Origin of the sequence: Comamonas sp. (assembly GCF_036643215.1) — a bacterium.
Lineage (GTDB): Bacteria > Pseudomonadota > Gammaproteobacteria > Burkholderiales > Burkholderiaceae_C > Comamonas.
The window spans coordinates 1-96,285 of record NZ_JAVXSJ010000018.1 but is presented as its reverse complement, the minus strand read 5'-3'; the positions used below and the strand labels follow the sequence as shown (position 1 = coordinate 96,285).

The following is a 96,285-nucleotide window of genomic DNA, read 5'->3' as shown; positions in this document are numbered from 1 at the left end:
GCGCAGCATCGCTCACGGGCGACTACGCCACGCTGGCCTCGCTCATCGACCTGCACGCCGGTGAAGAGCAAAACGACTTCAAAATCCTGCACAGCGACTACCTGAAGGCAGGCGGCACCGAAACCGATATCAGCAAACTGCGCCGCAACCCCGGTGGCGAGGCGCTCAACGCCTATCTGCACGGCCTTGCCGCCACGCCCAACCCCATCGGGCTGCTGGGCGCCATCTACATCATTGAAGGTACGGGCCAGCGCATCGTGCCCAGCCTGCTGCCGCTGCTGCGCGCTGCCCTGCCCTTGCCACCCGATGCCTTCCGCTTTCTGGAGTATCACGGTGCCAATGACGAGAACCATTTGGAGCGCTGGCTGATCGCCGTGCAGATGGCACTGGACCTGGACACCGAAGGCACGGCCCAGCAAGCCATACTGCAGACCGCCCGCCACACGGCGGCCATGTATCTGATGCAGTTCCAGCATGTGCTGGCCGAATAAAAACAAGACGAGCAGGACAGCCTGATGAAGAACGAATTCAACGACCATGTCTGGGACGAGCGCGACCCCAGCCCCTGGCTGGCCCTGTACCTAGACCAGAGCACGCCACTGCCCGATGACGTCAAAGCCGCATGGCTGCGCGACTGCAGCAGCAGCTCGCGCCAGTTTTTTCTGCCCGCCATGCGGCCCATGGCGCGCCTGTCGATGATCCTCATTCAGGCGCTGAAAATCTTTCTGCCAAAGCGCTGGTCGCACTCCATCTTGCTGCACCGCATGCTGGCTTTTGGCATGAAGAAATTTCTCTCGCCAGAGGCCAACTGGCTCATCATGCGGCACTTTCACCTGGGCTCTCAGGTGCTGCAGTTTGTGGCAGCTAACTCGCCTACCAAGGTCAGCACCACGCCTTTAATGCCCATGGAGATTGACGATGTGAAGGAGGAGCTATTCCTCAAGCACGACCTCAACCTCTTCAACTTTGTGATTCGCCTGAACAAGGCGCTGCGTGAAAACAAGCAAGAGCTGGTCCCTGTCGCAGAGCCCGATTTTTCGATGATTCACGAGCCCCAGCTCAAGCTCGAAGACATGCCACGCGGGCGCTTCAACGTCATTGATCTGCAAAGCGCCATTGAGCTGTACACGCCCATCTACCAGCTGCTGCTGACCGACAACGACTTCTGGCGCGCCAGCAACTCGCTGCAGCTGGATGAAACCCTGGGCATTTACTGCGCCAAAATTCTGGCCTCGCCCGAGCATCTGGTGCTGCTCAATAACAAGCACCCCATGGTTCCGGATTCAACGCTTTATGCGGCTTACCGTCTGGTGCTGCACGGGCTGTCTACCGAAATGCTGCATTCTCTGCTTGCGCGCATGGCCAGCGGTGAACTGCCGATTCCAGCACGCGAACTGGCCAAGATGCATAAGGCGGCTGAAGCTACCCAATGAACGTCACCCGTCATCAATTCTTCAGCCCACTGCTAACCACGCGTCTAACTGATCGGCAGGCATGGCGCGGGAATGCAGCCAGCCTTGAAAAAATTCGCAGCCGATGTCACGCAGCAGCTGCAGCTGTTCGACCTCTTCCACGCCCTCTGCCACGACCTCCAGATCCAGCGCCTGGGCCATGTGCACAATGCCGCCCAGCAGTCGATCCCGGCAGGGGGATGGAGACAAAAATTCCCGCCCCAGTTTGACGCGCTGCAGCGGCAAATATTGCAGATAGGCCAGCGATGAATGGCCGGTGCCAAAGTCATCAAGGGCAATCGTCACCCCCAGCTGCGCCAGCCCTTGCAGCACTTCACGCCCCTGTTCGGGGTTCAGCATGGCCTGCGACTCCGTAATCTCCAGCTCCAGCCATTGCGGCGGTACTTCATATCGCGTCAAACAGCTGCTGACCTGCTCGACCAGATTCACCTGTCGCAACTGATGAGCCGAGAGGTTGACCGCTACGCGCAACGGCGTACCAGCCTTGAGCCACAAGGAAATCTGCTTGCAAGCGGCATCAAGCACATAGTTACCCAGGGCCACGATCTGTCCAGAGGCCTCCGCCACCGGAATAAAACGCACAGGACTGACATTCCCCAGTACCGGATCATTCCAGCGCAGCAAGGCCTCCACGCCCACCACTTTTGCACTCTCTACCTTGACCTGCGGCTGGTAGTGAAGCTGCAGCCCTCCGTAGCTCAGCGCCATGCGCAGGCGCTCGGCCAGCTGCACACGCTCGGCCATCTCCTTGCCCATGCAAGGCTCGAAAAACACGGCATTGCCACGACCCCGCGCCTTGGCGCTGTACATGGCCATATCGGCAAACCGCATCAGATCATCGCCAGTCTGTGCATCATCGGGATACAGCGCGATGCCAATGCTGGCCCCGAAATCCAGCGCCAGCCCATCATGTTTGAAAGGTATGGACAGCGCGGCCAGAATCTGATCGCTCCAGAACTTCGCACGGGCGGCGTTTTCCCCCACCAGCAGTACAATGAATTCATCACCACCCAGCCGGGCCAGAACGCCTTCGCTGCGCAGCTGAGCTTTCAGCCGTCTGGCTACCTCTCTGAGCAGCTGGTCGCCCGCAACATGCCCATAACCGTCGTTGATCGCCTTGAAGTTATCCAGATCCAGCTGCAACAAAGCTATTGACTCATCGCCAGCCTGAGCGATCTTGAGCTGCTCCTGCAGCTCCTGGCCAAACTGCCAGCGGTTGTTAAGGCCGGTCAAAGTGTCCTTGGTGGCCTGAAACTTCAGACGTTGCTGCATCTGGTGCAACTCCGTCACATCCCGGACAAAGGCTACAGCCAAGCCATTTCCATCTTCACCAAAAAAACCAAGAGCAATGTCGACAGGCATTGCACTGCCTTGCTTTCGCTGCAGCCACAACACGCCACCCAGCCCCATGGGGCGGCGCGAGGGCTGAGAAAAATAACTGCGCAGGTAGCGACCATGCGTCGCCTGAACTTCGGATGGAAGCAGGATATCGAGCTGCTGACCTTCCAGTTCGCTGCATTCATAGCCCGATATGGCTTGCATGGCTGCGTTGGCCGCCACGATGCGCCCATCCCGCCCCACCAGCAAGATTCCATCAGGAGCAGAATCCAGCGCATAGCGCTCTCGCTGGGTCAGCAGCATGGAAGGCAGACTCACCTCATCCTTCCACGCAGAAAACGCTAGGCCCAGTCGACGCTGACAGTCCGCAATAGCTGTCTCGGTCACAGGCTCAAGCATTGATGAAAAAGGGCATTCAGCCATACACGCGCTCCAGACATTCACTCTGGCATTCCTGCGTGCAGAACCGCCTCATGCAACATCAGAGGCTATGTATCTGCTGGCTCGCGGCGAGAAGCCTTGCCAAGTGTTTGAAAGCGACAACTATGCGCGGCAGCAAGCGCAATCTGCTTGCGCTACATCAAACACAAATGTGTAACAAGAAATTTCAAGGGATTGCACTCATCTACGCAAGCGCCCCAAGGAGCCGCGCTATCAGCCCAGCAGTGCTCTCACATCCTGCACCAGCACCTGCGGGCCTGCGCCATAGCGCTCATAGATGCGCAAGCGGCCCTGGGTGTCGTACAGATAAGTGCCGGCGGAGTGATCGACGGTGTAAGTCCCCTCGGCCTTGCCTGGCACTTTTTTGAAGTAAATCTTGAAGTCCTTGACCACCGCAGCGAGCTCGTCAGGCGTACCGCTCAGGCCTACAAAGCTCTGGTCGAAGTTGGCCAGATAGGCCTTGAGCACTTCGGGTGTATCGCGCTCAGGGTCCAGCGAGACGAACACGGCCTGCAGCTTGTCGCCATCAGCTCCCAGCGCCTGTTTGACTTCCAGCAGCTCTTGCAGCGTGGTCGGGCAGACATCGGGGCATTGGGTATAGCCAAAGAACACGGCGACCACCTTGCCGGAGAAATCCTTGAGGCTGCGCTTTTGGCCATTCACGTCAGTCAGCGGAATGTCTTTGGCGTAATCAGCGCCTGTCACATCCACGCCTTGAAACGAGGGCTTCTTATCGTCCTTGCAGGCGGTCAGAGTGAAGGCGGCTGTGCAGGCCAGTGTTGCAGCGCCGAATGCGCGCAATGCACCTCGTTTATCCATGATGGGTCAGGTCAGGTAGTGATCCACCAGCAGGGCTGCGAACAGCAAACTCAGGTGAATCAGGGAAAAGCGGAAGGTTTTGCGTGCCAGCGCATCCGAATAGTTGCGCAGCAGTGCCCAACCATAACCGCAAAAGCCCAACCCCAGGACCACTGCGGCAAAGAGGTACAGATAGCCGCTCATGCCCACCACAAACGGCAGCAGGCAGCCCGCAAACAGCACCACGGTGTAGAGAAACACCTGCAGCCGCGTGAAGGCATTGCCATGCGTCACGGGCAGCATAGGCAGGCCCGCGCGGCGGTAGTCTTCAACCCGGTACAGCGCCAGCGCCCAAAAGTGCGGCGGTGTCCACAAAAAGATGATGAGAAACAGCAGCAATGCCTCGTGCCCGACCTGCCCCGTCATCGCGGCCCACCCCAGCACGGGCGGCATGGCGCCCGATGCACCGCCAATCACAATGTTCTGTGGTGTGAGTGGCTTGAGCACCAGCGTGTAGATGACCGCATAGCCGATGAAGGTGGCCAGCGTCAGCCACAGCGTCAGCGCGTTGACGGCCAGCAGCAAGATGGCGGCACCCGCTGCGCACAGCAGGGCAGAAAACACCAGCGCCTGCCGGTGCGACAACTCGCCGCGCGCCGTGGGGCGCCAGGCGGTGCGCTTCATGCGGGCATCAATCGTGCGCTCTACCAGGCAGTTAAAAGCCGCTGCCGCTGCTGCCACCAGCCAGATACCTGCGCAGGCCGCCAGCATGCGGCCCCAGTCCTGCCAGGTGGGAGTGCCGGGCACGGCAAGCACCATGCCGATGAAGGCACAAAAAACAATGAGCTGCACCACGCGCGGCTTGGTCAGCGCGTAATACTGCGCCCAGCGCGATGACGGCTGCGCTGCCTCCGCAGCGGGTTGAGGGATGCTCTCCACATTCATGACTTCTGCCTGCATGTCGCCCTCCTCAATAACTATGATTTAGATAGCTAATGGCGCCTTATCTGCATGCGCCACAAGCCATTTCAATGCTTATTTCTCTGCAGCGTCCGCAGCCATCCGCCCGGCCTCATCCCATGAGGAAGAAGCACGAAGCAGCCGCTCCAGATCGCGCTTGGCCTTGCCTGCCGTGGCTTTGTCCATATTGGCCGGGAAGCGCATCATCCAGTGCCCTTGCGGATCCACCACATACAGATGCTCATCCAGCGCATAGCCGGCCTCAGGCTTCAACCAGTCTTGAATAGCGGCAGCTGGCATGCGCAGCGCTGTAGCCTGCTCGGCGGCGGGCAGAATTTTTTCGCTCACGGGTTGCTGGTCGTTGATGAGCCAGACCCAGTCCAGCCGGTCTTTCTCACGGCCCAGCGTTTCACGCAACTGGCGCTGCAGATACAAGTGATCCTGACAGCGCGCTTCGCAGCTGGCATTGCTGGTGCTGACCAGCAGCCACTGCCCCTGAAGACTGCGCAAATCCATGCTGGTGCCATCGAGCTTTTGCACCTTCACATCAGGCAAGCTGGGCTGGCTGCCGATCAGTTCGCCATAGCTGCGCTGCTGCGTGGGGCGCAGCACGTAATAGGTGAAGTAAGAAGCCACCACAGGCGCAGCGCAGACCAGCAGCACGGCCAGCATCTTCCAGCGGCCGCTGCGCGCCTGCTGCATCTGGGTTTGCGAAGGGTCTGGCAGGCTGTGAATTGAAAAGCTCAGCGGCTCATCACCTTCACGACCCTCACTATCGCGGCGCTGCGATGCGGACTGCGCGACGGGGGAGGTAAAAGCGTCGGACGAGTTGAAACCAGACATAAAGCAACACCACCAAAACACTGAGTCCGAACCACTGAAAGGCATAGCCGTAGTGCTTTTGCACACCGGCATTGATTTGCGGCCAGTCGCGCAGCAAGCCTTGGCTGGCGGCGTCATCGCTGGTTTCCACCAGGCTCAGCGCCAGCAACGGCAAGCTGCTTTGTTGCGCCCACTGGGCAATGTCTGCATTCTGTCGGATGCGCGACTTTTGCCCATCAGGGTCTGCCCCGCCATCCGCACCTTCCAGCTCCATCAGCTTGGAGGGCGGAGCCTCAAGTCTGCCCTCAATCGTGACCATGCCAGCAGGCGTATGCACCGGGGGCAACACCATGCGATCCATGAAGTTGCGCGGTGCCCAGCCGCGTTGCACGATGATGACGGTGCCTTCCTGCGGGGTAGCAAGGCGAAACGGTGTGAGCACGTAAAACCCCACCTTGCCCTGCATTTGCCGGTTTTCCAGAAACACCGTCTGCTCGGCCAGCCACTGGCCTTGCAGTTTTGCGGGCCTGTGTAGCAGCTCTTTGCGCTTCGCATCGTTCAGGATTTGACTGATGGCCGGAACTTGGCTCGCAAGCTCTGCGTTGCCCCAAGGTGCCAGCGCCTGCTGGCGCGCCATGGCATCAAAAATTTCCTGCTTTTGCGCGGCGCGGCCCAGTTGCCAGAAGCCCAGAGATGCCGTTATGCCTGTGCAGACAAGGGCTGCGAAAGAGATCAGTAGAAACCGCCAGAGGTCTGGAATTCGGGAAGTTCGCACCAGATAATCCATTCATGAAATTCGTGATCATTCTCGCTTTTCTCGCCATTTTGGCGAGCCTTGGCAGTGCGCTGTTCTTCATGATGCGCAAGGGCGATGGCAGCGCCAGCACGGCCGCCGAAGACGCAGAGCGCAGCCGCAAGATGTTTCGCGCCCTTGCCTTACGCGTGGCACTGTCTATAGGACTTTTTCTGTGCATTTTGATGGCGGCCAAGATGGGCTGGATTCAGCCTACGGGCTGGGTGCCAGGCAGCTAATCGTTCGCAAGCAGCCATTCGCAATTCACCGCGCTATACAAAGGCAAGCGCCTTGCGCCTGTCTGTCTTTGGCTTCAGCATCAAACAATGCTGAAACCTTCAGATGACAAGCGCAAGGCGCTCTGAAAAAAGTAGTGACTACAGCTCTCTCACATCCAGTAAACGAGGATGTAGAGGAAGACCCAGACCACGTCCACAAAGTGCCAGTACCAGGCTGCGCCTTCAAAGCCGAAGTGGTGCTTGTCGGTGAAGTCGCCCTTCATCAGGCGAATAGTGATGAAGAACAGCATCAGCATGCCCACCAGAACGTGGAAGCCGTGAAAGCCAGTCAGCATGTAGAAGGTGGAGCCGAACACGCCCGAGTTGAGCTTGAGGTTGTAGTCGTTGTAGAGGTGGTGGTATTCGTAGCCCTGCACGAACAGGAAGATGCAACCCAGAATCACCGTCATCCACATGAAGCTGATGCAGCGCGCGCGGTTGTTGACCTGCAGCGCATGGTGGGCGATGGTCAGTGTCACACCGGATGTCAGCAGCAGTGCGGTGTTGATGGTGGGCAGCCAGAACGGGCCCACGGTCTTGAAGGGCTCAACAATATTGCCGGGCGATGCGGTAGCACCCGCTGCAACACTGGGCCACACGGCCTGAAAGTTGGGCCACAGCAGCTCGTTCGCCAGGCTGCCCAGTGCAGGCACAGAATGCGCGCGCGCCCACCACAGGGCTGTGAAGAAAGCGCCGAAGAACATCACCTCCGAGAAGATGAACCAGCTCATGCTCCAGCGGTAAGACAGATCAATCTTGCGACTGTAGAGCCCGGCTTCGCTTTCACGCGCTGCATCGCGGAACCAGACAAACAGTATCGACAGCCACCAGATCAGGCCAAAGTACAGGGAATACATTCCCCATTCGTGGCCGTTGATCCAGGTGCCCGCACCGAGAATCATGAAAAACAGACCGATGGCCGCCATCACGGGATGGCTGGATTCGGCTGGCACATAGTAGTAAGGGGTCGCGCCCTTATGGGTTGCACTCATCACTCGGCTCCTGACGCTGTTGATCGTTGTTTTTACCGACGCTCCACTATCACTTGCACTTCGCCGCACCCGTCTCAGCCTAGGCTAAACGACCAGGTTGACGATCCATATCAACGCTAATACCAAGATCACAATCGCCACCAGTCCCACGCCAATGACGTGCAGCGGCGTGATGCTGGCGAAGTCTTTCTCGTATTCCTTGCCCTTGCGCACACCCAGCATGGCCCACGCCACGGCGACGATGCTTCGCCAGAAGTTGGACTTTTTGCCGTCCTGCGTCATAAATGACTCCCCGGCGCAGCCACGGCAGCCGTGCTGTCAGCAGGAGTGACAGGCGCTGGCGGGGTCTTGCCGCCCACTTCAAAAAACGTGTACGACAGGGTGATGGTCTTCACATCTTTAGAAATGCGCGGATCAATCACAAAAGCCACCGGCCATTCGCGTTTTTCGCCGGGCTCCAGCGTGTATTGCGAGAAGCAGAAACACTCCATCTTGTTGAAGTAGGCTGTGGCCTGACGCGGTGCATAACTGGGAATGGCCTGCGCGGCCATGCGGCGGTTTTGCACGTTCTGAAATTCATACATCACCGTCGCCAGCTCGCCGGGGTGAACCTGTACCGAGCGCTTGGCGGGCTTGAAATCCCAGGGGCCGCGCGCATTGGCATCAAACTCTACGGTGATGGTGCGGGTGGTGTCGATCTGGCTATTGCTGGGCAGCTTCACATCGCGCCCGGCCACGCCGGCACCGGGCACCTGCTTTTCGGACAGCGACAAGATGTTGATGCCCGTCAGCTCGCAGATGTGCTTGTAGATGGGGATGAGCACGTAGCCAAACGCAAACATGCCCAGCGCAACAATCGCCAGCTTGCCCACCATCTTCGCGTTTTCCTTGGCTACGCTCACATCACCCTCCTTGCATTCACTGCATCAACCGGCTGCCTCAGTGCAACCAGGCCATCTTCACGACAAAGCCGATAAAGAACACGGCGGCTGTAGAGGCCAGAATCAGCCCCAGTTTCAGATTCGCTTTGCGTTGCTCTTGCATTCTGGTTTGTGTTGTCATCTCAACGCTCCTGTTCAGCCGATCACCTTGGTGGCGGTTTCATCGAGCTTGGGTGGGTTCTCAAAGGTGTGGAACGGTGCGGGCGAAGGCACTTCCCACTCCAGACCTTCTGCGGCTTCCCAAGGCTTTTGCGGTGCTTTTTCACCACGGCCGCGCATGGCAGGCCACACCACGAAGACAAAGAAGTAAACCTGCATCAGACCAAAACCGAAGCCGCCAATGGAGGCAATCATGTTGAAGTCGGCAAACTGCATGGGGTAGTCGGCATAGCGACGAGGCATGCCGGCCAGACCCAGGAAGTGCATGGGGAAGAAAGTGATGTTGAAGAAAATCAGCGAGCCCCAGAAGTGGATGCGGCCACGCGTTTCGGAGTACATCACGCCCGTCCATTTAGGCGACCAGTAGTAGTAGCCAGCAAACATGGAGAACAGCGAACCGGCCACCAGCACGTAGTGGAAGTGCGCCACCACGTAGTAGGTGTCCTGCAGCTGAATATCGATGGGAGCCATGGACAGAATCAGTCCGGTAAAGCCGCCCATGGTGAATACGAAGATGAAGCCCACAGCGAACAGCATGGGAGTCTCAAACGTCATGGAGCCGCGCCACATGGTGGCTGTCCAGTTGAACACCTTCACCGCCGTAGGCACGGAGATCAGCATGGTCGCGTACATGAAGAACAGCTGACCCGTAACCGGCATGCCGGTGGTGAACATGTGGTGCGCCCACACGATGAAAGACAGAATGGCAATGGCCGCCACGGCATAGACCATGGAGGTGTAGCCAAACAGCTTTTTGCGGCTGAAGGCGGGCACGATCTGGCTGACGATGCCGAAGGCCGGCAAGATCATGATGTAGACCTCGGGGTGACCGAAGAACCAGAAGATGTGCTGGTACATCACCGGGTCGCCGCCGCCTGCGGGATTGAAGAAGCTGGTGCCGAAATGGCGGTCAGTCAGCGTCATGGTGATGGCGCCTGCCAGCACGGGCATCACGGCAATCAGCAGATAGGCCGTGATCAGCCAGGTCCAGGAAAACAGCGGCATCTTCATCAGCGTCATGCCGGGTGCGCGCATGTTCAGAATGGTCACGATGATGTTGATCGCGCCCATGATGGAGCTGGCACCCATGACGTGCATCGCAAAGATGCTGGTGTCCATCGAGGGGCCCATTTGCAGCGTCAGCGGCGCGTACAGCGTCCAGCCTGCCGCAGGGGCACCGCCGGGCATGAAGAACGATCCCACCAGCATGATGCCCGCAGGAATCAGCAGCCAGAAGCTGAAGTTGTTCATCCGAGCAAAAGCCATGTCGGATGCGCCAATCTGCAGCGGCAGCATCCAGTTAGCGAAGCCCACAAAGGCCGGCATGATGGCACCGAACACCATGATCAGGCCATGCATGGTGGTGAGCTGATTGAACAGCTCTGGGTTGACGATCTGCAGGCCGGGCTCAAACAGCTCGGCGCGAATCAGCATGGCCAGCACGCCCCCCACCATCAGCATGGTGAAGGAGAACAGCAGGTACATCGTGCCGATGTCTTTGTGATTGGTCGCAAACAGCCAGCGACGCCAACCCGTGGGCGTAGCGTGATGGTGGTCGTCATGCCCATGGTCATCGTGACCATGGCCCTCATGGGTGTGGACGGGAGGAACTACGGCGCTCATATTCTTTTCTCCAATCTGTCTCTATACCCGGGGCTTACTGGGCGGCCGTGATGTCAACACGGCGTGCCTGCTGGTCAGTTCCCGCTGCGGCCGTGATGGTCTCAGGCTTGCGCATCTCGATGCGGTCGGTGGCAATGCCGCTCTCGGTCAGCAGTTTGGAGACGGCCTTGGCTCGCTCCTTGGCCAGCTCGGCATTCTTTTCAGCGTTACCGGTGGAGTCCACAAAGCCGGACAGTGCAATCTTGCCGTCCTTGTGTGCCGACCAGTACTCGGCGGCTTTCTTCACAGCAGCCTGAGCCTTGTCGTCCAGCGTGCTCTTACCGGATTCAAAAAAGACCTGGTAAGGACCGGACTCGCTGGCCGCTGCGGGGGCACTTTCTGCCGGAGCAGGTGCAGGTGCAGGTGCAGCAGGTTCGGCCGCTGGTGCTGCAGGGGCGGCAGCGCCACCTTCAGGGAACTTGCCGCCACGTGCCGCCACAAACTGCGCGGGCTGCACCAGCTGGCCGGTCTTGTTACTCCAGTGGTTCTTGGCAAAGGTCACCACGGCAGCCAAATCGGTGTCGCTCAGCTGCTTCCAGGCTGGCATGGCACCGTTCGCACGGCCTTCTAGCACAGCATGCATCATGTCGCCCGTGGGGCCCAACACCACCGGGCTGCCATCCAGCGCCTTGATGGGTCCTGCACCCTTGCCGTTGGGCTGGTGGCAGGCTGCGCAGTTAGCGGCATAGACCTTCTCGCCTCGCGTCACCAGATCAGCCAGAGCCCAGACCTTGTTCGGGTCATCGGCCTTGGCGGCCAGCTTTTTCATCTCACCAGCCACCCATGCGGTGTAGTTCTCGGCAGAGAGCACCTTCACATGAATGGGCATGTACGCATGCTCTTTGCCGCACAGCTCGGCGCATTGACCGTAGTAGTCCCCGATCTTCTCGGCCTTGAACCAGGTGTCACGCACAAAGCCGGGAATCGCATCCTGCTTGATACCGAAGGCCGGCACCATGAAGGAGTGAATCACGTCATTGGCGGTTGTGATGATGCGCACCTTCTTGTTAACGGGCACCACCAGCGGGTTGTCAACCTTGAGCAGGTAGTCGCTGGGCGCATTGCTCACATCGCCGCTATTGGACATCTGGCGGTGAGCCGTATCCAGCGTGGAGATAAAGGCCAGGCCCTCGCCTTCGCCGTTGAGGTAGTCATAACCCCATTTCCACTGGTAGCCCGTAGCCTTGATCGTGAGGTCGGCGTTGGTCGTATCTTTTTGTGCCACCAGCACCTTGGTCGCAGGCAGTGCAATCAAGATGACGATGATGAAGGGGGCCACCGTCCAGGCGATTTCTACCTTGACGGATTCATGAAAATTCGCAGCCTTGGCACCCTGGGATTTGCGATGCTTCCAGATGGAATAGAACATCACCCCGAATACGCCGAGGAAGATCACCGTGCAGATGATGAGCATCATCCAGTGCAGCCAGTGCTGCTCCACGGCAATGCGCGTCACAGGCGGATGCAGGTTGAGCTGGTTGACGGCAGGGCCTCCCGGCAAATCCTGCGCGGCGTAAGCCATGGAACTACCCCACGCTGCCAAGGCCAAACTCCAGGGAACCAGCTTGGTGGAAATGTTTTTCATCGTTTTCACTTACCTCTAAGCCTTAGTTTGTCCACTCGCTCAGACTGCTTGCGCGCCGCTTGCGCCAGAAGGCTGTGCACTCACACTACCCTTGCGAACTACACCGCAGCATGCCCCAAAATTTGATAGCACTGTCTGCGCGCATTCACTAATGCATGTACCGGGAACCCATGCCAATCAGCCATGCCTTGGCAGCACTGATCGACCTCGAAACCAACAACGACAAGCGCATGCGCGGCAAACACCGGGCATGGCTAAAACAGGCATCGCAGCCGCAACAGAGGTAGAGAGATGAGGACGCGCATGTACTGCGGCGACAGCCGTGCACATGAATGCGTCAGCGCAGCGCGAGGCTGGCTTTTGGTGATGATGAACTGCGTGAGCTGGCCGCTCAGAAACCCGCTGGCCAGTCCCCTTGGCAAAGCGAAACACCCGAATCTCCCCCGGCGACTCAAGCCGCACTGTCTTGTCTCTTTCAGGCAGGAGAGATGCCCGAAAGATGGCTGCTATCTATGAAATAACTTGGGGAAATTGTAGGGAGCTTTGCGCCAAATCAATGACCGGAAAACGACACTTGAACTATCGCAAACCCGTGTTGCGCGGCTGCTTGAGCATGGCCTTCATGTCTTCCAACGAGACAGCACTATTGGCTTCAAGGCGCACCTTGGGCTGAGGCTTGTAGGCGTGGCCATAGACGATTTCAAAGGTCAGTGACAGTTGGCCATCGGCCTGCTTGTCGGGCCAGAGCTCGGCCATTTTCTGCAGCAGATCGGCCTTCCAGCGCTTGCCGCGCAGACCCGCAAAACGGGCTGGGTGAAAATTGCGCCCCAGCTCGCGCAGCTCTTGCAGCAAACGCTCTGGCGTGGCAAAGGTCAGCGTGATGCGCTCCATGTCCATCACCGGCTCGGCAAAGCCAGAATGCACCAGCATGTCGCCCCAGTCATGCATGTCGGTAAAAGTGTGACCTGCAGGGCCCAGACCCAGCTGGGCATACAGGCGGTGCAGCTGCTGCACGGTGTCTGGGCCCAGACCCGAGAACATCACATAGCCATCCACCTTGAGCGCTTTGTGCCAGCGCTCAATCAGCGTCTGTGGGTCAGCCGCGTTATGCAGCAGCATATTGGCCCAGAGCATGTCCAGGCTGCCGTCCGCAGGCTCGCCCACCTGCGCGGCAGCGCCCTTCCAGCGAGCCAACTGCCACCAGCGGCTGGTCAGTTTCTCCTGCGCAATGGCCTGGCGCTGGGTCACGGGCTCGTAAATCGTGCATTCAGCCTGCGGATAGCGCTCGCGCAGCAGATTGTGCGATGCCATGCCCCCGCGCACCGGCTCCCAGTGACACCATTGCTCGGGCGGCTTCACAATCCAGTCCAGCCGCTGCTGCATGCGGCTGGCCACCTCCTCATGCAACCAAGGCGATTCAGCCGGAGCGGCCGTATGCCAATGGTTAGCAGCTACAGAATCAATAGTGGGAGGAAGAGCGTGAGACATGGGCAAACAAGGCGGGCAAGAGGCTGAGGGAGCGAGCCGCTCACCCCCTGCCTGAAAGAGAATCAATGCGGCGCGAGTATATTGATTCCATGCCCGACCTTCATGCGACATGGCTTTCGCAGCTTCACCAGCGTCTGCGCCTGCACTTTCGCCGTCAGCTGCAAAACTGGCTGAACGCCTTGCCCAGCCAGTGCGCCGTCTGCGGCCGCTGGCCGGGGCCACGCATCTGCCATGACTGCCGTGCGCGCTGGGTTAGCCGCTTTCATCGCTGCCAGACCTGCGCCATACCGCTGCCGGCACTGGTCTGCACCTGCGGTGCCTGCCTCCTGCAGCCACCCAAGCTCCAGCGCTGCACTGCCGCACTGAGCTACGCCTACCCTTGGCAAGACCTCATCACCCGCTACAAGTTTCAGGCCGATCTGGGGCTGGCCCGCAGTCTGGGCCGCCTGCTGGCCAGCCACCCTGAAGTCAAGGAGCAACTGCTGGCCTGTGATGTGCTGCTACCCGTCCCCACAACCAGCCAGCGCATACGCGAGCGCGGCTTTGACCACAGCTTGCTGCTGGCACGCGCGCTGGCAAGGCAATCGGGCATCAAGCGCCCCGTACTCACGCAGGTGGTGCAGCGCAAACACCTGGAGCTTGCCCAGCATTCATCGACACGCGAGCAGCGCCTGCGCCAGCTGCGCGGTGTTTTCAGCCTTGCACCGGCGCAGACGAAGCAGGTTGCGGGCCGCCACATTCTGCTGATTGACGATGTGATGACCACGGGCGCCACGCTGGACGCTCTGGCCAGTTGCCTGCTGACGGCGGGGGCCGCCTCCGTCTGCGCCGTGGTACTGGCCCGCACGGCTTGATCCATATTCGCCAGATCCAAAAACTGCCTGGGCTGGCAGCACGGGTAAAGGCCCGCCTGCACAATAGCGCCCCATGTTTCATATCGTTCTTGTGGCGCCCGAGATCCCACCCAATACAGGCAACGTCATCCGCCTGGCTGCCAATACGGGCTGCAGCCTGCATTTGATTGAGCCGCTGGGCTTTTCCATGGAAGACCGCCACATGCGCCGTGCCGGTCTGGACTACCACGAGTACGCCAACGTGGCCCGCCACGCCAACTGGGAGGCTTTCATCGAAACCTGCCAGCCCCAGCGCGACCGCATGTTTGCCATGACCACGCACAGCAGTAGCCCAGCTCATGCTATTCATTTCAAAGCAGGCGACTGGCTGGTCTTTGGCTCTGAAAGCAAAGGCCTGCCTGCCGACGTGCGCGCCCAGTTCCCCAATGAGCAGCGCCTGCGCCTGCCCATGCTGGCATCACAGCGCAGCCTGAACCTGTCCAACGCCGTAGCGGTGACAGTATTTGAGGCCTGGCGCCAGCAAGGCTTTGACGGTGCGGCGATGGCCGAGCCTGTGCCCGCCCCCTGATTAACGACCACACCCAAAACAAAAGCCCCAGGCGCAATGCCGTGGGGCTTTTTTGTTGATAAGAGCAATCAGGCCGCTGCGCCAAAACTGCGCGCCAGCGATTCGGCGACACACACGGGCTTGTCGCCGCCTTCGCGCTCTACTGTTACCTGCCAGGTCATCTGTATGCCGCCGGGCTCGATTCGCTCTGCGGCCTGCAGCGTCATGCGGGCACGCAAGCGGCTGTTGACCGGCACGGGGGCCATGAAGCGCACACGGTTCAAACCGTAGTTCACACCCATCTTGGAGCCTTCAATCTCAAACGTGCCGTCAAAAAACTGTGGCAGCAGAGACAGGGTCAGAAAGCCATGGGCAATCGGTACGCCAAACGGACCCTTGGCAGCGCGCTCCGGGTCGGTGTGAATCCATTGTTGATCGCCCGTGGCATCGGCAAACATTTGAATCTGTGCCTGGCTAATGGTGATCCAGTCGCTGACGGCGACTTCCTGCCCAATACAGGCCAGCACTTCGGAGTAGGAGCGAAAGGTTTTCATGCCCTCAATGTAGAAGCCCCCTGCCCTGCGTCATGTCTGACGCGGGACAAGGGGCTTACCCTGAATTCAAAGAAAAATACGCCTCAAGCCTAATTTAATAAAGCGCAGGCAGCTATGGTTTTAAAAGCAGATCAAGCTTCGGTACCGCGCTGTACAAAGAAAAGACCAGCACCCACCGCCATCAGCAAGCCGCCAAAGATACGGTTCTGATTGCGCATGGCCCGCGCACTGCGCATCAGCCCGCGCAAGGCGCTGGCACCAGCTGCGTAGCTGTGCATGACCGTGGTGTCCACCGCCAGCATGGTCACAGCCAGAATGGCCAACTGCGGCGCCAGCGGGCGGCTGGTAGTCATGAACTGGGGCAGCACGGCCACCATGAAGATAATGCCCTTGGGGTTGGTGGCATTGGTCAAGAAACCGGTCAGTACCCGCTTTTTGAGACTGACTTCAGGCATGGCCTCTTGCGTGGCCAGCGGCGATCCGCCCGAGCGCCACTGGCTGATGCCCAGATAAATCAGATAGCAAGCCCCCACAATCTTCACAGCGTTGAACGCCCATTCAGACGCCATGAGCAGTGAACCCACGCCTGCCCCAGCTATCAACAAAATGAGCAACAAACCCAGCTGCAGCCCCATGATGGTGGCGCTGGTCTTGCGCACGCCATAGGACAGGCCATGGCTCATAGACAGCACCGCCCCCGACCCCGGCGACACCGCAATGATCCAGGAAGCCACAAAAAACGCGAACCATGTGTGCAAGTCCATACCAGTCCCAAATACCCAGTCACAAAACCGCTATCTTAAAAGTTGCGCCATCAACTTGCAGACGCGCAGTTGACCTGACGATATAAGCAGCAGGTAGCGATTCATTCCACTTTTCGTCCGGCCAAAAGCAGACACCTGATCCCGGGTGCCAAAATGGAATCCATCTAGGGTAAACACCAAATAACACTCCCCCATGGAACACGGCTCCCCCATCTGGCTGACTTACGGCTTCATCTACCTTACGGCGGCAGTGCTCGCCGTCCCTATAGCCAGAGCACTGGGGCTAGGCTCCATCATTGGCTACCTTGGCGCGGGCATTGCCATGGGCCCCTGGGGCTTTGGGCTGGTGAGCAATGTCGACGACATCCTGCACTTTGCCGAGTTTGGCGTGGTGCTCATGCTGTTTGTGATCGGCCTTGAGCTGCAGCCCAAGCGACTGTGGGAGCTACGGCGGCCCATTTTTGGCTGGGGCATGGCGCAGATGGTGGTCTGCACCGGCATTCTGTTTCTGGCAGCCTGGGGCTTTGGCTTTACGTGGCGTGTCAGCCTGATTGCAGGCATGGGCCTGGCCCTGTCATCCACCGCCGTCTGCCTGCAGGTAATGGCCGAGCGCAACCTCATGCGCACCCCCAGCGGGCAAGCGGCCTTCTCCATCCTGCTGTTTCAGGATGTGGCTGCCATCCCCATTCTGGCGCTGATTCCCATTCTGGGCGCCTACAAGGCGGCCAACGCCACGCACACTGACAGCCATCTCTGGCTGACCATCTTCAAGACCGTGGGCACGATTGCCGCCGTCATCATTGGCGGCCGCCTGCTGCTGCAACCCCTGCTGCGATGGATTGCGCGCAGCAAGACGCCCGAGATTTTTACCGCCACCTCGCTACTTCTGGTCGTAGGCATTGCCATGCTGATGACGCAAGTGGGCCTGTCCATGGCGCTGGGCGCATTTCTCGCCGGTGTACTGCTGGCCGACAGCGAATATCGCAGCGAGCTGGAAACCAATATCGAACCCTTCAAGGGTCTGCTGCTGGGCCTGTTCTTCATGGCCGTGGGCATGAGCATTGACTTTGGCGTCATCCTTCAGTCGCCCTGGGCCATGGCCGCCATGGTGACGGGCTTCATCACCCTCAAAGCGCTGATGATTTTTGGTCTGGCGCGCTTCATGCAAATCCCCTGGCGCGAGCGCCCTGTCTTTACGCTGATGCTGGCACAAGGGGGAGAGTTTGCCTTTGTGGTGTTCCAGACTGCTGCCCAGTACAAGGTGTTTCACCACAACGTCTCATCCATGCTGGTTGCGGCCGTGGCCCTGTCCATGCTGCTGGGCCCGCTGCTACTGGTCGCGCTGGACAAGTTGCTGCTGCGCCGCTTCTCCACCATCAAGGACGACAACGCTGAATCCAGCAAAGCAAAGGAAATCTCAGAGCAGCAAGAAGCGCCCATCATCATTGCTGGCTTTGGCCGCTACGGTCAGATCGTCGCCCGCGTGCTGCTGGCGCAAGGCATACGCCCCACCATCCTCGACCACAACGTGGAAATACTGGAGGCCGCAAAAATCTACGGCCATGGCGTCTTTTATGGCGATGCCACGCGCATGGACCTGCTGCGCATTGCTGGCGCCGCCAAGGCCCGCGTGCTGGTGATTGCGGTTGATTCAACCGAGCAATCCATCAAAATTGCCAGCCAAGTGCGCAAGCATTTCCCCAACCTGCAAATTGTGGCCCGCAGCCGCGATCTGAACCACTGGTTCCGCCTGCGCGACTTGGGCGTGGAGCACGCCCAGCGTGAAGTGTTTGAATCCAGCCTTGTGTCTGCCCAGTCGGTGCTGGAGCTGATCGGCCAGAGCCCGGCAAATGCCCGGCACATGACCGATCGCTTCAGAGAACACAATCTGGCCCTGGCCGAGCGCATGTACCCGCACTACAAGGACAAGAACAAGCTGATCGCCGTCTCCAAACAAGGCCGCCAGCAACTGGTGGAGCAAATGGCCAAAGAGCGTGCCGACCTGCTGGAGAACGGCACAGAAATGCCTGATGGGTCCGATGCACCTGATACACCCGCCGCCAGCGAGCAAAACCACAGCCCAGCTGACTCAAAGCAGCCGTGATACGCTGCGCGCCATCATGTTCAACCCCAGTCAAGCCGACGTACGGCGATTTTTTTGCGGTGTGCGCGCCAAGATGATCAGCGGCGGGCCCATGGAGGCCATCGAGACGCTGGCCAGCCTGTGGATCGCCGAACACCCCGAGTATTTTGACGAGCTCTCGGACGTAGATGCAGCCCTTGCGCGCAACTATGACGCCGAGACCGAACGCACCAACCCGTTCCTGCACCTGTCCATGCACCTGTCCATCAGCGAGCAGTGCAGCGTGGACTCTCCGCGTGGCATTCGCCAGGCCGTAGAGCTGCTGACCCGCAAGCGTGATCTGCATGACGCGCACCATGCCGCCATGGAGTGTCTGGGCCAGATGCTCTGGGAAAGCCAGCGCTCGGGTCGCGCGCCGGATGGCGAAGCCTATGTCGCTGGCGTACAGCGCCTGGCAACCACTGACGGCAGCTTCAAAAGCGCCAGTTAAGCAGTCACCGCTTTCACCAAAAACAAAAGCCCGTTTTCACGGGCTTTTTCTTTGCAAAGGCGCAAATTACTTCTGACCCATACGAAAGTGCGGCTGTGCCACCACTTGCATCTCGCTGTCCAGACTGCCGATGTATTTGGCCAGTTGCTGCAGCTCGTCGTTCTTGAACTGCTTGGCAATGCCTGCCATCACGCCATTGCTGCGACCGATGAGCGGGTTGTTCTCGGTCTTGTATGACTGCAGGGCGCGGAAGACATAGTCCGAATACTGGCCCGCCACCTTCGGGTAGCTGGGGTCAATCGGTTTAGCAAAGCCATCGCCATGGCAGGAGAAGCAGGCACCCTTTTGCAGCAGCGCGGTGACTGCGGCATTGGCTTCCTTAGCCTTGCCTTCCTTGGCCTTGCCGTGACCGGCATAGAAAGCGGCAACATCGGCAATATCCTGATCGCTCAGAGGATCCGCAATGCCGCGCATGGTGGGGTGCTTGCGTTCGCCTTTTTTGTAGGCGTTCAGGGCCGAGACGATATAGGCCTCGTTCTGCCCGCCAATCATGGGCACCTTGTACACCTCAGGGAAACTGGCCTGATAGCCGGTGATACCGTGACAGCCGATGCACATGGCGATCTTGCCTTCGCCTGCTTTCGCGTTGCCCTTGACGGCCTGGGCATGTGCCACGCCGGTCACTGAGGCGACAACTACGGCCATTACCGTGGTCCAAGTTTTTATCATTTTTCGCGCACAATCCTTCAAGAGTTCAGACGGGTGCTCAAAAGCCTTGCTGCAGTGCAAACGATTATGGCAGTGAGAATTTGGCACGCTTATCAATACTTACGCTGATACCGCCCATGAAGTTTCAAGGTTCCGACAAATACGTTGCCACGCAAGATTTGATGCTGGCCGTCAACGCTGCTGCCACCCTGCAGCGCCCGCTCCTCATCAAGGGCGAGCCTGGCACTGGCAAGACCATGCTGGCCGAAGAAGTGGCCGAGGCACTGAAGATGCCGCTGCTGCAGTGGCACATCAAGTCCACCACCAAGGCCCAGCAAGGCCTGTATGAATACGACGCGGTAAGCCGTCTGCGCGACAGCCAGCTGGCTGACATCGAAGGCAGCGAACGCGTCAAAAACATCCACAACTACATCATCAAGGGCGTGCTCTGGCAAGCCTTTACGGCCAATGAGCCGGTAGTGCTGCTGATCGACGAAATCGACAAGGCCGACATCGAGTTCCCTAACGACTTGCTGCGCGAAATCGATCGCATGGAGTTCTACTGCTACGAAACGCGTGAGATGATTCGCGCCAAGCACAGGCCCCTGGTGTTCATCACCTCGAACAACGAAAAAGAGCTGCCCGACGCCTTCTTGCGCCGCTGCTTTTTCCACTACATCAAGTTCCCTGATGCGGACACCATGCGCCAGATCGTGGCCGTGCACTTCCCCAAGCTTCAGGGCGAATTGCTGAGCGCCGCCATGAAGGTCTTTTATGACGTGCGCAATCTGCCAGGGCTGAAGAAAAAGCCCTCTACATCTGAGCTGATCGACTGGCTCAAGCTGCTGGTGGCCGAGGAGATTCCCGCTTCCGCTTTGCAGGCAGAAGACGGTAAGGTGAGCGTGCCGCCCATGGTCGGCGCGCTGCTGAAGAACGAACAGGACATGAGCCTGTTCGAGAAGCTGGTCTTCATGAACCAGCGCAACCGTTAAACCATAAAAATAGCCCAAGGAGACAGACCATGAGCAACGCCCAACAACTGCTAATGGAAGGCTGCTCTGATGCCGTCGGCTTTGTCGGCGGCGCCCTTCTGGGCTGGGGCGTTGCACATGTGCTGGGCCTTGATCTGTTTGCCCAGGGCTACGGTGCCGGCAGCATTGCAGCCATTGCACTGGTGGGTCTGGGTGGCGGGCTAGGCCTGAAGCTGGCCCGACTCTGGCGCAAACGCAAAACCGTTTGAGTGAGTACATCATGGCCTTTGTAGAACCCGTCACCCTGCGCGACCGTGGCGTGCGGCTGGAGCCACTGGCGTTGAGTCATGAAGCCGGCCTTATCGCCGCCGCAACAGACGGCGAGCTGTGGAAGATTCGCGTCACCTCCGTGCCTGCGCCGCAAGAGGTGCGCAGCTATATCGAAACCGCCCTGCTGGGGCGCGATCAAGGCCACCGCTTTGCGTTTGCCGTGATCGACGATGCGACGGGCAAGGTACTGGGAACGACCAGTTATCACGACATCGTTCCCGCCATTCGCCGCGTGGAAATTGGCTACACCTGGTATGCCAAAAGCATGCAGCGCACCCATGTCAACACCTCGGCCAAGCTACTGCTGCTGGCCCATGCCTTCGGCACGCTAGCCTGCCATGTCGTAGGCTGGCGCACCGACAATTTCAACTTTGCCAGCCAGCGCGCTATTGAGCGGCTGGGGGCTAAAAAAGATGGCGTGATTCGCGGCCATGCGCTGCGCCGCGACGGCACGATTCGCGACACCGTGATGTACAGCATGCGCAGCGGCGAGTGGCCCGAGGTCCGTGCGCAGTTGCTCTATCTTTTAGAGCAGCATGCGCCCGCCAAATAAGCGCTGGAGCTCAATTTAATGCTGATCGATTTTTTCTACACATTGCGTGCAGCCAAGCTGCCGGTCTCGGTCAAAGAATTTCTGGCCCTGCTCGAAGCGCTGGACGCTGGCATCATCGGCCCCAAGAGCGAAGACCGCTGGAGCCTCGATGATTTCTACCACCTTGGCCGCACCATTCTGGTCAAGGACGAAAAGCATTTCGACAAATACGACCGAGCCTTTTCCGCCTATTTCAAGGGCGTCGAAATGCTGGCCGATCTGACCAAAGAGATTCCGCAAGACTGGCTGCAAAAGCTGCTGGAGCGCGAACTCAGCCCCGAGGACAAGGCCAAGATTGAAGCCATGGGTTGGGACGAGCTGATGGAGACGCTCAAGAAGCGCCTTGAAGAGCAGAAAGAGCGTCACGAAGGCGGCAACAAATGGATTGGCACGGGTGGCACCAGCCCGTTTGGCCATGGCGGCTACAACCCCGCAGGCATTCGCATTGGCGGGCCGGGCCGCAATAAGAGCGCCGTCAAAGTGTGGGAGCAGCGCGCCTACCGCGACTATGACGATACGCAGGAGCTAGGCACGCGCAACATCAAGGTGGCACTGCGCCGCCTGCGCAAGTTTGCCCGTCAAGGCAGCGAGCTGGAGCTGGACCTGCCAGACACCATTCGCGCCACGGCGGCCAATGCGGGCTACCTCGATATCAAGATGATTCCCGAGCGGCACAACAACGTCAAAGTACTGCTACTGATGGACGTCGGCGGCACCATGGACGAGCATGTGCAGAAAGTGGAAGAGCTGTTCTCCGCCGTCAAGGGCGAACTCAAGCACCTGGAGTTCTATTACTTCCACAACTGCGTCTATGACTTCATGTGGAAGAACAATCACCGCCGCTTTGCCGAGAAATTTTCAACCTGGGACATCATTCGCAAGTACAACAAAGACTACAAGCTGATCTTTGTGGGCGATGCGACCATGAGCCCTTACGAGATTCTGCAGCCCGGTGGCTCGGTCGAATACATGAACGAAGAGCCCGGTGCCGAATGGCTGCAGCGCCTGACGAACGCCTTCCCGCGCTTTGCCTGGATCAACCCCGAGCCGCAAGGCGTCTGGCAATATCGCCAGAGCATCAGCGTCATTCAGCAGCTGATGGGCGACCGTATGTACCCTTTATCACTTAAAGGGCTGGAAGACGCGATGCGCATGCTGTCAAAATAGGACGATGCTCCAGACTTTGCCCCTGAAAAAGCCGGCCCTGAAGCCGGCTTTGCTTTTGGGAGCCGCTTTGATGCTCAGCGGCTGCAGCCTACTGTCCCCCAAAGACAAAGACGCCGATGCCATGGGCATCGACACCAGCGGTCCGCCCGCTTTCACGCTGGAGGTGGATGCCCCCAAGGAAGTTCGTGCGCTCCTTGAGCAGCACCTCGAACTCAAACGCTTTCGCCACCAGCCCGATCTGCAGCGACGCGAGCTGACGCGCCTGCTGGGCTCAACCGATGCCAATGTGCGCGAGTTGATTGGAACGATGGGCTACTTCAGCCCCAGCGTGACCGTAGAGCTGACCGATACACCCGATGAAGACACGCCGCGCAAGGTTGTGGTCAAGGTTGACCCCGGCCCGCCCACGGTGATTGAAAAATCTGAAGTGCGCTTTACGGGCATCAATGCCAGCGATGAACTGGGCACCTCGCAGCGCCTGCAGATTGAAGAGAACTGGCCACTGCAAGCGGGCGAGCAGTTCTCACAATCGGCGTGGAGCAGTGCCAAGAGCGGCGGCCTCAAAGAGCTGCAAAAACGCCGCTATCCGCTGGCGCGCATAGATACCAGTCTGGCCGATGTAGATGCAGACACCAACAAGGCACAGGTCAGCGTCACCTACGACCCCGGCCCAGCCTATACCTTTGGCCCGCTGCAGATTGAAGGCGCCGAGCGCTACGACCCCATTCGCATCGCCCGCATTGGGCGCCTACCCGAAGGGCAGGAATACAACCAGCAAAGCATGCTCGATGCGCAGCAGCGTCTGGTCAGCAGCGGCTACTACGACTCGGTGTTTCTCTCGCTGGCCGACTCTCCGCTGCAGACCGATACCGAGGCGCAGCGCGACGAGCAGCGCAGAAATCAAGGCGCAGCCGTCACCTCACCTGTGATTGCCAAGGTGCGCGAGGCCAAGCTGCAGAAATGGGTGTTCGGTGTGGGTCTGAGCACCGACACCGGGCCACGCCTGTCCGTCGATCACACCTATAACAAAGTACCCGGCCTGGACTGGCGTGCCGTGAGCAAGCTGCAGATCGACAAGAAGAACCCTTTGATATCGACCCAGCTGGTAGGCCTGCCCGATGAAAACCTGTGGCGCTGGTTTGCCGGTGGCAAGCTGGAGCGTGCGCCCGCAGGCGACTTCTATACCAACAGCGCGCAAATGCGCTTTGGCCGCAGCAAGGCCGAAGACCGCATAGAGCGCAATCTCTATCTGCAATACGACTATGCCAAGACTCAGGGCGACGGTGCGCCGCCCGGCGCCTCATCGCTGCTGGCCAACTATGGCTGGACGGCTCGCTACTTCGACAACAACCTGCTGCCCACATCCGGCTTTGGACTGGCGGCAGAAGCCGGAGTCGGCACCACACTGACCCCACAGCGCTCGCCTTTTGGCCGCATCACGGGACGCTGGCTCAGCCTGATACCGATGGGCGATCGCGATGAAGAAACCCGCCGCCGCAGCCGCCTGCAGCTCAAGGTGGGCGTAGGTGCCGCGCTGGCCAAGAAAGATGTGGACCTGCCCACCACCATCATGTTTCTGACCGGTGGCGACAACACGGTGCGCGGCTATGGCTATCAGTCGATTGGCGCACGCACCGAAAACGGCCGCGTGATTGCAGGTCGCTACCTGGCCATGGGCAGTGTGGAATGGCAGCGCCCCATCACCATCAAGGGCAACACGCAAGATTTTGAACACACACTGTTCATCGATGCAGGCACCGTGGGCGATGAAATCAACAACCTCTACACGCGCGTAGGCATAGGCACTGGCATGCGCTGGAAAAGCCCGGTCGGCCCGATTCAAGCAGATATCGCCTGGGGCGCGCAGGAGCAAAAACTGCGCCTGCACCTGCGCCTTGGCTTCACGTTTTAAGCATGGCAGAACAAAACAACTCAACCCCCACCCAGGCACCCGCCGCGCCGGTGCTGCCCAAGCGCCGCCGCTGGCTGCGCGCCTTGGGCTGGACTTTTGCCGCCGCATTTCTGGCCATCGTGTTGGCCGTGGGCGGCCTGCTGTGGTGGATTGGTAAAGACGATTCTCTGAACCAGACCTTGCAACGCGTGGCAGGCTGGCTGCCCGCCAACCAGACGCTGGTAGCTAAAGAGGTTTCAGGCAGCGTCAAGAACGGCGGCCATATTGGCTGGCTGCAGTGGCAAAGCCCGACCATGAAGGTCGAAGTCAAGGACGCCAAGATCGCCTGGCAATTCAGGCCACTGATTTTGGCGCGCACACTCAAGCTCGGTGAAGTGCATATCGCCGAAGTACGCATTGCCAGCACACCTGACCCCGAGAAAAAACCCAGCGAGCCACTGCAGTCGCTGAAGCTACCCATCAAGATTGAGCTGCCGTTCAAGGTCGATCAAATCATCTGGCAAGGCCCGCCAGAAGCCGTGGTGCAAAACCTGAACGGCATTTATGAATACACCGGCAGCCACCACGATCTGCAGATTCGCAGCCTGCAGGTCGCAGATGGCAACTACCAGATGCTGGCGCGCATTCAGGGCGCTGCACCCATGCAGACCAAAATCGAGCTGCAAGGCAAGCTCCAGACCCCCAACCCATTGGAGGCTAAACAGGGTGACGCCACACCGTCGCTGATCGACGTACTGGCCAATGCACAGATTGAAGGCACGCTGGCGACTGAAGCAGCGCAACTCAAGATCACCGCGCATGCTGAGGCGGAGATACAAAAACAAGAGCTTGCAGCGCTTGATGCCAAAGCGTCTGGCGATAAAAACGCATCAAAACCAGCCAATGACAAGCGCAAGCAGCTAGAAAAATCAGAGCATAAACCGCTGGACTCCCAGCCCATGCTGGCCGATATTGAAGCCAGCATCGCTCCATGGAAATCGCAGCCACTGCTGTCTGCCAAGGCGCTACTCAAAAATCTGGACGTTGCCGCCTTCTGGCCTCAGGGCCCGCGCACGGCCTTGTCTGGCAAGCTAAGCGCTGGCCCCGGTCAGGCGCAAGTTTCCACCGACTCGGCCACGACCGTTGGTCAGCCATCTCAGTCCCATAGCGACACCCAGCAGATCTGGATGCTGAACACCGCATTCACCAACGCCCTGCCCGGCCCCTGGGACAAGCAACGCCTGCCGCTGCAACAGCTGCAGGCCAAGATCCTCTTCGACGGTAGCCAGTGGCGGGTGGATGACGGTCAGATCGATATTGGCAAAGGCCAAGTCAAGCTGACAGGCCGCTACGTGCCCATGGGCCAGATGTTTGACGGCAAGCTGCAAGTCTCGCAGCTCAACCCCGCAGACATCCTCAGCAGCCTGGAAGCCGCGCCGCTGGAAGGCTCGCTGCATGCCGAGACACTGACGCCGCCCGTCCCCGTCAACCCGGCTGATCAAGAGGCGCCTCAACCCGCCCCTGCCGTCGCCTTTTCCGTCGACCTGCATGCCGCAGGCAAGCCTGCTGGCAAGGCGCTGCGCATTCAGACGCTGGCCGCCAACGGCCAGTGGCAGGCACCGCTGCTGCAGCTGGAAAAACTGCAGCTCGAAGCGCTGCAGGCCAGCATCAACGCCAAGGCTGTGGAGTTCAACACCGAAACCCAGCAGGCCAAGGCCCAGCTCAAAGCCACAGTACCCGGCGCGCAGCTCAATCTGGATGGACACATGGGCCCTGACAGTGGCAAGGTGCAAAGCCAGTTGCAGCTGGCGTCCATGTCCAGCCTCACGCAATGGCTGCGCAAGCTGCCGGGCATCAAAGACCCGCTGGCCGGTGCGCAGCTCGATGGCTCTGCCGATCTGCAAATGGCGTTGCAAGGCGGCTGGCAAAACCTGCTTCAACGCCTGAGCGCGGCCCATGGCGCGCCCATCCCCGCCAGCGGTTTGCAAATGCAAGCCCAGCTGCGAGGCGACAAGATTCGCTATCGGCCAGCTAGCACGAAGGCCGATCAAGCCATCGTCATCCCGGCCCTGCGACTGACCCTGAACGGCAGCCCCGAAAGCGCCAAAATCGACCTGAGCGCGCAGGCACAACAGGCAGGCAAAAGCGTGCAGATCGAAACCGCCCTGCAAGCAGGTCTGACGGGCGGCAAAGGCACGGCACCGCTGGACTGGCAAGCCAGCTTTGAAAAGCTGCAAGCCCAGCTAAAACCCGGCAACGACAAACCCGGCCCGTGGGCCGTGCAGCTGCAACCCGGCGCGCCCGTGCAGATTACGCAGCGCACCAGCGGCAATACCGTGCTCAACACGGTCTACCAGTTGAGCGCAGGCAAGCTGCAAATCACGCCGCCCAAGCTGAACATGCGCCGTACCAGTTCCGAGCCATTGGCGCCCGTGCAGCTGGAGTGGAACGAGAGCTCTGTCACCCGCACCGGCAGCGGTGCGTGGGGTGTGCGCAGTGCCGGTAAGACACTGCGCATTCCGCTGGCATGGGTAGATGCCTTCAGTCTGGGCGACGATGACCCGCCGCTGGAGGCCGCAGGCCTGTCTGGCGACCTGAGCTTTAACGGCAGCTGGAATCTGGACACGCTGGGCAAAGACCTCAAGGCAGACCTGACGGTCGAGCGCGCTGCGGGCGATTTGCGGCTGGCGGTGGACGATGGCTCCAGCACCACCGTCGTTCAGACCACCGGCGCCACCGCCAACCGCGCGGGCGGCACACGCACCCGCAATATCAGCGGCGCTGGCATGCGCTCTCGTATCAAAGACATTCGCCTCACCGTGCAGGCGCAAGGCAGTCAGGTCACCGCCAAGCTGCTGTGGGACAGCGAGCGCGCAGGCACCCTCAACGCCGACCTGCGCACCCAGCTCAGCTACCAGCAAGGCGGCTGGACGCTGCCCGGCAACGCCCCTCTTTCAGGCCAGTTGCGCGCCAACATGCCAGACATGGGCATCTGGGCCTTGTTTGCCCCGCCGGGCTGGCGCATTCATGGAACACTGGCGGCTGATGCCACCATCAGCGGCAATCTGCAAGACCCGCAATGGCAAGGCAATATCAAGGCCGATGCGCTGAACATTCTGTCTCTGCTTGACGGGGTTGATCTGCGCGACGGCATTCTGCACGCCAAGCTGCAAGGCACGCGGCTGGACATTACCGAGCTGCGCTTCAAGGGCGGCAAAGGCAGCCACGCGCGCATTCTGGGCTACAGCGGCAACCTGACCAGCGCCCCTGAAGATGGCGGCCTGCTGACCGGCACCGGCTACGCCCAGTTCACACCACCGGGCAAAGACACCGAGCCTGGCCTGAGCATGAATCTGCAGGCCAAGGCCAGCAAGCTTCAGGTGTTGGTGCGCGCAGACCGGCAAGTCAGCGTCTCTGGCGACCTGCAAGCCAAGCTGGAGCAAGGCCAGTTCACGCTGCGTGGTGACCTCACTGTAGACCGGGCATCCATCATCCTGCCCGAGGAATCTGCGCCATCGCTGGACAAGGACGTAGTGGTGCGCTCTGCCGCCTCACGCAAGGCCGAGGAAGAAGAGCGCCAGCGTGCCGAGAAACAGGCCCGCAAAGAACAGGCCCGCGCCACTCCGCGCAAGGTGCCGGACATTCTCGTCAAGCTCAACATGGGCCGGGACTTTGCGCTGCAAGGTTTTGGTATCACCACGCGCCTGCTCGGACAGCTTGAGGTGCGAGGCGCCAGCTATGTGGGCGGCCCGCCCAGCGTGACCGGCGAAATCAAAACAGAGGAAGGCCGTTACCGCGCATGGGGTCAGTCGCTGAATGTGGAGACCGGCCTGATCCGCTTCAACGGCCCCTACAACAACCCATCGCTGGATATTCTGGCCCTGCGCCCCAACATCGCCGTCAAGGCCGGTGTGCAAGTGCTGGGCACAGCCAGCGCGCCCCGCGTGCTGCTGTATTCAGACCCTGACCTGCCCGATGCAGAAAAGCTCTCCTGGGTCGTCATGGGCCGCGACCCCGCTGCAGGTGGCGCCAGCAGCGCCCTGCTGCAGCAAGCCGCAATGGCCTTGCTGGCGGGTGGCAACAGCGCCAGCGGCAAGATTGCCGGTAGCCTGGGTCTGGATGAAGTCGGCTTCAAGGGCGGTGGCGACGGCAGCGATGCTGCAGGCGCTGCACTCACCCTGGGCAAGCGCATCTCGGACAAGCTCTACCTGACCTACGAGCAGAGCCTGTCGGGGGCCATGGGCATCATCTACATCTTCTACGACCTGTCCCGCAGCGTCACACTGCGCGCCCAGACCGGCATGACCAGCGCGCTGGATATCGTCTATACCGTGCGCAAGGATTGAGCATCAAAAAGGCCTGTAGCGCTTATTTGATAAGCGCTAGCAGCTATGAAAATTGACAACCAACCCAGCGCACCGCCCCTGCGGCGGCTGCTGGGTTGGTGACTTGACAAGGCTCAGCCCCGCCAAGCCTCTGGGAGCGCTGCAACGCAGGGTAGAATTCAGGCCAGATTGCAAACGATTTGCAGCCCAAACAGATGTCCCGGTAGTTCAATGGATAGAACAATTTCCTCCTAAGAAATAAATAGTGGTTCGATTCCACTCCGGGATACCAATAAAAAAGCACCTTTTCAGGTGCTTTTTTATTATCTGGAAAGCGTCAGGCAATTCACATTGCCCTAGCTCGACTCAAATATGGCCCATCTCTCCACAGCTACCCGATTCAAGTAGCGACCACTTCTGACTGCTTGCGTGAGGCCTTGACCTTGTACATGGCGGCATCGGCTTTTTGCAGGGCGTCATCCACATCGGTGCTGTCGGGCATCAGGCAGACCATGCCCACGCTGGCGCCAGCGTAGTCAATCTTGCGGCCGTCAGACAGTTCCACGCTGGCTATTGATGCGTTGAACAGGCGGGTCTGCAAATCTTGCAGCGCAGCATCGCCGTCTTCTTGCAGTTGCGGGCCGATGCCGACCATGACAAATTCATCGCCGCCAAAGCGGGCCAGCATGTCGCTGCCGCGCAAGGCTTCGCTCAGCTGTTCGGCCAAAATGCGCATCAGCGAATCACCGGCTTCATGACCAAACTGGTCGTTGATCTGTTTGAAGTCATCCAGATCGATAAAGCCGACCAGCACCCATTCACGCGTACGTCTGCAGTGAGCGATGACGCGGTTGAGTTCCTCCGTCACGCAACGCCGGTTGGGCAGTCCTGTCAAGGCATCGAGCATGGCCAGCGAGGCCAGTTCTTCATTGGCGCGCTGCAGCGATCGCACCAGCTGATCGCGCTCGGCAAAGCCGGCAATGATTTTGGAGAACAGGCGCAGCACATCTTCCGCCTCGCCGCTGATGCCCTGAGACTTGCTGCTGGTGGCACAGAGCGTGCCGTAGAGCTGTCCGCTGCCAAAGCGCACGGGCGTGCTGACATAGGTCTGTATACCCAGAGCCCGGGCTGCGTCCGAGTCGCCCCAGCATTCCTGCACATTGCCGGTGAAAGTTCGGCCTTCTTCCAGAGCGCGCTTGCACAGGGTGTCAGACCAGGGGACCTCCAGCCCTTCGGGGATGTTCATCTGACTGGTATTGAGCGAGTACAGCACGTTCTGCACGCCGCGGGCTTCATCCACGGTGGTGAGGTACGCTGATTCCAGCTCAGTGACTTCGATCACAATTTCCAGCAGCGGCCGCGTGAACGCAGAAAGCGTCTGTGCCGCTGTCACGGTTTGGGAAAGACGCTGAACAATCGATGTCATCGGGCGACCTCTAATACAGTCGAAATCAAAAAATAGGGAATACCGGGTGAAAGTACAAGCATGCCTGAACAAGCATCGCAGGGCTTCATAAGCCCATCATGCAGCGCAGCTCAAGATGTAACCGCCTCCGTTTTGGTGTAATCGTTTGTCGGACTACGCCTTAGGCCACAAGACTCTGACACGCAGCCCACCCAGCGCTGGGGACTCATCGAGCAAGAGCTGCGCGCCGCAGCCCTGCGCAATACTTTGAACAATGGCCAGCCCCAGACCACTGCCGCCGGCCATGCCTCCGGCATCCTCCCCGCGCACAAATCGCATTAACACACGCTGACGCTCGGCCACCGGAATACCTGGGCCAGAGTCTTCGACCACCAGCGCGCGGCCATGGTTGTCTTGCAGCCAGCCCACATCGACCCTGCCGCCTGCGGGCACGTATTTGATGGCGTTATCCAGCAAGTTGCGCAGCAGCACAGCCAGCGCCTGTGGATCAGCGGGCACGCTGAATGCGGTTTGCATCTGCGGGTCTTCGCTCAAGCCCATATCCAGCCCCTTGGCCTGCGCCGCTTGCGCCGCATCAGCCAATGCCTGCTCTACCAGGGCTCGCAAATCCGCTTGTTGCCTGCCCTCGCCTACTGCGGTCTGCGCTGCCTCTTGTCTGGCCAGCGCCAGCAATTGCTCAACCAGTCGCTTGGCGCGCTCAATGCCTGCGGCCAGTTGCTCTTGCGCATCTTCTTGCGCGGCCTCATCAGGCGCTTTGCGCAAGGCCTGCAATTGCAGTTGCAAAGCCGCCAGTGGCGAGCGCAACTCGTGCGCGGCATCGGCCACAAAGTGCTGCTGCGCTTCAAACGCTTGCTGCACGCGCTGCAGCAGACTGTTGAGCTCTTGCAACAGCGGGCGTATTTCATCGGGCAGGCCATCCATGGAGACAGGGGCCAGATCCTGAGGCTTGCGCGCCGCTAGTTCATGGCGCACGCGCTGCACAGGGGCGAGCGACTGGTGAATCACCCACCACACCGCCAGTGCCAGCAGCGGCAAGAGCAGCACCACGGGCAACAGGCTGCGCCAGGCTGCCTCACGCGCCAGCAACTGGCGCACGCGCATGTCCTGCGCAATCTGAATCACTTGCGAGCGGGTCTGCAGCGAGAACACGCGATACGTGGTGCCGCGCGCTGGCACATCTGCAAAGCCCAGCACCGCCATTTGCGGCAGCGCATCGCCCAGCGCAGATTCAAAAATTCTCAAACCTTCATTGGTCCAGACTTGAACAATGAATTCATTGTTTTCATCTTCAGGCGGCGTGCCTTGTGGGCGCCCTCTGGCATCAACCGGCAGACCTGCGCGCAAGGCCAGGGCGGTTTGCTGCATCTGGTAGTCAAACAGCGCATCAGTCTGCTCCAGCGCATTTCGATAGGCCAATATGCCCTGCAATACCGCCACCAGCACAATGGCAGCGCCAATAAACAGCAGCAGACGTGCGCCCAGCGAGCCGGGCAATCTGAGCATGGATTGGGTGCTGCGCGTACTCATGGTTTGGGCACCATATAGCCAAGGCCGCGCACATTGAGTACGGCTGCCGCGCCTAACTTTTTACGCAGGCCGTGGATGTAGACCTCCACTGCGTTGCTACTGACTTCATCGCCCCAGCCGTAGAGTTTGTCCTCCAGCTGCTGGCGCGACAGCGTGCTGCCCGGTCTTGCAAGCAGCGCCTGCAGCACCGCCCATTCACGCCCAGAAAGCATGACGGGCTGGCCGTTCACGCTGGCCTCCCGGGTGTTTGGGTTGAGCATGATGCCGTTGTGCTCATACACCGCATCCAGATGCCCGGCAGCACGCCTCGTCAGCGCGCGAATGCGAGCCTGCAACTCATCCATGTCATAAGGCTTGATGACGTAATCATCCGCCCCGGCATCCAACCCTGCGATGCGGTCGCTCACGGCATCACGTGCCGTCGCCACCAGCACAGGCGTCGCATCCTTGCGCGCCCGCAACTGGCGCAGCACCTGCAAGCCATCGAGCTTGGGCAAACCCAGGTCGAGCAGCACCAAGTCGTACTGATGGCCGTGCAAGGCCGTATCGGCCTGAGCCCCATCTTGTACCCAGTCCACCACATAGCCATCACCGCGCAGCAAGCTAAGCACGGCTTGACCAATCATGGTGTCATCTTCAACAAGCAGTAAACGCATGGTCTAAGGATAGCGCCCCTGAGCGGCGGTGCCGATCCAGTATTCGAGATGGTCACAGCAGCTCAGAAAAAGTAAAGGGCGCGCCGTTTAAAACTGGCACGCCCTGAAGCAAGAGACAGCAAGCCAGCGCCGCCGCGCAGCGAGGCTGTCGTCTCAGGGTCATTTAAACCGCCGCTTCAATCCCCGGCATGGCCATACGCGCCTTGGTCAGCGCCATGCCCAGATTGGCTGTGCGGCGGCAGACAAAGACGGCCACGTAGTCGGTCACGTTCTTGCTGCGCAAAAAGACGTGAATCAGGTTGTCACTGTTGATGATAATTTCCTGAAAGTAATGGTGGCCGTCATCGCTGATACCGCGCGAGCGCTTGAACAGCGTCTCGATCATGGACACATTGGGGCCGTTGAACAGATCGGCCGTGGCAGCAGCCACCAGATCAATCACTTCACGTGGATGCGAATCCACGGTGCGAATCGACAGCAACATGCCAGAGGCAGCATCCACATAACCAGCAGCCAGACATTCAGGCACAGAGGCCACAGCCTGCGTCAATACAGAATCCAAACTCATCGTTTTCTCACTTGTTTAATTTCAATTCAGCGGCGCGCAACACTTTGGGCATCAGCCCATCTTCAGCAGCAGCGCGTTTTCGTATTCATAGAGCAGGGCTTCCTGCGCTTCGGACTGCACGTATTGCGCGTCAATCAAACGCACACGGCGCAGTGCCTCTTCGGCGGTCAGGCCTTCACGCACCATCCATGCGGCCAGCACGGTACCGGTACGGCCCAGTCCCGCCAGGCAGTGCACGGCCAGTACCTCACCGCGGCGCATGGCCGCCGACATACGCGCCAGCAGCATCTGTATCTGCGCGACGGTCGGCGGTTCATGGTCGTAGACCGGCAGGTGAAAATTCTTGAGCCCATGGCGGGCAAGAGCATCTTGCGGAAAGTCTTTTTCCGTCAGCGTAATAAGCATGGTCACACCGCAGCGGCTCAGCGCCTTGAGGTCGATATCCATGTCATGCACCACGCCCGGCCAAGGTGTGCCCGCAAGGCGACCCGGCACCAGCCAGGAAAAACCATTGGGGCCACGACTGGCAGCAACGGCATTTTCAGCAGCCACTAAGGGCTGCATTTCCATCAGTACGGCGGCGTTGATAGCGCGGGGCTGATAGGCGGGAGCCGGTGCAGGCGCTGCATCCTTCGCACCCGGTAGTTCAGGTTGAGCCACCACAGGCTCGGGATCGTGCTCAGGAACGGCCTCAACCAGCGCCGCAGACTCAATCACTGCAACCGGCTGCTGCGCAAATTCCGCAATGGCGGCCAGCGCCGCCGCTGGCAAAGGGGGCGGAGGCAGTACATCGTCGGCCAGCTCTTGCAACGGCGTGCCGGGCATGGGCACGGCGCAACTGCCGCTGCGCAAAAATTGCTGGCCCGCTGCGCTAATCGGGCGGTGCATAAAGTCGGCCATGCGGGCCACTTCTTGAATGCTGCCACCAGCCAGCAGCAGCATCTGTTGCGCTGCAGCCTGTGCGTGTTGCTGCTGATGGGTGACGAGCAGCACGCTGCTTTGCTGGCCAATTTGCTTGAGCACGTCGAGCAGCAAAAAGGCTTCGTAACCGTCCAGATCCGCTGTGGGTTCATCCACCATCAGCACCGCCGGTTTGGCCCATGCCTCGCGCAAGATGGCTACCGCCCGTTGCTGCACGGTGCTCAGCATCATGGTGGGGTTATCGAGCGCCTGCGCCAGCTCGGCAAAGCCGTAGTTTTGCAGCTGCTCGGTGACCCAGTTGCGCCACTCCAGCGGTGATCGCTGCTCAGTCTGGCGTGCCATTTCAATCAACGCATCCAGCGTGTTGGCACGCATCAGGCGGGCATGCTGCTGCACCAGTCGCGGCAGGGCTTGCGCGCCATCGGCCGTCAAAGGCATGTTCAGTGGCTGCTGGGCATAAGACACCTGTCCCCAGCAACGAAAACGCGGGTTGGCCGTATTCAGCCCAGCAAGCGTGCGCAGCAGTGTGGACTTGCCCGTGCCTGCAGGGCCCAGCAGCGCGGTCACGCCATGCACTGGCAGCGCGAAATCCACCTCCGCCAAAATGACGCGCGGGCCATATGAAGCCCCCAGGCCTTGCACCTGCAGACTGTGTTGCTGTTCCAAAGAAGTCTCCCTCGCAGCGCCTGCACCGAGGGCCGTCATGTTTGATTGCGGTCACGAATCGTCATCAAAGGCCTTGCCTCAGGCGAAGAAATGTGTCGGACCGACAGCCTCTGACATTACATGCTTGAAGATTCGAGATCCCTCAAAACGGGTCAATGTGATGGGGAAATCCATTGATTCGCCATTAATTCAAATTGTTTTTGTTTTAAATCAATAAAAGACAAAAAACAAAACAGCACCTGAAAACAGGTGCTGTTTTTTCTACGCAGGCTGATGCATTAACCCAATCGTACCGGCACAAAAATCTTGTTGCCATCACGCCAGATCAGCACCGCCACGGTCTTGTCGGCCTTGGCCACTGCCGCACGCACAGCATCCACATCGCCAGCTGCCACGCCGTTGATGGACAGCAGCACATCCCCTTCGGTAATACCTGCCGCTGCAGCCGGGCCGCTGACCTGCGCTACCAGCAAACCGACATCGACACCGATCTGCTTTTTCTCTTCAGGCTGCAGGGGGCGCAAAGCTAGACCCAGCTTGCCCTGGCCTTCATCTGCGGCGGCCTTGGCGGTCTTGACAGCCTTCTCGCTGGCATCGCCCAAGGTGGCGTTCAGGGTTTTGGCTTCACCCTTGCGCCAGACCTCCAGCGTCACCTTCTGGCCAGGCATGGACTGACCAATCACCGCAGGCAAATCGCCCGATCCCACAATGGGCTTGTCATCCACCTTGCGCACCACATCGCCGGGCTCAAGCCCCGCTTTGGCGGCCGGGCCGTTCTTTTCAACACTGGCGACCAGTGCACCTTCGGGCTTGTCCAGCTTGAAGGAATCGGCAAAGGCCTGATTGACCTCTTGGACGCTCACGCCCAGCTTGGCATGCTGCGCCTTGCCTGTGGCCTGAATCTGCTGCTGCACACGGGTTGCAACCTCGATCGGTATCGCAAACGACACGCCCTGATAGCCGCCAGAGCGGGTGTAGATCTGGCTGTTGATACCAACCACCTCGCCCTGCGCATTGAACAGCGGGCCACCCGAGTTACCGGGGTTGATGGCCACGTCGGTCTGCAGGAAAGGCACAAAAGAATCATCAGGCAGCGAACGGCCCTTGGCGCTGACCACGCCAGCGGTCACGCTGTTTTCAAAGCCGAAAGGCGAGCCAATGGCCAGCACCCAGTCACCCACGCGCAACTGGCTGGTCTGCCCCAGTTTGACCGTGGGCAGGTTCTTGGCATCAATCTTGAGCACGGCCACGTCGGTCTTGGGATCAGCACCCAGCACCTTGGCATTGAATTCGCGCCGGTCGTTGAGCTTGACCGTCACCTCTTTGGCGCCATGCACCACATGGGCATTGGTCAGAATCACCCCATCGCTGGAGACGATAAAGCCCGAGCCTTCGCCACGCATGGGCGTATCAGGCTGCTGCGCACGTGGACCCAGGCCGCGAGAGCCGGGGCCGCCGGGCATGCCGAACTGGCGGAAGAATTCAAAGAAGGGATCATCGGGGCTGATGCCCTGACCCTGCTGCTGACGCTCGCTGGTTTGGTCGCCCTCTTCCTCACGCATGGAGCGAGAAGAGCCGACCACGCTGATGTTGACCACGGCCGCACCATTGCGCGCGGTGATATCTGCAAAATTAGGAGCATTGACCGCAGGTAAATTAAGCGCTGCAGGCTGTGCAGACACTGCAGCCTGAGTCACTTGCGCCTGCGCTGCGCTGCGCGCACCTACCAGACCGGCACCAGTCGCACCCAGTGCACCAATCGCACCGGCAGCGACCAGAGCCATTACCAATCGACGGGGAGTAGACAAAATCGTGTTCATGGCAATCCTTTCAAAAAAACACCGCATCGGTGCCTGTTGAAGGGAAGTTTGAACGTCAAGACTTAGGCCAGACTTAGAGGCGCGAACACCGCCCAGCAAATCGCAGATTTGCGGTTGAGACGAGGCATGAAGCCGCAGGCAGTACAAGCGTACGACCAGGCGAAATAACGACGTATCAAGGGTGGTGTTAGCGACTCTTAGGCCGTCGATATTTGCAAAACGATACCAAATCAGAAGCTGCTTGCGCTTATCTGTAAAGGGATTCAGCTTGATTTCACTAAATCCTGCCAGCCTCAGATCAATTCCAGCACCAGCTCTGGCGGGCGGCAAAGCTTGGCACCCTTGGGGGTCACCACAATCGGGCGATTGAGCAGAACCGGGTGCGCAGCCACGGCCTGAATCAGCTGCACATCGCTGACGGCAGCGTTGTCCAGTCCCAGCTCTTTGAACTGCGCTTCTTTGCTGCGCAGCAAATCACGCACCGGCACACCCAGATGCGCCACCAGCTCGGACAGTTCAGGTGCCGTGAGCGGCGTGGCAATGTAATCCACGATATTGGGCTCAATGCCATGCTCGCGCAGCAGCGCCAGCGCACCGCGCGAATTGCTGCAGCGGTTGTTGTGGAAGATGGTGATATCGGGGCGATTCACGGGGGTATCAATGCTTGTTGTCATGGCTGCAGTTTAGCGAGCCTGCGCATGGACTTGTGCCCCGACAAGGTCTGCATAGCTGCTATGCCGCCAAAGCCAGAGCCATGTGTGCAGCTGTTCCCATAGACTGATTGAAAAATGCCTGAAAACACAATAAGGAGACAACATGCCTGATTCTCAAGAACCAATTCAACTCGCTCTGAGCCGCCGCCAATGGAGTCAATGGGCTGCAGCCACCGCATTGAGCGGATTCGCTGGCTCTGCACTTGCGCAAGAGTCGAAATACCCCAGCAAAGCCATACGCATGGTCATCCCGTTCACTCCCGGCGGCTCGGCAGACATTCTGGGGCGCGCCATCGGCCATGAACTCACCACGGCATGGGGGCAGAGCGTAGTGCCAGAGAATGTGGCTGGCGCAGGCGGCAGTATTGGTGCTGATCGCGTTGCCAAGGCCAGCGCAGATGGCTACACCCTGCTGATGGGGCATGTGGGCACGCTGGCCGTCACCCCCACGCTGTACCCCAAGCTGCCCTACGACCCCATCAAGAGCTTCACGCCGCTGGCTTGGGTGGCGCGCGTGCCCAATGTGCTGGTGGTTCACCCCTCGCTGCCGGTCACTGATCTGGCATCGTTCATCAGCTTCGTCAAAGCCAACCCCGGTGCGGTGAATTTCAGCTCGGGCGGTAACGGCAGTGCCGCGCACATGACCATGGCCTATCTGAGCCTGCAAGCAGGGCTCAAAATGCAGCACGTGCCCTATAAAGGCACTGCCCCTGCCGTCAATGATCTGGTTGCGGGCCAGGTACAGACCTTGTTCACGGGCATACCGGCAGTGCTGGCGCAAATTCGTGCCGGGCAGATCAAGGCGATTGCCGTGTCATCGCCACAGCGTGTCGCGGCTCTGCCGAATGTGCCCACAGTTGCTGAAGCGGGTCTGCCAGGCTTTGAAGCAGACCAGTGGTACGGAGTCGTCGGCCCAGCCAACATGCCTGCCGATGTGGTGGCCAAGATCAATCAGCAGATCAATGCTTCGCTTAAAAGCCCTGGCATTCTGGAGCGCCTGCAAAACGAAGGCGCTCAGCCCATGCCCAGCACACCGAAAGTGTTTGCCGATCTGATCAACAAGGACCTGGCACGCTGGCGCAAGGTGATTATCGACAGCAAGATGACTCTCTGAGGCTGTCTATCCACCAAACAAAACGCAGCTCCTGGGCTGCGTTTTTTCTTGGTAAAGGCTCTCAACTTCTGCGCAGCCGATCGACCTCAGCATGCAGGTCCTTCGCCCAGCTACGACGATCACGGCCGCCTGCGCTTTGCAGCTCGCCGTAGTGCACCACGGCTTGCAGATGGTCTGCACTGAGCACGCGCCAGATGGAGCCGAGCAAGGACTCATCGCCCACATAGGTAGCGGCGTAGCTGGTTTCACCCGTCTTACCATCCACAAAGCGCAGACCTACCGGCTGCACTGGCGCATCGCATTGCACAGCGGCCTCAAGCAGGTTGGAGTGAAATGAAAGCAGGCTGCGACCATCGCCTGTGGTGCCTTCGGGAAAGACGGCCAGGATTTCGCCGCGCTTGAAAGCATCCGCCATGGCGGTGATCATGCGCATGGCGTCGCGGCGCGAGCTGCGCTGGATGTAGAGGGTGCCGGCCGCCGTGGCCAGCGTGCCAATGATGGGCCAGCCCTTCACATCAGACTTGGAGATAAAGCGGCAATGGCGCGCTGCGTGCAGCAGCGGAATATCAAGCCAGGAGATATGGTTGCTGACCATGAGCACCGGCCCTTTAGCGGGCGGCTGGCCTTTGACCTCCAGCTGCACGCCTGCGCGGACCAGCAGGGTTGCAGCCCAGGCCTGCACCAGCTCATGCTGCTGCAGATAATGCAGCTGGGGAAAGCGGAACGCCACAACCCATGCGCCCTTGCCCACATGGGCCAGCAGTCGCATGCCGCGCCACACAGCGCGCAGGCTAGTTTTGATTTTGTGCAAGCCGTTTGCCATGATTCTCAAAGAGTGTAGCGACTCGCCTCGCACAAGTTGCACCAACTTGATACCGGCAAGCGCCTAAGACTGGCGCAATGCAAAGTCAGAGACACCGAGGAAGCGCCGCCGCGCACCGAGGGCGTCATCCCCCTCCCGATGCAGCGCATCGAGAGAGGGGGAAGCGGCAAAGCCGCTCAGGGGGAGCCTATCGTTGATAAGCCACTTCACCATCAACAATGGTCCATGTCACGCGCGCAGGCAGCTCGTAGCCGGAAAACGGCGTGCTCTTGCCCTGGCTAGCCAAAGCTTTGGGCTCAACAGTCCACTCGGCATCAGGATTCACAATGCACAGGTCGGCAACGCCGCCCACACTCAACTGGCCCAGCTGCGATTGCTGCTCGCCTAGAGCGCTGCTCAGCACCGCCACAGGAGAGGTCGTGATAGCAGCCAGCGCGCGGTTCAGAGGCACGTTGTGCTCACGGCTCCACTTCACGGCGATAGACAGCAGCAACTCCACGCCGGTGGCACCGGGTTCGGCTTCAGCAAAAGGCAGGACCTTGGCGTCTTCATCCACCGGAGTGTGATCAGACACCAGCGCATCAATCGTGCCGTCGGCCAGCGCAGCGCTCAACGCGTCGCGGTCGCGCTGCTGGCGCAGCGGCGGGGTCAGGCGGGCATTGCTGTCGAAGAAGCCGATATCGGTTTCGGTCAGCAGCAGCGAGTTGATGGACACGTCCGCCGTGACATTCAGGCCTTCGGCCTTGGCGCGGCGCACCAGCTCCACACCGGCGGCGCTGGCCAGACGGCACAGATGAACGCGGGTTTGCGAGCCGCGAATCAGCTCAAAAATGGTGTGCAAGGCAATCGTCTCTGCCGCCACGGGCACGCCAGACAGGCCCATGCGGGTCGCCAGAGCGCCGCTGGCCGCCACGCCTTTGCCCAGATCCTTGTCTTGCGGGCGCAGCCACACGGCGTAGCCAAAAGTGTTGGCATACGACATGGCGCGTTGCAGCGTCTGGATATTGGGCAGCGGCACATCCGCCTGACCAAAGGCCACGCAGCCGGACTCGGTCAGCTCGGCCATTTCGGTCAGCGTCTCGCCCTTGAGGCCCACCGTCAGCGCGCCCATGGGGAACAGGCGGGACTTGTGCTGCTTCTCGGCACGGAACTTGAGCATTTCGACCAGACCTTGCTCGTCGAGCACGGGGTCGGTATCGGGCAGACAGACCAGGCTGGTCACACCACCAGCAGCGGCTGCGGCCATTTCGGACTGCAGCATGCCTTCGTGCTCGTGGCCGGGCTCGCGCAGGCGCACGGCCAAGTCGACCAGACCGGGCAGCACCCAGCAGCCCTTGGCATCGATTTCACGCTCGGCCACAAAACCATCGGGTGCGGAGCCGATGGCTGCAACCTTGTTGCCGTCGATGGCGATATCGGCCTGCTGGTCGAAACCGCTTGCCGGGTCCATCACCCGGCCATTGCGAATCAGAATCTTCATGGTTTGGCACCAAATTGGCTGCTAGCGCTCATCAATCAAGCGCTGGCAGCTATAAAAACAGGATCAGGCCTCGTTGCCCGCAACGATGGACATCACGGCCATGCGAACGGCAATACCAAAGGTGACTTGCGACAGAATCACGGCCTGCGGGCCGTCTACCACGGCGGAGTCGATCTCCACGCCGCGGTTGATAGGGCCGGGGTGCATGACGATGGCATCGGGCTTGGCCAGCTCCATGCGCTTTTCGGTCAGGCCAAAGCTCTTGAAGTATTCCTGGCTCGACGGCAGCAGCGCACCGCTCATGCGTTCGTTCTGCAGTCGCAGCATGATGATGACGTCGCAGTCCTTGATGCCCTCTTCTAGGTTGTGGAAGACGCGCACGCCCATGCTGGCCATGTCGGATGGAACCAGTGTGCGGGGGCCCACCACACGCACTTCGGCCGCGCCCAGCGTGGTCAGGGCGTGAATGTCGGAACGCGCCACACGCGAATGCAGCACGTCGCCCACGATCGCCACGCGAAGGTTGGAAAAATCCTTCTTGTAGTGGCGGATGGTGTACATGTCCAGCAAACCCTGTGTGGGGTGTGCGTGGCGGCCGTCACCGGCGTTGACCACGTGGACATGGGGCGCCACATGCTTGGCGATGAGATAAGGCGCACCCGATTCACTGTGGCGCACGACGAAGATGTCGGCAGCCATGGCGCTCAGGTTGTCAATGGTGTCCAGCAAGGTCTCGCCCTTGCTGGCCGAGCTGCGGGCGATGTCCAGATTGAACACGTCTGCGCTCAAGCGCTTGGCCGCAATTTCAAACGTGGTGCGGGTGCGGGTGCTGTTCTCGAAGAACAGATTGAACACGCTCTTGCCGCGCAGCAGCGGCACTTTCTTGACTTCGCGGTCATTGACGCTGACGAAGTTGCCAGCCGTGTCGAGAATCTGGGTCAGGATGTCCTTGGACAGGCCTTCGGTGGAGAGCAGGTGAATCAGCTCGCCATTCTTGTTGAGTTGGGGGTTGCGCTTGTACAGCACGATCAGGCCTCTTGAATGCGGAAGTGAAAGACACCGGCCTCGTCGCGCGCCAGCGCCAAAGAGCGGTCCGCCGGCAGCACCACGCGGGCTGCGGCAAAGTCGGCCTGGAAGGGCAATTCGCGCCCGCCACGGTCCACCAGAACGGCCAGACGCACGCAAGCGGGGCGGCCGTAGTCATAGAGTTCGTTGATGACTGCGCGCACCGTGCGGCCGGTATAGAGCACGTCATCCAGAATCAGCACATCAGCGCCGTTGACGTCAAAATCAATCTGCGTCTGCGCGCTGGAGGCCATGCCGCGCTGGGCAAAATCATCGCGGTGCAGCGCAGACGAAAGCACGCTGGGCTTGCCCGCAAGGTTCAGGTCCTTGTGCAGACGCTCGACCAGCCATGCACCGCCCGAGGTGATGCCCGCCAGGCGGGTGTTGGGCCCCATGATGCGCTGCACGCCGCGCAGCAGCTCGCTATACAGGGCTTCGGCATCCAGAATCAGGCTACCTTGTCCCGGTTGGTTTCCTGCAATGGTTTCACTCATGGGAGACTCCTCAAAAACTGTTCAAGAATGATGCAGGCCGAAGCGGCATCAGCGTCGCGTGCGCCTCCTGCCAGGGCTTCGGTCGTGCTGTAGCGTTCGTCCACCTCATACACCGGCAGTTTGCAGCGGCTTCTGAGCTGGCGTCCAAATTTCAGGGCGCGCGCCGTGTTCTCGTGCGCCGCACCATCGGGGTGATAGGGCACGCCAATCACCAGCGCATTGGGCTGCCACTCGCGGACCAGCTTGTCCACGGCCACCAATCGAGCCTCGGCACCTTCAGCCTTGATGGTGGGCAGCGGGTTGGCGCCGCCCAGCACGCGGTTGCCCGATGCACAGCCCGTGCGCTTGGTACCGAAGTCAAAGCACAGAAACTGCTGGAAATGCGCAGGCACCTCGGGCTTTTGCGGCAGGGGTGCAGAGGCAGGCTGATCGCTGGCCGAGGAAAAGGCCGCATCGGCGGCCTTGTTGGAAGAGGAAATATCGTTCATGCGCGACCCGATTCGGGAGATAACATCCAGCGCTGCAGGCCCAGCAGGCCCAGCGCGCGGTCATAGCGTTCATCAACAGGGGTGCTGAAGATCACGTCGGGATCGGCTTCCACGGTCAGCCAGGCGTTTTCGCCAATTTCGGATTCGAGCTGACCTTCATCCCAGGACGAATAGCCCAGCGTGACCAGCACGCGCTTGGGGCCGGCACCGTCGGACAGGGCTTCGAGAACATCCTTGGATGTGGTCATCTCCAGACCGCCGGGGATGGTCATGGTCGAGGCATAGGCCGATTCGTTCTCGGGGGCGCCTTCGATCACCATGGGCTCGTGCAGCACAAAACCACGATCGGTCTGCACCGGGCCGCCGGTAAAGACCTGCTCGTCGCGCAAATCTTCACGCTTGAGGCCCAAGTCCACTTTTTGCAGCAGGCCTTGCAGGCTCAGCTTGGAGGGCTTGTTGATAATGAGACCGAGCGCGCCACGCTCGCTATGCTCGCACAGGTACACAACGCTGCGCGAAAACGACTCATCTTCCAGACCCGGCATGGCAATCAGGAAGTGGTGCGTCAAATTGATAGGCGCAGATTCTGCAGACATAACTGCGATTTTAATGGCGATCCATGACTCCTTTTTACCCTGTGGGCTTGATATGGTTCCGGCGCGACCTGCGCCTGGCCGATAACGCAGCCCTCTACCATGCTGCGCAGCACTGCAAAACGCTGTATTGCGTCTTTGTTTTCGACGACAGCATCCTCACCGCCCTGCCCCACGCCGACCGCCGGGTAGAGTTCATCTGCCAGAGCGTGGCCGAGCTGGACGAAGCCATTCGCCATGCCGCAGGCCGCCCGCAAGCAGGCCTCATCACCCGACGCGGCTTGCCACAAGAGATCATTCCGGCGCTGGCCAGCCAACTGGGCGCTGGTGCTGTCTTCTGCAATGACGATGACGAACCTGCCGCTCTGGCGCGCGATGCGCAGGTAGCCCGCAGTCTCAAGGCCGGCGGCCGCGTGCTGCTGCGCAGCAAAGACCACCGCATTTTTGCGCGCGACGAGGTGCTGACCCAGAGCCTGTCGCCGTTTTCGGTCTTCACGCCCTACAAAAACGCCTGGCTCAAAAAAGTGACGCCGTTTTACCTCTCCAGCTATCCCAGCGAGCGCGACCTGCCCGCCAAGCTGGCCGACCGGCCTGAAGCAGAGCGCCAAGACGTGCCCACCGCCGCCGAGCTGGGCTTTGCACCCGACACCCTGCAAGGCCTGCGTCTGCCCATTGGCGAAAGCGGCGCGCGCCAGTTACTGTCCGACTTTCTGCCGCGCCTGCCGCAGTACAAGGCGGCGCGGGATTTTCCGGCGCTCAAAGGCCCCAGCTACCTCAGCGTGCACCTGCGCTTTGGCACCGTTTCGATTCGTGAACTGGCTCGCCTTGCCCATGAGGCCGCGCATAACGGCGACTGGTCTGATGCAGGCCGTGAAGGTGCAGCCACCTGGCTCAGCGAGCTGATCTGGCGCGATTTTTACTTTCAGATTCTGGCCCACCACCCGCATGTCATTGAACGCAGCTTCAAGCCTGCCTATGACGTGATCGAATGGGACACGGGTGCCGAAGCCGATGCACTCTTCGCCGCATGGTGCGAGGGTCGTACCGGCTACCCGCTGGTCGATGCCGCCATGCGCCAGATCAACACCAGTGGCTATATGCACAACCGGCTGCGCATGGTGGTGGCGAGCTTTCTGGTCAAAGACCTGGGAATCGACTGGCGCCGGGGCGAGGCTTACTTTGCCGAGAAGCTCAACGACTTTGATCTGGCAGCGAACAACGGCGGCTGGCAATGGGCAGCCTCAACCGGCTGCGATGCCCAGCCCTGGTTTCGCATCTTCAACCCCATCACGCAGAGCGAGAAATTTGATGCGGACGGCAAATTCATTGCCCGCTATGTGCCCGAGGTGGCGCAACTGCCCGCCAAGCTACGCCACGCGCCCTGGCTGGCCAAGCCGCTGGACCTGCTTGAAGCAGGCATCACGCTAGGCAGCAGCTACCCCTACCCCATCGTCGATCACGCAACGGCACGCGAGAAGACACTGGCACGCTATGGCATCTTGAAAAAGGACAGCTAAAAAAAGAAGCGGCTTGCGCTTGTCTTTAAAAGGTTTCAGGTCGCTTTTAACCTGAAACCCAATCAAGACCGGCGCAAGCCGCGTTTATTTTAGGAGCAGCGCTTATTCGGCAGCGGCTCCAGATGCATCAGGCCCAGGGCCGCTGAGCGGGTTGCGCTCCGGTGCGGGGCCGCTAAGCTTCAAGGCGTAATGCTGGATCAGGCCCAGCAGCTCTTCATCAGAGTAAGGCTTGCCCAGATAGTGATTCGCACCCAGCTCACGGGCCATCTCGCGATGCTTCTGGGCAATACGCGAAGTGATCATGACAACAGGCATGCCTTCCAACTTCTGGTCTGCACGAATGTTGCGCAGCAAGTCAAAGCCATCCATGCGCGGCATTTCGATGTCCGACAGCACCAGCGTCGGGCGCTCGTCCTGCAGGCGTTCAATGGCTTGCAAGCCATCAGCCGCCAGCGTGACGCGGTAGCCTTCGCGCTGCAGCAGGCGCTGGGTCACGCGGCGCACGGTGATGGAGTCATCCACCACCAGCACCAGCGGCACCGCGATCTGACCCGCTTCAGCACCCAGCAAACCCGCACCTGCGGCCTGGGCCAGCAGTCCGCCTTCAGCGGCATCCAGCTCGGCCTTGGCCAGCATGGCGCGCACGCTGTCGCCGTACACGTTGGCCAGCGCCACCGGGTTGTAGATTTGCACCACAGAACCCGAGGGCAGCACGGACATACCCGTTAAGCCGGGCAGACGCGAAAGCTGTGGACCCAGGTTTTTGATAACCACTTCCTGGTTGCCCAGCACTTCATCCACGTGCAAAGCCACGCGCTGCGAGGCGCTGCGGGCAATCACCACGGGACGGGTACGGCCCACGTTTTCATCGCTGCGCAGTGAGGTTTGCCACAGCGCGCCAGCCCAGTAGAAAGGCATGACTTCGGTGCCATCGTGGAACTCGTTCTTGCGATAGCTTTCTTCCAGCGCATCGACCGGCACGCGGCGCACGATTTCAATCAGGTTGGCAGGCACGCCCATGGACACAGAGCCCATGCGCAGCATGACCACCTGCGTCACCGCCGTCGTCAGCGGCAACACCAAGCGGAAGGCGCTGCCACGGCCGGGCTCGGTATGGGTTTCGATACGGCCGCCCAGCGCATTCACTTCAGAACGCACCACGTCCATACCAATGCCACGACCGGCCACGCCTGTCACTTCGGTGGCCGTGCTGAAGCCCGGCTCAAAGATCAGGCGGCCTGCGTCCTCCAGCGTCATGTGGCGATCATCCGTCCACAGTTTGAGGCTGATGGCCTTGGCACGAATGCGCTCCAGATTCAAGCCAGCGCCATCGTCTTCCACAGACAGCGCAACGTCATTGCGCTCATGGCTCAGCACGATTTCGATGGTGCCGATGGCGGGCTTGCCGTTTTCCTGGCGCAGCTCGGGTGACTCGATGCCGTGCGCCACGCAGTTACGCAGCAAGTGCTCAAAGGCCGGCATCATGCGTTCCAGCATGCCGCGGTCCATTTCGATGGTGCCGCCCAGAATGTTCAGGCGAACCTGCTTGCCCATCTCCTTGGAGGTCTGGCGCACCACGGCGTACAGACGTTCGGCAAACGAGTCGAACTCCACCATGCGGGTGCGCAGCAGATCGCGCTGCAGATCACGTGCCTGGCGGCCCTGAGCCACCAGATCATCTTCGGCTACGGCCAGATCGCGCTGCAGATTGCGCTGCACGGTAGCCACGTCGTTCACCGACTCGGCCATCATGCGGGTCAATTCCTGCACGCGGGTGAAGCGGTCAAACTCCAGCGGGTCAAAGCCAGCCGCCGAGTCCTTGGACAGAGCCAGGCGCGACTGCATCTGGCTCTCGGCCTGCACTTCAATGTCACGCAACTGGGTACGCAGACGCTCTAGGTTACCGGTCAGGTCATTGAGCGCCGAGCGAGCCTGCATAAGGCGTGCATCCACACGCGAGCGGGCAATCAGCACTTCGCCGGTCTGAGAAATCAGACGGTCCAGCAACTGGGCACGCACCCGCACCGTCTGTTGCGACGAAGCGCGCGGCACCACGGGTGCTGGCATCTGAATCGCAGCAGGCGCTTCAGCAGACTCTGCCGCAGCAACCTCAATCTTTTCGCTGTCAGCCTCAGCACTCAGGTGCAGTGGTGCTTGAGCCAGCTTATCTTCAAGCTGGTCCAGCGGCTGTTCAGGCTCTTGCTCACCCGCCATGCGCAGCACATCAAAGCTGGCTTGCAAGGCATCAAAGCTGCCCAGCAACGGCTCAATGGCTTCGGCGGAGGGGCGTTCCTGGTCAATGCGTTCAACGGCAGATTCCAGACGGTGAGCCATCTCGCCCATGCGCATGGCACCGGCCAGACGGGCACTGCCCTTGATGGTGTGCAGGGCGCGCAAAACCTCGTTGCGCGCCTCATCCTGCGTGGGGCGGCCATGCCAGCGGCGCAGCGCAGCGCCCAGCTTGGGCAGCAGGTCGATGGCTTCTTCTTCAAAGATGGGGAACAGATCGGGGTCAACCTGATCCAGCACATCAATGTCGTCTTCATCGTCGCCCGCATGTACGGCCAGCGCAATGGCTTCATCAATGCGACGCTGCAGCTCGGCTTCATGCTCCACGCTGCCACCAGCGGGCACCATGGAATAAGGTGCCTGAGCCGCGGCATCCGGCACCACATCCAGCAGCGGGTCTGCAGCTGGGGCATCGACAGCAGGAGTTTCAACCGCCTGTTCAGCGGTCAATGTATCCGTCAGTGCATCGCTGGAGAGCAGTGCCTGTGGCTCTGCATCCAGCACTTGCTCGGCAGCAAAGTCCAGCGGCAAATCCTTGGGATCTGCGGGTGGCAGCAGCACTTCAGCGACTGGCCACTCGACATCATCCAGATCGAGCAATTCATCGTATGCCGAAGCAGGCACAGCGCTGGCATCAATGGTCGAGCTGAGAATTTCACGCAGTCCATCTTCAACCGCAGGCACAGTCTCCTTGAGGAAGCCTGCTGCGAACTGATGCAGCAAACGACGTACTTCGTCCGAAGCGGTCACGCATTGCTGAATCTGCAGCTTGCTGGCAAAGCCCTGAGGCTGCAGGTGCAGCAGCGCATGCTCAAGCAGGCGCGCCAGTTCTGACAAGGCCTTGAAGCCCACGGTACCGGAGCTACCCGCCAGCGAATGCGCCAGTGCAATCGCGTCATCAGGGACAGGCTCTTGCGACCACTGCTGCAGCACACCACCCAGACGCTCAGACCATTCATCGGCCTCGTTGAGGTAGACGCTGTAGAGCGGCGCGCTGATGCGCAAGCCATCAATATTGCGGTAGCCCTCTTCCTCTTCGACCTCATCTTGCGCAACAGACTCTGTCGCAGCGACTTCTGGCTCCGCCGTTTCTGACTCAGCAGGCTTGACGATCTCAGGCTCAACTGCTTCAGCTGCTTCAGGTACCGCATCAAGCAAGGCTTCGATCGCATCCAGCTCAGCAGCAGCCGTGTCAGGTTGAACCACCTCAGGCAATTCAGCCTGCGGCACTTCGGCGACCAGATGCTCGGGCTCTGCAACGGCCTGCACTTCAATTGCGGCCTGCTCGCTTTCGCGCATGGCCGCTTCAAACGCCGCAAAGTCCAGCTCCTGCACTTCTTCGGCAGGGGCTGCATGTGGCGCTTCAGCCGCCACTGCCAATGCATCAACCTGCGCCAACAGGTCATCGGGAATATCCAGCTCCGGCATGGCAAAGTCGGCAGCGGCCTCTTCAGGCTCAGCCAACACCTCTGCCTCAGCAACCAGAGCCAATTCGTCTTCAGGGAAGTCGAGCTCAGGCATCACCAGCTCAGGCTCATGCTTGGCAAGCTCGGCCGCAGCAGTTTCAACGTCCAGATCCAGTGGCCACTCAAGCGCAGGGGCTACCTCTGTCGTCACGGGCTCAAAGGCCAGCAACTCAGGCGACTCAGCCAGCTCCGGCGCGACTTGCACTGGATCGGCCAGTTCGGCACGCTTGCCACGACGCGGCACCAGCGGGATATCGACACGCGTGCCCTGCAGGCGCATGGCATCTGCCGCAGCGCGGAATGGCGTGGCCGACCAATTTTCGGCCTGACGGTTTTCAATATCCTGCGCCCAGGCCACAAAGGCCTTGAGCGAGTCTTGCGCCAGAAGCTGCATGAGCGCGGGCATGGGCTGCTGCTCGGCCAGCCAGGCATTGAGCATCTGCTCCATAGACCAGCCGGCTTCACCAAACTCATCAAGCCCGACCATACGGGAGCTACCCTTGAGCGTGTGGAAAGCACGGCGCAGTGTGGTCTGCTCGCTCAGGTTCTCTGGCTCATAGGCCAGAACCTTCAAGGCATTCAGGCCGTTGTCGACGACTTCACGAGCCTCTTCCAGGAAGATGGACAGCAACTCGTCATCGCCATCCAGATCCTCTGCGCTCATCTCTACAGCTTGGGCCGCGGGTGCGGGCACAGGCGCAGGGATGGGGGCGGCAGAAGCTGGTGCAGGCTCAGCCAAAGCACCGAAATCAGCAGCGAAATTCAGGCCATGGGCCAGTTCAGCGTCTGCAGCCTCAGAAGGCTTGACTGTCTGCATCCCCTTGAATACCTGGGCCATGGCATCGGCCAGAGCATCAGAACCCACAGGGCTCATGTCCAGCTCAGCAGGCGCGGTCGTCATGGAGAACTCGGGCAGAGCACCCGGTTCTGTCACTGCCCACAGCGAAGACTCATCCTCAACACTCGACTCCTGCCCTGCAGCTACCTCATCCACTGCTGGCAGGTGAACTTCAGGAGGGATCAAAAACTCAGGGGCGACCACTGCAGCCACTGGAGCCTGTATCGCCGGCGTCACCTCAGGCGGTGGCGGAGGCGCAGCCACGGATGGCTGAGCGCCTGCCTGCAGAGAAGCGGCCTGAGCCACTTCTGCATCTGCAGGTTTGACAGGCGCTTCAACGGGCACAGCACCGACTGGCGGCGCTGGCTTGAAGTCAGGAACCTGAGCAATATCAGTAGGGATGTCCACCGTGGGGCGGAAAGCCTCTGGGCCACGGCTGCGGCTATGACCCATGACGATGCGCAACTCGTCCTTTTCCTCGTCGTAGACAAACAGCTTGCGCGCCATATTGCGCTGATAACTGAGCATGTCGATGAGGAAGCCCATCGCGCCCAGACTGCTACCCAGCTTTTCAAAAACCTGGGGGTAGCTTTCCACGCTCAACTCGCCAAGCATCAGGCGCTCAACGGTCTCGCGCATGCGCTGCATGGCCATCGCGGCCTGGTCAAAGCCCAGCACCGACAGCACACCACGCATCTGCGACATCTGACCGGGCACAGGGCCCAGCACAGAGGTATCTGCAGGATTACGGAAGAACATGTCGAGCTGCTTTTCAGCCTCGCCCAAGGTCAACCGCAACTCACCCACCACAGAGCCCATGGTTTGCTGGTCGCTAGCCTGGCGGTAAAGCTCTTCCATCCAGACTTCAAGCGGCTCAGGCACGGCGCCGTTCAACGCAGCATCTAGGCGATGCACGAGCACGCTGGACTGGGCGGACTGCACTTCTTCGTTCTGGCCAGCCGTCATAAAGCTGGCTTGCAGATACAGCACAGCCGTTGCCACTTCCATGGCCAGCTCGGCAGGTGGCGGTGCTCCAACGCTGTCCACCGTTTCCGCAACGCGAATCAGTGCACGCGCCAGGCCATGGCTGGCCGGCTGCAGCTTGACAAGCGATTCAGACACATGACCGAATTGCTCGGCCATGGATTTAATCTTGCTGCGGTCACCCCCAGCCAGTGCGGACCAGGTTTCTGCCGCCGCCGCAATGCGCTTGCGCGCTTGCACCAGCACCGATGGATCAAAGCGGCCGAAACGGGCCACGTTGTAATCCACCAGTGGCATGAACTCCATGGAATAGGCTTCATGCACGGCCTGCAAAGACTCGCCCGCCTGCTCACGCGGCTTGGCCTGCGCACAGAAGAACATCAAGTCCTGCAGCAAACGCGCTGGCGGCAGGCTGTCGCCCTTGGCCATCGATGCGTACTGCATGAGCACACGTGAAGCCATGCGCTTGACGTAGATGTCTGCAGTAATCAGGCCACGCGCCAGTCCTTCAAAAAAGGCTGCCGCAATCTTCCAGAAACTGCGCGCTGCCACATCCTCGGGCAGACCTGCGGCAAAGCGCAGGCACAGCTCGCGCATCTGGGCAGCGGCTTCACGGTCATCACTCTTGACCATGCGCAGCACAACGCCATCCAGCATGGCGCGGGCATGCGGGCCATAGGCCAGCGGCTCGGGCATGGGGCTTGTCCAGCGCGGCTCGCGGGCTCGGCGCTCAGCAGGCCACAAATCAGCAGGGTGAGACTTGTCATTACCCGCCAGAACCTGTGTTTCACGGTACTGGGGGAACAACGCCACGGCAGAGACTTGCTGACCTGCAAGCACCGCCTCCAGAAATTCCATCAACGCGAAGTGCGTGCGCTCCAGCGTGCTGGCCGCTTCCTGTGTGCAATATTCGGGGCGCTGCACGAAGCGGTTGACCACCGCCTCCATGCTGCGCATCACCTGTGCCGGGGCTGTGACGCCCACCATCTCCAGTGCACCGCAAGCCTGGTGCAACTGCTGGCGTGCAATGCGCAGCGCCGATGTATCCAACTCTTCCAGATCAGACAAACGGGCCGCATCTGCATCACGCATGAAACGGCCTACAGCCTTAGTCGCAGCCTCAAGCGACTTTCGTACCTCATCGAGCACCCAGGCCAATGGGCCCAGATCCTGTTCCGCGGGTGCAGACATTGCGGCACGTATTGGCGAGTCGTCAACCACTGACATGCTCTAGTTCCTTAACCCTCAAGGGGTCGTGCATTTTTATAAGAGGGAGAGCCAGTCAAATCAGGCAATCTTGAATCGAGAAACAGACTGACGCAGTTCTTCAGCCATGTGAGAGAGCTCGCGCACCTGCTGGGCAGTTGTACGAGTACCTTCACCGGTCTGCTCGGTCACCGCAAAAATGTGCTGAATGTTTTCCGCCACACCGTTGGCCATGTTGGCTTCACGCGATGTGGAGTTGGAAATATGCTCAATCAGCTCGGCCAGTCGGCGCGACACGCTATCAATTTCAGACAGTGCGGTACCCGCAGAGTCAGACAGGCGAGCCCCTTCAACCACACCCTGTGTAGAGCGCTCCATAGCGGCCACCGCGTCCTGTGTATCGGTCTGAATGGCTTTCACCAGCGCGGCAATCTGACGTGTCGCATCGGCGGAGCGTTCCGCCAGTCGCTGCACTTCTTCCGCCACCACCGAGAAGCCACGACCGGCTTCACCAGCAGACGCAGCCTGAATGGCCGCGTTCAGCGCCAGCACGTTGGTCTGTTCGGTAATGTCCGAAATCAGCTCAGTGATTTCGCCAATCTCCTGGGACGATTCACCCAGACGTTTGATTCGCTTGGAAGTATCCTGAATCTGGTCACGAATGGAGTTCATACCGCCGATGGCGTTCTGCACAGCCTTCAGACCAGAATCAGCCGCTTGCAGCGATTGACGGGCCACCAGTGCCGATTCCTGCGCCTGAGCCGACACATTGTTGATACGGCCAGCCATGTCCAGAATGGACTTGCCGGTTTCGCGAATTTCGTGCAATTGCTCGTTCGATGCGGCCAGCAGCTCGGTCGACGTCATGTCCACCTGCTCGGTCGTCTGCGCCACTCGGGTTACGGTGTTCTGCACCGAACCCACCAGCGCACGCAGCTCTTCTACCGTGTAGTTCACCGAGTCGGCAATCGCGCCGGTGATGTCTTCGGTCACGGTCGCTTCCTGCGTCAAGTCACCTTCAGCGACGGATTGCAACTCGTTCATCAAACGCAAAATGGCCGCCTGATTGGCGTCGTTGATGCGCTTGGCTTCTTGCTCCTGCAAGCGGGCGTCTACCTGATGGCTTTCGGCTTCCTTCTGACGTGCGCGGCTGTCCAGCAGTTGCACGCGAGAAATACCGACGCCACTCAACACCGCAGTCAAAAGAGCCAGAGCCAGCACCGCCAGCTGCAGCATGCTGGAGCCGCCCAGTCCTTGCAAATCAGACTGCAGTTTCTCCAGCTGCTGGCGCAGTGGCTCGCTGTCATTGTTGATGCTGGTCTGTGCTTCACGCGCCGACACCAGACCTTGCAGGTTGCCCAGAATGGCGCTGGCCTGAGTGCGGGTGTCGTCGTACTGCTTGATCAGCGTCTGCAGCTGCTCACGCACCTGCGGGTCGCGCGATGCGCGCAGACCCAGTTCGCTGCTGCCGTTGAGCAGACCTTCAGAGATTTCCTTGAAGGAGTTCAAGTCCTTGCCTAGCAAGAACACCGCCTCGGGGCTCACGCCTTCCAGCGTCTGGAATTCGTTGGCCGACTTGGCAATACGCTGAGTCAACATCACCAGCTGACCGGCAGCAGAAATTTCCGCCGCGCCTGCACCTTGCTGCAGCTTCAGCGAAGAGATGGTTTCTGCGGTTTCCAGCAAGTCAGAAGACTGGCGGTTGATGGTGCGCAGCGCATCACCCACCTGAGTCAGTGTTTTTTGCTGACCCAGAATCAGGCTGGCGCTTTTTTCTGCACGCTCCATCAACGTGCTGATTTCACTGACTTCATCTTGCAGGCCACTGCTCAGCGCCTTCACGCCCAGTTCAGAGTCGCCAGCCGCCAGAGCGCGCACGTTGCGGGCCAGAACGCCAGCGCTATCCTTCACGTCCGCAAAAGCGGGCGCTGCGCCTGTCATGGCCATGGAAACCGACTTGGCCAGTCGCTGCGACTGCATCAGGGCCTGGCCTGTTGCAGCGAGTTGCTGGTTGGAGTTGCTGGCGTCACGCAGCATCCATGCCGCAGTCACCACCAGCACCAGAACCGAGCCCCCCAACAAGGTAAACAAGGTGCGCTGATGTTTGGCCACCGTCGCGGTACCAAGAATCGGCAAGCTCACCCGTTCATCTTCGCGATCCATCTCTTCCATGCCAATGATGGAAGGAGCGCCTTGCACGCTGTTGAGCGCGCCGTCATACATATCCTGTACGACGGTGTCCGCCATCATGCTGCTATCAGCATGGAGAGCATCCGCAACGGGCTTGCGTCGAAACATTTGATTTAATTTTTGTGCGAAGGACATAGAGCTGTATCCAGAAACCTCAAGCACGAATGCTCAAAAATTTAGCGGTTTGAGACAGGTGCTGCAATTTCAGCTCCTGCCAACGGCGGCCGCTCGCATCAATATGCACGGCACCGAAGAAACTCGGGGAGCGCTCAGGCGCAGGCTCGGTTTTGGAAAATGCATCTGCGGCGCGCAGCCCCAGCAGACGATCGGCCAGCAAGGCCGCATTCACTTCCAGCGCAGGGTTGAAAGCCAGCAAGCTGCAGTCCATCAATTCCTGCTCATTGCGGGCACTTCCATGGCCCAGCAGCTGGGCCAAGTCCACAACGCCCATCAAGGCACCGCGCAAATTGGCGATGCCGAGAAACCAGGTTTGTGTGTAAGGAACAGGCTGAACGCCTGTCCAGGGGAAAATTTCGCCCGCTTGATTAAGCGGTAGCAAGTAGTCCCGCCCGCCGGCTTGTACAGCCAGCCAGGCGGCGACGCTGATGCCTTCATTGCGCACTGCTTGCAGGCGCCCGGCCAGTCGGGATTGGAGATCTCGGAGGGCTTCGCGGTTCGCCATAAGCAGCGCCGCCTTTACAGAGCAGCGATCTTGGCCTGCAGCTCGGCTGCATCCACCGGCTTGGTGATGTAGCCTCGTGCGCCCTGTCGCATACCCCAGACTCGGTCAGTTTCCTGATTCTTGCTGGTGCACATGATGATAGGTACGTCGGCATACAGCGGATCACGCGAGATGGCGCGAGTCAGCTGAAAGCCGTTTTGACCGGGCATGACCACATCCATCAGGATCAAATCAGGCTTGTCTTCGGCCAGGCGCTTCATGGCGTCTTCACCATTTTCAGCCGTACGCACTTGCATACCCTGTCTTTGCAGGATGTCCGTCAGAGCCATCAGCTCTGTTTTTGAATCGTCGATGACCAGAACTTTTTGAATTGTCATTACGCAGCTCCCACATCTGCTGCCTGCAGCCCGAATTGTTGTACGGCTTGCAGCAATTGATCTTTAGTAAACGGTTTGGTCAGATAGTCTTGGCAGCCCACCATGCGGCCACGCGCCTTGTCAAAGACACCGTCTTTGGAAGAGAGCATGACGACGGGTGTGCTGGCAAAGCGCGCATTGCGCTTGATGATGGCGCAGGTCTGATAGCCATCGAGCTTGGGCATCAGAATGTCGCAAAAGATGAGCTGAGGCTGATAGTCGTTGACCTTCGAGAGGGCATCAAAGCCATCATCAGCCAGAAGAACTTCGTAGCCGCCTTGCTTGAGGAAAATTTCAGCGCTGCGGCGGATGGTGTTGCTGTCATCCACCACCAGGACGCGCAAAGGCGCACTAGATGCTGTCACAGTGAAATTCCTCCCAATTCGGTCGTCGATGGATTGAGTGTTTTGCTCACTCAGATTTCCACCATTTCAAAATCTTCTTTTCGTGCACCGCACTCCGGGCATGTCCAGTTCATGGGCACATCCTCCCAGCGGGTCTCGGGGGCAATTCCGTGCTCCGGGCAGCCAAGAGCTTCCTCATAGAGCCAGCCACAGGTCAAACACATCCAAGTTTTAGGGTCAGTCACAGCTTATAGGGGCTTCACATAGAATGCAACGATTGTATCTAGTCACAACCCCGGCTCCCACCCTTGCATTCCCGGGTGCAAACTGGGGTGCGCCATGGCATTGAACCCCATCTCCACCACTCCCCCTCGCCGCACCAGCCAGGAAGAAGCGACAGAATCCGCTCCCGTTTGCGTGCTGTCTTTCAACAGCAGCGACCCCAGTGGAGCCAGCGGACTGTCGGCTGACATCGCCACCATCTCCTCGGTCGGTGGTCACGCCCTGCCTGTCGCCTGCGGTGCCTACGTCAGAGACACCGCCCGCATTCATGAGCACTTCTCGCTCGATGATGAGGCGGTGACCGAGCAGGCCCGCATGGTGCTGGAAGACATTGCTGTCGCCGCCATCAAGGTCGGTTTTGCTGGCTCGCCCGCCAACCTGGCTGCGATTGCCGCAATCTCGTCTGACTACCCCAACATCCCCATCATCAGTTACATGCCGGACCTGTCCTGGTGGGAGGACGACAAGCAGGATCAGTACCTGGACGCGTTCAAGGAGCTTGTCCTGCCTCAAACCTCGGTGTTGGTTGGAAACCACAACACCCTGTGGCGCTGGCTGCTGCCCGAATGGGAACAAAGCCGCTCGCCCACGGCGCGCGACATTGCCATGGCTGCCGAAGCGCTGGAAGTACCCTATGTATTGGTTACGGGTATACCCTTGCCAGACCAGTTTGTGGACAACGTGCTGACCACTGCCCAGACCGTATTGGGCAACAGCAAGTACGAGATGTTTGACGCTACGTTCACAGGCGCAGGTGATACGCTTTCAGCTGCCATTACGGCCTTGCTGGCAACCGGCAACGACTTGGGCGTCGCCACGCTGGAAGCGCTGGAATACCTGGACCACAGTCTGGATGCAGGCTTTAGGCCCGGCATGGGCCACTACCTGCCTGACCGTCTTTTCTGGGCCCAGCCCACCGAGGATGAAGAGTCCGAAGACGAGCCAGAAGACGAAGAAACCCCTGATGACGAACCAGAGACAAAGCCGATCGAAGGCTTTGTGATCCCCTCTCATGACACAAAACACTGACTTGAACATTGCATTGTTTGAACGCGCCAAGGGTGTGATCCCCGGCGGCGTCAACTCGCCCGTGCGCGCCTTTGCCGCCGTGGGTGGTACACCCCGCTTTGTGAAGCGCGCCCAAGGTGCCTACTTCTGGGACCAGAACGAGCAGCAGTTCACCGACTACATCGGCAGCTGGGGTCCCATGATCCTGGGCCACGGTCACCCCGAAGTGATCGAGACGGTACAAGCTGCCGTGCTTGAAGGCTTCAGCTTTGGCGCCCCCACCGAGCGCGAAGTGGTGCTGGCCGAGAAGATTCGTGAGCTCATGCCCAGCATGGACATGGTGCGCATGGTCAGCTCAGGCACCGAAGCCGGCATGAGCGCGCTGCGCCTGGCCCGTGGCTACACTGGTCGCAACAAGATCATCAAGTTCAACGGCTGCTACCACGGCCATGCAGATTCGCTGCTGGTCAAGGCCGGCTCGGGCCTGGCCACCTTTGGCGCCTCGTCTTCGGCTGGCGTGCCTGCCGATGTGGCCAAAGACACCATCGTGCTGGAATACAACGATGTGGCCCAGCTGGAAGAAGCCTTTGCCAAGATTGGCCACGAAGTCGCCTGCGTGATCATGGAGCCTATCGCTGGCAACATGAACTTTGTGCGCGCTAGCGTGGAGTTCACCCGCCGTATCCGCGAGCTGACAAAGGAACACGGCGCGCTGATGGTCTATGACGAAGTCATGACCGGCTTCCGCGTTGCCTTAGGCAGCGCCCAGAGCCTGTACGCCAAAGACATCCCCGGCTTTGCCCCCGACATCACCGTGATGGGCAAGGTCATCGGCGGCGGCATGCCCATGGCCGCTTTCGGCGCGCGCCGCGAGATCATGGAAAAGCTCTCGCCGCTGGGCCCTGTCTACCAAGCCGGCACGCTTTCGGGCAACCCCATTGCCACGGCTTGCGGCTTGAAGACGCTGGAACTCATCAGCCGCCCCGGCTTCCACGCCGACCTGCACCTCAAGACCGGCCATCTGATGCAAGGTCTGAAGTCTGAAGCCAATGCCGCCGGCATTCCTTTCAGCGTGGACTGGCAAGGCGGCCTGTTCGGCTTCTACTTCCTGCCCGAGCTGCCTACGGACTACGCACAGGTCATGAAGACCGACGGCAAAGTCTTCAATAAGTTCTTCCACGGCATGCTGGAGCGCGGCCACTACTTCGCGCCTGCGCTGTATGAAGCGGGCTTTGTGAGCGCGGCCCATACCGAAGACGATATCGACCGCACGATTGAAGCCGCCAAGGAAGTGTTCAGGACGCTGTAATCCTTGCCACTTTTGCCCAAACGCCCCGCATCGCCGGGGTGTTTTTTATTTCGGCAACTGGAAAGCCTTGCGCGCCTGCTCCACCTTGGCGCGGGTCACACAGCCCGGTGCATGGTCGTTGACCAAGCCCATGGCCTGCATCAGCGCGTACATGGTGGTGGGGCCAACAAACTTCCAGCCGCGCTTTTTCAGCTCTTTCGACATGGCTTGTGACTCAGCGGTCTGAGCCTGAATATCTGTGCCCGTCGATGGCTTGGCCGGTACATAGCGCCAGAAGAAGGCAGCCAGCGAGCCTTCTTGCGCCACCATCTCGATCGCACGCTGGGCGTTGTTAATCGCTGCCTCGATCTTGCCGCGGTGACGCACGATGCCAGCGTCCTGCAGCAGACGCTGCACATCGGCCTCGCCAAACTGGGCAACTTGGTGAAAGTCAAACCCCGCAAACGCAGCGCGAAAGTGCTCGCGCTTTTTCAGGATCGTGTACCAGCTCAGGCCGGACTGAAATCCTTCCAGACAGAGCTTTTCAAACAGGCGCTGGTCGCTATCGACCGGGAAGCCCCACTCATGATCGTGATAGTGCACATAGTCGGGCGTAGCCAGGCACCAGGTACAGCGGTGCTGGCCGTCTTCCGCGGGGCTGGTGGGAACTCGGGGAGTGGCGATGTCAGTGGATTCAGTGCTCATGCTTAGCACTCTAACCAATGCAAAAGCCCTGCAGCGAATTCACTGCAGGGCTTTTAATTTGATAGCTGCTTGCGCCTTACTTCATTAAGCCTCAGACATAAAAGCTGTTGAAATCTATGAATATCGAGCGCTAGCAGCTCACTTTTTACTGGCTTGCGCCAGACGAGAGTAGCGCATGCCGTACACCATGTAGATGACCACGCCCAGTGCCATCCAGCCCAGAAAGCGCACCCAGGTCAGCGTGGTCAGATTTAGCATCAGGTAGGTGCACAACAAGGCCGAGAGCACGGGCAGCACAGGCACCCAAGGCACGCGGTAGCCGCCCGTCGCTTGCGGGCGCTTTTTGCGCAGCACCAGCACGCCAATGCTAACCATCACAAAGGCCGACAGCGTGCCGATGTTGATCATCTCTTCGAGCAGCTCCACCTTGGTAAAGCCCGCCAGCACGGCCACCACGGCGCCCACGATCAGTTGCAGGCGCACAGGGGTTTTGCGCGTGGCCGATGTCACGCCCCAGCTACGGGGCAGCAGACCATCACGACACAGGGCCAGCAGCACACGGGAGCTACCCATGAGCAGCACCATGACCACGGTCGTCATGCCAATCAGCACGCCGACCGAGATGACCTGCGCCGCCCAGCCCGCGCCCACAGCGATGAAGGCGGTGGCCAGCGATGGATTCTCGGCCTTGGCCAGTTCGGTATAGGGAACCATGCCGGTCAGCGCCAGCGTGACCAGTATGTAGAGCACCGTGACCAGCGCCAGCCCGCCCAGAATGCCGCGTGGCAAGGTGCGTTGCGGGTCTTTGACTTCTTCGGCCGATGTGGCGACCACGTCAAAACCCAGAAAGGCAAAGAACACCAGCGATGCTCCCGACACCACGCCCAGCCAGCCATACTGACTGGGCGCTGCGCCAAACAGCCAGGCCAGCATGGGCTGACCCCACAGGTCACCCGTCACGCCATGTGCCACGACAGGCGGCTGCGATGCAGGCACAAAGGGCGCGAAGTTATCGGTGTTCATATAAGTGAAGCCGACAACGATCACAAACACGGTAATGAGCAGTTTGATCACGGTGAACACATTGTTCACCTTGGCCGACACCTGCGTGCCCGCAATCAGCAAGGCGGTGAACACGGCCACGATGAAGAACGGCCCCCAGTTGAGCGAGAAGCCGCCAATCTGGATGGTCTGCGCAATATCCAGCCCCGCCGTGGAAAACACGGCCGACAGATAAATGCCCCAGTACTTGGCCAGCACGGCGGCGGCCGAGATCATCTCCAGCAGCAAATTCCAGCCAATAATCCACGCCAGCCCCTCGCCCAGCGTGAGATAGGTATAGGTGTAGGCGCTGCCGGTCACAGGCACGGTGGAGGCGAACTCCGCATAGCACATGATGGCCAGCGCGCAGGTAGCGGCCGCCAGAATGAAGGAAAAGATCACCGCCGGCCCGGCAAAGCTGCCCGCAGCACGTGCGCCCACCGAGAAGATGCCTGCACCGACGGCGACCGCCAGACCCAGAATCATCAGATCAAAAACACCCAGCGTGCGCTGTAACTGGCGCCCCGGCTCGTCCGAATCGGCCAGAGCCTGTTCAATGGTTTTGGTTTTCAGCCACTGCATGCATATCCCTTGGGCTCTGTGCAGCGCTTATGGAGCAGCACCTGTGGCCCAGTTTATTTGGTCAAAAATGCATACTAGGGATTCCACCAAGCGCGTGCAGATTCCCTGCAGCATTACCGCCTTATCCGCATGTTTTATGCGCGAGCAGCTGCAGAGCAGTCTCGAAAAAGATTAGCCAGGCTCTTGCTTCACGAAGCCTGCAAGCCGAAGGAAAATGGCGCTCATCTCCTGCAAGTAAGCAAGCACTCAAGCAGGAAGCTTCAATTCAGCGGGCGCTGGCCTGATCACGCCATAGAGCACGGCGACCAGCAGCAGCGCCGTGACCACATCCAGAATATGGTGCTGGTGCACCAGCATGGTGGAGGCACAGATCGCCACACTCCACAGCGCAATTGCCGCACACAGCCAAACCCGGCCCTTGGGCCATTGCGCCTGACAGATAGCCAGCCCCGTGAGCGCTGTGTAGACGATGTGCAGCGATGGCAGCAGGTTGTGCGGCTTGTCCACGAAAAACATCGCAGAAAAAATGCTGCGATACGGCTCGACTTCAGGAATCACTCTATCGAACGCCAGATTGGCCGGGAACAGCACAAAAACCAGCCCGCAGATCAGCGTGCCCGCGATTTGACGCTTGCCCAATATCGAAATGGCCGGTTGCTGCACCAGCCAGTAAGGCAGGACCAGAAACGGGAAGAACGAGAAATAGACAAAGATGAATTCCGGCACCAGCGGAATCAGCCCATCCCAAGGTGTGATGAAGTCAAAACGCTGCTCACGCAGGCTCGCCAGCCAATTGGCCGTGGGGTAGACCGCATAAGAGGCAATCAGCACCCAGATGGCCCAGAAGACAAAGCCCCGCTGCTTGCGGGCCAGAGGCGGGTGCGCAGCATGGTGTTGGCTGCCAGAAGAATGCACGGGCTGAGTCATGCGCTGAATTATCAAAGATTGCGCACCATCACTGACATAGGACGGCAGAGACAAAAAAGGCCGTGAGCATGACGCCCACGGCCTTTTTATTCTTGTGTCAGCGGATTACTTCGCTTCTTCAGCTGGTGATGCCGTTGACGATGCACTTGGAGTCGCCGCCAGTATCCAGCCAGCCATCTGCAAAGACTGCTCATCGCTAATCTGCGGATGGCGCGGCATGATGACATTGCCCCAGACACCCACGCTACCGCCGCGAATCTTGCCTGCGATATAGCTTTGCGCATCACTCTGCGCACTGTACTTCTGCGCGATAGAGACAAAAGACGGGCCCACAAACTTGCGGTCCCAGCCATGGCAGCGCATGCAGTCGGATTGTTCCACCAGCTTCTTGCCTGCAGCCAGCTCAGGGTGGTTCTGCACCAGCACATCCGTCGCCTGCTCAGCCGAGCTGACCCGCATGATGCGCCAGCCGATGTTGGCCACACCCAAAGCTGCCGCCAGCATGACCAGCCCGATCAGCCAGCCAATCCAGCGCGGACGCGGCGGGTAGTTTTCTTCGTCGTCTATGGGATCTGTCATAACAAGTAATCACAGCTCAAAAAAGAATGGCCAGCTTTTACTGGCCATGGGACGCGGAACAAAAACTGGCGCGAACCTAGCCAGAGACGCCGAGGAAGCGCCGCCGCGCACCGAAGGTGTCGTCCCCCTCCGGCGCGCAGCGCCAGAGAGGGGGAAGCGGCAAAGCCGCTCAGGGGGAGTCTTCTAATTAGTGGCGGAAGTGGCGCACGCCGGTGAACACCATGGCCACGCCACGTTCGTTCGCTGCGTCAATCACTTCCTGATCGCGCATGGAGCCGCCGGGCTGTGCCACGCAGGTGGCACCTGCATCGACCACCACATCCAGACCATCGCGGAAGGGGAAGAAAGCGTCCGACGCCACCACGGTGTTCTGCAGCGACAGCTTGGCTGCTTCAGCCTTGATGGAGGCAATGCGTGCCGAGTCCAGACGCGACATCTGGCCTGCGCCCACGCCCATGGTCATGCCGTTCTTGCAGAAGACGATGGCATTGGACTTGACGAACTTGGCCACATTCCAGGCGAACAGCAGGTCGTTCAGCTCTTCGGGAGTGGGCTGCTTGACGGTCACGACCTTCAGATCGGCCAGTGTCAGCTCGTGGTTGTCCGAGGTTTGCAGCAGCAGGCCGGAGCCGATGCGCTTGGATTCGATGGCGTTGCGGCCGTTTTCCCAGTCGGTGGCACCACCGGCAGGCAGTGCAATCGTCATCAGGCGCACATTGACCTTGGACTTGAAGATTTCCAGGGCTTCGGCGCTGAATGCTGGAGCCATCAGCACTTCAACGAACTGCTTGGACACTGCTTCGGCAGCGGCCTTGTCCACAGGACGGTTGAAGGCAATGATGCCGCCGAACGCGCTGGTGGGGTCGGTCTGGAAGGCCTTGGCATACGACTCGTGCGCATCCTTGCCAATCGCCACACCGCAGGGGTTGGCGTGCTTGACGATCACGCAAGCGGGCACGTCAAAGCTCTTGACGCATTCCCACGCTGCATCAGCGTCGGCAATGTTGTTGTAGCTCAGTTCCTTGCCTTGCAGCTGCACGCCTGTGGCCAGCGAGCCGGGTGCGGGGTACAGATCGCGGTACCAGGCGGCTTGCTGGTGGCTGTTTTCACCGTAGCGCAGGTCCTGGATCTTGATGAACTGGCTGTTGGCCTGGTCAGCAAACAGGTTGCGCTCGGGCACGTATTCTTCGCTCAGCTTCTCGTCTTCAAACTTCACCGACGACAGGTAGTCGCTGATAGCGCCGTCGTACTGGCTGATGCGGTTGAACGCAGCCACAGACATTTCAAAGCGCAGCTTGTTGCTCAGCTTGCCAGCTGTCTTCAGCTCAGCCAGAACAGCATCGTACTGGTCAGCGGCGGTGATAACGCCCACGTCTTTCCAGTTCTTGGCGGCAGAGCGAACCATGGCGGGGCCGCCAATGTCGATGTTCTCGATCGCGTCGGCCAGCGTGCAACCGACCTTGGCCACGGTGGCTTCAAAGGGGTAGAGGTTCACGACCAGCAGGTCGATGGTCTCGATGCCGTGTTCCTTGAGCGCAGCCATGTGCTCCGGGAAGTCGCGGCGGGCCAGCAGGCCACCGTGCACCATGGGGTGCAGGGTTTTGACGCGGCCATCCAGCATTTCGGGGAATTTGGTGACTTCGGCCACTTCGGTCACGGGCAGACCCTTGTCGGCCAGCATCTTGGCAGTGCCACCGGTGGACAGCAGCTGCACGCCAAGAGCGTGCAGGGCTTGCGCAAATTCGACGATACCGGTCTTGTCAGAGACGGAGATCAGAGCTTTCATGGGCGTCAATTCAAAGTTTGGATAAAAACAAGCCGCAAGCCCATATCTATAAAGCGCTTGCAGCTATGGATTTGGTAGTTTTATCGATTCAGAGCAGCTGGTGATCGACCAGCTTTTTGCGCAGGGTGTTGCGGTTCAGACCCAGCCACTCAGCCGCACGCGACTGGTTGTTTTCGGCCTGCCCCATCACCACTTCCAGCAAGGGCTTTTCGACGAGGCGGATCACCATGTCATAGACATTGGCCGGTGTTTCGCCTTCGAGATCGCGGAAATAGCCTTCCAGGCTATCGCGAACAACTTGTTCTAAATTCTGATTGCTCATGCAGTCATTTCTGCCGGTTCATCCAGCTCGCTGCTGCCCTCAGCAGCGGCCGTGGCGGCCGGTATCCGGTCCATCTGCTGCCCAAGGGCCTCAAGATAGTCGGCAACGGCCTGCCATTGCACCGCGCAGTCCTCAATAGTGTTGATATGTTTTCTGAACTCTTCCCCGCCCGGCAGAGCACGCAGATACCACGCAATATGCTTGCGGGCGCTGCGCACGCCGGTTCCCTCTCCGTACAGGCTGTAGTGATCTTGCAGATGCTCAAGCAGCAGGCTGCGCAGCTCGCTCACCAGCGGTGGCGCCAGATGCTCGCCCGTGGCCAGAAAATGGCCAATCTCACGAAAAATCCACGGCCTGCCCTGCGCTGCACGGCCGACCATGATGGCGTCCGCCCCGGTATAGGCCAGCACATCGCGGGCTTTTTCGGGGCTGTTGATATCGCCATTGGCCACCACGGGCACGCTCACTGCCTGTTTGACGGCAGCAATCGTGTCGTACTCGGCAAATCCTTTGTAGCCCTGCTCGCGCGTGCGGCCATGAACGGTGAGCATCTGGATGCCCACATCTTCGAACTGGCGGGCCAGGGCGATGGCATTTTTGTGCTCATCGCACCAGCCGGTGCGCATCTTCAGCGTGACGGGCACGTTGAAGGGGCGCGCGGCTTCGACCACGGCGCGGGCAATCTCCACGGCCAGAGGCTCGTTCTGCATCAGGGCGGAACCCGCCCATTTGTTGCAGACCTTCTTGGCCGGGCAACCCATGTTGATATCAATGATCTGCGCGCCGCGCTCGATGTTGTAGACGGCGGCCTCGGCCATCATCTGCGCTTCGGTACCGGCGATCTGGACCGAAATCGGCCCCGGCTCGCCTTCATGGTTGGCGCGGCGGCTGGTTTTCAGGCTGTTCCACAAGTCCTTGCGGCTGGTCACCATCTCGCTGACAGCGTAGCCTGCCCCCAGTGCCTTGCACAGCTGACGAAACGGCCGGTCCGTCACGCCCGCCATGGGTGCGACAAACAGACGATTTGCCAATGGGATATGACCAATGTGCAGGGCGGGCATGGAAAGGGGTTCGCTTTGCGGCGGGCTGCCAGACTCTGGCGGGACCCGGCGCAGACTGGGCGCTGGAAAAGAGGGGTAAATTATACCTGCCCAAATTTTCAGCAGCACTAAACACCATGCATCACCCTCTGGTGTGAATCACTATCAAAAATACGGGCCTGCGGCCTCAGTTGCTGCGCACCGGCACATTGAAGTACTGCTCGGGATAGGGCTCGCTGACCAGCGTGTAGTGCCACCACTCTTCGGGCAGGTTCTTCCAGCCGTTGCGCTGCATCAGGGTGCGCAGCCAGCGGCGGTTGTGCTGCACATCCGGGGATTGCTTGGCGTTATCGGTATGCGACTGCTCGTCAAACATGTCAAAGGGCGTACCCATATCCACCTCGATACCGTTGGCAAGCGGGCCACGCACCAGTTTGCTGGCGCGCTTGGCGTCGATCACCTGCAGCGTCATATCAACCGTGCTGGCGCGGCTGTGGCCGGATTTTTCAGCGATATAGCCGCGCTTGAACAGCTCGCTCTTGGGCACGCGTGGGTAGTACATGTCCTTGTTCAGCTGGTCGCCCATATCGCGACCCCAGCGCACAAAGTCATCCACCGCCGCCTGCGGGCGGTAGCAGTCAAAAACCTTGAGCGCCAGCCCATGGCTGGTCAACTCCTTTTGCACACCGGCCAGCGACTCTGCCGCCGGGCGGCTGAGCCAGCAGACCCCTGCCTCGTACCCCGCAATGGGGCGGCCCATGAAGTTGTGCTTGGTGACATAGCGCATGTCCTGCTTCACGCCCGGTGCCAGCGTTGCCAGCGGTACCAGATCGGCCGCAACTTTAGTCACTGCGGGTTTGGCATCAGATGAGGCTCCAGCGCCCATTTTCTGGGCGCAACCAGCTATCAAAAGCAAAGCAGCAGCCAGAGCTGCCGACTTGCTCAGCAGCGCCGTGTTTGACTGAGGGCTAAACGCCATTTTTACTCCCGTTAATCTGGTATTACTTGATTACACCAGCGTACACATTTGGAAAAGAACCATACATCAGCCAGCCATCTCTTATCCCGCCCGCGATCAGCAAAATTCGGGGAATTCAGCACGCCCCCTAAACTAGCGGCCCTATGGAAGCGTGGATTCATCAGTTACTACAGTGGCTAGCTCTGCCTGAGCTGGGCCTGAGCACCGTTTTTATCGTCGCCCTGATTTCGGCCACCTTACTGCCACTGGGCTCAGAACCCGTGGTCGCAGCCCTTGTCTCGGCCAACCCGGCCCTGTTCTGGCCCGCCATTGTGGTCGCCACAGCTGGCAACACGCTGGGCGGTGCCATCAGCTGGGGGATGGGTCTTGCAGCCCACAAGGCCTGGAACAAGGCCAAAAAGCTACGCAAAATCGGCGACCCAGCGCCCCAGAACATGCACCACAAATCACGCTGGAACCGCCTTGCACGTTACTGGCTGCGCAAATACGGTGCCAAAGCCTGCCTGCTGAGCTGGCTGCCCATTGTGGGCGACCCGCTGTGCGCCGTCGCAGGCTGGGTGCGCCTGCCTTTCTGGCCCTGCGTGTTCTATATGGCGATTGGAAAATTCATGCGCTACCTGCTGATGACGGCTGGTTTGCACCAGATCATCCTGCGGTTTTTCTAAGGCAGAAAAGGCAGCGACAGCAAGCGTAGCCCCACAGAGAACCAGCGCTGGCTGCCCTCGCCAATGCGGTTGCCATACGTCGCATCCACCTGCACGCGATCAGGCACCAGCCAGTAACGCAGGCCAAACTGCACCAGCGGCTTGCCTGAGCCCTGCCCGTAGGTTTCAGCAATCAGCCAGGTGCGCTCTTGCAACTGAGTTTCGCTCCCCAGCCCCCAGGTCAGATGGTTGCTGCGCGTGCCCTGCTCGCGCAGCCAGCCCACATTGGTGTGCAACACCACCTTGTCGTTGAGCAGGGAGAAGCTGGCCGGCACATAAGCATACATATCGTGACCACCACCGGCATCGCGGCGCGGGTCACGGGCCATGCCCATAGCCAGCCCCCAGCCCCAGCCATTGGTCTCAAGCGGCTTGAACAGGGTCTTGCCCTGCAACATCTGGGCGCTGCCGCGCGTGCTGCCATCTTGACGGGTCAGAGATCCGCCCATGGTCAGCTCCAGATTGCCCGTGAAGTTACAAGCAGGCTGCGCCCAGAATTCGGTGTGACCCCTGGGGTGTTTGACCCAGCTTTCCAGCTGGCAAGACTTGGCGTCGACGATGCGGGCATCGTCCGTATTCATGGGCCGGGCGGCATGGGCCGTTGTCGCCAGCACGGCGACAGCCGCCATCAGCAGTTTGTTGAATGGCATGGGCTCTCCCTGTTATGTGTTTTTCGATAAGGGACTTAGTCGGTCTTGGAGGTACCAACACCACCCAGCAAATCGCAGATTTGCGGTTGAAACGACTGAGGCAAGGCGTGAAGTCGCAGACAGACAAGCGTACGACAAGGCCAAACAACGAAGAATCAAGGGTGGTGTGCGGCTCTTGGCTGCAATTTAGCGCAGCACTGTGACACAGCTGAGCACATCCCGCAATTTGAATGTTTTTGCCACCCAGCCCTTGGTTGACAAGCGCAAAAAGCTATTGATTTGCGAGCAAAAGCAGAAGCAGACCAAGCCCCTCACAGACAGATCAGGGAAATTTCAGCCGCGCCCAGGGGTGCAGACACCTCCCTGAAAGTTACAGATTTGCGGTTAGGGCAAGGCAAAACAACAACATCTCAGGGGTGATGCTCGCGACGCTTAATCCACCTTCAAACCCAGACTTTGGCTCACCGCCGCATAGCGATCCATATCGGCCTGAATCTGCTGCGCAAATTGCACAGGCGTCTGATTGAGCAATGTGTAGCCTTGCTGCGTCAGTGCCTGCTGCATGACAGGATCGCTCAGTATCTGACCCAGCACCTCGTTCAGGTGGGCGACCACGGCATCAGGCGTAGCCGCCGGGGCCAGCAAGCCATGCCACTGCTCTACGGCAAAGGCTTTGAGGCCCTGCTCTGCCACCGTAGGAACCTCAGCCAGCTGCTCCACGCGTTGCGGCGCCGTGATGGCAATGGCGCGCACACGTCCTGCCTCAATCAAGGGCCCTGCGCTGCTGGCTGTGACCACGCCCAGCGGCACCTGATCGGCCGCCACCGCGGTAATGGCTGGGCCGCAGCCCTTGAAAGGAATGTGCTGCAAAGGCCTGTGCGTGGCCTGCGCCAGCATCTCACCGGCCATGTGCTGGGGTGTACCGTTGCCGCAGCTGGCAAAGGCCAGAGGCTGGGCTGCAGAGGTCTGAGCCAGCGCATCGGCAAGGCTGTGAATGCTGCTGCGCAGCGGAACGACCAGCACCGAGGCAATCGTGCCCGCATTGAAAACGGCCTTGAAGTCCTTGCGCGGGTCAAAGTCCAGATGCTGGTACACGCCGGGGTTGATGGCAAAAGAGCTGTTGGCCATCAGCAACGTGCTGCCGTCTGCCTTGGCCTGCGCCACTTCACGCGCGCCGATGTTGCCGCTGGCGCCGGGGCGGTTTTCCACCACCACGGTCTGGCCTATGCGCTCTTGCAGCGCTGCGCCCAGCTTGCGGGCCAGCAAGTCCGTGCCGCCGCCGGGCGGAAAGGTCACCACAATGGTGATGGGCTTTTCAAACCGCATGGCCGCCGTACCCGTGCGGGCCTGCCACAAACCAGCCGCAGCCGTTGCCACCACAGCGAGTGCCAGCACGGCCAGGCTGCGGCGATGTTTAAAAATAGTCTTCATCAGCTACATCACAAGACATGCAAAAGCAGAGCGCACACCCGAGACTCCGAGCAAGCGCCGCCTCGCGGCGAGGGCATCGTCCCCTTCGGGGAAGCCGCAAAGCCGCTCAGGGGGAACTCATCCAGCGTCCAGGCCGATATCCAGCACCTTGGCGCTGTGCGTCAGCCAGCCCACCGCGATCTGATCCACACCCGTGGCCGCCACCGCAGGTGCTGTCTCGGGAGTGATGCGACCCGAAGCTTCTGTAATTGCCCGCCCCTTGCACATGGCAACAGCGGTGCGCAAATCGTCCAGACTCATGTTGTCCAGCAGCACCACATCCACGCCCAGTTGCAGGGCCACTTCCAGCTGCGCCAGCGTGTCCACTTCCAGCTCGATCTTGACCATATGGCCCACACCAGCGCGCGCGCGGCCCACGGCGGTGGCGACGTCGCCGGCCAGCGCAATGTGGTTGTCTTTGATGAGCACGGCATCGTCCAGCCCAAAGCGGTGATTGCTGCCGCCGCCCACACGCACCGCATACTTTTGCAGCGAGCGCAGGCCGGGCATGGTCTTGCGGGTGCAGGTCACGCGTGTGCCAAAGGGCTTGATGGCTTCGGCAATCGAATGCGTGGCGCTGGCCACACCGCTCAGGTGGCACAGGTAGTTGAGGGCCGTGCGCTCCGCCGACAAAATGGCGCGGCTTTTACCGCGAATACGGGCGATTTCCATGCCAGGCACCAGCCGCGTGCCATCAGCGCAGCTGACGTTGAACTCCATGCGGCCATCCATGAGCGTAAAGGCTAGACGCGCGAGGTCCAGCCCGGCCAGCACGCCGTCTTGTCTGGCCATCAGACGCAGCTCGTCCGTGGCATCTGCGGGGACGATGGTGTCTGTGGTCAGGTCTCCAGCTCGGCCCAGGTCTTCCAGCAAGGCCATGCGCACCAGCGGCTCCAGCATCACATCGGGCAAAGATGGAACGGGCAGTGCTGCAATTTTATTAATGCTCATTTTGAGTATTTATAGTCGAGAAAAAAGCGCGAATGGCTTTGAAAGCCTCGCGCAGATGGACTTATGCTAAACCTGAGCATTATTCAAGTCAAGCACTACCCAGAGTGCAATTGACCGGATGAATACACGATGAATCAGTGGCTGCGCGCCAGCGGCAGCTTGTTGCCTGCAATCGCTCGCTCCAGCATCACATTGCGCCTGAAGCGGTAGAGCTTGGCCGGGCGGCCCGCGCCCACTGCCGTCACCTGACCAGTTTCTTCGACCAGTGATTGCTGCTCAATCAGGCGGCGAAAATTCTGCTTGTGCAGGCCACGGCCTGCCAGCGCTTCGACCGTCTGCTGCAGCTGCAGCAGCGAGAACTCCTCAGGCATCAGCTCGAACACCACGGGGCGATATTTGATTTTGGCGCGCAGGCGGGCCATGCCGGTGGCCAGAATGCGGCGGTGGTCGTTGCTCATGGCGGCGCCGGGCAGCAAGCTGGCGGCGGCAGAGGCCGAACTTTCGCCATCGCCCTCACCCCATGCCTCGGGCACCACGCAGGCTTCAAACAGCAGCTCGTAGCGCTGCAGTACCAGCTCTTCGTTCCACTCGTACTCATCCAAGCCAAAAGTCACTGCAGCCCTTTGCCAGCGTGCGCTTCTAGCTACGCTATCTGAAGCGTTTTCACTCCAGTCAGTCAGCGCAGGTGCGATGCGTTCAGCAATCACGGCAGGCATGCCATCGCGCCAGTCTTCCCAGGGGAAGTAGCGGTACCAGTCCTGCCAGCCGGGCTGCGCCGCACCGGTTTCATCCAGCTCCTGCGTCAGCGCCAGATAGCTGATGGAGATGACATGCATGCCCAGTTGCTGCGAGCGTTCACGGTCGGCAAAGGTGTAGAGCTGCTCCACAAAACCCAGCGGGTGATGGGTCTGCTTTTCCACCCACGCGCGCAGGCTGGCCTGAAGGGAGCTGTGATTGCTGGTAAAGGGCCCGGCAGGCAGCGCCCGCCCGGACCCGGTGGTCAGGATACGGGGCTGGCCATCCGTGACGGCAACCAGCACTGCCACCAGATCGGCCTGCACGGAATGCAGTTCGGAATTGTTCAAACCACTCAAAAGCGTTGGAGGGCAAAGCCCCATCAGGGGAAAAGCAAATTCTACGGTGCACAGGCACTAACCCGGAACTTCATAGGGCCTGAGTCGCCAAATCTTGCGGCATCCCGCCGCACTTTCTGATCATGGACAACTCGTTTTAACGGACTACGCTTTCTCCTCGGGCTTTTCCCCTACTCAGGCACTCGCCCACCACTTCCCGCGCGTACCACCCTCTTTGCACAGGTCGATAGTCCGTTTTGAGTAACTACTTGCGCATAACGACATCAATACTGACTTCGGCTTGGGAAGGGAAATCAGATTGCATCTGAGCGCCTGCAGCCGCCGGTGCCAAGACAACACCGCGCACTGCCTGCGAGTCGGAAGTCAACGATTGAAGGTCGGTTTTGACCACCGGTTTTACCTTGCCCGGGTTGGCGACGGATAGCTGCGGCGTATTTCGCCGGCAGACATCGCTCAGCCATTTCCATCTTTCAAGAACTAAAGATCCATGGAAGGGAAGACTGATGATTGATTTCAAAGGCAAGACGGTTCTGGTGACAGGCGGCGGATCAGGCATCGGGCGCGGTATCGCCGAGGCGTTCAGTGATGCCGGTGCGCGTATCGTCATTGCGGACATCAAGCCAGAACTGGTAGCCAAGATGCGTAAATCGCTTGATCGCGCAGGCGTTGAGGCTCTGGTGGTCGAAGGTGACATGACGCGCGAGGCAGACGTTCAGGCTCTGGCCCAGCGCATCGACAGCGAATTTGGCGGACTGGACGTTCTCGTCAACAACGTCGGCGACTTTGTGCTCTCCAAGCGTTTTGAAGAATTCAGCGACGACGAAATCAGCCGCCTCTATGACCTGAATTTGCGTCACATCTTCAGCGTCACCCGCGCCATGCTGCCCCTGCTGCGCAAGCGCGGCCACGGCTCCAGCATTGTCAGCATCTCTTCCATCGAAGGCCTGCGCGGCGCGCCTACCTGCGCTGTCTACGCCGCGTTCAAGGCAGCGATTGGAGGCTTCTCTCGCACCCTGGCGCTGGAGCTGGCCCCCGAAGGCATTCGCGTCAACGTCATCGCACCTGAAACCACCGAAACCGCGCAAGTGCCCGTCAGCCTGGCCATCCCTGACGCCAACAAGCACCACATCCCGCGCTGGATTCCGCTTGGCCGCTTCGGCCAGCCAAGCGACTGTGCAGGCGCGGCGCTCTACCTGGCCAGCCCACTGGCAGCCTGGGTAACGGGCACCACCCTCAATGTCGACGGCGGCGCACTGGCAGCTGGCGGCTGGATGCAAGCCCCCGGCGGCGCCTGGACCACCATCCCCCTCATCACCGGCAATGGTTTTATCGATGCATCCAGCAGCGATCAGGCCAAGCCTGCCCTGCTCGACCGTTCCTGATCACTTCCTCTTTTTTGACGGATTCACCATGAAAATTCTTGTTGTCGGAGGCACAGGCCTTCTCGGCGGTCACGCCGCACTGCACCTGCAATCGCTGGGCCATCAGGTCACCATTGCCGCACGCAAGCCCGCACCGGCCACCACGGCCATGGCGCAACTGCCCTTTATCGCCATGGACTACGTAGCGGGCACCGTCACGCAGGCAGAGCTGACAGGTTTTGACGCTCTGGTTTTTGCAGCAGGCAATGACATTCGCCACCTGCCGCCCGAGGCGGATGCCGCAGCCCACTGGCTGTATGCCAACGGCGAAGCCCTACCAAAATTCTTTGCGCTGGCCCGCGCCGCAGGCATTCGCAAAGCCGTGCTGATTGGCAGCTTCTACCCACAGATCGACATGAAGCTGACCGAGAGCGATCCCTATGTACGCTCGCGCCACATGGCCTGCGTGGGCGCCCGCGCGCTGGCCGCACCGGGTTTTGATGTCTGCAGCCTGAACGCGCCTTTTATGGTCGGATCGGTGCCTGGCCTGCCCAGCCCTATTTTTGAGGCCTACACCGCCTACGCCAAGGGCCAGATGGGTGATATGCCCGTCTTTGGCCCCACCGGCGGCACCAACTTCATGTCGGTGCGCTCCCTGTCTGAAGCCATTGCTGGCGCGCTGGAAAACGGCCAGTCGGGCGAGGCCTACCTGGTGGGCGATGAAAATATCTCGTTCGCCGACTTCTTCGGCCTGTTCTTCAAGGCCGTTGGCAGCAGCACCGTGGTACCCGAAAAAGACCAAAACCACCCGCTGATGCCCGACGAAGTTATCTATGCTGGCCGCCGCACCCCTGTGAGCTATCAGCCCACCGCCGATGCACAGCAGCGCCTGAACTACCGTCGCAACGACGTGGAGCACGCCATTCGCGAAGCCGTGGCACAGGTACTGGAGTCGCAAGCTCAGGCAGCGTAAGATACAGCCTTCGCAACAAAAAAGCCCCGCCAATGACTGGCGGGGCTTTTTTGATAGCTGACGCGGCTTAGACGTTAAACAAGAAGAACAAGGTTTAAACCCTCACCAATACTAGCTTCTTTGTCATATATACCCTATCCATACCCGCTTTCGTACCCACTAAAAAATAGATGCCCTGGTCGGCTGCAGCGCGACCGCTGCCTTTCACCACCGAGTCATCAAGCTAGCCCCCACTTGTGACATGCACCTATCAACAGACCCTGATTATCACCGTTGCGCACCACTGTGCCGCGATGCTGATTGATGAAGCACGCCCTACTCAAATTTATCCCACAACGCAGCCTTGAACCAGGCTGGCATTTCGTCAGTTTTCATTTCGATTTCCAGTCCATCCGCCACTTCGGCCACCCACTCCCGCTCAGCCCCTGAGTTGTCGAATATGTAAGCTCAGTCAGCGTACGTCACGGCCTGCGGCAACAGTTCCAGCGAGCGCACACAGCGGCTACAAATCTTGTCTTCCGCCACAGAGTGCCCGCCAACTTGCATACGGTACGGCCCCTCAGCACTGAAGCCGCTGAATTCATGCAAAACAGGGGTAGCCACATCTAGGTCGGGCAAGGTCATCACCGCCGCCAGCAAATGCCGGTAACGGTGCCACCTCAGGTGATGAGAGTGCATGGTTGAACTTTCAAAACAGGCACGCCGCAACGGCACCTGGGTGCTGCCTCAAACGCAAAGCACCAAGCAAACCACGTGCACAAGGGTACATCAAGAAAAAGAGAGAGGGAAACTGAACCCGAGACTCAAGCCAGCTGGATAGCCGTGCCGCGGCGGGCACGCAGGCCCACTTGCACCACCTTTTCCAAGGTGGCTTTCTCGGACCAGCGAGCATTGGTGTTGCGCAGCCGCTTGCTGCCCCAATGCTCCAGCAAAGCATTCCATGGGGTCAGCGGTACGCTATCCATTAAAGGGTCTAGCACCAGCAAGGAATGCGGCTTGTCATCGGCATACATCACGCCCACTGCCAGCACCCAATGGCTGTAGCTGGGCGATGTGAAGCGCACTAGGCACACATGGTCAGATTCCAAGGCGGCTATCGTGCGGGCCTCGACATCACGGCGCAAGGGACGGCAATGCACCTGCTCGGCAAACGGGGCAAACTGCTCCTTGAGCTGCGCAGCTGAGCAGCCCGTGAAATAGCGGGACTGCCCAATGGCACAGACTTCGACCAAGCGCTCATCGGGCTCAGCCTCATACAAGGCATCACGCGGCACCAAGCCCAGCAGCATGAGCGCCATCAGCACACAGTGGTGGCCGCAAGCCATATCGCTCTCGCCCTGGCGTAGCAATACCTTGTCACCGTGGGCCAGCGCCCCCTGGCGCCCCACGCGCAGTTGGGAATGCATTACAAAGCGCTGTTCTGGCATCAATACTCCTCAGGCAATAGCAGCGTAGTGCTGCTGCGGTCGGCTTCCGTGATGATCCATAAACGCTGCGTGGGCCCCAACACATACACCGATATCACCCTTGCCCCTTGTACTAGGGCCTCGGCATTGGTTTGCCGATCTTCCTCACAGATATCGCCCCAGTCACCCGCCATATGCCGCAACACAAACCGTAGCGAAGTCAGTTGCTGGGAGTGCAGCAGTGCCAAGGCCCCAGGTGTGGCTAGCACCTGGCCTAGGGGCAACAAATGGGCCCTACTGCCAGAAGCAGGGGAGGAATCATTCGGGCATGCGGCGGCCTGACCTGAATCAGTCATAGAAAACTCCAGCAAGGGAAAAAATTCAAAGGAGGAAACAATGCCCAGCGACTAGCCAGCCTGTCGCCCCAAATTCCCCTTCAAAAACGAAAGGCACAGCTGCGCCCCACAAGCCTTCAAAGGCGTGAGCGAGCAATCGGCCTGATCAGTTCAAACAGAGGGTAAAAACCAGGGGGGGTAGTGCTCGGAAAGCTGAGCAGAGAACAAGACACGTGAGCAAATTCCAAGGCGGATGTCACAAGCATCATGTGATGTGATTTTATCACATATGAAATAATTTTATATTATTATGATTTTATATTCTTATATTTGAATATGAAAATCTGAATAGCGGTTGCACATGATGCAAGTTATTCAGCCAACCAATGCATATTTAGTAGCTCCATCTCTTAGTCAAGGCGCATAGAGTCGTCGACCAAAATCGGTATAAACACCGCCCGCTTTTTTCTTTATCGCTGCTAATGGCAAGTTGATTGCGCCTGCTCTGTAGAGGTTGCTGACGATGGAGTTGGTCAAGTGTGCTCAGGCTGATAGCCTGCAAGCCGCTAGGCCAAAGCTAGAGCCAATGACTTCTGTCCGGCGTACTACCGACTCAGCGTGTGCTTGCCATCGACCGCTTTCCTGTCAACTGTGTGCTGTGGTGGTCTCGGCCCGAAGCAGAAATCTGCGCTGAGAATCAGCTTCCAAGAACGCTGATTCTCAGCGCCTGCGGGCTCCATCGCGAGAAGCTCGCACTCTCGCTTTGGCCTACGTCAGCCCACTAATGAGGGAGAATGCGTGCTTGCAGCGCATCGCTGCAAGCACGCCGACAAGTGTTGAAGACGACTACTGAACAAATGACAGCCAAGCTGCGTTTGCATCAAACCCTTGAAGGGTAGTTTCGAGCTTAGTAAGTTCTCCAGTGTACGCAATGCGCTGGGTATCCGGTATGACGGACTGAAGTATGCCAACAAGGGCTTCGCGCTTCATAGCCAAGTAGACCGAAGTGGTTGGATCTTGAATACGTTTAAAAACATCCAACGCCTTCGGAAACCTCTTACGATCGATCTCCAAACGGCATTCCAAACCAAATCTGATGTCAGCCTTCTGGTTGCTATAAGACCTGTTGATCTTCTGAAGAGTCGCATCCGCCTCAGCATGTTGGCTATTCCGAATGTGACAGATCATTAGTTGCGCCAACATTCCGAATGGGGCATGGCCTTCCACCTTGGCTACCGCCTGCTTCGCAGCATGCAGAGCTTCACCGTATTTCCCGAAGCGAAGTTCAACCGTTGATAAGCGGTGCCAAACAAATGCCTCTGAATCCATGGCCTCAAGCCGGACAAGTACCCGACGCGCCTCCTCCTCTTGGCCTTCCGCAATGGCGATCTGAACTTTCAGATCAATAAGGAAACGATTTTCTCGTATGCCAAGGCCACTAGCAATATATTGCTTCGCCTTGGGCAAATCGCCCAATAAGAAGTATCCATTCGCAATTTCACGATGTAGAGCAGTTCCACCGCGGCCATGCTTTTCTGCCAGATGAAACTCGGAAATCGCCGAAGTCAGCCGCCCCGCCTTCCGATGAAAGAAACCATTCAAGAAATGCCAGTCGCGGATTGGCGCGTACGAATGAAAGATCTTCAGCTCATCCTCAGCGTCCTTCCAAAGAGCTTCCTGAATCAGCGCGCGAATAAGAAAGTCACGGCCACTTACCGATTTTTCCGATTCAGCCACGGCCAGACGCGCAGCATCGATGCATTGGCGATACTCGCGCCGATGGTAGAAATCCTCCGCAAACGTAATCAAGTCGCTAGTAAAGTGAAATATATCCTTTTCGCGTACACCGGTTCTTAGCGCCGCCTTCATAAGCTGACGGTAAAGCTGGAGGCGAGGCAATTCCTCATCCTCCAATGCCAGTAGCTCCTTCAGCGCGGAAAAGACTCGCTCGTGATCGATCTCTGTGTCGTTTCGAAACTGCGTGAGAACTGCCTCCGAAACTGGACCGGCAATTCCGTACAAGCCGTTGGAATCAGGTACAACCAGTGAATGGTCGACTAAAGCGACGAGATTACTGATTAGCACCTGATCGTTGAGGTTTAGAACCTTAGCAAGCACTTGCGCAGGCACAGGGCTATAGCGAGCCAGTACGAGCAGAATCGAGCGCTGTTCACTCGTCAGCTGCTTTTCGTCAAGAAATTTTACGAACGCTGAAGTCCGAAACTGGACGAGCCGGTTCTTGTCCATGATGACCGACTGAACGCCATACTCTTTTGCTTGATCTACTGCAAAGTATGCACATGGAGGGTAACCATTTACATATTCTGCGATTTCCCGAATTTGCGGTGCGCTGAGCTGCACCTTTTCCACGTCAGCGATTTTTGCTATTAAACGCTGAGAGGCTTCCTCAGCAAGAGGACGGATGTTCAGCGAGGGAATCGTCGCTGGCGGCCGTCTGCTCGACACGGTGAAAAGATACAGATCACCTTCCTCGTCAGCCCGCGCGAGCAGCTTCTGAACCGGCTCAGCAAAAGCCCCATCAGGAGTCAGCAGCCCTCCCTCGTCTAATAAATATGGGAGCTCTTTATGCAAATTCGCTGCGCGCAAGTTGGCGATGCATCTGTGCAGAACCTGATCTTCGGTCTGCTGCTGGATCGATGCGATGATCGCCTCAAAGCCCTCTTTGGTGGAGAACGGCTCAAGCAAGTTTGCGAGCTTGATTGACACCGCTGCCAACGTGTCGCTGCGTCCGACGACTACCTCAAGCGTTTTCGGATAAGACAAGCTTAGTTGAGCGGCCTTATTCACAAACGTCCTACGCCCGACGTTGGGCAGACCGTACACCCCAACAATTCGCGGAGGCCGCTGCCCCAAAGGGGTCAGAAGTTTTTGAAGACTCTCGATGTCCGAGCTGCGCCCCTCAAACTGGCTTTGCTGCTTCGACCGCAGCAACTCCTCCAAGTGATGGCGAACCTCGCGAGCTGTCGTCTTTGCCGAAGTGACGCTGGAAATCTTGGCTCGAATGAGCCATGTCGGCAACTCTTTAAGTGAAATTGAAGGGGTAAGCAGAAAGACGAGCGCCTTTGAAATGCGAGCCTCAAGCTTCCTGTACCAAGCCTCGTCAATCTCGAACTCCACCCAAATACGGCTCAGGGTGTCTTCGCCCACGAACAGCACGAAAGCCGCACTCTCATCAAGCATCGTCTCGATGGCCGCCTTGAACTGTTCTCCGTCTTCAAACACCTGTTCGTCAAATAGACAATACTGACGCCCTAGCTCGTTTGCTACAGCTCGAACGAACTCCTTGTTAGTAGAAGAATGCGACAGGAATGCGCGAAACAGCATGATCTCTCCCCTAATTTTTGAACTTGTGCCCTGAGCGTAACCGTCTCACACCCAGACGCCTCCAAGTCGTCGTAATGTTTCGCCTGCAGCCGATGACATGCTCGGAAAATACCCCATAACAGCCCTCTCCTCCGTGTCATTGACCAGTGCACCTCCCTTGCTGATTGGCACCTGTAGCCGGATACGCCTTGCTGGCACGCTCATGCCTGGTTCATATGTTCTGCGAGCCACGACAGCCTTCTCGGCGACTGACCTTGCCAATCATGTGTGTGGTGATCACCTTGAATCCCCTTCTGAAATTCTCAGCAGGTCAGTGGAACACCCTGGTCAATTTTGGACCGGCACTTTGTGATTTAGCTGGTCAAGATTGCATCAGCACTAACACGCTGGCTTTTAGCTGTAGTCAATCACTGACCTTCAAGCTTTGCCAATCGGAAGCGGCTTCCCGACCATTGTTTACAAGCTCCTGCTGTTGCGGCGCGAACCGGCATTCAGAGATCTGTTCAATTTGGCAGTGGCACCTTGCATAGCCTTGCTTGCTCCTTGGTCGGTCTTCTAGACTCTCGGGCGTGAAGGTTCCAGCATATTTTGTGCAAGATCCCGGAACCAATCGCACACAGATGTCGGGGTTCTACCCGAGCTCAGAAGTGCCGGTGAAAACGCGCCCTCTGCAACGTGTACACCCAGTTGACGATAAGCCTCGAACTGCTCCTCTCCATAGAACTGATTGACCGTTGACTGGTGGGGGAACTCGGGGTATAGCATCCGATACCGCTTCAGCAACTCCGTTTCATCTCCAGTCACCGAGAGCTTCAGATAGAGCATTAGACCAGTCTCCGTCCTGCCATCCGCACCCACTGGATAGTGGACGCGCAGTAGGTGAATATGCGATCTACTAACACCCGAATCAGGGTTGAAGCGTATCTCATCGAGTCTTGGCTCAAGCCTGATACCAAAGTCGACTTGAGCATGCCGAACTAGTGTCATCTGGCCAGCGAACATGAATTTCGGGTCCGCCTCACCGTCGACACAGATGATGAACTTGCACCTGCGTCGTAGAAGCTCGTACACGCCCATGTTTTCGATGTGCCCGCCATCAGAAAGATTGAACCACTTGCTCTTTTGCAACATCCCGACCCCCAGAATCTCCCGCAAAAGGCATAGAAATCCTGGCTTGGAGGCCCCCTTCTGACTGGGGCTCTTTATCCAGTAGTTAAGGCGCACATTCATCAGCGACAGCAGCGGCGCCAGACTACGTTTCGACAGCAATCCCATCTGTGGGGATGCTGCTGCTCCTGAAACAGCCATGGCCGTCGCGAGGTCCACAGAATTGTTACCTGCCTTCCACTGGGATGTCGTGAAATATCCAGTTGCAGGAGATCCCATCCAATGCTTCGACATCAAAAAGAAATCGCCTCCCCTATCTTTCAAGGATTTGATTTCTCTGGATGAGAAATTTACCGTTGCATTTAGTAAGTGATAAGGTGCGTAATTAGTTGCATTAACTTCATTTAGTGCCAAAGAAGAACACCCTTCGACGGAATTTACAAAAGTCTTCGCCAGCTGGTCCCTATAGAGCCTGTGGATACCCGTGAGATTCACGTCGACGAAAAAAAACGCAATAAGTGCCAATAACACACAGACGCCCACTAGCAAGCTGTGACCGTCAAGGTAGCGGAGTGGATTAATCCACGATTCCTGTACATTCATTGGATAAGTTGCGAGATGAAGCAACACTTGAAGAAGCATGAGTGCGACAAGTGGCGCCAGACAGCCTGCAGACAGCAGCAGCACCTTCGATGTCACTTTGCGGGCGGTTGAAACGGAGGGCAGCCGCATGAGTGTTACCACCACTCCTGGAACAACCACCATCGCCATAGTTATGCCAGCGACAAGATTTGATGACCAAGCAATGTTGTTGACGCCTCTGACTGCGAGGCTTAATACATAGATTACGAGCCCTAGCATTGAAATCGCCAGGGCCCAAGAAAAACAAGTTTTTGCGCGATACGCCGCGGACTCGCTTCTCAAGGTGATTGCATAGACAAGCAAGCCGCACCCTGCTGCAATCCCAAAGAGCTTAGTCACCAAGAGCAGCCAGTTGTCTCCTGGTAATTGCAAGATCAAGAGTGCGATCGCGCACAATGTCGCAAAGGGGCCCGTGAGGTTCAGCAGCAACCCAGCGATGGTCTGGGCAATAATCTCCCACTGCCCCCAGAAGTTCTTGGCGGACATGTACTTTGCATTTTGGCGTAGATGCCTAATTGGGTCGGTATCCGGACCGTATGGCTGCCCCATAGACCTCATAGCGACTCCACCGCCAACCTGGGAAGTAATGAAACTACCTGTGTACCCCCCGCCAGAGACTGTCGACAAATAGTCGATATCCTTGAGTAAATCACGCTCTGCGAGGACTTGGACTACACCCAAGCAAAACGTTGCTGATCGAATACCTCCACCAGAGAGAGCAAGGCCGACGGCATTATCCTGACCGTCTACCTGAATCCCATAGTGCTGACGGCGAGCAACAATCTCTTGTCTCTCTGCCGCGTTGATGTCTGACGCGTTCTCAACCCGCAATTCGTCTGTAGAAATCAAGCCATAGCGTACGGGCCGAAAGCATTCCTCTATTTCACACGTGCTCATTACCGGAGCAGCCTCGTCGTCTGGTTGATGGCTCCCATAAGCCATCAGCTGAAGGTCGCCTGCAAATTTAACGAGCTTTTTCTGCAGCTGACTCAGGTCAGCGCGAAATTCATTTGCTCCGTCACGAGAGTCTAGGACACCCGCTTGGTGAGCACGATGCCACTTCGCGGTCACCGGCCGAACGTCCACGTTCAGCATCTTGGTTGTGATATGAGCAAACTGCCCACAACCAGGGTGATCTTTCATTGCAGTGCGACTGAGTCCGAACAACTCCCAAAGACTTTCTAGCGCACGCGCCTCTACTCCATACTGATAAGGCAACGGCTGCACGGCAACACGAGTCCGCAATTCAGAAAGTAATTGGTGAGCCGCCTTCTGGTCAGCTGAAAGTTCAGTCGTCAAATCGAATCTGCCTCACAGTGTTTCGAAAAGCTTGTCGTTAAACAGCTTTAGTGCCTCTCAGACAGCTACAAAGCCACACCGTCCACAAAAATGCGTTAACACTTGGAAGACATTGCGAACAATTGCAGCCAATTAATGTATCGCATCGTAACGCATTGCATGTTAATGTACGCAAATCTGTTCATATACAGTAGCACTGCGAAAAATGGTGAATGAAGCGTTTATGGCGCACTCGACGGTTGGAAAGTTGAACCGAATGAAAAATTAAATGTCAACCGAATTCAAATTTATTAGTGGATCAATACGATGACGAAGCGCCGCCATGTATTTATCAGCCATCATCATGCGGATGATCGGAAAGTCTCGGGACTTACCGGTATGCTGAGTCGCGCTGGCTATGACATCCGCAATAGCTCAATCCGAGCAAAGCCTGCGAACCAACGTCGCTTAGATGAAGGTCGAATCAGCGACAAAGTCATCGCGCGCTTGCTTCGCATGAAGATGTCCTGGGCTACGACTGTTGTAGTCCTCATCGGCCGCGAGACTCACACCCGGCCATGGGTCGATTGGGAAATCAACAAGGCGCACACGCTTGGTAAGCGCATTGTGGGTGTCTACGAGCGTGGTGGCACTGAAAACGACCTACCGGAGCCGTTCAAAAAGTACGGCGACGCGCTAGTTGCTTGGAACTCAGACAGTGTTATGGATGCTATTGACGGCAAATCTGACCCTTTCCAGAACCCGGACGGAACCCCTCGACAACCGACCAACCATTTCCCTCGCAATAGCTGCTGAATGCTCATGACTAGCGTCTTTATGTATGCCGTTAGCTATGACTTGGGATTTGCTCCAAATCCGTTTGGTGGCATGTGTAGTCTCGCCTGCTGCAAGCCACGAATCCGTGAGCAAGCGCGGATCGGTGATTGGGTCGTCGGAATGACCGGGACCAAACTCAAACCCGCAATGCGTTGCATTTTTGCCATGGAGATCACCAGCGAAGCCACCTTCGACGATTACTGGTCCAATCCCGACTACGTATCACGCAGGCCGGTGCGGAATGGCACACCGATGAAACAGGTCGGGGACAACATCTACCATCGAACATCTACAGATTCTCCGTGGCAGCAAGAGGACTCAGTACATAGCTTGATAGATGGAAGCCAATCTGAGTTGAACACGAAGCATGACACCCGCATCAATCGCGTGCTGCTCTCAACAAAGTACGTCTACCTTGGCTCGTCGGCTGAGCCACTGACCCAGCAGGTCATAAACGAATTGGAATACAAGAAAAATCCTCGCGACTACTTCCGCTTCAAGGCGGAGCAAGTGCCTAACTTTATCGCGTGGTTAAAAGCAAAGGTCGCGGCTAACTCAAACAGAGTTATCGCTGATCCCATCAATTTCTCGCTTTCAGGACGCCGTTTCGACCCAGAGCGTGAGCGAATGATCTAGTAACGTTTAGGCACTACCACTTCGCTATTTCCAAATGGCAGTGGCGTTGAAAATATCCCTTCAAATCAAGCACATAAAAGGCGGCTTTGCACAATGCAACCGGCAGATCTTTCTAGGCTCAAACAGAAGCTAATCGACGCAATCATAGTCGGCGGACCGGGACTAAGGGTGGCGATTGTGGGATGGTCTGAAGCCGCATTCGAGCTTGCCGCCATGCCGATATTTCAGACAGGGGCAGCGGCACTCGAGGGATTCTTCGCACCGCACCCCGGGGGCCTCGTCAGGTCTTTAGAAGAGCTTCATTCCGCTGCGCCCCATGTGATTGTGATCGCCCAAGACGCCGAAAAGGAACCGTTGCTGGAGGCTGTAGCGCTATTGGTCACTCCAGAGACTAAGCTGCTTGTGGGCGGATATGCGCACTTTGAGTTCGCGGACGATGCATACGAACGAGCCCGTCGAAACTCATATATCACGTCATTAGCAAACGGGTACCCGAATTGCCTAGTGCACATCTTTCAGTGTTTAAAGAATGCTCATCGTAGGGAGCTAAAGGGTGTGGTCGCAGAGTTCGGCATGTTCAAGGGTGGAACCACCATGCTTATCTCGAAATTCATCGAAGAGCTCGGTGCGTCTTGGAAAGTGTTTGGTTTCGACACATTTGGAGGCTTTCCTCAGCGACGAAGCCCGCTTGATATGTACAGCCACCCCGACTGCGTCTTTACCGATGAGGGGATTGTTAGAGCGGTGTTCAATGAGCGAAATGTCGAAATCATTGCAGGTGACGTCGTAGAGACGGTATCAAGGCTCGAAGACGAAAAACTAGTCTTGTCGTTCGTCGATACAGACAACTTCACATCTGCGCGTGCCATTCTTGAGGTCATCGCCGATCGCACACAAGTGGGCGGTGCCATCATCTTCGATCACTGGGCTGGAACCAATATGTTTATCGACACCATAGGCGAGCGAATCGCCGCCAAGGTTCTATCGGTTGACCCAAGGTACTTCAATTTACACGGCACAGGCGTTTTTCTGCGGCAGCAATGAAGAAGGGTGCCCAGACAGTGGTGCATCGGCGCCCCCCCACTCCTCGGTACGGTGTGTACGAGCTCTATTGGTCATTTGCCGCACGGAGGCATCATGCCTTTGAGACACGACTAGGGGGAGAGTCTCAGCCCTGGTCAGATGACCGCATTCTCCAGACCTTCAAATTTTGCAATGTCTTCCGTGCACTAGACCGAGTATCTCAGTTCCTAATTCGAGAGGTGGCCTACGGAACAGACCCAAATACGACCCCCCTAGATCGGATTTTTCAGATTGTGGCATTTCGTATGTTCAGCAATGTCCGAACATGGCTCGAACTGACACGACTACTTGGGGAGACGCCTCGCATCGAACATCTGCGCTCAGGTGCCTTCCTTAGAGGGCTTGACCAAATTAAAGAACAAGGCAAAGGCCTCTACACAGGCGCGTTTATCCTCTGCGCAAATAAAGCGTTCGGCTTTGATGAGAAGCACCGGAATCATGACGCTTTGTTTAGGCATATGTTTCTCGAGCGAGACTGCGCTGAGCGGGTAATCGACTCGCATAGTCTTCAAGCCCTGGTTTCATTGCTCCAGAGCTACCCCCTGATGGGTCCATTCATGGCCTATCAGACCGCTATAGACATCAACTACTCCGAGCTGACAAACTTTGGTGAGAATGATTGTGTGCAAGCTGGGCCGGGGGCCTTGAGGGGGTTGAAGAAGGCATTCGTGGACCTTGGAGACTACTCCCCCGCAGACGCTATTCTTTGGATGGTTGAACGGCAAGACGAAGAGTTTGCTCGGTTGGGGCTTACATTCAATGGACTCTTCGGGCGTCCCCTGCACGGCATTGACTGTCAAGGTCTGTTTTGTGAACTTGACAAATACTGTCGTGAGGCAGCTCCCGAGCTACCAAGCGCCCGCAGTCGCATAAAGGCACGCTTTAAACCGTCGCCGATTCCGATACCACTCTTCTTTCCACCAAAGTGGGGGCTATCAGCCAGCGGGACATTGCCAGGCGTGAAAGCGCTAAGCCCGTGGACAGCCACCAAGCTAAAGTTAACCAACAGCGCTGATATGCAGCAGAGCCTCGATCTCTTTGAAGACGAGTAGGAACCCATTTCCGGCTGGAGACTGCCCTCAGATTGACATGCAATATGCGACCATTGAAGATCTTCGCTCGGAGCTTGGTAGTCGCGAGCTTGGGGCGCTAAGCCTCAACGAGTACCAAGAGTGCGCCGCTCAGACCTACCGCGGCCCAAGCGACAGCAATGAGAAGTTTGAGTTCTTACTGCTCGGGCTATTCGGGGAGATTGGAAGTCTACTCAGCGAACTTAAGAAGAAACAGCGTGATCCAAACTCCTACGTCTCCTACAAAGCAAGCTCCTTAGAGGAGACAGGTGACGTCCTCTGGTACCTCGCAAATGCGGTTGGGTACTGCCGCATGAGCTTGCAAGAGATCGCCTGCAACATTGGGATCGGGACGAATTTGCGCACCTTTAACGATCTGCAGCCTCAGAACTCGCTATTTCATGGACCTGCCGATCCATCGCATGTTCGCTCTGGTCTTCTTGGATTAGCAGGTTCCGTCGGTGCCCTGCTACGTCGTCATCGGACCTCCGGCGATAACCTCGCGTCTGGGTTAACTGAGATTTTCGGACAGCTTGTCGCTGCGTCCAACGATGCCCAGATTGATTTAGGCGATGCAGCGATTACCAATCTGTCGAAAGTGCTCGCGCGATGGCCCATTCGGCGTGAGTGGGGGCCTCTGCTCGACGCAGCGAATGCTCCAACAGAGCAGCTTCCTCGCCTTATGCACGTTCGCTTCGATGAACGACAAGTGGATGGTAGGTGGTACGTATATCAATCAATGAATGGAGTCAATATCGGTGACCGGCTCACTGATAACCGAGCACAGAAAGACGACTACCGCTTCCATGACGTGTTTCATCTTGCTTTTGCCGGCATCCTTGGATGGTCACCAGTTTTGAGGGGCCTACTCCAGGTCAAGCGCAAGAGCTGCCCGAGTACAGACGAAAACCAAGATGGTGCTCGTGCCAAGATTACAGAGGAAGGCATCTCTAACTGGATCTTCTCTCACGGATTACGCCATCAAGCGTTCGAGCATGTTGAGAGCGTTGACTTTGACTTACTGAAAACGATTGGAGAGATGGTTAAGGGCTATGAGGTCGAAAGACTACCTCCCTGGGCGTGGGAGCACGCAATTCTCGAGGCATTTCGAGTCTTCCGTTTCCTCCGCCTACATCGCGGTGGCCTGGTTTCAGTTGACTTGCACAATAGAAGTTTGAGAGTTAGTTTACTAGAACAGGCCACATAGTCGACGCGGCCATCAGTGGCAGCCTAAAGTCAGCCAAGCACTCGGGATAAGTCAGACCAACACCTTCTGTGGAAAAAATCTGCTAGGTCGGCACGAGCTCTAGCACACTGTTCTCCATTTGTAGGCACTCGCATAGCTTCCAGATAAATTGGAGAAATAAAAAATGGCGTGCAACCGCCAAGTCACACGCCATAAATATCAATCAAATTATTGACTACTCATCTGCCATATTCTTAATTTTCGGAATCTTCAACCCCCCAAAGCCACGATAAGGCTTAGCCTGCTTTTCCTCAACTTTTTGGACATCACCCATTAAATCAGAGATATCTGAAGTACCGCCATTACTTTTAGCTTTCATAATATTTCCCTCTGCTTGTTTAATTTTCTCATTAAACATTTTCATATTTTCTATATTAAAGACATAAGGCGAGATTTTATGGTGTTCCTCTGAGATCTTAGGAACCGGGGGTTGAACGCACCACTTTATAGCTTTCAGTTGCTGGTGCTTAGCCCATGGGATATTAGGATCAATCCGCGCAACCTTCAAAATCTTCTTCTTTAGTTCATAGCGCTGATTATTTGTTAGACCTTCAAAATAAGCACCTTCCTCACCAGCATAATAAAGCTTCAGAAAATCATGCGTCTTTTTATCAAGCTTAGCCAAGTCATTGGGGCGGTGCTTGTTGTGGCGAAGGTTATCTTCCAACCGAAGCATGGAACGGAAATCATCAAATACTTTGCTAATTGCAGTATCTGCTTTAGCTTTATCTTTCCAAGCCATAACGCTACTCATATCAGTTTCCATCTTTCCCAAATAGACTCCATTGACGCACAGTTCAATACGCAGCCCACGCTGGCTTAATTTATAGATTTCAGCTTTCGTAGTTTTATCCAAATAGCTCACATCAACATCGCAATCATATTTTTTCTTTTCTTTAATATCCTTCCACTTAATATATGCACGTATAAATGGATGATTGCGAATTTTCAAATATACAGTTCGATCCTTTTCTTCACCTACATGAGGTCTATCTGATGTAGGCAAATAGTGATAAATAGCATTAATACGCTCCTCTAACTCATTACGTTTGAGAACAGCATCATCAATACTAAGAAACTTGAGAAGATAAGTCAGATCCAAATATTTTATAGAAGCATTATTCAGGCTAATCAGGTTTAAGCTTTCGCGACTAACACCGATACTCTCTAAATAATATTTCAAAAGAAGCATTGAAATTTTAGCAGCTTCGTAAGGAAGAACATGCACAAAGGCATTATTTCCGATAACGCATGCTGGCACATTCATCTTTACCAGAAAGCCTACAAAGTTCTTCTTTTCCTTATCCAAGCAAGGTAAAACCTTAAAGCCCGCTCCTGTGATTGGAGACGTCAACGTCAGCATATCTGCGAATTTAACCTTACCGCTATTCATTGAGCCAGTGTATTCAATCTTTAACGTCTCACTAGCTTCCTTGACTGGAATCGGAATCATCCAAAACATCGTACCCATCGAATCACTCATTTCTATTCTCTTCGTAAATTGGTTATTGCTAGTGGTTTACAGCTATACGATATTTACACCATTATTACTAGTTCAACAATTCAGTAGCCTCATTGATCTATCGGCTCTATCGGTATAGCGTTTAAAACAGCTATTTTTACAGATTTTTCTTTATGATTTATGGCTTATGGCTTGTTTCGTCACTCAATCGATTAGCCATAAAACTGATATTTATGCGGCCTTTCAATACCTGACTTTTACAGCTTTTAGCAAGCAAAAGTCAGGAAGCGATTCAGCCTTCGCCCAACGCAATCAAATGCTTACGCAACGAAGCAACTTGCCAAACCGTTGTACGCTCTGAGAGTTTCAAAGGGGCAGGAATTTGGCCGGATTTCACGCGACGCCACACTGTTGCGCGTGAGCACGCAAACAATGCCTGCACGACAGGCAAATGCACGAGAGCTACATCCGGCAAGCTATCGAAGGCGAAAAATGCGGGGTCAATACGGGGGCCCTTCGCATCGACAAGGACATCGTTTTTAGTGAGCTGTGCAGAGGTAGGAAGTCGGCTCTTTGCCATGAAATATCTCCAGCTGCTACGAGCAATCTGCGACATACAGAAGCTCTAGCCCTAACCCTTTACAGATTTCAAAAAATAGCTTTTCACCTTCAAAAAATGGCGCTAGTGCTTGATTCCTTGCGTGAGGTGCGAGGTACTCGAGAGACCACATACGTCGTCTCCGATGAGGTGTCATGCACTTCTAAATTTCGTGAGGTGTGAGGTGTGAGGTGTGAGGTAAGATGCGTACGTTGCACCTATACAAACTGTGGTGTGTGGTGTGTGGTGTGTGGTGTGCGGCTCCCATCCGCCAGAGCCTCAAGGTGGCTATTAACTATTTAGTAAATTCTATGAAAATAAAAACTTCTATAGAAAGTGAATGGACTTATAGCGAGTTCATCACAGTATTGCTCTCTCTCGATCGCTCAACTGAAGCTCAGCAATATCTTGAATGGTTACTCGAAAATCAAACTTCAACAGTTACAGAAAAATTTCGCCGTCGAGATAAAGAGATAAATCTCTCTTTAGGTCAAGTATCTAGAATTTCCAGAATAACGGATTATTTAAGTGAATCCATACCAAGCTACACGACAGATAGGAAATTATCCATTGTCTTTTGGATGCGGGTTGGAATACATTTAAGCGCTCATTACTCAGAAAATATCGACAACCTCATCAAAAACTACTGCGAATGGAAAGATGACCAAGGCAGAGATTATGTTCTGATAGCAAAACAAAAAAACAATACATCCAAAGATGCGAGCTATTCTTTAGATGCATTTATATCCAGAGGCGCATTCAAAGACAAAAGCAAGGCAATTCCTGAAGAAAACTGGAAAATCATCAAGGCGACTCTTTTAGAAATAAAACCAAAGAGCAAAAAACAAAAAGACCCTTTTCAAGGAATAGGAAAAAACAAATATACTGAACTGAAAAAAGTTATAGAAATAGAAATTGAGCGTTCTTCGATTAACAACTTACGCTCAAAAACCGGACCCAGTGGAAAATGCGAATATAATAGCAACCGGGAAGAATTATATAGAGAACTATTAGAAAAATACAAACTTACTTTAACCATCAGCAGCTTCAAAAAAGCCATAGGGGATTTTGTAAAATGCTACCCAAAATTGAATATGCCAAACATAAAAAATAAAAAGGATGCTTTTCTTCATCAGCAATCCCATAAAAATGAAGAGGAACGCAAGAAAATCACATCCCTAGATAACATTAAACGCCTTAGCGAATAAACTATTCAAATAAAATACATATCTACTTTCAATATAAAAAATGGCGCATTTGCGCCATCTTTTATTTGTACACCTTCACATCCGCAACTCATTTTCAGAGTTCAATTTCCATATAAAATATTGCTCGTAAAATTTGCTAGCATTTAGGTTTAGCACCATTCTCCAACTCCTGCAACATATTTGCCCACTGCTGCATCATCTTCGCTCGATCTAAAAGGTAATCCGCATGGTTATATGTACGTCGCACTGAGTTAGGCTCAATATGTGCAAGTTGACGTTCTATCCAATCTGGGTGGTAGCCCATTTCATTCAGGCGTGTACTGCCCGTGGTTCTCGTGGCATGCGGGCTAAACTTCCCAGCCCACCCTAATGCATGGAGCATTTGTCGAAACGAAGCCACACTCATGGGCTTGCTTCGATCATCTCTTCCAGGGAAAACATGCTCATAGTGCCCAGTCAAACCATTTTGGACACGCAGCATTTCAACTGCCTGTGTCGGCAGTGGTATCACATGCTCCTTACGCTTTTTCATGCGCTCGGCATTAATTTTCCACAGAGCCTTATCGAGATCAAACTCCGACCACTTCGCCCCCACCGATTCACTGGGGCGGCACAAAGTCCACCACATCAAGCGAAAAGCCCCAAGAGTCTCGTAGCGACCACCATGGCTGGTTAAGTCACGCAAAAGTTGCCCAATTTCTTCTGCAGACAAAGGGCGCTTATGCTGCGTTTTGTTGGCGGGAAGGGCCTTGCGTACAGGATGCACCGGGTCAATGTCCGCACGCAGTGTCGAGATTGCCAACTCAAAGACCCTACCCATAGTGCGCAGCGCATCAGCAGCAACAGAAGGGCCATTCTTTTTATGGGCCGTTTGCAGAACATCGAGCACATGTGCCGATGTGACTTGCTTTACAGGAAGCACTCCAATTTTGGGAAACACCACACGCTGCAGCATGTCTAGACGGCGCTTTTTGGTCGTGTCCTCCCAGTCTTTCATCGTCAGCCACTCACAAGCAACGGCCTCAAAGGTGATTGCACTCTGCTGCACCCGCTTAATCTTGTCGAACTGTCGCTGATGGGCAGGGTTGATGCCTTGCTTGACCAAACCACGCGCCTTGAGCCGTTCCTCGCGAGCTTCAGCAAGCGTGAAACGCCCACCAGCACGCCTTACTTGCGCTGCTTCGGCCGCCTCTCCTGCCGGAGCACTCCCGTAATCACCAATCGCAAACACGCTTTCTTTGAGCTTCCCATCCTTTTCAAGCTTGAAGCGATAGCGCCAAGCCTTGGTGCCGTTGGGCTTCACCTCCAAGTACAACCCCTTGTCATCACTGAGCTTGTAAGGTCGATCTTTAGGCTTGGCTGCACGGCATTGCGTGTCATTCATCATGGTTTCTCTCTCTACAAATATTCATACCCACTTTTCAGATGGGTACGCAGTGAGCATACCCACCATCGTACCCACTTTCATTTGAGACAACACGAGACAGCATGAGACAAACAGGAAATGAAAAAGCCCCGTAAACCTTTGATTTACGGGGCTTTCGATACCTCATGCAACCGCATGAGACAACAGTCTGAAGTTAGACGTTGAACAGGAAGTTCAGCACATCGCCGTCTTTGACGATGTATTCCTTGCCTTCAGCGCGCATCTTGCCGGCATCCTTGGCGCCTTGCTCACCCTTGAACTGGATGAAATCGTCAAACGCAATGGTCTGGGCACGGATGAAACCGCGCTCAAAGTCACCGTGAATCACGCCAGCCGCCTGAGGAGCTGTTGCGCCGATAGGCACAGTCCAGGCGCGCACTTCCTTCACGCCAGCTGTGAAGTAGGTTTGCAAACCCAGCAGCTTGAAGCCAGCGCGAATCAGGCGGTTCAGGCCCGGCTCTTCCAGACCCAGCTCTTCCAGGAACATGTCGCGGTCTTCGTCGTCCATCTCGGACATTTCGGCTTCGATCTTGGCGCAGATGGCCACGACAGGCGCGCCCTGGGCTTCGGCGTAGGCCTTGAGCTGGTCCAGCAGAGGGTTGTTCTCGAAACCGTCCTCAGACACGTTGCCCACAAACATGGCGGGCTTGGCGGTGATCAGGCAGAACTGCTTGATCAGAGGTGCGTCTTCCTTGGACACAGGCACGGTGCGTGCTGGCTTGCCTTCGTTCAGGGCATCCTGGATCTGGGTGAGCAGGGCAACCACCTTGGCGGCATCCTTGTCGGTGCCAGAGCGAGCGGCCTTGTTATAGCGATGAATTGCCTTTTCCACCGTAGCCATGTCGGCCAGGCACAACTCGGTCTGAATGACTTCGATGTCGGCAATCGGGTCCACCTTGTTGGCCACGTGAATCACGTTAGGATCTTCAAAGCAGCGCACCACGTTGACGATAGCGTCAGTTTCGCGGATGTGGGCCAAGAACTGGTTGCCCAGACCTTCGCCCTTGGAAGCACCGGCAACCAGACCAGCGATGTCCACGAATTCCACAATGGCGGGAACCACGCGCTCGGGCTTGACGATCTCGGACAGCTGATCCAGACGCGGATCGGGCACTTCCACCACGCCGGTGTTGGGCTCAATCGTGCAGAAGGGGTAGTTTTCAGCAGCGATGCCAGCCTTGGTCAGCGCGTTGAAAAGAGTGGACTTGCCCACGTTGGGCAGGCCAACGATGCCGCATTTGAGGCTCATGGAATTTTCCTTATGTATCAATGCACTACCTGGCACCACACCATCGTGGCCGAAGTGCCCGATCCGCATTGAGGCGAATCTGGTTCTCTTGGGAGCGTGACGGCAGAGCGCTCTGGGCTTGCAGAGTTTTGTGCCGGTTTTGTCACGGAAAGCCCTCGATTGTAATGACCCGGCAATCTCTGCTTATCTGCCGTAGATTGCGCCCGTCATTACCAGGAGGTGGCTAATCAAAGCGCAGATTGCCCGCCAGTTGCTGGCCCAGCGCCAGCTGAACGCTTGCGCCATCTGCTTCAGGCAGGCCCAGCACAATCGCGTTCATACCAAAAGTAATAGCACCATCCACACGTGGATCTTGGCGGTAACTGCCAATTGACTGCCCAACCGATGTTCCCGGCACCGCCGTATCCGGGTCGATATCGGGGATGGGGCAGCGCGTGCAAGGCTTGCAGGGCAGCAGGCTCAAGCCCGGCAGCTCCTTCACATCCAGCTGCTCCACCCGGTCTTCGTCGTGGGCTTCGATGCCGGCAATTACGATATTGGGGCGAAAGCGCCGGGCATCAACTGCCGTCTCGCCCGCCTGCGCCAGGCGTTGGTTCAGCTCATCAACAGCCGACTGGCTGAGCACCAGCAGCGGGTAGCCGTCGGCAAAATGCACCGGGGCCTGACCGCTGCTCACCCAGCGCTCGCTGGCCTGGCGGGGCTGGGCCGGGTCAAAACGCACCAGCTGGCAGTCCGTTTCCAGCACTTGACTGAGCCATGCGCGAGCAGGTGCCGCCCATTCACCCAGATCCCAAGCCTGCACCGTGTCGCTCCAGACCCGGGCCCGGCATTTTTCGCCCTGCGCCAGCAGCGGTATTTGCAGGCTGGGCTGACCGGCAAAGTGCAGCAGCAATGAATCAGCCGTGATTTCAGGGCGAATCAGCGCCATGCGCGGGTGACTGCGCTGGGTCAAGAACTCGCCATTTGGCTCCACCACCATCCAGTGCCGGTCCCATTCCAGCCCGTGGCGCGACAGGCGGGCCTGTTGCACGGCAATGCCGGCGCAGGATTTGACTGGGTAAATCCAGAGCTCGGCAATCTGGCCTTGCACGTCGTGGGTGGAGTCCGTCATCGCATGTCCTTTGCTAAATTTCACATCATTTTGCACTCTAGCCCTTGCTAGCCATGCGCAAGGCGCTATCAACAATATAGTTGCGTGCCCGATACAACAGCGGGGCGCCGGGGTTCCCTCTATGCCCACAGGCCCCGCCTGCGCCTTCTACAATGACGGTCATGGCGCAAACCTTTGATGTATGTATTCGTGGAGCCGGCATTGTGGGCCGGACCTTGGCCCTTTTGCTGGCGCGTGAGCGTCTGCGTGTCGCCCTCGTGGCACCGCCACAGGCCAGATCACAGCAGCAGGATGTACGGGCCTATGCGCTGAACGCCAGCTCCAGAGCCGTGCTGCAGTCGCTGCGCTGCTGGCCCGACGATGAAGATGCCACGCCCGTGGTCGGCATGCAGGTCTTTGGTGATCTGGACGGCCAGGTGCAGTTTGATGCCGCATCGCAAGATGTGGAAGCACTGGCCTGGATTGTCGATGTGCCCGCACTGGAGCAGCGTCTGGCCGAGGCCGTGCGCTACCAGCCACAGGTCGAAATCGTCAAAGAGCCGGTAGAAGCCGCCCTCACCGCCGTCTGCGAAGGCCGCTCCAGCAGCACGCGCAGCGAGTTTGGCGTGGAGTTCACAGTCACCCCCTACCCCCAGCACGCGATTGCCACGCGCCTGAATTGCGAGCTGCCCCACGGCGGCATCGCCCGCCAGTGGTTTACGCCCGAAGGAATTCTGGCCCTGCTACCCATGGGCGGCCCAGAAGGTCATGAAGTGGCCGTGGTCTGGTCGCTGGAGCAAGCGCTGGTGCCCCAGTGGCTGGAAAGCGACGAAGAAAACTTCACCACCCGCCTGCAGGCCATCAGTCAAGATGCACTGGGCCAGCTGGAGATGATTGCTGACCGCGCCACCTGGCCGCTGCAGCAGGCGGTGGCTGACCGCTGGTGCGGCCCGTTTGCGCAAAAGAGCAACCAGAGCTGGGTGCTGGCCGGTGATGCCGCTCACAACGTACACCCATTGGCAGGTCAGGGCCTGAACCTGGGCCTTGCCGATGCCCAGGCGCTGGCCCGCGTGCTACAAGAGCGCGACTACTGGCGCAGCCCCGCTGATTTGAAGCTGCTGCGCCAATACGAGCGCGAGCGCAAGGCGGCTCTGGCCCCCATGGGTCTGGCCATGGATGGCCTGCAGCAGCTGTTTGCCCGCCCCGAAGTGCCCATGCAGATGCTGCGCAACTGGGGCATGAAGGGCTTTGAGCGCAGCGGCCTGCTCAAGTCCTGGATGGCCAAGCAAGCCATGGGTTTGCTCTGACGCCAACTTCATGGAACCCCTGAGACTGATCAGACTCCAACCCTCAGCCCTGCCTCCCGGCACACCCGGGACGGCAGAAACCGTTAGCCATTCCAGCCGCCTGCGCGGCCTGACAGATCACCCATGAAACTTGTTGCCTGCCTTCTGGCTGCTGCCAGCCTGACCTTCGGCCTGAATGTTCACGCCCAGGATGCCAACCTCAAAAAGACGCTGACCGAGCGCATTCCTCAGCTCGAAAAAATCGACGAGGTCCGCGCCACCCCTATGTCAGGCCTGTATGAAGTGCGCGTGGGCACGGACATTTTCTATACCGATGCCAAGGGCAACTATCTGATTCAGGGCGAGCTGATCGACACCAAGGCGCGCCGCAATCTGACCGAAGACCGCATGACCCAGCTGACGGCGGTGGACTTCAAGCAGCTGCCGCTCAAGGACGCCATCACCATCGTGCACGGCAAGGGCGAGCGCAAGATGGCCGTGTTTGAAGACCCGAACTGCGGCTACTGCAAGCGCTTTGAAAAAGACCTGCAGAGCGTGGATAACGTCACCATCTACCTCTTCCTCTACCCCATCCTGAGCCCCGACTCGGCCGAGAAGTCGCGCAACATCTGGTGCGCCAAGGATCAGGCCAAGGCCTGGCATGAGCAGATGCTAAACAGCAAGAATGCCTCCGCCGTGCAGTGCGATACCGCTGCCATCCAGCGCAATCTGGCCTTTGGCCGCAAATACAAGATCACCGGCACCCCTACCGTCGTGTTCTCCAACAATGTGCGCGTACCCGGTGCCATTTCTGCCGCCGAGGTGGAAAAGCACCTGGCTGCTGCCAAGTAAGCCAAGTAACAACTCAATCTCTGCCGGAGCAGCGCGCGTCAGGTCTGTGTGACTCCACCGCGCTGCGATAGGTTCGCTTGCTCCGGCCGCATTTCTGGAGCTGCCATGACGACCGTTTCCCATGCCCCCGGCATTCGCTACACCGTGCAGGCCAGCGCGGTAGATGCTCATCTTTTTGATGTTCAGCTGCACATCATCAAGCCTGCAGCCGACCAGCTTCTGTCGCTGCCTGTGTGGATTCCCGGCAGCTATCTGGTGCGCGAGTTCGCCAAGAACCTGCAAAGCCTGAGCGCTACGCAAAACGGCCAACCCGTTCCAGCAGAACAGCTCAGCAAAAATCAATGGAAAATTGTCTGTAGCGCAGATGCAGCATGCGTTATCAGCTATCAAATTTGCGCTTACGACACCTCGGTGCGTACCGCCTGGCTGGATCGCCGCCGAGGCTTTTTCAACGGCACCAGCCTGTGCCTGCGCGTGCTTGGCCAAGAAAGCCAGCCCCATGAACTGGAGCTGCTGAGCAGCCCCGCCACGCAAGACTGGCAAGTCGCCACCGGCCTGACGGCAGCCCAAGTCGATGCCAACGGCTTTGGCCTCTACACCGCCGCCCATTACGACGAGCTGGTGGACTGCCCCGTGGAGATGGGCAAGTTCTGGCGCGGCAGCTTTGTGGCTGGCGGTGTGCCGCACGAGTTTGTGGTGGCCGGTGCCGCCCCCAGCTTTGATGGCGAGCGCCTGCTGGCCGACACCCAAAAGATTTGCGAAACCGAAATCGCCTTCTGGCATGCCGATGGCAGCCAGCCGCCCATGGATCGCTATGTCTTCATGCTCAATGTGGTGGACGACAACTACGGCGGGCTGGAGCACCGCAACAGCACCGCCCTGATCTGCGGCCGCCGCGACCTACCGCGCAAGGGCGAGGCCAAGGCTGGCGAGGGCTATAACACCCTGCTGGGCCTGATCAGCCACGAGTACTTTCACACCTGGAACGTGAAGCGCCTGCGCCCGGCGGAATTTGCCCACTACGACTACGAGCAGGAAAATTACACCGAGCTGCTGTGGTTCTTTGAAGGCTTCACCAGCTACTACGACGACCTGT

General features: G+C 58.2%; 85 protein-coding genes and 1 tRNA gene. 30 read left to right on the top strand and 56 right to left on the bottom strand.

The window, feature by feature from the left end; genetic code table 11:
* Window positions 1-491: iron-containing redox enzyme family protein (locus tag RSF91_RS13555; RefSeq protein WP_332568911.1), on the top strand; the 491-nt coding region annotated here is incomplete at its 5' end.
* Between the two features lie 24 nt (window positions 492-515).
* Window positions 516-1,433, top strand: a complete 918-nt coding sequence (locus tag RSF91_RS13550) for a DUF6999 family protein (protein ID WP_332568910.1) — start codon at window positions 516-518, stop codon at window positions 1,431-1,433.
* 21 nt (window positions 1,434-1,454) lie between these two features.
* Here RSF91_RS13550 and RSF91_RS13545 read toward each other — a convergent pair whose 3' ends face one another.
* From RSF91_RS13545 to RSF91_RS13525, 5 genes are all read right to left on the bottom strand, one after another.
* Entirely contained in the window at window positions 1,455-3,209 is a 1,755-nt protein-coding gene (locus RSF91_RS13545) for a putative bifunctional diguanylate cyclase/phosphodiesterase (RefSeq protein WP_332568909.1), read from the bottom strand.
* Between the two features lie 255 nt (window positions 3,210-3,464).
* On the bottom strand, window positions 3,465-4,070 hold the full coding sequence (locus RSF91_RS13540) for an SCO family protein (RefSeq protein ID WP_332568908.1): 606 nt from the start codon (window positions 4,068-4,070) through the stop codon (window positions 3,465-3,467).
* A 6-nt stretch (window positions 4,071-4,076) separates the two neighbouring features.
* Window positions 4,077-4,994, bottom strand: coding sequence for a heme o synthase (gene cyoE, locus RSF91_RS13535; protein WP_442878853.1), 918 nt, complete (start codon window positions 4,992-4,994; stop codon window positions 4,077-4,079).
* A 90-nt stretch (window positions 4,995-5,084) separates the two neighbouring features.
* Entirely contained in the window at window positions 5,085-5,852 is a 768-nt protein-coding gene (locus tag RSF91_RS13530) for a hypothetical protein (protein ID WP_332568907.1), read from the bottom strand.
* On the bottom strand, window positions 5,782-6,606 hold the full coding sequence (locus tag RSF91_RS13525; protein ID WP_332568906.1) for an SURF1 family protein: 825 nt from the start codon (window positions 6,604-6,606) through the stop codon (window positions 5,782-5,784). Before RSF91_RS13525 ends, RSF91_RS13530 begins: the two co-directional genes overlap by 71 nt.
* A gap of 14 nt (window positions 6,607-6,620) precedes the next feature.
* On the opposite strand from RSF91_RS13525, the gene RSF91_RS13520 reads away from it, so the two are divergent.
* Entirely contained in the window at window positions 6,621-6,863 is a 243-nt protein-coding gene (locus RSF91_RS13520) for a twin transmembrane helix small protein (protein WP_099735820.1), read from the top strand.
* Between the two features lie 149 nt (window positions 6,864-7,012).
* On the opposite strand, the gene RSF91_RS13515 is transcribed toward RSF91_RS13520, so the two are convergent.
* From RSF91_RS13515 to RSF91_RS13485, 7 genes are all read right to left on the bottom strand, one after another.
* On the bottom strand, window positions 7,013-7,894 hold the full coding sequence (locus RSF91_RS13515; protein ID WP_099735819.1) for a cytochrome c oxidase subunit 3: 882 nt from the start codon (window positions 7,892-7,894) through the stop codon (window positions 7,013-7,015).
* A gap of 84 nt (window positions 7,895-7,978) precedes the next feature.
* Window positions 7,979-8,176 carry a DUF2970 domain-containing protein gene (locus RSF91_RS13510; RefSeq protein WP_332568905.1) on the bottom strand — a complete coding sequence of 66 codons (198 nt, stop codon included), beginning with the start codon at window positions 8,174-8,176 and terminating at the stop codon, window positions 7,979-7,981.
* Window positions 8,173-8,796: a cytochrome c oxidase assembly protein gene (locus tag RSF91_RS13505; RefSeq protein ID WP_332568904.1), complete on the bottom strand. Its 624-nt coding sequence runs from the start codon at window positions 8,794-8,796 to the stop codon at window positions 8,173-8,175. Before RSF91_RS13505 ends, RSF91_RS13510 begins: the two co-directional genes overlap by 4 nt.
* A gap of 37 nt (window positions 8,797-8,833) precedes the next feature.
* Window positions 8,834-8,956, bottom strand: a complete 123-nt coding sequence (locus RSF91_RS13500) for a cytochrome oxidase small assembly protein (protein ID WP_210768956.1) — start codon at window positions 8,954-8,956, stop codon at window positions 8,834-8,836.
* Window positions 8,957-8,970: 14 nt separating this feature from the next.
* Entirely contained in the window at window positions 8,971-10,617 is a 1,647-nt protein-coding gene (gene ctaD / locus RSF91_RS13495; RefSeq protein ID WP_099735816.1) for a cytochrome c oxidase subunit I, read from the bottom strand.
* Between the two features lie 34 nt (window positions 10,618-10,651).
* The gene (gene coxB, locus RSF91_RS13490) at window positions 10,652-12,241 is read right to left on the bottom strand and encodes a cytochrome c oxidase subunit II (protein ID WP_332568903.1); all 1,590 of its coding nucleotides are present in this window, start codon (window positions 12,239-12,241) and stop codon (window positions 10,652-10,654) included.
* A 579-nt stretch (window positions 12,242-12,820) separates the two neighbouring features.
* Window positions 12,821-13,729, bottom strand: coding sequence for a class I SAM-dependent methyltransferase (locus tag RSF91_RS13485; RefSeq protein ID WP_332568902.1), 909 nt, complete (start codon window positions 13,727-13,729; stop codon window positions 12,821-12,823).
* 89 nt (window positions 13,730-13,818) lie between these two features.
* On the opposite strand from RSF91_RS13485, the gene RSF91_RS13480 reads away from it, so the two are divergent.
* Both RSF91_RS13480 and trmL read left to right on the top strand, forming a co-directional pair.
* Entirely contained in the window at window positions 13,819-14,583 is a 765-nt protein-coding gene (locus tag RSF91_RS13480) for a ComF family protein (RefSeq protein WP_332568901.1), read from the top strand.
* Window positions 14,584-14,656: 73 nt separating this feature from the next.
* Window positions 14,657-15,151 (top strand): tRNA (uridine(34)/cytosine(34)/5-carboxymethylaminomethyluridine(34)-2'-O)-methyltransferase TrmL, encoded by a 495-nt coding sequence (trmL, locus tag RSF91_RS13475; RefSeq protein WP_332568900.1) that lies wholly within the window; start codon window positions 14,657-14,659, stop codon window positions 15,149-15,151.
* Between the two features lie 68 nt (window positions 15,152-15,219).
* Here the strand turns inward: trmL and RSF91_RS13470 are convergent, their stop codons facing one another.
* Window positions 15,220-15,684 carry a MaoC family dehydratase gene (locus tag RSF91_RS13470; RefSeq protein WP_332568899.1) on the bottom strand — a complete coding sequence of 155 codons (465 nt, stop codon included), beginning with the start codon at window positions 15,682-15,684 and terminating at the stop codon, window positions 15,220-15,222.
* Window positions 15,685-15,815: 131 nt separating this feature from the next.
* The gene (locus tag RSF91_RS13465; RefSeq protein ID WP_099735809.1) at window positions 15,816-16,448 is read right to left on the bottom strand and encodes a LysE family transporter; all 633 of its coding nucleotides are present in this window, start codon (window positions 16,446-16,448) and stop codon (window positions 15,816-15,818) included.
* Between the two features lie 193 nt (window positions 16,449-16,641).
* Here RSF91_RS13465 and kefC point away from each other — a divergent pair, with 193 nt between their 5' ends.
* Both kefC and RSF91_RS13455 read left to right on the top strand, forming a co-directional pair.
* On the top strand, window positions 16,642-18,552 hold the full coding sequence (gene kefC / locus RSF91_RS13460; protein WP_332568898.1) for a glutathione-regulated potassium-efflux system protein KefC: 1,911 nt from the start codon (window positions 16,642-16,644) through the stop codon (window positions 18,550-18,552).
* Window positions 18,553-18,568: 16 nt separating this feature from the next.
* The gene (locus RSF91_RS13455; protein WP_099735807.1) at window positions 18,569-19,021 is read left to right on the top strand and encodes a DUF1841 family protein; all 453 of its coding nucleotides are present in this window, start codon (window positions 18,569-18,571) and stop codon (window positions 19,019-19,021) included.
* Between the two features lie 66 nt (window positions 19,022-19,087).
* Here RSF91_RS13455 and RSF91_RS13450 read toward each other — a convergent pair whose 3' ends face one another.
* Window positions 19,088-19,750: a c-type cytochrome gene (locus RSF91_RS13450; protein WP_332568897.1), complete on the bottom strand. Its 663-nt coding sequence runs from the start codon at window positions 19,748-19,750 to the stop codon at window positions 19,088-19,090.
* Window positions 19,751-19,866: 116 nt separating this feature from the next.
* Here RSF91_RS13450 and RSF91_RS13445 point away from each other — a divergent pair, with 116 nt between their 5' ends.
* The 7 genes from RSF91_RS13445 to RSF91_RS13415 all read left to right on the top strand — a co-directional run bounded on the left by RSF91_RS13445 (window position 19,867) and on the right by RSF91_RS13415 (window position 29,297).
* Window positions 19,867-20,721, top strand: a complete 855-nt coding sequence (locus RSF91_RS13445; protein ID WP_099735805.1) for an AAA family ATPase — start codon at window positions 19,867-19,869, stop codon at window positions 20,719-20,721.
* 29 nt (window positions 20,722-20,750) lie between these two features.
* On the top strand, window positions 20,751-20,969 hold the full coding sequence (locus tag RSF91_RS13440) for a hypothetical protein (protein ID WP_099735804.1): 219 nt from the start codon (window positions 20,751-20,753) through the stop codon (window positions 20,967-20,969).
* Window positions 20,970-20,980: 11 nt separating this feature from the next.
* Window positions 20,981-21,583 (top strand): GNAT family N-acetyltransferase, encoded by a 603-nt coding sequence (locus RSF91_RS13435; RefSeq protein WP_332568896.1) that lies wholly within the window; start codon window positions 20,981-20,983, stop codon window positions 21,581-21,583.
* A gap of 18 nt (window positions 21,584-21,601) precedes the next feature.
* Window positions 21,602-22,789 (top strand): vWA domain-containing protein, encoded by a 1,188-nt coding sequence (locus RSF91_RS13430; protein WP_332568895.1) that lies wholly within the window; start codon window positions 21,602-21,604, stop codon window positions 22,787-22,789.
* Window positions 22,790-22,793: 4 nt separating this feature from the next.
* Entirely contained in the window at window positions 22,794-24,701 is a 1,908-nt protein-coding gene (locus RSF91_RS13425) for an autotransporter assembly complex protein TamA (RefSeq protein WP_442878852.1), read from the top strand.
* Between the two features lie 2 nt (window positions 24,702-24,703).
* Window positions 24,704-29,026, top strand: coding sequence for a translocation/assembly module TamB domain-containing protein (locus RSF91_RS13420; protein ID WP_332568893.1), 4,323 nt, complete (start codon window positions 24,704-24,706; stop codon window positions 29,024-29,026).
* Window positions 29,027-29,222: 196 nt separating this feature from the next.
* Window positions 29,223-29,297, top strand: a tRNA-Arg gene (locus tag RSF91_RS13415).
* Between the two features lie 108 nt (window positions 29,298-29,405).
* Here RSF91_RS13415 and RSF91_RS13410 read toward each other — a convergent pair.
* The 7 genes from RSF91_RS13410 to arsC form a co-directional block, all read right to left on the bottom strand.
* On the bottom strand, window positions 29,406-30,431 hold the full coding sequence (locus tag RSF91_RS13410; protein ID WP_332568892.1) for a sensor domain-containing diguanylate cyclase: 1,026 nt from the start codon (window positions 30,429-30,431) through the stop codon (window positions 29,406-29,408).
* A gap of 153 nt (window positions 30,432-30,584) precedes the next feature.
* Complete coding sequence (locus RSF91_RS13405) at window positions 30,585-31,958, bottom strand: ATP-binding protein (protein WP_332568891.1); 1,374 nt, start codon at window positions 31,956-31,958, stop codon at window positions 30,585-30,587.
* The gene (locus tag RSF91_RS13400) at window positions 31,955-32,614 is read right to left on the bottom strand and encodes a response regulator (RefSeq protein ID WP_332568890.1); all 660 of its coding nucleotides are present in this window, start codon (window positions 32,612-32,614) and stop codon (window positions 31,955-31,957) included. The genes RSF91_RS13405 and RSF91_RS13400 overlap by 4 nt, the downstream gene beginning before the upstream one ends.
* A 163-nt stretch (window positions 32,615-32,777) precedes the next feature.
* Window positions 32,778-33,182 (bottom strand): hypothetical protein, encoded by a 405-nt coding sequence (locus tag RSF91_RS13395; RefSeq protein ID WP_332568889.1) that lies wholly within the window; start codon window positions 33,180-33,182, stop codon window positions 32,778-32,780.
* Between the two features lie 51 nt (window positions 33,183-33,233).
* On the bottom strand, window positions 33,234-34,769 hold the full coding sequence (locus RSF91_RS13390; RefSeq protein WP_332568888.1) for a phosphatase domain-containing protein: 1,536 nt from the start codon (window positions 34,767-34,769) through the stop codon (window positions 33,234-33,236).
* 278 nt (window positions 34,770-35,047) lie between these two features.
* On the bottom strand, window positions 35,048-36,589 hold the full coding sequence (locus tag RSF91_RS13385) for a Do family serine endopeptidase (RefSeq protein WP_332568887.1): 1,542 nt from the start codon (window positions 36,587-36,589) through the stop codon (window positions 35,048-35,050).
* A gap of 293 nt (window positions 36,590-36,882) precedes the next feature.
* Window positions 36,883-37,263, bottom strand: coding sequence for an arsenate reductase (glutaredoxin) (gene arsC / locus RSF91_RS13380; protein ID WP_332568886.1), 381 nt, complete (start codon window positions 37,261-37,263; stop codon window positions 36,883-36,885).
* A 142-nt stretch (window positions 37,264-37,405) separates the two neighbouring features.
* Here arsC and RSF91_RS13375 point away from each other — a divergent pair, with 142 nt between their 5' ends.
* Complete coding sequence (locus RSF91_RS13375; RefSeq protein WP_332568885.1) at window positions 37,406-38,416, top strand: Bug family tripartite tricarboxylate transporter substrate binding protein; 1,011 nt, start codon at window positions 37,406-37,408, stop codon at window positions 38,414-38,416.
* Window positions 38,417-38,477: 61 nt separating this feature from the next.
* Here RSF91_RS13375 and RSF91_RS13370 read toward each other — a convergent pair whose 3' ends face one another.
* From RSF91_RS13370 to RSF91_RS13345, 6 genes are all read right to left on the bottom strand, one after another.
* Window positions 38,478-39,239, bottom strand: a complete 762-nt coding sequence (locus RSF91_RS13370) for a lysophospholipid acyltransferase family protein (RefSeq protein WP_332568884.1) — start codon at window positions 39,237-39,239, stop codon at window positions 38,478-38,480.
* Window positions 39,240-39,426: 187 nt separating this feature from the next.
* Window positions 39,427-40,719, bottom strand: coding sequence for a dihydroorotase (locus RSF91_RS13365; RefSeq protein WP_332568883.1), 1,293 nt, complete (start codon window positions 40,717-40,719; stop codon window positions 39,427-39,429).
* Window positions 40,720-40,782: 63 nt separating this feature from the next.
* Window positions 40,783-41,745 carry an aspartate carbamoyltransferase catalytic subunit gene (locus RSF91_RS13360; protein WP_332568882.1) on the bottom strand — a complete coding sequence of 321 codons (963 nt, stop codon included), beginning with the start codon at window positions 41,743-41,745 and terminating at the stop codon, window positions 40,783-40,785.
* Between the two features lie 2 nt (window positions 41,746-41,747).
* Window positions 41,748-42,278 (bottom strand): bifunctional pyr operon transcriptional regulator/uracil phosphoribosyltransferase PyrR, encoded by a 531-nt coding sequence (gene pyrR, locus RSF91_RS13355; protein ID WP_169107325.1) that lies wholly within the window; start codon window positions 42,276-42,278, stop codon window positions 41,748-41,750.
* Window positions 42,275-42,766, bottom strand: coding sequence for a Holliday junction resolvase RuvX (gene ruvX, locus RSF91_RS13350; RefSeq protein ID WP_332568881.1), 492 nt, complete (start codon window positions 42,764-42,766; stop codon window positions 42,275-42,277). The genes pyrR and ruvX overlap by 4 nt, the downstream gene beginning before the upstream one ends.
* Entirely contained in the window at window positions 42,763-43,362 is a 600-nt protein-coding gene (locus RSF91_RS13345; protein WP_332568880.1) for a YqgE/AlgH family protein, read from the bottom strand. Before RSF91_RS13345 ends, ruvX begins: the two co-directional genes overlap by 4 nt.
* A gap of 23 nt (window positions 43,363-43,385) precedes the next feature.
* Here RSF91_RS13345 and RSF91_RS13340 point away from each other — a divergent pair, with 23 nt between their 5' ends.
* The gene (locus RSF91_RS13340; protein WP_332568879.1) at window positions 43,386-44,876 is read left to right on the top strand and encodes a cryptochrome/photolyase family protein; all 1,491 of its coding nucleotides are present in this window, start codon (window positions 43,386-43,388) and stop codon (window positions 44,874-44,876) included.
* Between the two features lie 102 nt (window positions 44,877-44,978).
* On the opposite strand, the gene RSF91_RS13335 is transcribed toward RSF91_RS13340, so the two are convergent.
* Genes RSF91_RS13335 through RSF91_RS13310 form a run of 6 tightly spaced genes read right to left on the bottom strand, consistent with a single transcriptional unit; the run spans window position 44,979 to window position 55,515 of the window.
* Entirely contained in the window at window positions 44,979-51,680 is a 6,702-nt protein-coding gene (locus RSF91_RS13335; protein WP_332568878.1) for a hybrid sensor histidine kinase/response regulator, read from the bottom strand.
* A gap of 60 nt (window positions 51,681-51,740) precedes the next feature.
* Window positions 51,741-53,984, bottom strand: coding sequence for a methyl-accepting chemotaxis protein (locus tag RSF91_RS13330; protein WP_332568877.1), 2,244 nt, complete (start codon window positions 53,982-53,984; stop codon window positions 51,741-51,743).
* 19 nt (window positions 53,985-54,003) lie between these two features.
* The gene (locus RSF91_RS13325) at window positions 54,004-54,531 is read right to left on the bottom strand and encodes a chemotaxis protein CheW (protein ID WP_332568876.1); all 528 of its coding nucleotides are present in this window, start codon (window positions 54,529-54,531) and stop codon (window positions 54,004-54,006) included.
* Window positions 54,532-54,545: 14 nt separating this feature from the next.
* Window positions 54,546-54,908: a response regulator gene (locus tag RSF91_RS13320; protein WP_169107331.1), complete on the bottom strand. Its 363-nt coding sequence runs from the start codon at window positions 54,906-54,908 to the stop codon at window positions 54,546-54,548.
* A complete protein-coding gene (locus RSF91_RS13315; protein ID WP_169107332.1) occupies window positions 54,908-55,312 on the bottom strand; it encodes a response regulator in 405 nt (134 codons plus the stop codon). The genes RSF91_RS13320 and RSF91_RS13315 overlap by 1 nt, the downstream gene beginning before the upstream one ends.
* A gap of 50 nt (window positions 55,313-55,362) precedes the next feature.
* Window positions 55,363-55,515, bottom strand: coding sequence for a rubredoxin (locus RSF91_RS13310; protein WP_099735781.1), 153 nt, complete (start codon window positions 55,513-55,515; stop codon window positions 55,363-55,365).
* A 115-nt stretch (window positions 55,516-55,630) separates the two neighbouring features.
* Here RSF91_RS13310 and thiD point away from each other — a divergent pair, with 115 nt between their 5' ends.
* Together thiD and hemL are read left to right on the top strand one after the other, a co-directional pair.
* Window positions 55,631-56,602 (top strand): bifunctional hydroxymethylpyrimidine kinase/phosphomethylpyrimidine kinase, encoded by a 972-nt coding sequence (gene thiD / locus RSF91_RS13305; RefSeq protein WP_332568875.1) that lies wholly within the window; start codon window positions 55,631-55,633, stop codon window positions 56,600-56,602.
* Window positions 56,586-57,890: a glutamate-1-semialdehyde 2,1-aminomutase gene (gene hemL / locus RSF91_RS13300; RefSeq protein WP_332568874.1), complete on the top strand. Its 1,305-nt coding sequence runs from the start codon at window positions 56,586-56,588 to the stop codon at window positions 57,888-57,890. Before thiD ends, hemL begins: the two co-directional genes overlap by 17 nt.
* Window positions 57,891-57,935: 45 nt before the next feature.
* Here hemL and RSF91_RS13295 read toward each other — a convergent pair whose 3' ends face one another.
* From RSF91_RS13295 to RSF91_RS13260, 8 genes are all read right to left on the bottom strand, one after another.
* A complete protein-coding gene (locus RSF91_RS13295) occupies window positions 57,936-58,574 on the bottom strand; it encodes a DNA-3-methyladenine glycosylase I (RefSeq protein WP_332568873.1) in 639 nt (212 codons plus the stop codon).
* Window positions 58,575-58,712: 138 nt separating this feature from the next.
* The gene (locus RSF91_RS13290) at window positions 58,713-60,197 is read right to left on the bottom strand and encodes an amino acid permease (protein WP_332568872.1); all 1,485 of its coding nucleotides are present in this window, start codon (window positions 60,195-60,197) and stop codon (window positions 58,713-58,715) included.
* A 246-nt stretch (window positions 60,198-60,443) separates the two neighbouring features.
* Window positions 60,444-61,124: a hypothetical protein gene (locus tag RSF91_RS13285; RefSeq protein ID WP_332568871.1), complete on the bottom strand. Its 681-nt coding sequence runs from the start codon at window positions 61,122-61,124 to the stop codon at window positions 60,444-60,446.
* A 105-nt stretch (window positions 61,125-61,229) separates the two neighbouring features.
* Complete coding sequence (locus tag RSF91_RS13280) at window positions 61,230-61,703, bottom strand: c-type cytochrome (protein WP_332568870.1); 474 nt, start codon at window positions 61,701-61,703, stop codon at window positions 61,230-61,232.
* Window positions 61,704-61,890: 187 nt separating this feature from the next.
* Window positions 61,891-63,489 carry a bifunctional phosphoribosylaminoimidazolecarboxamide formyltransferase/IMP cyclohydrolase gene (purH, locus tag RSF91_RS13275; protein WP_332568869.1) on the bottom strand — a complete coding sequence of 533 codons (1,599 nt, stop codon included), beginning with the start codon at window positions 63,487-63,489 and terminating at the stop codon, window positions 61,891-61,893.
* Between the two features lie 88 nt (window positions 63,490-63,577).
* Window positions 63,578-63,811, bottom strand: a complete 234-nt coding sequence (locus tag RSF91_RS13270) for a Fis family transcriptional regulator (protein ID WP_099735774.1) — start codon at window positions 63,809-63,811, stop codon at window positions 63,578-63,580.
* Complete coding sequence (dusB, locus tag RSF91_RS13265) at window positions 63,808-64,872, bottom strand: tRNA dihydrouridine synthase DusB (RefSeq protein WP_332568868.1); 1,065 nt, start codon at window positions 64,870-64,872, stop codon at window positions 63,808-63,810. The genes RSF91_RS13270 and dusB overlap by 4 nt, the downstream gene beginning before the upstream one ends.
* A 166-nt stretch (window positions 64,873-65,038) precedes the next feature.
* A complete protein-coding gene (locus tag RSF91_RS13260; protein ID WP_332568867.1) occupies window positions 65,039-65,830 on the bottom strand; it encodes a M15 family metallopeptidase in 792 nt (263 codons plus the stop codon).
* Window positions 65,831-65,973: 143 nt separating this feature from the next.
* Here RSF91_RS13260 and RSF91_RS13255 point away from each other — a divergent pair, with 143 nt between their 5' ends.
* On the top strand, window positions 65,974-66,495 hold the full coding sequence (locus RSF91_RS13255) for a YqaA family protein (protein WP_332568866.1): 522 nt from the start codon (window positions 65,974-65,976) through the stop codon (window positions 66,493-66,495).
* Here the strand turns inward: RSF91_RS13255 and RSF91_RS13250 are convergent.
* From RSF91_RS13250 to RSF91_RS13230, 5 genes are all read right to left on the bottom strand, one after another.
* Window positions 66,492-67,184: a hypothetical protein gene (locus tag RSF91_RS13250; RefSeq protein ID WP_332568865.1), complete on the bottom strand. Its 693-nt coding sequence runs from the start codon at window positions 67,182-67,184 to the stop codon at window positions 66,492-66,494. The genes RSF91_RS13255 and RSF91_RS13250 overlap by 4 nt on opposite strands.
* 432 nt (window positions 67,185-67,616) lie before the next feature.
* Window positions 67,617-68,615, bottom strand: coding sequence for a tripartite tricarboxylate transporter substrate binding protein (locus RSF91_RS13245; protein WP_332568864.1), 999 nt, complete (start codon window positions 68,613-68,615; stop codon window positions 67,617-67,619).
* A gap of 117 nt (window positions 68,616-68,732) precedes the next feature.
* On the bottom strand, window positions 68,733-69,605 hold the full coding sequence (gene nadC / locus RSF91_RS13240) for a carboxylating nicotinate-nucleotide diphosphorylase (RefSeq protein ID WP_332568863.1): 873 nt from the start codon (window positions 69,603-69,605) through the stop codon (window positions 68,733-68,735).
* Between the two features lie 134 nt (window positions 69,606-69,739).
* The gene (locus tag RSF91_RS13235; RefSeq protein ID WP_169107344.1) at window positions 69,740-70,690 is read right to left on the bottom strand and encodes an NUDIX hydrolase; all 951 of its coding nucleotides are present in this window, start codon (window positions 70,688-70,690) and stop codon (window positions 69,740-69,742) included.
* Between the two features lie 253 nt (window positions 70,691-70,943).
* On the bottom strand, window positions 70,944-71,216 hold the full coding sequence (locus RSF91_RS13230; protein ID WP_332568862.1) for a hypothetical protein: 273 nt from the start codon (window positions 71,214-71,216) through the stop codon (window positions 70,944-70,946).
* Between RSF91_RS13230 and RSF91_RS13225 the strand changes: the two genes are divergently transcribed.
* Window positions 71,203-72,081 (top strand): SDR family NAD(P)-dependent oxidoreductase, encoded by an 879-nt coding sequence (locus RSF91_RS13225; RefSeq protein WP_332568861.1) that lies wholly within the window; start codon window positions 71,203-71,205, stop codon window positions 72,079-72,081. The genes RSF91_RS13230 and RSF91_RS13225 overlap by 14 nt on opposite strands.
* A 28-nt stretch (window positions 72,082-72,109) precedes the next feature.
* Complete coding sequence (locus tag RSF91_RS13220) at window positions 72,110-73,033, top strand: NAD-dependent epimerase/dehydratase family protein (protein ID WP_332568860.1); 924 nt, start codon at window positions 72,110-72,112, stop codon at window positions 73,031-73,033.
* A 447-nt stretch (window positions 73,034-73,480) separates the two neighbouring features.
* Here the strand turns inward: RSF91_RS13220 and RSF91_RS13215 are convergent, their stop codons facing one another.
* The 4 genes from RSF91_RS13215 to RSF91_RS13200 form a co-directional block, all read right to left on the bottom strand.
* The gene (locus RSF91_RS13215; protein ID WP_332568859.1) at window positions 73,481-73,711 is read right to left on the bottom strand and encodes a hypothetical protein; all 231 of its coding nucleotides are present in this window, start codon (window positions 73,709-73,711) and stop codon (window positions 73,481-73,483) included.
* A gap of 125 nt (window positions 73,712-73,836) precedes the next feature.
* Window positions 73,837-74,439 (bottom strand): hypothetical protein, encoded by a 603-nt coding sequence (locus RSF91_RS13210; protein WP_332568858.1) that lies wholly within the window; start codon window positions 74,437-74,439, stop codon window positions 73,837-73,839.
* Between the two features lie 1,181 nt (window positions 74,440-75,620).
* Complete coding sequence (locus RSF91_RS13205) at window positions 75,621-78,119, bottom strand: toll/interleukin-1 receptor domain-containing protein (RefSeq protein WP_332568857.1); 2,499 nt, start codon at window positions 78,117-78,119, stop codon at window positions 75,621-75,623.
* Window positions 78,120-78,674: 555 nt separating this feature from the next.
* Window positions 78,675-81,167: a hypothetical protein gene (locus RSF91_RS13200; RefSeq protein ID WP_332568856.1), complete on the bottom strand. Its 2,493-nt coding sequence runs from the start codon at window positions 81,165-81,167 to the stop codon at window positions 78,675-78,677.
* Between the two features lie 306 nt (window positions 81,168-81,473).
* On the opposite strand from RSF91_RS13200, the gene RSF91_RS13195 reads away from it, so the two are divergent.
* The 5 genes from RSF91_RS13195 (at window position 81,474) to RSF91_RS13175 (ending at window position 85,979) form a co-directional block, all read left to right on the top strand.
* A complete protein-coding gene (locus RSF91_RS13195; RefSeq protein WP_332568855.1) occupies window positions 81,474-81,962 on the top strand; it encodes a TIR domain-containing protein in 489 nt (162 codons plus the stop codon).
* 6 nt (window positions 81,963-81,968) lie between these two features.
* Window positions 81,969-82,619 (top strand): hypothetical protein, encoded by a 651-nt coding sequence (locus RSF91_RS13190; RefSeq protein ID WP_332568854.1) that lies wholly within the window; start codon window positions 81,969-81,971, stop codon window positions 82,617-82,619.
* 93 nt (window positions 82,620-82,712) lie between these two features.
* A complete protein-coding gene (locus RSF91_RS13185) occupies window positions 82,713-83,663 on the top strand; it encodes a class I SAM-dependent methyltransferase (protein WP_332568853.1) in 951 nt (316 codons plus the stop codon).
* Window positions 83,660-84,754, top strand: a complete 1,095-nt coding sequence (locus RSF91_RS13180) for a nucleotide kinase domain-containing protein (RefSeq protein WP_332568852.1) — start codon at window positions 83,660-83,662, stop codon at window positions 84,752-84,754. The genes RSF91_RS13185 and RSF91_RS13180 overlap by 4 nt, the downstream gene beginning before the upstream one ends.
* Before the next feature lie 37 nt (window positions 84,755-84,791).
* Window positions 84,792-85,979, top strand: coding sequence for a nucleoside triphosphate pyrophosphohydrolase family protein (locus tag RSF91_RS13175; RefSeq protein WP_332568851.1), 1,188 nt, complete (start codon window positions 84,792-84,794; stop codon window positions 85,977-85,979).
* A gap of 214 nt (window positions 85,980-86,193) precedes the next feature.
* Here RSF91_RS13175 and RSF91_RS13170 read toward each other — a convergent pair whose 3' ends face one another.
* Both RSF91_RS13170 and RSF91_RS13165 read right to left on the bottom strand, forming a co-directional pair.
* A complete protein-coding gene (locus RSF91_RS13170) occupies window positions 86,194-87,501 on the bottom strand; it encodes a hypothetical protein (protein ID WP_332568850.1) in 1,308 nt (435 codons plus the stop codon).
* 271 nt (window positions 87,502-87,772) lie between these two features.
* Window positions 87,773-88,096 carry a helix-turn-helix transcriptional regulator gene (locus tag RSF91_RS13165; protein WP_332568849.1) on the bottom strand — a complete coding sequence of 108 codons (324 nt, stop codon included), beginning with the start codon at window positions 88,094-88,096 and terminating at the stop codon, window positions 87,773-87,775.
* A gap of 185 nt (window positions 88,097-88,281) precedes the next feature.
* Between RSF91_RS13165 and RSF91_RS13160 the strand changes: the two genes are divergently transcribed.
* Window positions 88,282-89,286 carry a hypothetical protein gene (locus RSF91_RS13160; protein ID WP_332568848.1) on the top strand — a complete coding sequence of 335 codons (1,005 nt, stop codon included), beginning with the start codon at window positions 88,282-88,284 and terminating at the stop codon, window positions 89,284-89,286.
* Between the two features lie 136 nt (window positions 89,287-89,422).
* On the opposite strand, the gene RSF91_RS13155 is transcribed toward RSF91_RS13160, so the two are convergent.
* From RSF91_RS13155 to RSF91_RS13145, 3 genes are all read right to left on the bottom strand, one after another.
* Window positions 89,423-90,673: a tyrosine-type recombinase/integrase gene (locus RSF91_RS13155; RefSeq protein ID WP_332568847.1), complete on the bottom strand. Its 1,251-nt coding sequence runs from the start codon at window positions 90,671-90,673 to the stop codon at window positions 89,423-89,425.
* 193 nt (window positions 90,674-90,866) lie between these two features.
* On the bottom strand, window positions 90,867-91,961 hold the full coding sequence (gene ychF / locus RSF91_RS13150; protein ID WP_332568846.1) for a redox-regulated ATPase YchF: 1,095 nt from the start codon (window positions 91,959-91,961) through the stop codon (window positions 90,867-90,869).
* Window positions 91,962-92,184: 223 nt separating this feature from the next.
* The gene (locus RSF91_RS13145; protein ID WP_332568845.1) at window positions 92,185-93,072 is read right to left on the bottom strand and encodes an MOSC domain-containing protein; all 888 of its coding nucleotides are present in this window, start codon (window positions 93,070-93,072) and stop codon (window positions 92,185-92,187) included.
* Between the two features lie 161 nt (window positions 93,073-93,233).
* Between RSF91_RS13145 and RSF91_RS13140 the strand changes: the two genes are divergently transcribed.
* From RSF91_RS13140 to RSF91_RS13130, 3 genes are all read left to right on the top strand, one after another.
* Window positions 93,234-94,358, top strand: coding sequence for an FAD-dependent monooxygenase (locus tag RSF91_RS13140; protein WP_332568844.1), 1,125 nt, complete (start codon window positions 93,234-93,236; stop codon window positions 94,356-94,358).
* A gap of 123 nt (window positions 94,359-94,481) precedes the next feature.
* Window positions 94,482-95,189, top strand: coding sequence for a DsbC family protein (locus tag RSF91_RS13135; protein WP_099735763.1), 708 nt, complete (start codon window positions 94,482-94,484; stop codon window positions 95,187-95,189).
* Window positions 95,190-95,294: 105 nt separating this feature from the next.
* Window positions 95,295-96,285, top strand: a 991-nt coding sequence (locus tag RSF91_RS13130; RefSeq protein ID WP_442878851.1) for a M61 family metallopeptidase, incomplete at its 3' end; no start/stop codon positions are given.

What these genes read in the sequence shown, in the direction of transcription:
- RSF91_RS13550 (WP_332568910.1), top strand. Translation starts at nt 516, where the DNA reads ATGAAGAACGAATTCAACGACCATGTCTGGGACGAGCGCGACCCCAGC.
- RSF91_RS13545 (WP_332568909.1), bottom strand. Translation starts at nt 3,209, where the DNA reads ATGCTTGAGCCTGTGACCGAGACAGCTATTGCGGACTGTCAGCGTCGA.
- RSF91_RS13540 (WP_332568908.1), bottom strand. Translation starts at nt 4,070, where the DNA reads ATGGATAAACGAGGTGCATTGCGCGCATTCGGCGCTGCAACACTGGCC.
- cyoE (WP_442878853.1), bottom strand. Translation starts at nt 4,994, where the DNA reads ATGAATGTGGAGAGCATCCCTCAACCCGCTGCGGAGGCAGCGCAGCCG.
- RSF91_RS13530 (WP_332568907.1), bottom strand. Translation starts at nt 5,852, where the DNA reads ATGTCTGGTTTCAACTCGTCCGACGCTTTTACCTCCCCCGTCGCGCAG.
- RSF91_RS13520 (WP_099735820.1), top strand. Translation starts at nt 6,621, where the DNA reads ATGAAATTCGTGATCATTCTCGCTTTTCTCGCCATTTTGGCGAGCCTT.
- RSF91_RS13515 (WP_099735819.1), bottom strand. Translation starts at nt 7,894, where the DNA reads ATGAGTGCAACCCATAAGGGCGCGACCCCTTACTACTATGTGCCAGCC.
- RSF91_RS13510 (WP_332568905.1), bottom strand. Translation starts at nt 8,176, where the DNA reads ATGACGCAGGACGGCAAAAAGTCCAACTTCTGGCGAAGCATCGTCGCC.
- RSF91_RS13500 (WP_210768956.1), bottom strand. Translation starts at nt 8,956, where the DNA reads ATGACAACACAAACCAGAATGCAAGAGCAACGCAAAGCGAATCTGAAA.
- ctaD (WP_099735816.1), bottom strand. Translation starts at nt 10,617, where the DNA reads ATGAGCGCCGTAGTTCCTCCCGTCCACACCCATGAGGGCCATGGTCAC.
- coxB (WP_332568903.1), bottom strand. Translation starts at nt 12,241, where the DNA reads ATGAAAAACATTTCCACCAAGCTGGTTCCCTGGAGTTTGGCCTTGGCA.
- RSF91_RS13485 (WP_332568902.1), bottom strand. Translation starts at nt 13,729, where the DNA reads ATGTCTCACGCTCTTCCTCCCACTATTGATTCTGTAGCTGCTAACCAT.
- RSF91_RS13480 (WP_332568901.1), top strand. Translation starts at nt 13,819, where the DNA reads ATGCCCGACCTTCATGCGACATGGCTTTCGCAGCTTCACCAGCGTCTG.
- trmL (WP_332568900.1), top strand. Translation starts at nt 14,657, where the DNA reads ATGTTTCATATCGTTCTTGTGGCGCCCGAGATCCCACCCAATACAGGC.
- RSF91_RS13470 (WP_332568899.1), bottom strand. Translation starts at nt 15,684, where the DNA reads ATGAAAACCTTTCGCTCCTACTCCGAAGTGCTGGCCTGTATTGGGCAG.
- RSF91_RS13465 (WP_099735809.1), bottom strand. Translation starts at nt 16,448, where the DNA reads ATGGACTTGCACACATGGTTCGCGTTTTTTGTGGCTTCCTGGATCATT.
- kefC (WP_332568898.1), top strand. Translation starts at nt 16,642, where the DNA reads ATGGAACACGGCTCCCCCATCTGGCTGACTTACGGCTTCATCTACCTT.
- RSF91_RS13455 (WP_099735807.1), top strand. Translation starts at nt 18,569, where the DNA reads ATGTTCAACCCCAGTCAAGCCGACGTACGGCGATTTTTTTGCGGTGTG.
- RSF91_RS13450 (WP_332568897.1), bottom strand. Translation starts at nt 19,750, where the DNA reads ATGATAAAAACTTGGACCACGGTAATGGCCGTAGTTGTCGCCTCAGTG.
- RSF91_RS13445 (WP_099735805.1), top strand. Translation starts at nt 19,867, where the DNA reads ATGAAGTTTCAAGGTTCCGACAAATACGTTGCCACGCAAGATTTGATG.
- RSF91_RS13440 (WP_099735804.1), top strand. Translation starts at nt 20,751, where the DNA reads ATGAGCAACGCCCAACAACTGCTAATGGAAGGCTGCTCTGATGCCGTC.
- RSF91_RS13435 (WP_332568896.1), top strand. Translation starts at nt 20,981, where the DNA reads ATGGCCTTTGTAGAACCCGTCACCCTGCGCGACCGTGGCGTGCGGCTG.
- RSF91_RS13430 (WP_332568895.1), top strand. Translation starts at nt 21,602, where the DNA reads ATGCTGATCGATTTTTTCTACACATTGCGTGCAGCCAAGCTGCCGGTC.
- RSF91_RS13425 (WP_442878852.1), top strand. Translation starts at nt 22,794, where the DNA reads ATGCTCCAGACTTTGCCCCTGAAAAAGCCGGCCCTGAAGCCGGCTTTG.
- RSF91_RS13420 (WP_332568893.1), top strand. Translation starts at nt 24,704, where the DNA reads ATGGCAGAACAAAACAACTCAACCCCCACCCAGGCACCCGCCGCGCCG.
- RSF91_RS13410 (WP_332568892.1), bottom strand. Translation starts at nt 30,431, where the DNA reads ATGACATCGATTGTTCAGCGTCTTTCCCAAACCGTGACAGCGGCACAG.
- RSF91_RS13405 (WP_332568891.1), bottom strand. Translation starts at nt 31,958, where the DNA reads ATGAGTACGCGCAGCACCCAATCCATGCTCAGATTGCCCGGCTCGCTG.
- RSF91_RS13400 (WP_332568890.1), bottom strand. Translation starts at nt 32,614, where the DNA reads ATGCGTTTACTGCTTGTTGAAGATGACACCATGATTGGTCAAGCCGTG.
- RSF91_RS13395 (WP_332568889.1), bottom strand. Translation starts at nt 33,182, where the DNA reads ATGAGTTTGGATTCTGTATTGACGCAGGCTGTGGCCTCTGTGCCTGAA.
- RSF91_RS13385 (WP_332568887.1), bottom strand. Translation starts at nt 36,589, where the DNA reads ATGAACACGATTTTGTCTACTCCCCGTCGATTGGTAATGGCTCTGGTC.
- arsC (WP_332568886.1), bottom strand. Translation starts at nt 37,263, where the DNA reads ATGACAACAAGCATTGATACCCCCGTGAATCGCCCCGATATCACCATC.
- RSF91_RS13375 (WP_332568885.1), top strand. Translation starts at nt 37,406, where the DNA reads ATGCCTGATTCTCAAGAACCAATTCAACTCGCTCTGAGCCGCCGCCAA.
- RSF91_RS13370 (WP_332568884.1), bottom strand. Translation starts at nt 39,239, where the DNA reads ATGGCAAACGGCTTGCACAAAATCAAAACTAGCCTGCGCGCTGTGTGG.
- RSF91_RS13365 (WP_332568883.1), bottom strand. Translation starts at nt 40,719, where the DNA reads ATGAAGATTCTGATTCGCAATGGCCGGGTGATGGACCCGGCAAGCGGT.
- pyrR (WP_169107325.1), bottom strand. Translation starts at nt 42,278, where the DNA reads ATGAGTGAAACCATTGCAGGAAACCAACCGGGACAAGGTAGCCTGATT.
- ruvX (WP_332568881.1), bottom strand. Translation starts at nt 42,766, where the DNA reads ATGAACGATATTTCCTCTTCCAACAAGGCCGCCGATGCGGCCTTTTCC.
- RSF91_RS13345 (WP_332568880.1), bottom strand. Translation starts at nt 43,362, where the DNA reads ATGTCTGCAGAATCTGCGCCTATCAATTTGACGCACCACTTCCTGATT.
- RSF91_RS13340 (WP_332568879.1), top strand. Translation starts at nt 43,386, where the DNA reads ATGACTCCTTTTTACCCTGTGGGCTTGATATGGTTCCGGCGCGACCTG.
- RSF91_RS13335 (WP_332568878.1), bottom strand. Translation starts at nt 51,680, where the DNA reads ATGTCAGTGGTTGACGACTCGCCAATACGTGCCGCAATGTCTGCACCC.
- RSF91_RS13330 (WP_332568877.1), bottom strand. Translation starts at nt 53,984, where the DNA reads ATGTCCTTCGCACAAAAATTAAATCAAATGTTTCGACGCAAGCCCGTT.
- RSF91_RS13325 (WP_332568876.1), bottom strand. Translation starts at nt 54,531, where the DNA reads ATGGCGAACCGCGAAGCCCTCCGAGATCTCCAATCCCGACTGGCCGGG.
- RSF91_RS13320 (WP_169107331.1), bottom strand. Translation starts at nt 54,908, where the DNA reads ATGACAATTCAAAAAGTTCTGGTCATCGACGATTCAAAAACAGAGCTG.
- RSF91_RS13310 (WP_099735781.1), bottom strand. Translation starts at nt 55,515, where the DNA reads ATGTGTTTGACCTGTGGCTGGCTCTATGAGGAAGCTCTTGGCTGCCCG.
- thiD (WP_332568875.1), top strand. Translation starts at nt 55,631, where the DNA reads ATGGCATTGAACCCCATCTCCACCACTCCCCCTCGCCGCACCAGCCAG.
- hemL (WP_332568874.1), top strand. Translation starts at nt 56,586, where the DNA reads ATGACACAAAACACTGACTTGAACATTGCATTGTTTGAACGCGCCAAG.
- RSF91_RS13295 (WP_332568873.1), bottom strand. Translation starts at nt 58,574, where the DNA reads ATGAGCACTGAATCCACTGACATCGCCACTCCCCGAGTTCCCACCAGC.
- RSF91_RS13290 (WP_332568872.1), bottom strand. Translation starts at nt 60,197, where the DNA reads ATGCAGTGGCTGAAAACCAAAACCATTGAACAGGCTCTGGCCGATTCG.
- RSF91_RS13285 (WP_332568871.1), bottom strand. Translation starts at nt 61,124, where the DNA reads ATGACTCAGCCCGTGCATTCTTCTGGCAGCCAACACCATGCTGCGCAC.
- RSF91_RS13280 (WP_332568870.1), bottom strand. Translation starts at nt 61,703, where the DNA reads ATGACAGATCCCATAGACGACGAAGAAAACTACCCGCCGCGTCCGCGC.
- purH (WP_332568869.1), bottom strand. Translation starts at nt 63,489, where the DNA reads ATGAAAGCTCTGATCTCCGTCTCTGACAAGACCGGTATCGTCGAATTT.
- RSF91_RS13270 (WP_099735774.1), bottom strand. Translation starts at nt 63,811, where the DNA reads ATGAGCAATCAGAATTTAGAACAAGTTGTTCGCGATAGCCTGGAAGGC.
- dusB (WP_332568868.1), bottom strand. Translation starts at nt 64,872, where the DNA reads ATGCCCGCCCTGCACATTGGTCATATCCCATTGGCAAATCGTCTGTTT.
- RSF91_RS13260 (WP_332568867.1), bottom strand. Translation starts at nt 65,830, where the DNA reads ATGGCGTTTAGCCCTCAGTCAAACACGGCGCTGCTGAGCAAGTCGGCA.
- RSF91_RS13255 (WP_332568866.1), top strand. Translation starts at nt 65,974, where the DNA reads ATGGAAGCGTGGATTCATCAGTTACTACAGTGGCTAGCTCTGCCTGAG.
- RSF91_RS13250 (WP_332568865.1), bottom strand. Translation starts at nt 67,184, where the DNA reads ATGCCATTCAACAAACTGCTGATGGCGGCTGTCGCCGTGCTGGCGACA.
- RSF91_RS13245 (WP_332568864.1), bottom strand. Translation starts at nt 68,615, where the DNA reads ATGAAGACTATTTTTAAACATCGCCGCAGCCTGGCCGTGCTGGCACTC.
- nadC (WP_332568863.1), bottom strand. Translation starts at nt 69,605, where the DNA reads ATGAGCATTAATAAAATTGCAGCACTGCCCGTTCCATCTTTGCCCGAT.
- RSF91_RS13225 (WP_332568861.1), top strand. Translation starts at nt 71,203, where the DNA reads ATGATTGATTTCAAAGGCAAGACGGTTCTGGTGACAGGCGGCGGATCA.
- RSF91_RS13220 (WP_332568860.1), top strand. Translation starts at nt 72,110, where the DNA reads ATGAAAATTCTTGTTGTCGGAGGCACAGGCCTTCTCGGCGGTCACGCC.
- RSF91_RS13215 (WP_332568859.1), bottom strand. Translation starts at nt 73,711, where the DNA reads ATGCACTCTCATCACCTGAGGTGGCACCGTTACCGGCATTTGCTGGCG.
- RSF91_RS13210 (WP_332568858.1), bottom strand. Translation starts at nt 74,439, where the DNA reads ATGCATTCCCAACTGCGCGTGGGGCGCCAGGGGGCGCTGGCCCACGGT.
- RSF91_RS13205 (WP_332568857.1), bottom strand. Translation starts at nt 78,119, where the DNA reads ATGCTGTTTCGCGCATTCCTGTCGCATTCTTCTACTAACAAGGAGTTC.
- RSF91_RS13195 (WP_332568855.1), top strand. Translation starts at nt 81,474, where the DNA reads ATGACGAAGCGCCGCCATGTATTTATCAGCCATCATCATGCGGATGAT.
- RSF91_RS13190 (WP_332568854.1), top strand. Translation starts at nt 81,969, where the DNA reads ATGACTAGCGTCTTTATGTATGCCGTTAGCTATGACTTGGGATTTGCT.
- RSF91_RS13185 (WP_332568853.1), top strand. Translation starts at nt 82,713, where the DNA reads ATGCAACCGGCAGATCTTTCTAGGCTCAAACAGAAGCTAATCGACGCA.
- RSF91_RS13180 (WP_332568852.1), top strand. Translation starts at nt 83,660, where the DNA reads ATGAAGAAGGGTGCCCAGACAGTGGTGCATCGGCGCCCCCCCACTCCT.
- RSF91_RS13175 (WP_332568851.1), top strand. Translation starts at nt 84,792, where the DNA reads ATGCAATATGCGACCATTGAAGATCTTCGCTCGGAGCTTGGTAGTCGC.
- RSF91_RS13170 (WP_332568850.1), bottom strand. Translation starts at nt 87,501, where the DNA reads ATGAGTGATTCGATGGGTACGATGTTTTGGATGATTCCGATTCCAGTC.
- RSF91_RS13165 (WP_332568849.1), bottom strand. Translation starts at nt 88,096, where the DNA reads ATGTCGCAGATTGCTCGTAGCAGCTGGAGATATTTCATGGCAAAGAGC.
- RSF91_RS13160 (WP_332568848.1), top strand. Translation starts at nt 88,282, where the DNA reads ATGCGTACGTTGCACCTATACAAACTGTGGTGTGTGGTGTGTGGTGTG.
- RSF91_RS13155 (WP_332568847.1), bottom strand. Translation starts at nt 90,673, where the DNA reads ATGATGAATGACACGCAATGCCGTGCAGCCAAGCCTAAAGATCGACCT.
- ychF (WP_332568846.1), bottom strand. Translation starts at nt 91,961, where the DNA reads ATGAGCCTCAAATGCGGCATCGTTGGCCTGCCCAACGTGGGCAAGTCC.
- RSF91_RS13145 (WP_332568845.1), bottom strand. Translation starts at nt 93,072, where the DNA reads ATGACGGACTCCACCCACGACGTGCAAGGCCAGATTGCCGAGCTCTGG.
- RSF91_RS13140 (WP_332568844.1), top strand. Translation starts at nt 93,234, where the DNA reads ATGGCGCAAACCTTTGATGTATGTATTCGTGGAGCCGGCATTGTGGGC.
- RSF91_RS13135 (WP_099735763.1), top strand. Translation starts at nt 94,482, where the DNA reads ATGAAACTTGTTGCCTGCCTTCTGGCTGCTGCCAGCCTGACCTTCGGC.